Annotated in this window: 104 protein-coding genes, 2 tRNA genes, 1 other RNA gene and 2 pseudogenes (1 of these 109 running past the window's edge); 54 read left to right on the forward strand and 55 right to left on the reverse strand. The window is 57.9% G+C overall.

What is annotated here, in order from left to right; genetic code table 11:
* The 5 genes and pseudogenes from ACHQGU_RS12995 to ACHQGU_RS13015 all read right to left on the reverse strand — a co-directional run.
* Positions 1-17, reverse strand: partial view of a hypothetical protein gene (locus ACHQGU_RS12995; protein WP_395495297.1) — the start only. It extends 1906 nt beyond the left edge of the window; 17 of the gene's 1923 nt are visible here — the first part of the coding sequence; the start codon lies at positions 15-17; the stop codon falls past the left edge of the window.
* On the reverse strand, positions 10-378 hold the full coding sequence (locus ACHQGU_RS13000; protein ID WP_395495298.1) for a hypothetical protein: 369 nt from the start codon (positions 376-378) through the stop codon (positions 10-12). Before ACHQGU_RS13000 ends, ACHQGU_RS12995 begins: the two co-directional genes overlap by 8 nt.
* Positions 379-490: 112 nt before the next feature.
* The gene (locus ACHQGU_RS13005; RefSeq protein ID WP_395495299.1) at positions 491-655 is read right to left on the reverse strand and encodes a hypothetical protein; all 165 of its coding nucleotides are present in this window, start codon (positions 653-655) and stop codon (positions 491-493) included.
* Complete coding sequence (locus ACHQGU_RS13010) at positions 633-1229, reverse strand: hypothetical protein (protein WP_395495300.1); 597 nt, start codon at positions 1227-1229, stop codon at positions 633-635. The genes ACHQGU_RS13005 and ACHQGU_RS13010 overlap by 23 nt, the downstream gene beginning before the upstream one ends.
* A 202-nt stretch (positions 1230-1431) precedes the next feature.
* Positions 1432-2341: pseudogene (locus ACHQGU_RS13015) on the reverse strand (transposase).
* A gap of 113 nt (positions 2342-2454) precedes the next feature.
* Here ACHQGU_RS13015 and ACHQGU_RS13020 point away from each other — a divergent pair.
* Positions 2455-2631, forward strand: coding sequence for a hypothetical protein (locus tag ACHQGU_RS13020; RefSeq protein ID WP_395495301.1), 177 nt, complete (start codon positions 2455-2457; stop codon positions 2629-2631).
* 109 nt (positions 2632-2740) lie between these two features.
* On the opposite strand, the gene ACHQGU_RS13025 is transcribed toward ACHQGU_RS13020, so the two are convergent.
* From ACHQGU_RS13025 to gatC, 4 genes are all read right to left on the reverse strand, one after another.
* Positions 2741-2832 (reverse strand) — tRNA-Ser (locus ACHQGU_RS13025).
* Between the two features lie 139 nt (positions 2833-2971).
* Positions 2972-4426, reverse strand: a complete 1455-nt coding sequence (gene gatB, locus ACHQGU_RS13030) for an Asp-tRNA(Asn)/Glu-tRNA(Gln) amidotransferase subunit GatB (RefSeq protein WP_395495302.1) — start codon at positions 4424-4426, stop codon at positions 2972-2974.
* The gene (gatA, locus tag ACHQGU_RS13035; RefSeq protein WP_395495303.1) at positions 4423-5907 is read right to left on the reverse strand and encodes an Asp-tRNA(Asn)/Glu-tRNA(Gln) amidotransferase subunit GatA; all 1485 of its coding nucleotides are present in this window, start codon (positions 5905-5907) and stop codon (positions 4423-4425) included. The genes gatB and gatA overlap by 4 nt, the downstream gene beginning before the upstream one ends.
* Complete coding sequence (gene gatC, locus ACHQGU_RS13040; protein ID WP_043550130.1) at positions 5907-6194, reverse strand: Asp-tRNA(Asn)/Glu-tRNA(Gln) amidotransferase subunit GatC; 288 nt, start codon at positions 6192-6194, stop codon at positions 5907-5909. Before gatC ends, gatA begins: the two co-directional genes overlap by 1 nt.
* Before the next feature lie 75 nt (positions 6195-6269).
* Here gatC and ruvX point away from each other — a divergent pair, with 75 nt between their 5' ends.
* The 5 genes from ruvX (at position 6270) to ACHQGU_RS13065 (ending at position 10025) form a co-directional block, all read left to right on the forward strand.
* On the forward strand, positions 6270-6737 hold the full coding sequence (gene ruvX, locus ACHQGU_RS13045; protein ID WP_395495304.1) for a Holliday junction resolvase RuvX: 468 nt from the start codon (positions 6270-6272) through the stop codon (positions 6735-6737).
* Positions 6738-6881: 144 nt separating this feature from the next.
* On the forward strand, positions 6882-7463 hold the full coding sequence (locus ACHQGU_RS13050) for an endoglucanase (protein WP_395495305.1): 582 nt from the start codon (positions 6882-6884) through the stop codon (positions 7461-7463).
* A 397-nt stretch (positions 7464-7860) separates the two neighbouring features.
* On the forward strand, positions 7861-8064 hold the full coding sequence (locus ACHQGU_RS13055) for a hypothetical protein (protein WP_062247906.1): 204 nt from the start codon (positions 7861-7863) through the stop codon (positions 8062-8064).
* Positions 8065-8251: 187 nt separating this feature from the next.
* Positions 8252-8719 (forward strand): hypothetical protein, encoded by a 468-nt coding sequence (locus ACHQGU_RS13060; RefSeq protein ID WP_062142063.1) that lies wholly within the window; start codon positions 8252-8254, stop codon positions 8717-8719.
* A 157-nt stretch (positions 8720-8876) separates the two neighbouring features.
* Complete coding sequence (locus ACHQGU_RS13065) at positions 8877-10025, forward strand: type I restriction endonuclease (protein ID WP_395495306.1); 1149 nt, start codon at positions 8877-8879, stop codon at positions 10023-10025.
* 324 nt (positions 10026-10349) lie between these two features.
* On the opposite strand, the gene ACHQGU_RS13070 is transcribed toward ACHQGU_RS13065, so the two are convergent.
* Positions 10350-10424: transfer RNA gene (locus ACHQGU_RS13070), tRNA-Val, on the reverse strand.
* A 66-nt stretch (positions 10425-10490) separates the two neighbouring features.
* On the opposite strand from ACHQGU_RS13070, the gene ACHQGU_RS13075 reads away from it, so the two are divergent.
* Complete coding sequence (locus tag ACHQGU_RS13075; protein WP_279185022.1) at positions 10491-11414, forward strand: N-formylglutamate amidohydrolase; 924 nt, start codon at positions 10491-10493, stop codon at positions 11412-11414.
* A gap of 27 nt (positions 11415-11441) precedes the next feature.
* Here ACHQGU_RS13075 and ACHQGU_RS13080 read toward each other — a convergent pair whose 3' ends face one another.
* Positions 11442-12323 (reverse strand): glycosyltransferase family 2 protein, encoded by an 882-nt coding sequence (locus ACHQGU_RS13080; protein WP_395495307.1) that lies wholly within the window; start codon positions 12321-12323, stop codon positions 11442-11444.
* A gap of 111 nt (positions 12324-12434) precedes the next feature.
* Between ACHQGU_RS13080 and ACHQGU_RS13085 the strand changes: the two genes are divergently transcribed.
* Both ACHQGU_RS13085 and htpG read left to right on the forward strand, forming a co-directional pair.
* Complete coding sequence (locus tag ACHQGU_RS13085; protein ID WP_395495308.1) at positions 12435-12821, forward strand: DUF333 domain-containing protein; 387 nt, start codon at positions 12435-12437, stop codon at positions 12819-12821.
* Positions 12822-12959: 138 nt separating this feature from the next.
* Positions 12960-14855 carry a molecular chaperone HtpG gene (gene htpG, locus ACHQGU_RS13090; protein ID WP_395495309.1) on the forward strand — a complete coding sequence of 632 codons (1896 nt, stop codon included), beginning with the start codon at positions 12960-12962 and terminating at the stop codon, positions 14853-14855.
* 81 nt (positions 14856-14936) lie between these two features.
* Here htpG and mazG read toward each other — a convergent pair whose 3' ends face one another.
* The gene (gene mazG, locus ACHQGU_RS13095; protein ID WP_395495310.1) at positions 14937-15836 is read right to left on the reverse strand and encodes a nucleoside triphosphate pyrophosphohydrolase; all 900 of its coding nucleotides are present in this window, start codon (positions 15834-15836) and stop codon (positions 14937-14939) included.
* A gap of 242 nt (positions 15837-16078) precedes the next feature.
* Here mazG and argC point away from each other — a divergent pair, with 242 nt between their 5' ends.
* Both argC and ACHQGU_RS13105 read left to right on the forward strand, forming a co-directional pair.
* Positions 16079-16999: an N-acetyl-gamma-glutamyl-phosphate reductase gene (gene argC / locus ACHQGU_RS13100; RefSeq protein ID WP_395495311.1), complete on the forward strand. Its 921-nt coding sequence runs from the start codon at positions 16079-16081 to the stop codon at positions 16997-16999.
* A gap of 39 nt (positions 17000-17038) precedes the next feature.
* Positions 17039-17770, forward strand: a complete 732-nt coding sequence (locus ACHQGU_RS13105) for an SDR family NAD(P)-dependent oxidoreductase (protein ID WP_395495312.1) — start codon at positions 17039-17041, stop codon at positions 17768-17770.
* Positions 17771-18396: 626 nt separating this feature from the next.
* Here the strand turns inward: ACHQGU_RS13105 and ACHQGU_RS13110 are convergent.
* The gene (locus ACHQGU_RS13110; protein ID WP_395495313.1) at positions 18397-19389 is read right to left on the reverse strand and encodes an MDR family oxidoreductase; all 993 of its coding nucleotides are present in this window, start codon (positions 19387-19389) and stop codon (positions 18397-18399) included.
* Positions 19390-19591: 202 nt separating this feature from the next.
* On the opposite strand from ACHQGU_RS13110, the gene ACHQGU_RS13115 reads away from it, so the two are divergent.
* From ACHQGU_RS13115 to fdhD, 5 genes are all read left to right on the forward strand, one after another.
* Positions 19592-20908 (forward strand): hemolysin family protein, encoded by a 1317-nt coding sequence (locus ACHQGU_RS13115; RefSeq protein WP_062142055.1) that lies wholly within the window; start codon positions 19592-19594, stop codon positions 20906-20908.
* Between the two features lie 84 nt (positions 20909-20992).
* Positions 20993-22321, forward strand: a complete 1329-nt coding sequence (locus ACHQGU_RS13120) for a histidine-type phosphatase (protein WP_395495314.1) — start codon at positions 20993-20995, stop codon at positions 22319-22321.
* A 137-nt stretch (positions 22322-22458) separates the two neighbouring features.
* Positions 22459-22875: a glycine zipper family protein gene (locus ACHQGU_RS13125; RefSeq protein ID WP_215754254.1), complete on the forward strand. Its 417-nt coding sequence runs from the start codon at positions 22459-22461 to the stop codon at positions 22873-22875.
* Positions 22876-23019: 144 nt separating this feature from the next.
* Positions 23020-23643 (forward strand): molybdenum cofactor guanylyltransferase, encoded by a 624-nt coding sequence (locus ACHQGU_RS13130; protein ID WP_395495315.1) that lies wholly within the window; start codon positions 23020-23022, stop codon positions 23641-23643.
* Positions 23636-24427 carry a formate dehydrogenase accessory sulfurtransferase FdhD gene (gene fdhD / locus ACHQGU_RS13135; RefSeq protein ID WP_395495316.1) on the forward strand — a complete coding sequence of 264 codons (792 nt, stop codon included), beginning with the start codon at positions 23636-23638 and terminating at the stop codon, positions 24425-24427. The genes ACHQGU_RS13130 and fdhD overlap by 8 nt, the downstream gene beginning before the upstream one ends.
* Positions 24428-24594: 167 nt before the next feature.
* Here fdhD and ACHQGU_RS13140 read toward each other — a convergent pair whose 3' ends face one another.
* The 4 genes from ACHQGU_RS13140 to phoB all read right to left on the reverse strand — a co-directional run bounded on the left by ACHQGU_RS13140 (position 24595) and on the right by phoB (position 29647).
* Entirely contained in the window at positions 24595-26316 is a 1722-nt protein-coding gene (locus tag ACHQGU_RS13140; RefSeq protein WP_395495317.1) for an OprO/OprP family phosphate-selective porin, read from the reverse strand.
* Positions 26317-26512: 196 nt separating this feature from the next.
* Positions 26513-27535: a phosphate ABC transporter substrate-binding protein PstS gene (gene pstS, locus ACHQGU_RS13145; RefSeq protein ID WP_156482769.1), complete on the reverse strand. Its 1023-nt coding sequence runs from the start codon at positions 27533-27535 to the stop codon at positions 26513-26515.
* A 105-nt stretch (positions 27536-27640) separates the two neighbouring features.
* Positions 27641-28927, reverse strand: coding sequence for a sensor histidine kinase (locus ACHQGU_RS13150; protein WP_395495318.1), 1287 nt, complete (start codon positions 28925-28927; stop codon positions 27641-27643).
* A 27-nt stretch (positions 28928-28954) separates the two neighbouring features.
* Entirely contained in the window at positions 28955-29647 is a 693-nt protein-coding gene (gene phoB, locus ACHQGU_RS13155) for a phosphate regulon transcriptional regulator PhoB (protein ID WP_062142072.1), read from the reverse strand.
* Positions 29648-29857: 210 nt separating this feature from the next.
* On the opposite strand from phoB, the gene ACHQGU_RS13160 reads away from it, so the two are divergent.
* Entirely contained in the window at positions 29858-30130 is a 273-nt protein-coding gene (locus tag ACHQGU_RS13160) for a hypothetical protein (protein WP_156470087.1), read from the forward strand.
* Positions 30131-30349: 219 nt separating this feature from the next.
* On the opposite strand, the gene ACHQGU_RS13165 is transcribed toward ACHQGU_RS13160, so the two are convergent.
* The 6 genes from ACHQGU_RS13165 to trpB form a co-directional block, all read right to left on the reverse strand.
* Positions 30350-31639, reverse strand: coding sequence for an adenylosuccinate synthase (locus ACHQGU_RS13165; protein WP_062142048.1), 1290 nt, complete (start codon positions 31637-31639; stop codon positions 30350-30352).
* A 72-nt stretch (positions 31640-31711) separates the two neighbouring features.
* Entirely contained in the window at positions 31712-32914 is a 1203-nt protein-coding gene (locus ACHQGU_RS13170) for an ATP phosphoribosyltransferase regulatory subunit (protein WP_395495319.1), read from the reverse strand.
* A 30-nt stretch (positions 32915-32944) separates the two neighbouring features.
* On the reverse strand, positions 32945-34429 hold the full coding sequence (locus tag ACHQGU_RS13175; protein WP_052403863.1) for an ATP-binding protein: 1485 nt from the start codon (positions 34427-34429) through the stop codon (positions 32945-32947).
* Positions 34426-35799 (reverse strand): TIGR03862 family flavoprotein, encoded by a 1374-nt coding sequence (locus ACHQGU_RS13180; protein ID WP_395495320.1) that lies wholly within the window; start codon positions 35797-35799, stop codon positions 34426-34428. Before ACHQGU_RS13180 ends, ACHQGU_RS13175 begins: the two co-directional genes overlap by 4 nt.
* 34 nt (positions 35800-35833) lie before the next feature.
* Positions 35834-36667, reverse strand: a complete 834-nt coding sequence (trpA, locus tag ACHQGU_RS13185; protein WP_395495321.1) for a tryptophan synthase subunit alpha — start codon at positions 36665-36667, stop codon at positions 35834-35836.
* Positions 36664-37908, reverse strand: coding sequence for a tryptophan synthase subunit beta (gene trpB, locus ACHQGU_RS13190; protein WP_062142044.1), 1245 nt, complete (start codon positions 37906-37908; stop codon positions 36664-36666). Before trpB ends, trpA begins: the two co-directional genes overlap by 4 nt.
* Positions 37909-38169: 261 nt before the next feature.
* Here trpB and ACHQGU_RS13195 point away from each other — a divergent pair, with 261 nt between their 5' ends.
* From ACHQGU_RS13195 to rho, 3 genes are all read left to right on the forward strand, one after another.
* Positions 38170-39342: a magnesium transporter CorA family protein gene (locus ACHQGU_RS13195; protein WP_062248109.1), complete on the forward strand. Its 1173-nt coding sequence runs from the start codon at positions 38170-38172 to the stop codon at positions 39340-39342.
* Positions 39339-39899: a hypothetical protein gene (locus tag ACHQGU_RS13200; RefSeq protein WP_395495322.1), complete on the forward strand. Its 561-nt coding sequence runs from the start codon at positions 39339-39341 to the stop codon at positions 39897-39899. The genes ACHQGU_RS13195 and ACHQGU_RS13200 overlap by 4 nt, the downstream gene beginning before the upstream one ends.
* 222 nt (positions 39900-40121) lie before the next feature.
* Positions 40122-41417, forward strand: a complete 1296-nt coding sequence (rho, locus tag ACHQGU_RS13205) for a transcription termination factor Rho (RefSeq protein ID WP_043551267.1) — start codon at positions 40122-40124, stop codon at positions 41415-41417.
* Between the two features lie 47 nt (positions 41418-41464).
* Here rho and ACHQGU_RS13210 read toward each other — a convergent pair whose 3' ends face one another.
* Positions 41465-41761, reverse strand: coding sequence for a sulfurtransferase TusA family protein (locus ACHQGU_RS13210; protein WP_395495323.1), 297 nt, complete (start codon positions 41759-41761; stop codon positions 41465-41467).
* Between the two features lie 216 nt (positions 41762-41977).
* On the opposite strand from ACHQGU_RS13210, the gene ACHQGU_RS13215 reads away from it, so the two are divergent.
* The 4 genes from ACHQGU_RS13215 (at position 41978) to ACHQGU_RS13230 (ending at position 45773) form a co-directional block, all read left to right on the forward strand.
* Entirely contained in the window at positions 41978-42400 is a 423-nt protein-coding gene (locus ACHQGU_RS13215; protein WP_156470076.1) for a transcriptional repressor, read from the forward strand.
* Positions 42397-43245 (forward strand): GNAT family N-acetyltransferase, encoded by an 849-nt coding sequence (locus tag ACHQGU_RS13220; RefSeq protein ID WP_062142041.1) that lies wholly within the window; start codon positions 42397-42399, stop codon positions 43243-43245. Before ACHQGU_RS13215 ends, ACHQGU_RS13220 begins: the two co-directional genes overlap by 4 nt.
* A gap of 144 nt (positions 43246-43389) precedes the next feature.
* Positions 43390-44946, forward strand: coding sequence for an apolipoprotein N-acyltransferase (lnt, locus tag ACHQGU_RS13225; RefSeq protein ID WP_395495324.1), 1557 nt, complete (start codon positions 43390-43392; stop codon positions 44944-44946).
* A gap of 374 nt (positions 44947-45320) precedes the next feature.
* Positions 45321-45773, forward strand: coding sequence for a helix-turn-helix domain-containing protein (locus tag ACHQGU_RS13230; RefSeq protein WP_395495325.1), 453 nt, complete (start codon positions 45321-45323; stop codon positions 45771-45773).
* 55 nt (positions 45774-45828) lie between these two features.
* On the opposite strand, the gene ACHQGU_RS13235 is transcribed toward ACHQGU_RS13230, so the two are convergent.
* The gene (locus tag ACHQGU_RS13235) at positions 45829-46611 is read right to left on the reverse strand and encodes a DUF2076 domain-containing protein (RefSeq protein WP_062248102.1); all 783 of its coding nucleotides are present in this window, start codon (positions 46609-46611) and stop codon (positions 45829-45831) included.
* A gap of 230 nt (positions 46612-46841) precedes the next feature.
* On the opposite strand from ACHQGU_RS13235, the gene ACHQGU_RS13240 reads away from it, so the two are divergent.
* Both ACHQGU_RS13240 and glyS read left to right on the forward strand, forming a co-directional pair.
* A complete protein-coding gene (locus ACHQGU_RS13240; protein WP_061492225.1) occupies positions 46842-47726 on the forward strand; it encodes a glycine--tRNA ligase subunit alpha in 885 nt (294 codons plus the stop codon).
* Positions 47727-47730: 4 nt separating this feature from the next.
* The gene (gene glyS, locus ACHQGU_RS13245) at positions 47731-49791 is read left to right on the forward strand and encodes a glycine--tRNA ligase subunit beta (protein WP_395495326.1); all 2061 of its coding nucleotides are present in this window, start codon (positions 47731-47733) and stop codon (positions 49789-49791) included.
* A gap of 165 nt (positions 49792-49956) precedes the next feature.
* On the opposite strand, the gene ACHQGU_RS13250 is transcribed toward glyS, so the two are convergent.
* The 10 genes from ACHQGU_RS13250 to ACHQGU_RS13295 all read right to left on the reverse strand — a co-directional run bounded on the left by ACHQGU_RS13250 (position 49957) and on the right by ACHQGU_RS13295 (position 60368).
* Positions 49957-50289, reverse strand: coding sequence for a tRNA-binding protein (locus tag ACHQGU_RS13250; protein ID WP_062142426.1), 333 nt, complete (start codon positions 50287-50289; stop codon positions 49957-49959).
* A gap of 148 nt (positions 50290-50437) precedes the next feature.
* Positions 50438-50605 carry a DUF1328 domain-containing protein gene (locus ACHQGU_RS13255; protein WP_082779372.1) on the reverse strand — a complete coding sequence of 56 codons (168 nt, stop codon included), beginning with the start codon at positions 50603-50605 and terminating at the stop codon, positions 50438-50440.
* 188 nt (positions 50606-50793) lie between these two features.
* Positions 50794-51558 (reverse strand): hypothetical protein, encoded by a 765-nt coding sequence (locus ACHQGU_RS13260; RefSeq protein WP_062142424.1) that lies wholly within the window; start codon positions 51556-51558, stop codon positions 50794-50796.
* 117 nt (positions 51559-51675) lie between these two features.
* Positions 51676-53253 carry a bifunctional phosphoribosylaminoimidazolecarboxamide formyltransferase/IMP cyclohydrolase gene (gene purH, locus ACHQGU_RS13265; RefSeq protein ID WP_395495327.1) on the reverse strand — a complete coding sequence of 526 codons (1578 nt, stop codon included), beginning with the start codon at positions 53251-53253 and terminating at the stop codon, positions 51676-51678.
* A gap of 93 nt (positions 53254-53346) precedes the next feature.
* Positions 53347-54060, reverse strand: a complete 714-nt coding sequence (locus ACHQGU_RS13270) for a tRNA (guanine(46)-N(7))-methyltransferase TrmB (protein WP_395495328.1) — start codon at positions 54058-54060, stop codon at positions 53347-53349.
* A gap of 14 nt (positions 54061-54074) precedes the next feature.
* Positions 54075-55262 carry a methionine adenosyltransferase gene (gene metK, locus ACHQGU_RS13275; RefSeq protein WP_062142436.1) on the reverse strand — a complete coding sequence of 396 codons (1188 nt, stop codon included), beginning with the start codon at positions 55260-55262 and terminating at the stop codon, positions 54075-54077.
* A 288-nt stretch (positions 55263-55550) separates the two neighbouring features.
* Complete coding sequence (gene dapB / locus ACHQGU_RS13280) at positions 55551-56345, reverse strand: 4-hydroxy-tetrahydrodipicolinate reductase (protein ID WP_395495329.1); 795 nt, start codon at positions 56343-56345, stop codon at positions 55551-55553.
* A gap of 6 nt (positions 56346-56351) precedes the next feature.
* Positions 56352-57500 (reverse strand): molecular chaperone DnaJ, encoded by a 1149-nt coding sequence (gene dnaJ / locus ACHQGU_RS13285; RefSeq protein WP_062248507.1) that lies wholly within the window; start codon positions 57498-57500, stop codon positions 56352-56354.
* A 153-nt stretch (positions 57501-57653) separates the two neighbouring features.
* Positions 57654-59567 (reverse strand): molecular chaperone DnaK, encoded by a 1914-nt coding sequence (gene dnaK / locus ACHQGU_RS13290; RefSeq protein WP_061492219.1) that lies wholly within the window; start codon positions 59565-59567, stop codon positions 57654-57656.
* A gap of 201 nt (positions 59568-59768) precedes the next feature.
* Entirely contained in the window at positions 59769-60368 is a 600-nt protein-coding gene (locus tag ACHQGU_RS13295) for a nucleotide exchange factor GrpE (protein ID WP_395495330.1), read from the reverse strand.
* A gap of 198 nt (positions 60369-60566) precedes the next feature.
* On the opposite strand from ACHQGU_RS13295, the gene ACHQGU_RS13300 reads away from it, so the two are divergent.
* On the forward strand, positions 60567-61280 hold the full coding sequence (locus ACHQGU_RS13300) for a response regulator transcription factor (protein ID WP_043551284.1): 714 nt from the start codon (positions 60567-60569) through the stop codon (positions 61278-61280).
* 9 nt (positions 61281-61289) lie between these two features.
* Positions 61290-63068 (forward strand): ATP-binding protein, encoded by a 1779-nt coding sequence (locus ACHQGU_RS13305; protein WP_395495331.1) that lies wholly within the window; start codon positions 61290-61292, stop codon positions 63066-63068.
* 2 nt (positions 63069-63070) lie between these two features.
* Here ACHQGU_RS13305 and ACHQGU_RS13310 read toward each other — a convergent pair whose 3' ends face one another.
* On the reverse strand, positions 63071-63442 hold the full coding sequence (locus ACHQGU_RS13310) for a Rid family hydrolase (RefSeq protein ID WP_062142414.1): 372 nt from the start codon (positions 63440-63442) through the stop codon (positions 63071-63073).
* A gap of 246 nt (positions 63443-63688) precedes the next feature.
* Here ACHQGU_RS13310 and rapZ point away from each other — a divergent pair, with 246 nt between their 5' ends.
* On the forward strand, positions 63689-64672 hold the full coding sequence (gene rapZ / locus ACHQGU_RS13315) for an RNase adapter RapZ (RefSeq protein ID WP_062273492.1): 984 nt from the start codon (positions 63689-63691) through the stop codon (positions 64670-64672).
* Between the two features lie 157 nt (positions 64673-64829).
* The gene (locus ACHQGU_RS13320) at positions 64830-66137 is read left to right on the forward strand and encodes a mechanosensitive ion channel family protein (protein WP_062142434.1); all 1308 of its coding nucleotides are present in this window, start codon (positions 64830-64832) and stop codon (positions 66135-66137) included.
* Between the two features lie 24 nt (positions 66138-66161).
* Here ACHQGU_RS13320 and ACHQGU_RS13325 read toward each other — a convergent pair whose 3' ends face one another.
* The gene (locus ACHQGU_RS13325; RefSeq protein ID WP_395495332.1) at positions 66162-67202 is read right to left on the reverse strand and encodes a sulfate ABC transporter substrate-binding protein; all 1041 of its coding nucleotides are present in this window, start codon (positions 67200-67202) and stop codon (positions 66162-66164) included.
* Between the two features lie 634 nt (positions 67203-67836).
* Here ACHQGU_RS13325 and ACHQGU_RS13330 point away from each other — a divergent pair.
* Positions 67837-69357: an alginate export family protein gene (locus ACHQGU_RS13330; RefSeq protein WP_062142432.1), complete on the forward strand. Its 1521-nt coding sequence runs from the start codon at positions 67837-67839 to the stop codon at positions 69355-69357.
* A 9-nt stretch (positions 69358-69366) separates the two neighbouring features.
* Here ACHQGU_RS13330 and ACHQGU_RS13335 read toward each other — a convergent pair whose 3' ends face one another.
* Positions 69367-69972 carry a YqgE/AlgH family protein gene (locus ACHQGU_RS13335; RefSeq protein WP_062142430.1) on the reverse strand — a complete coding sequence of 202 codons (606 nt, stop codon included), beginning with the start codon at positions 69970-69972 and terminating at the stop codon, positions 69367-69369.
* Positions 69973-70126: 154 nt separating this feature from the next.
* Between ACHQGU_RS13335 and ACHQGU_RS13340 the strand changes: the two genes are divergently transcribed.
* Entirely contained in the window at positions 70127-71023 is an 897-nt protein-coding gene (locus ACHQGU_RS13340) for a polyphosphate kinase 2 family protein (protein WP_062273495.1), read from the forward strand.
* A gap of 18 nt (positions 71024-71041) precedes the next feature.
* The gene (locus ACHQGU_RS13345) at positions 71042-71539 is read left to right on the forward strand and encodes a hypothetical protein (protein WP_395496442.1); all 498 of its coding nucleotides are present in this window, start codon (positions 71042-71044) and stop codon (positions 71537-71539) included.
* An 87-nt stretch (positions 71540-71626) separates the two neighbouring features.
* Here the strand turns inward: ACHQGU_RS13345 and clpA are convergent, their stop codons facing one another.
* Positions 71627-73972, reverse strand: a complete 2346-nt coding sequence (clpA, locus tag ACHQGU_RS13350) for an ATP-dependent Clp protease ATP-binding subunit ClpA (protein ID WP_395495333.1) — start codon at positions 73970-73972, stop codon at positions 71627-71629.
* A 152-nt stretch (positions 73973-74124) separates the two neighbouring features.
* On the reverse strand, positions 74125-74505 hold the full coding sequence (clpS, locus tag ACHQGU_RS13355) for an ATP-dependent Clp protease adapter ClpS (RefSeq protein ID WP_063907671.1): 381 nt from the start codon (positions 74503-74505) through the stop codon (positions 74125-74127).
* A gap of 377 nt (positions 74506-74882) precedes the next feature.
* Here clpS and ACHQGU_RS13360 point away from each other — a divergent pair, with 377 nt between their 5' ends.
* The 5 genes from ACHQGU_RS13360 to ACHQGU_RS13380 all read left to right on the forward strand — a co-directional run bounded on the left by ACHQGU_RS13360 (position 74883) and on the right by ACHQGU_RS13380 (position 81630).
* Positions 74883-75962, forward strand: coding sequence for a D-alanyl-D-alanine carboxypeptidase family protein (locus tag ACHQGU_RS13360; protein ID WP_082779554.1), 1080 nt, complete (start codon positions 74883-74885; stop codon positions 75960-75962).
* A gap of 113 nt (positions 75963-76075) precedes the next feature.
* The gene (map, locus tag ACHQGU_RS13365; RefSeq protein WP_061502163.1) at positions 76076-76876 is read left to right on the forward strand and encodes a type I methionyl aminopeptidase; all 801 of its coding nucleotides are present in this window, start codon (positions 76076-76078) and stop codon (positions 76874-76876) included.
* A gap of 5 nt (positions 76877-76881) precedes the next feature.
* Entirely contained in the window at positions 76882-78693 is a 1812-nt protein-coding gene (gene ggt, locus ACHQGU_RS13370; RefSeq protein ID WP_395495334.1) for a gamma-glutamyltransferase, read from the forward strand.
* A 65-nt stretch (positions 78694-78758) separates the two neighbouring features.
* Positions 78759-80213 carry an MFS transporter gene (locus ACHQGU_RS13375; RefSeq protein WP_395495335.1) on the forward strand — a complete coding sequence of 485 codons (1455 nt, stop codon included), beginning with the start codon at positions 78759-78761 and terminating at the stop codon, positions 80211-80213.
* Positions 80214-80286: 73 nt separating this feature from the next.
* Positions 80287-81630 (forward strand): IS1182 family transposase, encoded by a 1344-nt coding sequence (locus ACHQGU_RS13380; RefSeq protein WP_395494532.1) that lies wholly within the window; start codon positions 80287-80289, stop codon positions 81628-81630.
* A gap of 52 nt (positions 81631-81682) precedes the next feature.
* Here ACHQGU_RS13380 and ACHQGU_RS13385 read toward each other — a convergent pair whose 3' ends face one another.
* Complete coding sequence (locus ACHQGU_RS13385) at positions 81683-82732, reverse strand: lysine-2,3-aminomutase-like protein (RefSeq protein WP_395495336.1); 1050 nt, start codon at positions 82730-82732, stop codon at positions 81683-81685.
* A gap of 20 nt (positions 82733-82752) precedes the next feature.
* On the opposite strand from ACHQGU_RS13385, the gene epmA reads away from it, so the two are divergent.
* The 3 genes from epmA to ACHQGU_RS13400 all read left to right on the forward strand — a co-directional run bounded on the left by epmA (position 82753) and on the right by ACHQGU_RS13400 (position 85282).
* Positions 82753-83793 (forward strand): EF-P lysine aminoacylase EpmA, encoded by a 1041-nt coding sequence (gene epmA / locus ACHQGU_RS13390; RefSeq protein WP_395495337.1) that lies wholly within the window; start codon positions 82753-82755, stop codon positions 83791-83793.
* 96 nt (positions 83794-83889) lie between these two features.
* Positions 83890-84306: a hypothetical protein gene (locus tag ACHQGU_RS13395; RefSeq protein ID WP_253549599.1), complete on the forward strand. Its 417-nt coding sequence runs from the start codon at positions 83890-83892 to the stop codon at positions 84304-84306.
* 49 nt (positions 84307-84355) lie between these two features.
* Positions 84356-85282: a fasciclin domain-containing protein gene (locus ACHQGU_RS13400; protein WP_395495338.1), complete on the forward strand. Its 927-nt coding sequence runs from the start codon at positions 84356-84358 to the stop codon at positions 85280-85282.
* Between the two features lie 63 nt (positions 85283-85345).
* Here ACHQGU_RS13400 and ACHQGU_RS13405 read toward each other — a convergent pair whose 3' ends face one another.
* From ACHQGU_RS13405 to ACHQGU_RS13420, 4 genes are all read right to left on the reverse strand, one after another.
* Positions 85346-85789 (reverse strand): DUF2501 domain-containing protein, encoded by a 444-nt coding sequence (locus tag ACHQGU_RS13405; protein WP_062247707.1) that lies wholly within the window; start codon positions 85787-85789, stop codon positions 85346-85348.
* A 121-nt stretch (positions 85790-85910) separates the two neighbouring features.
* Positions 85911-86537 (reverse strand): thiamine phosphate synthase, encoded by a 627-nt coding sequence (locus tag ACHQGU_RS13410; RefSeq protein WP_395495339.1) that lies wholly within the window; start codon positions 86535-86537, stop codon positions 85911-85913.
* A gap of 11 nt (positions 86538-86548) precedes the next feature.
* Positions 86549-87463 (reverse strand): class I fructose-bisphosphate aldolase, encoded by a 915-nt coding sequence (locus ACHQGU_RS13415; RefSeq protein WP_043551308.1) that lies wholly within the window; start codon positions 87461-87463, stop codon positions 86549-86551.
* Between the two features lie 52 nt (positions 87464-87515).
* Positions 87516-87992: a hypothetical protein gene (locus ACHQGU_RS13420; RefSeq protein ID WP_395495340.1), complete on the reverse strand. Its 477-nt coding sequence runs from the start codon at positions 87990-87992 to the stop codon at positions 87516-87518.
* 81 nt (positions 87993-88073) lie between these two features.
* Here ACHQGU_RS13420 and ACHQGU_RS13425 point away from each other — a divergent pair, with 81 nt between their 5' ends.
* The 5 genes and pseudogenes from ACHQGU_RS13425 (at position 88074) to ACHQGU_RS13445 (ending at position 90232) form a co-directional block, all read left to right on the forward strand.
* The gene (locus ACHQGU_RS13425; protein WP_156470048.1) at positions 88074-88313 is read left to right on the forward strand and encodes a hypothetical protein; all 240 of its coding nucleotides are present in this window, start codon (positions 88074-88076) and stop codon (positions 88311-88313) included.
* A gap of 2 nt (positions 88314-88315) precedes the next feature.
* Positions 88316-88507: pseudogene (locus ACHQGU_RS13430) on the forward strand (cell division protein ZapA); the annotation flags it as partial.
* A gap of 156 nt (positions 88508-88663) precedes the next feature.
* Positions 88664-88818: non-coding RNA, 6S RNA (ssrS, locus tag ACHQGU_RS13435), on the forward strand.
* Positions 88805-89392 carry a 5-formyltetrahydrofolate cyclo-ligase gene (locus ACHQGU_RS13440; RefSeq protein WP_395495341.1) on the forward strand — a complete coding sequence of 196 codons (588 nt, stop codon included), beginning with the start codon at positions 88805-88807 and terminating at the stop codon, positions 89390-89392. Before ssrS ends, ACHQGU_RS13440 begins: the two co-directional genes overlap by 14 nt.
* Before the next feature lie 24 nt (positions 89393-89416).
* Positions 89417-90232, forward strand: a complete 816-nt coding sequence (locus ACHQGU_RS13445) for a TIGR00282 family metallophosphoesterase (protein ID WP_215754287.1) — start codon at positions 89417-89419, stop codon at positions 90230-90232.
* A 63-nt stretch (positions 90233-90295) separates the two neighbouring features.
* On the opposite strand, the gene ACHQGU_RS13450 is transcribed toward ACHQGU_RS13445, so the two are convergent.
* Both ACHQGU_RS13450 and ACHQGU_RS13455 read right to left on the reverse strand, forming a co-directional pair.
* Complete coding sequence (locus tag ACHQGU_RS13450; RefSeq protein WP_395496443.1) at positions 90296-91147, reverse strand: TIGR01459 family HAD-type hydrolase; 852 nt, start codon at positions 91145-91147, stop codon at positions 90296-90298.
* Between the two features lie 22 nt (positions 91148-91169).
* Complete coding sequence (locus ACHQGU_RS13455) at positions 91170-92243, reverse strand: quinone-dependent dihydroorotate dehydrogenase (protein ID WP_062144205.1); 1074 nt, start codon at positions 92241-92243, stop codon at positions 91170-91172.
* A gap of 170 nt (positions 92244-92413) precedes the next feature.
* Between ACHQGU_RS13455 and ACHQGU_RS13460 the strand changes: the two genes are divergently transcribed.
* From ACHQGU_RS13460 to ACHQGU_RS13470, 3 genes are all read left to right on the forward strand, one after another.
* Positions 92414-93055: a hypothetical protein gene (locus tag ACHQGU_RS13460; protein WP_395495342.1), complete on the forward strand. Its 642-nt coding sequence runs from the start codon at positions 92414-92416 to the stop codon at positions 93053-93055.
* A gap of 211 nt (positions 93056-93266) precedes the next feature.
* Positions 93267-94352 carry a DNA polymerase IV gene (gene dinB, locus ACHQGU_RS13465; protein ID WP_395495343.1) on the forward strand — a complete coding sequence of 362 codons (1086 nt, stop codon included), beginning with the start codon at positions 93267-93269 and terminating at the stop codon, positions 94350-94352.
* Positions 94353-94610: 258 nt separating this feature from the next.
* Positions 94611-96131 carry an amino acid permease gene (locus ACHQGU_RS13470; protein WP_395495344.1) on the forward strand — a complete coding sequence of 507 codons (1521 nt, stop codon included), beginning with the start codon at positions 94611-94613 and terminating at the stop codon, positions 96129-96131.
* A 432-nt stretch (positions 96132-96563) separates the two neighbouring features.
* Here ACHQGU_RS13470 and ACHQGU_RS13475 read toward each other — a convergent pair whose 3' ends face one another.
* Positions 96564-96938: a hypothetical protein gene (locus tag ACHQGU_RS13475; RefSeq protein ID WP_373687509.1), complete on the reverse strand. Its 375-nt coding sequence runs from the start codon at positions 96936-96938 to the stop codon at positions 96564-96566.
* A 385-nt stretch (positions 96939-97323) separates the two neighbouring features.
* Positions 97324-99159 (reverse strand): HAD-IIIC family phosphatase, encoded by a 1836-nt coding sequence (locus tag ACHQGU_RS13480; RefSeq protein WP_395495345.1) that lies wholly within the window; start codon positions 99157-99159, stop codon positions 97324-97326.
* Positions 99160-100128: 969 nt separating this feature from the next.
* On the opposite strand from ACHQGU_RS13480, the gene ACHQGU_RS13485 reads away from it, so the two are divergent.
* The 3 genes from ACHQGU_RS13485 (at position 100129) to ACHQGU_RS13495 (ending at position 103887) form a co-directional block, all read left to right on the forward strand.
* A complete protein-coding gene (locus ACHQGU_RS13485) occupies positions 100129-101304 on the forward strand; it encodes a hypothetical protein (RefSeq protein ID WP_395495346.1) in 1176 nt (391 codons plus the stop codon).
* Positions 101301-102077: a glycosyltransferase family 2 protein gene (locus ACHQGU_RS13490; protein WP_395495347.1), complete on the forward strand. Its 777-nt coding sequence runs from the start codon at positions 101301-101303 to the stop codon at positions 102075-102077. The genes ACHQGU_RS13485 and ACHQGU_RS13490 overlap by 4 nt, the downstream gene beginning before the upstream one ends.
* A 121-nt stretch (positions 102078-102198) precedes the next feature.
* Entirely contained in the window at positions 102199-103887 is a 1689-nt protein-coding gene (locus tag ACHQGU_RS13495) for a glycoside hydrolase family 32 protein (protein ID WP_395495348.1), read from the forward strand.
* Between the two features lie 48 nt (positions 103888-103935).
* Here the strand turns inward: ACHQGU_RS13495 and ACHQGU_RS13500 are convergent, their stop codons facing one another.
* The 3 genes from ACHQGU_RS13500 to ACHQGU_RS13510 all read right to left on the reverse strand — a co-directional run bounded on the left by ACHQGU_RS13500 (position 103936) and on the right by ACHQGU_RS13510 (position 109448).
* Complete coding sequence (locus ACHQGU_RS13500; RefSeq protein ID WP_395495349.1) at positions 103936-106716, reverse strand: M16 family metallopeptidase; 2781 nt, start codon at positions 106714-106716, stop codon at positions 103936-103938.
* A gap of 47 nt (positions 106717-106763) precedes the next feature.
* Positions 106764-107426, reverse strand: coding sequence for a 2OG-Fe(II) oxygenase (locus ACHQGU_RS13505; RefSeq protein ID WP_395495350.1), 663 nt, complete (start codon positions 107424-107426; stop codon positions 106764-106766).
* 81 nt (positions 107427-107507) lie between these two features.
* Positions 107508-109448 carry an AsmA-like C-terminal region-containing protein gene (locus ACHQGU_RS13510; RefSeq protein WP_395495351.1) on the reverse strand — a complete coding sequence of 647 codons (1941 nt, stop codon included), beginning with the start codon at positions 109446-109448 and terminating at the stop codon, positions 107508-107510.
* A gap of 177 nt (positions 109449-109625) precedes the next feature.
* Between ACHQGU_RS13510 and ACHQGU_RS13515 the strand changes: the two genes are divergently transcribed.
* Entirely contained in the window at positions 109626-110777 is a 1152-nt protein-coding gene (locus ACHQGU_RS13515; RefSeq protein ID WP_395495352.1) for an AI-2E family transporter, read from the forward strand.
* A gap of 2 nt (positions 110778-110779) precedes the next feature.
* On the opposite strand, the gene uvrB is transcribed toward ACHQGU_RS13515, so the two are convergent.
* The 3 genes from uvrB to ACHQGU_RS13530 form a co-directional block, all read right to left on the reverse strand.
* A complete protein-coding gene (uvrB, locus tag ACHQGU_RS13520; RefSeq protein WP_395495353.1) occupies positions 110780-113068 on the reverse strand; it encodes an excinuclease ABC subunit UvrB in 2289 nt (762 codons plus the stop codon).
* Positions 113069-113145: 77 nt separating this feature from the next.
* Positions 113146-113595 (reverse strand): hypothetical protein, encoded by a 450-nt coding sequence (locus ACHQGU_RS13525; protein ID WP_395495354.1) that lies wholly within the window; start codon positions 113593-113595, stop codon positions 113146-113148.
* A gap of 90 nt (positions 113596-113685) precedes the next feature.
* Positions 113686-114669 (reverse strand): aldo/keto reductase, encoded by a 984-nt coding sequence (locus ACHQGU_RS13530; protein ID WP_395495355.1) that lies wholly within the window; start codon positions 114667-114669, stop codon positions 113686-113688.
* A gap of 217 nt (positions 114670-114886) precedes the next feature.
* Here ACHQGU_RS13530 and ACHQGU_RS13535 point away from each other — a divergent pair, with 217 nt between their 5' ends.
* Positions 114887-115339: an NUDIX hydrolase gene (locus ACHQGU_RS13535; protein ID WP_395495356.1), complete on the forward strand. Its 453-nt coding sequence runs from the start codon at positions 114887-114889 to the stop codon at positions 115337-115339.
* The last annotated feature ends 4 nt before the right edge of the window (positions 115340-115343 follow it).

Below are 115343 nucleotides of genomic sequence, written 5' to 3' on the forward strand. Positions count from 1 at the left end.
GCTAAATGTTTAATCATCCTGCGGTCCTGCTGAAATCCAGAGTGCGCCACCATTGCTATACCATGCTCCCAGAATACCGGGGTCTGTGTCCGGAAGGTCTGCAGCCATAAGGACATGATCGTCCTGTGAACCAAGAATCTCCATACCTCCGATCATCAGGTTATGACCGGCAGAGAGAGCTGCTATCCCGCCCGGCGCATCCCTCTGACCAGCTACAGCGGACAGAGCCAGCAGAGCAACCGGAATACGCATGGCCGGCCATGCTTGGGCTTCATCCGTTCCCCAGTTGACCAGCGCGACGACTGTGGAGCCAGACCCGACCTCTTCCGTCAGTTCCAGATCCTGCATCGGCTTCTGTTGCGGTAGTGTGTTTGGCATAACATCCTCACGTCACGGTGCCGGACAAGGGCGTGCCGTCCGGTGTTGTCAGTTGCTCTCCCGTTGAGCGCACCATCAGTGGCTTTCCGGACGCGGCGCTGCAATCGACAATTCAGAGCAGCATCGTCTGTTCAAACCGCCTGTTCTGCACGGTGATAATCTGCACGCGCACCCGCTGCATCGTGGCAGGTGACCCTTTCCCCAGCAGCATCAGCACTCTGCTCTCATCATGGGCATCCCAGACCGATGTGAGGTCATAGGTTGAGCCTGCTGCCATGATGATGGAGACAGTGTGCGTCTTGATGGTATCCCCTGCCTTGGCAAGAAAGGCAAAAAAAATCCACGCCATAGTCTAGGGCTTCCTGACCGGCCATGTGCCCTGTGCATGCAAGGGCGCTACGTGCCAGATGCGTGCCGGGTCCGGCGTCAGGCCGCCCGGCAGAACCAGATCCGTCATAGTCGCTCCATAATTGTAAAAGTCGTCTGCTGCCGGAGTGCCGCCCCGTACGGGTTACTGAGGTCCCCGCGCTGGATGCGGCCATATAGGGGATACGCATGTTCAGCATGGGCGCATCTGCAACGGGGTCAGGTAAAAACAGAACGTTAGTGCCGCAGGCTGCCTGATAGACAATCTGTTCCAGCACCGGCACGTCAGCCAGATCCAGAGACTCATGATCCATGGACGCCTTACGCCGCATGTAACCGGTCGTCACAAATTCAGCCCCGGCCATACCGGTGTTAATCGTCTGCCCAGCATTGAGGCCGGTGGTCGATTTGGTGCCCATGTTGCGCACCGGCTGCCAGATCGGCCCGACATAGGCCAGCGCAATAGCAATGTAACTCTCCGGCACGGTGCCTTAGACGTCACGGTGAGTTTGACCGTATCCGTCCAGATCAGGGATAGCGCGACACGCACCATCTGGAGGGATCGAAGACCCGTTGGTTGATGCGGCTTTGTCCTGATTTTTGAGTTTTGGTGTGCTGATTGATGGTTGCCGTGATGGTTTCTGATCTGCGTTTTAAGCAGATCTGGGAAGATCACCCGCTGGATTGCTATGCTGCTGCGCTGATCCGCTCCAAGAAGAGGAAGCGACGCATATTATAGACGATATTGGCCAGCCCGACCCTCATTGTAGGCCGGGTGATACCCACTGTTCGGATAAACAGCCCGGTCTGTGACGTCTGGTCAGCAAAGACATGCTCGACCCGCGATCGGATGACCGACTTTCCAGCATTCGATTTCCGGATATGTCGGGGCAGCGGTTGTTTTCCATTTGCGGATCAGCCGAAACTTCCGGTCGATGGAGACGTGGGATTTGTAGCCAAAGAACGGGATGGCGAGATCCGTTGCGGGGATCGTCCCGTCATCCTGCCATTTTGCTTTCGTGAATTTCAACGCCCAGCACGCAAGACGGTCCTTGTGGGATAGTTTAGACGGCTTGTCCTGCCAGTCCTGTGGGGGCTACCCTTCACGCAGGTCGGCCTTCTCCACGTTGGTATTGCGCTCCTTTGGAGACGCCGCCAGTGTTGCGTCCAGGATCTGGCCTGACATCGGCAGATAGCCTGCGTTGCGCAGGATTGTATCAAAGCGATTGAATAGCCCATCGATCGCACCTGCCTGGGTCAGACGCTCGCGAAATAGCCAGATGGTTTTGGCATCAGGCACGCGGTCCGACAGGCCCAGACCAAGGAAGCGCATGAAGGAGAGAGGGTCATTGATCAGGTATTCTGTCCGCTTATCAGACAAATTGTTCAACGTCTGGATGACCAGAATCTTGAACATCAGCACCGGATCGAATGGCGGTCGCCCGCCTTTGCTCCCGTCTGAATAGGCCAGTGCCTTGTCCAACTCCGGGCGGAACACCTCAAAATCTAAAGTCCTGGAAAACGCTTCGAGTTGGTCACCCAGACCGCTCAATCGCGAAGGCCGCTCCTCAACATCAAAGAAACCCGACTGCTTCATCTCCTCCCCCCCCAATCAAGGCGAAAGATATCGAATCACAGAGAGAGGCCCAAAACCAGAGGGTTTTTCGAACCCTCCAAGTCTATGCGAACTTCTTATCTAATGTCGGTCAGGTGCAGCTGCACACCTTTGCTGTGCGCAAGCTCAAGGCTGACGGGAACATTTACCGCCTCTCGCGCCATCTGGGACACAGCAGCGTAAAGGTGACTGAGCAAAATTATCTGGGATATTTGACTGTGGAGGAGCAGGAGCGCGTTCAGTTTAGCTCCGAGCAAGGCGTGCTGGATTAAGCGGGGTCCCCACAAAATCCCCCACACAAGGCAAAAATTATGTGGGGAGTTGCCCCACAAAAACCGTTAGAGGCGGGGAGAAATAATTCAATTAAATCAGGGAGATATATGGCGGAGGGGATGGGATTCGAACCCACGATACAGTTTAACCCGTATAACGATTTAGCAAACCGTCGCCTTCAGCCTCTCGGCCACCCCTCCGCAAGAAGAGTATGAAGTTTACACGACGTTTGCAGGGATACTTTTAGGGGGTTCTGAGCGTTCCGTCAAACCCCCTAAAAGACTTATTTGCAGGTTATTTTAACGCTCTGCAAAAATTTATCCGCCGGACCGGACCGCCTCAGGCGTCCAGTCTGGACTTCAGCGCCCCGTTCACCAGAGCAGGGTTTGCTTTACCCTTGGTTTCCTTCATCACCTGCCCGACAAAGAATCCGAACAGCTTGTCCTTACCGGAGCGATATTCGGCCACTTTGTCTGCATGTTTGGTCATGACGGACTCAATTGCGGCATCAATCACGCCGGTATCGGTCACCTGACGCAGACCTTTTTTCTCCACAATGGCTTCCGGGCCTTCACCCGTCTCCACCATGTCTTCAAACACCTCTTTGGCAATCTTGCCGTTGATGGTGCCATCCGCAATCAGGTCCAGCATCTGGCCCAGCGCTTGCGCACTGACAGGGCTGGTTTCAATGGTCTTGCCGGTGCGGTTCAGGGCGGCAAACAGGTCACCCGTCACCCAGGAAACCGCCAGCTTGCCGTCACGCCCTTTGGCAACGGTTTCATAAAAATCCGCAACAGCCTGCTCGGCAACCAGAACACCGGCATCATAGAACGGGATGCCGTATTCAGACTGGAAGCGGGCACGCTTGGCGTCCGGCAGCTCCGGCAGGGCGGCCTTCAGTGCGTCCACCCATTCCTGCTCAATCACCAGCGGCAACAGGTCCGGGTCCGGGAAGTAGCGGTAATCATGCGCATCTTCCTTGGATCGCATGGTGCGGGTTTCACCACGAGCGGCATCGAACAGACGCGTTTCCTGATCAACCTCGCCCCCGTTTTCCCAGATTTCAACCTGACGGGCCGCTTCAACCTCAATCGCCTGCATGACAAAGCGGATGGAATTGACGTTCTTGATCTCACAGCGCGTGCGGAACGGCTCACCCGCTTTGCGGACGGACACATTCACGTCCGCGCGCATGGAGCCTTCTTCCATGTTACCGTCACACGTGCCCAGATAACGCAGAATCTGGCGCAGTTTGCGCAGATAAGCCCCGGCTTCTTCCGGCTCACGGATGTCGGGCTCGCTCACAATTTCCATCAGCGCCACGCCGGCCCGGTTCAGGTCCACCATGGATTTGGTAGGGTCCTGATCATGGATCAGCTTGCCGGCATCCTGCTCCATATGCAGGCGCGTAATGCCGATCTTTCGGGTTTCACCATTGGACAGCTCAATTTCAATCGTGCCTTCACCCACAATCGGGTGGGCAAACTGGCTGATCTGGTAGCCCTGCGGCAGATCCGCATAGAAATAGTTTTTCCGGTCAAACCGGCTTTCCAGATTGATGCGGGCATTCAGGCCCAACCCGGTCCGCACAGCCTGCGCCACGCATTCCTTGTTGATCACCGGCAGCATGCCGGGGAATGCGGCATCAACCAGACTAACCTGAGAGTTCGGCTCCGCCCCAAATGTGGTGGATGCCCCGGAGAACAGTTTGGATTTGCTGACAACCTGGGCATGGACTTCCAGCCCCACCACAATTTCCCAACTGCCGGTTTTGCCTTCAATCACGTAGCTCATACGCCTGCCTCCGCATGCAGGGTGGGCTTGTGGGCAAAGCCCGCAGCCGCTTCCAGCGCGCCGCCAACAGACAGCACGGTTTCTTCATCAAAATGTCGGCCAATAATCTGCAACCCAAGCGGCAGACCTTTGGAATCCAGCCCCACCGGCACAGACAGAGCCGGAACCCCGGCCATGCTCGCAGGCACAGTGAAGATATCGTTCAGATACATCTGCACCGGGTCATCCATGTTCTCACCCTGCGCAAAGGCTGCACTCGGTGCGGTGGGGGTCAGCAGCACATCCACCTGCTCAAACACCTGCACAAAGTCACGCTTGATGAGCGTGCGCACTTTCTGGGCTTTCAGATAATACGCATCGTAATACCCGGCGGACAGCACATAGGTGCCCATCAGGATACGGTTGCGCACTTCCGGGCCGAAGCCTTCCGCACGGGTGCGTTCATAAATGCCGTCCAGTGAGGCAGCGTCCTTACGCTCACCAAAGCGAATGCCATCATACCGCGCGAGGTTGGAAGAGCATTCTGCGGGGGCGATAATGTAATAAGTCGCCAGACCATATTTGGTGTGCGGCAGAGAGACATCGACCACTTCACAGCCAGCCTCACGCAGCCAGGCAATGCCCTGCTCCCACATTTTGGCAATTTCTTCCGGCATGCCGGGAGCGCGATATTCTGCAGGAATACCAACCCGCAGCCCCTTCACGCTCTTGCCAACAGCCTTGGAAAATTCCGGCACGGGGCGGTTGGAGCTGGTGCTGTCTTTTTCATCAAACCCAGCCATGGCTTCCAGCATCAGCCCGGCATCCGCCACGCTGCGCGTCATCGGGCCTGCCTGATCCAGAGAGCTTGCAAAGGCAATCGTGCCCCAGCGGCTGCAACGACCGTACGTCGGCTTCAGCCCGACAATCCCGCAAAACGCGGCAGGCTGGCGGATAGAGCCACCCGTATCCGTGCCGGTTGCAGCCAGTGCCAGACCAGCGGCCACAGCCGCAGCAGAACCACCGGAAGAACCACCGGGCACCAGTGCTGCATCATCACCCTGACGTTTCCACGGGTTCAGCACAGAGCCGAACGCGGAGGTGATGTTGGCGGACCCCATAGCAAATTCATCGAGGTTGGTTTTACCCAGAAAGACCGAACCGGCATCCAGCAGGCGCGCCGTCACGCTGCTTTCATACGGCGGCACAAAGTTGGCCAGCATTTTGCTGGCGGCGGTGGTTTTCACACCCTTCGTGCAGAACAGATCCTTCACGCCAACCGGCAGACCGTCCATCAGCCGGGCTTCACCCTTGGTATAGCGGGCATCGGCGGCATCAGCGGCGGCCAGCACATCCTGCTCGGGCAGAACCGTAATATAGGCGTTCAGCTGCTTATTCAGGCGGCCAATGGCGTCCAGATGCGCCTGAGCAAGCTCACGGGCAGAAAATTTACGGGCTTCAAGCCCAGCACGCGCTTCGGTGAGCGTCAGTCCGGTCAGCATTATTCAACAACCTTGGGTACTGTATAGAAGGGGCCGGATTTTTCCGGCGCGCAGGAGAGGATGGCGTCCCGGCAGTTGCCGTCCGTCACCACATCCTCACGTTGGCGCAGGGCCTCTGTCTCGGTGCCCACCATGGGGGGCACGCCCTCAACATCCACCTCAGAGAGCTGATCAACCCAGCCCAGGATGCCATCCAGCTTCTGGCGGACGGTTTCAAGCTCCGCATCTTCAAGGCCGATGCGGGCCAGTTTTGCAATACGTCGGGTGGTCGCGAGGTCGAGCGACATGAAAGCAGACTCTCTTCAGCTATGGAGGAAAAAAGCCCTAGCATAATCGGGCGCAAGGCAACATACCGTGCAGACATGGCTCTGTTCAACCTTACCGACCTCGCCGCCACTCTGGCCCGTGAAGCGCGCCTGCTGGGCATTGACCCCGGCCGCAAACAGGTGGGGCTGGCGCTGTCCGATGTCTCACGCATGGTGGCGACCCCGCTGGAGACCGTAAAACGCGGCAAGCTGGGGGCCATGGCGGAGCATATCCGTGCCCTTGCGGCCAAGCACGGCATTGGTGGAATGGTAGTGGGCATCCCCCTCTCACTGGACGGATCCTTCGGCCCGGCGGCACAGGCCAGCAAGGACTGGGCCACCGCCCTGTCCGACCAGACCGGCCTGCCCGTTTGCCTGTGGGATGAGCGACTCTCCTCCTCCGCCGTCAACCGGATGCTGATTCAGGAAGCCGACCTCTCCCGCAGCAAGCGGAATGAAGTCGTGGATCAACTGGCCGCCGCCTATATTCTGCAAGCAGCGCTGGATTGCCTCCCGCGCACTTGAAACCTTCTGGCACTTCAATGCGTTATGGCCTGAAGACTGAAAACGAGGTCACGCCATGCTCCCGGCACGGGCTGATCTCACATTTGCCATAAAGCGACGGCAAGACATTTGTAACGTAGCAAAAGACGTATGGAGGCCATTTCAATGACGTTTGCGACATTCCGGATCGCCCTGACCACAATGCTGGGGGCCGCAGCCTTCACGCTCAGCCTGCCCGCAGCTCATGCAGAAGAACAGGGCCCCGTGAATCGAGCGTGGAATAACACGCGTCAGGCCACAGATACGGCGTGGGATAAGACCAAAAACGGGTCCGAAAAGGCTTGGGACAAGACCAAAGAAGGCACTAACAACGCCTGGGATAAGACCAAGAACGGATCCGAAAAGGCCTGGGACAAGACCAAAGAGGGCACGAACAACGCCTGGGATAAAACCAAAAACGGAACCGAAAAGACCTGGGACAAGACCAAAGAGGGCACGAACAACGCCTGGGATAAAACCAAAAACGGGACTGAGAAGACCTGGGACAAGACCAAAGAAGGCACCAACAACGCCTGGGATAAAACCAGGAACGGGTCCGAAAAGGCATGGGACAAGACCAAAGAGGGCACTTCTGACGCCGCTAAATCCACCAAAAACTGGGGCAAGCGCACCGGTAAAACCATTGGTAACTGGGGTGACAAGGCTGGCAAAGATATCAGCAACACCTTCTCTGGCGACAGCAAATAAACGCCTGACGCCAGGGGTTCCGGCCCCGGCGCTTAAAAAAGCCCCGTCCTCTTCTGGAGGCGGGGCTTTTCTGTATCCGATAAAGAAAACTATCAGCAGCCTATGAACAGGCGCGACGAGCCCTGCGACGCTGCGCCGACCGCACCCGGGCTGACGCACGCACTTTGCGGACAATAGCTTTCAAACTAAGCCAGTATGCCCAAAATGCTGTCATGATAGCCTCCCAATACTGTGATTGTTTAAAATAATGGATGATAATGTCTCCAGTATGACGGTTATTTCTCTAAATAGTCACAAATCATTGCCTCTATTATTTCATAGAAACGTCACATCCTGCCCCATTAAGGGATGCTAGAACACCGTCAGTTCCGCTCACAAACGGCAGAAGACATTTGCTATGAAACGCTCTCTGACACCTGTCGGCACAACGCCCATCAATGAAAAGTGGCGTGAAGCCGTGCATGAAACACTCCGAAAAACTTTGCTCTATATCTGGGAACAACCGGACTACACGCCTCTTCAGGCACGGCGGGACGCACAGAGTGGCAAAAACCACTTTGTCTCCTCCACACCTGCTCTGGCCAGCCACACCGGACAATAACGCCCCCGGCACACGATGGTTTGCCCGAGATGTTTGACGGGTTTTGAAAAATAGACCACCCACTCTTCGGGGAAATGATTTTTCTGACCTGTGCCCTCGTCCCCTTATGGGAACGGAACCCCTTTCCAAACGTCTTTATGCGGACAGGCTTTTGCCTGAACGCATTCTGAGGGAGGAAAGTTTCCAGATGCACCATTTATCCCGCATCACATTTGCAATTGGCAGTATCATGCTGATGCTGTTGGCGGTGCTTCTGGCGACCTTTGGCATGTCAGGGCTGGTGGAAACTCTCCTGCACTCATGGCAGGACGGCCAGAAGGCTGTGGTGCATGCCATTAGCTATGTCGTGATTTCCATGGCGGTCTTTGATGTCGCCAAATATTTTATGGAAGAAGAGGTTATTCTCTCCCGCGGCAAACAGACGCTGGGGGAAGCCCGCACCAGTCTGACAAAATTCATCACCTCCATCATTATTGCCGTTTTTGTTGAAGGCTTGGTGGGAATTTTTGAAACCAACAAGGAAAATCCGGTCACCATTCTCTATCCGGCGTCCCTGCTGCTTGTCGCCACAGGCATTGTGCTTGCTCTGGGTATTTATCAAAGACTGAGCGTGACGGCAGAACGCGAGAAGAAGCAGGACAATTTAACGGACTAAAAATAAATCATCTCGCAGTAACGGTATTTATTTTTAGAATTTTATCAAAAAATATTTATTACATATTTGCATTTGATTATTTCAGAATTTTCTTTCTTGAATTGCGATATCAAGTGACGCTTTATGATTTTACGACATTTTTTATCGGATAATACTCATGACTGACGATTTTCGCCAAAAATTCAAAACATTCTCTGAGAGAATGGTAAACGTTGCTTCCAAGTGCATCAATGAGGAAGCAACGAAACTCTTCCTCGTGCTGCCGCTCGTCAATTTTCTGGGTTACGATACAATGAACCCAGATGAAGTCTGCCCCGAACATAATGCAGACTTCTCTGACAAATATAAAAACAGAGTGGATTTTGCCATTCTGAAAAATAATGAGCCCGTTATCGCAATTGAATGTAAGGCCTTAGGCGCTCCTCTTAAAGACGACAGAGGACAATTGCGCTCTTATTTTAACGCCGCCCCAACAGTCAAAATGGGCGTCATCACAGATGGTATGGTTTACGAATTCTATGCGGATTCCGACGAACCAAACATGATGGACCCCAATGCTTTTCTTTCCTTCGACTTGCATGACATTGCCAAAGGGAAAATCGAAGATTCAGTTGTCGATGGCTTAAAAAGCCTCCAAAAATCAAATTTTGATCCAGAAAATATTGGCGCCGAAGCAAAAAGAAAGCTGGTTTTTCAGAACCTGGTCCAACAAATTGAAGATTTAGCGCAAAACCCAAGCGAACCTTTTGTTCGGCTACTTTTACAAAACATTGGCTTAAGTCACGTCCGCTCCAAAGCCATGACTGACTATATTGTGCTTACAAAAAGTGCCTTCAGCGAATTTGTGAATCTGAGGATACTTCAACGACTGGACCTGCCTACAAAAGACAAAGAACCTGAAAAGCAACCTATTGCAGCCGATCTTCCAAAAGCAGACAGTGATCAAACCAAAGAGCCTGAAATAGTCCCTTCAGAAGAAGAAATTTATATTTTTGAATATACTAAGAAAAGATTAGCTTTTCTCTCAGACACAGATGAACTCTTCTCTGCTACAGATTCAATAGAATACAAAGATTACAAGGGGAAGTTTGTCATCTATTACGGAAAAGAACGTGCAGGAAGACTGTTTGATTTCTATGAAAGTAAAGAAACAAAATATAAATTTGATTTTGGGCCGGATTTTGGAGGAGAAATCAGCACAGATTCTCTCGAAATCATCGACCAAAGCCTTCTGAATGTCTTTAAGGCGCGTGTTGAAGAAATGACTCCCAAAGGAAAGAAAAAGAAAGCTACGACAGAAGGGTAATATAAAACTCGCCCTGGCACAGGAAACCAGATTCGCTTTCCTTATGCGTACTTATTTATAAATTTTGTACGCAATATGGTTTCCTGTGCACTTAACCACAAAATCAAAGCACTTCTAAAATAGAGGACAGATGTCACTCTAGAAGGGTCAATGCCTCTTTTTTATTAGGATGCTATGCTTTCACGCATAAATGCCTCCGACGGCGCGGATCTGGCACAGATTTCACCCCAAAACTACGGCCGGCGAAACAGCAAAACTCTGCTTGGGCGTTTTTATATTACGCAATTTAATTGGAAAATAATAAGGGAAATCACCGGTCAAAGATGGTGGGCGCAACAGGGATTGAACCTGTGACCCCTACCATGTCAAGGTAGTGCTCTACCGCTGAGCTATGCGCCCATCTTTGACCGTGGGCCGCGTTCTATCGCGCTTGCGTTCAAAGTGCAAGCCCTCAATGATGGTCAGATGAAAAATATTACGCATAGCCTGATTCACCGGGGTCTGGCCCGTGTTTTGCCGGGCATGCCAGCCAACGTTCCAGAGGGAGCAGACCGCGTGCAGGCTCCCGCTCCTGTGCTGGTATCAGGCCAGCCTGCAACCCCCGTGGTGCTGGCCTCCCCGCATTCCGGGCGCTTTTACCCGGAAGCCTTTGTGCAGGCGAGCCGCCAGTCACTGGCCATTCTGCGCAGTGGGGAAGACAGCTATGTGGAAGAACTGGCCACCGATGCGCACACCCTGGGGCCAATGCTTGTCCACGCGACCTTCCCTCGCGTTTTCTGTGACGTGAATCGCGCAGCGTGGGATCTGGACCCGCGCATGTTCAACACACCGATTCCAGCTTTTGTGCGCGCCACACATCGGGGGCTTGCCGGACTGGGGTCTGTGCCACGCATTGTTGCGGATAACCGGCAGATTTATCGGACACGCATGCCCTTTATGGAAGCCGCACTCCGAATCCGGGATTACTGGATGCCGTATCACGCTGCTCTGGCGACCGCCCTCCGCCGGACGCACGCGCAGCACGGAACGGCCCTGCTGCTGGACCTGCATTCCATGCCAGACGCGCCAGAGGCCGGAAATCCGGATTTTGTTCTGGGTGACGTCCACGGTGCCAGCTGCGCCTCCGCTCTGGCCGACAAAGCAGAAGAGATCCTGCAGGATATGGGTTTTAAAACATCCCGCAACACGCCCTATGCTGGCGGTTACATCACGCAGCATTATGGCCGCCCGCGTGAAGGGCTCCATGCCCTGCAGATCGAAATGCGTCGCAGCCTGTATATGGATGAAAAAACACGCGAGAAAAACCGTGATTTTTCCATTCTCAAACACGCCATTTCTCAGCTTACAGAGAGCATGATTGCCACTCTGCGCACACTGGACAGCCCGTAACCCCTACCCTTTCCAGAAAGACGTTTTTTAAAACGCTTTCAGAAAACGATCCGGGATTCTGTGCAGATTGCTTTCCCCTCCAGATTCCACAAGACTGGCCAGATCAAGATCCGCCAGAGAGGTTTCTGAGCGTGTTGCCTGAAATTTTCTCAGGAAATTGACCATGCTCCGGTCCGGCACCCGATGAGAAACACCATGATTCAAACTGCGGGCACGGGCACTCCATTGCAAATTACGGGTCACACCAAGGCGCTGGAGAAGGTGAGTCTGATCAGCATATTTCAGGTGGAACATCCATAAGGCCGTGTCCAGCGTGGCGGGTTCTTCGCACTCATGGAACCCCGCCGTCCACGTGAGCGGCACAGAGGCAAGCAATGTCTTACACGACCAGCTCCGCACCGCACCGTAAGGCCGCTGAGCCAGCACCGGCTTGTCCCATTGCACAGGAGGCAGGTCCGGCGCGCAGTCGATCACATCCACCCCCACGCAGCGGATGGCTGTATGCTGAGCGTGCGCAACATAGGCGCGCAGCGACGAATAGCGCGCAGGGTCAGCAACCAGAAATTCATCACAATCCGTGAAAAGAACGTAGTGATACGATTCAAGCAGTTTCTTCTGGAACGCTTCAATCTGCGCACAGCGGTCAACTTCGTCCAGTTCATCCCGACGGATCGGAACAATCTGACATCCGGGCAGGTCAGGCAGGCTGTCACTCCCGTGGTCCAGCACAAAAAGATTCCCGGCTCCGGCCTGCCTGCGATAATAATTCGCCCACACAGGCAACATGCGATGTTCATTATAGACCATCGTAAACACCGCCAGGGGTTGACGGGTATCACGCGGCTTAAGGCCGAACAGCCGCCGGAAGAGGCGTTCCCCGGTGGCCCGTAATCGTGTCCATCCCGTCATCAGCGTGTCCTTCCCTTCTGGGTTTGGCGGGCAATGTATCATATTGCCTCACTTGTAGCTTTGCCCAATGATAGCTTGATCCAACACTCTCTTGCAGGAGACGACAGGCTTATGCGCGGACCATTTTTCACAGCTCACATGCCTTTTCATGAGAAAACCGCTGGCGTGGCAGCACTGGGCCTTGCTCTGCTGGGTCTGGCCGCATGTCAGCCTGCCCCGACCGGCACGGCGCGTCCCCACGGCCTTACCCCGCAAAACAGCACGCCAGCAGGCACCACAGAAACGCCCTCAGCAACCTCCCCACAGCGGAGCAAATTGATTGGCATGGCCAACCCGGCCTCCGTCCATTGCGTGGATGCGGGTGGCAAACTGGAAATCCGCACCGGGTCTTCTGGCAGCCAGTATGGCGTCTGTCACATGCCGGACGGTAACAGTTGTGAGGAATGGTCCTTCTTCCGCACCGGACAGTGCAAGGCTGAAACGCTGCAAAACCGATAACGTTCTGCTCCGGGAGATATTGAAAAATTCTCCCGTTCATCTCATTTCTTAAGGGATGCAGGAGGTGGCGGCATTTGGCCTGAGGGCAAACGCTGCTGCGCTCATGATGCAATGTCACGCATGAATGCGGGGAAAGAGATGACTGAAACAGCCACGGGCACCACGCCCACACAGGGCAGCGAAACACGGGAATTCAGCGCAGAAGTCGGGCGGCTGCTCGATCTTGTTGTGCATTCGCTCTACTCCGAGCGGGAAATTTTTCTGCGCGAGCTGGTGGCCAACGCAGCCGACGCCACGGACCGCCGTCGCTTTGAGGCGCTGACCGATGGCGCCCGCGCCCTGCCGGAAGATGCAAAAATCCGCATCAACCCGGAAAAAGATGCCCGTCTGCTGACCATCAGTGACGATGGCGCGGGCATGAGCAAGGAAGAACTGGTCTCCAATCTGGGCACCATTGCCAAATCCGGCACCCGTGCCTTTGGCCAGAAGCTTGAAGATGCAAAACCGGAAGACCGCCCGAACCTGATCGGCCAGTTTGGCGTGGGCTTTTATGCCGCGTTCATGGTGGCGGATAAGGTTGATGTCGTCTCCCGTCGCGCAGGCTCGGATGACGCATGGCGCTGGACGTCTGACGGCAAGGGCTCCTACACGCTGGAACCCGCCACGCGTGAAAAAGCCGGGACGGACATCACGCTGCACATCAAGGAAGACGCAGACGAGTTCCTTGATAGCTGGCGTCTGGAAGCCATTATCCGCAAATGGTCCGACCATATTGCCTGGCCCGTCACCATCATCAAAGATGGCAAGGAAGAAGCCGCTAACGAGGGCACGGCCCTGTGGCGCAAGCCGCGCAGCGAAATTACCGAAGATCAGCTGAACGAGTTTTATCGTCACCTCACCCACAATTTTGATACGCCGTGGGACACGCTGCACTGGCGCGCAGAAGGCACGATTGAATTCTCTGCCCTGCTGTTCATTCCCGGCAGCCGTCCGTTTGAGTTTGCCGAGCAAACGCGGGAAAGCCGGCTTCGCCTGCATGTCCGCCGCATGTTCATCACGGATGAAGCTGATATTCTGCCAACATGGCTGCGCTTTGTGCAGGGTGTGGTGGATACGGAAGATCTGCCGCTCAACGTCTCGCGTGAAATGCTTCAGGCCACCCCGGTTCTGGCCCGTATCCGCAAGGCCGTGACCGGCAAGGTGATGGGTGAACTAAAAACCCGCGCCAAGGATGAAGAAGCCTACGCAACCTTCTGGGAAAACTTCGGCCCCGTGCTGAAGGAAGGCATGTGGGATGATCCGGCACACCGCACGGAAGTAGCGGCCCTCAGCCGGTTCCGCTCCAGCGCTGTAGACGGCCTGACGTCTCTGGACGCTTACATCAGCCGCATGAAGCCCGAACAGGATGCCATTTACTACCTGACGGGCGACAACGCAGAAACACTGGCGGCCTCTCCGCAGATTGAGGGCTTCAAGGCTCGTGGTGTGGAAGTGCTGCTGCTGTCTGACGCGGTGGATTCCTTCTGGCCGGAACGTCTGGGCACGTATGAAGGCAAAGCGCTGCGCAATGTCGCTCAGGGCCAGACGGACCTTGAAAAATTCGGTGCTCCGGCAGAAAGCGATGCTGAAAAAGCCGATATGGACACGCTGGTGCCCGCGCTGAAAACCGCACTGGGTGACACAGTCTCCGATATCCGCGCCACAGACCGTCTGGTCAACAGCGCCATGGTGCTCACGGCGCCGGAAGGTGGCCCTGATCTGCAACTGCAGAAACTGATGCAGCGGAGCGGTCAGAGCCTGCCGTCTGTGACACCGGTGCTGGAACTCAACCCGGCCCATCCGATTGTCCACCATCTGGCGGCCCTCGTGAAAGCCGGGAAGCCGGTCGATGCGCTGGCTCACATTCTGCTGGACGTCGCCAGCATCCAGAATGGTGAAGCCCCCAAGGATGTTAACGCCTTTTCCCGCAGGCTGATGGACTATCTGGCTGGCGGTGTTGAAACCGACAGCACGGCAGAACCTGCCAAAGACTGATCAGATTTTCTGACTTAGTCGATCAGGAAACCGGTTCCTTCAACAGAGGGGGCCGGTTTTTTTGTGTTTTAGGGACTGCGGTTAGCCATCACGCTTTTTCACGCGGTTCCAGACCTCATCCAGATACGCAACAGGCTCATCCTGCATGGAGCGGCCCTCTTCCGCCAGACAGGCTTCGACCGCCTGAAAGCGCCGGGTGAACTTGTCACACGCCTGCCGCAAACAGGCTTCCGGGTCCAGATCCAGCCGCCGAGCCAGACTGGCAAGCGAGAAAAACACGTCTCCCAGTTCATCCTGCATTTTGGCTCGGTCATTTGCCTGCATTTCCACGGCAAATTCTTCCATTTCCTCATGCACTTTGGCCACAACGCCCTGCACATCCGGCCAGTCGAACCCTACACGGGCCGCACGAGACGCAATTTTTGAGGCCCGAAGCAGCGCCGGCAATGCTGGCGGAATGCCCGCCAGCGCACTGGACTTCTGGCCCGGTGCGCTCAGCTTCTGCCGCTCTTTCTCTTTCAACTGCTCCCACTGCCCCGGCATGGCAGCAGAGGTCGTCGGCCCGGAAGGGGGTGCAACAGCATCCGCCTGCGTGCCCAGCACCTCCGGCCCGAACGTGACATGCGGATGGCGGCGGATCATTTTTTCCGTAATCAGGCGGGCGACGGTCGCAAAATCGAAATGCCCTTCCTCTTCCGCCAGACGGGCCTGATAGACCACCTGCAACAGCAAATCGCCCAGCTCATCCGGGAAGGCCTGCCAGTCCTGCTTCTGGATGGCGTCCAGAACCTCATAAGCTTCTTCAATGGCGTAAGGCGCAATGGTCTCGTGCGTCTGCTCCCTGTCCCACGGGCAGCCATGCTCGGGGTCACGCAGGCGGGCCATCAGCGTCACAAGGCGCGTCAGTTCACGGGCTGCATCCGTCTGGTCGCCCGTTTCGGGCTGTGTGGGTGCCGAAGAGGCTGTGTTTTTTGCAACCATAAGATCCCGTGTTCCCTTTCAATCCTTTGTGTTTTCCATCCGTCGGGCCACAGAGCTATGCTCTGTGCAGCTTCCCCGCATGTCAGCCCTGCACCAGCACGGTGTTTTTCGCGCATCCCCCTTCCGCCACAAGGGACTTACCCCGTATATGCGGAAGCAGAGAGACCGAACAGCCCACGCGCACAGAACCGGGTGCCGGGCGAAGACAGGGAGCCTCCCGTTATCGGGTGGAGTATGAAGGCATGACACAGCAGCCCGTTATTTTCATCGATGGGGAAGCCGGAACCACCGGTCTGGGTATTCGGGACCGCCTGTCTGCCCTGCCCGTGCGCATTCATTCGGTTGACCCGGCCCGCCGCAAGGACCCGGCGGCCCGTAAGGACGCTATGGCAGAGGCGGATCTGGTTGTACTGTGCCTGCCGGATGATGCTGCGCGCGAGGCTGTCACCATAGCGGAAACGCTCGGCCAGAACGCCCCGCGCATTCTGGACGCCAGCACGGCGTTCCGCACAGCACCCGGCTGGGTCTATGGTTTTCCGGAACTCTCTCCGGCCCAGAGCGAGGCCATTCAGGGTGCGCCCCGCGTTTCAAACCCCGGCTGCTACCCCACTGGGGCCATTGCCCTGCTGCGTCCGCTGATTGATGCGGGTATTATGGAGCCGCATTATCCTGTTTGCATCAATGCTGTCAGCGGGTATTCCGGCGGGGGCCGTGCCATGATTGAAGCCCATACGCGCGATGGTGGTCCGGCCTTTGAACTCTATGGGCTTGGGCTGGAACATAAGCATGTGCCGGAAATCCATTTGCATGCCGGCCTGACACGCCGCCCGGTTTTTGTGCCCTCCGTCGGGCACTTCGCACAGGGTATGATTGTCTCCATCCCGCTGCATCTGGATGATCTGAATGGCGGCGTGACGGGGGATGACCTGCATACCGCACTGGCGGGCCGCTATGCCGGGCAGGACCGTGTGCATGTGCTGTCTGCAGAACCCAAACTGTCTGCGGAAGCGCTGGCAGGCCGTGACACCATGGAACTGCGCGTGCATGGCAACCCGCATTCCCGACAGGCTGTGCTGACAGCGCGGCTGGATAACCTTGGCAAAGGCGCATCCGGGGCCGCCTTGCAGAATATTGCCCTGATGCTCGGGCTGCCACAGGCCTGAGTCTTTCCTTATCGTTTTTTCAAACAGGATTTTCTGAGCATGACACAACGCGTAGCACTGGTAACTGGCGGCAGCCGCGGCATTGGTGCAGCCATTGCGAAAACACTGGCTAAAGACGGCTTTGATATTGCTCTGACTTACGCCCGCAATGCAGACGCAGCAGAAGCCGCTGCCGCCAAAGTGCGGGCACTGGGCCGCAAAGCCCTGAGCATTCAGGCTGATGGCACGACAGTTGAAGGCAATCAGGCTGGCGTTGCCGCAACGGTTAAAGAATTTGGCCGCATTGATACACTGGTCTGCAACGCTGGCACCTATCCCTACGGGCCCATTAGCGAAATGAGCGTTGCCCAGATTGAACATGTGCTGAACCTGAATGTGCGCGCCGTGATGGTGGAAACCATGGAAGCCGTAAAGCACATGAAGGAAGGCGGCCGCCTGATTTTCATCGGCTCCGCATTTGGTGCCCGTGCGCCCTTCCCCGGTATTTCGCTCTATGCTGCCACCAAGGCTGCTCTGCGTGGTTTTGCACAAGGGGTTGCCCGGGACCTCGGCCCCAAAGGCATTACCGTCAACGTGGTGGAACCCGGCCCCATTGATACAGACATGAACCCCGCTACCGGGGATGTTGCCAAACTGATCAGCAGCTATGTGGCAACGGGCAAATACGGCACGGTGCACGACATTGCCAACATGGTGTCCTTCCTCGCCAGCCCAAAAGCTGGCTACATCACAGGCGCTGCTCTGCCTGTGGATGGTGGTCTGGAAGCCTGATTTTTCAAGTTACTGTCGTTTTGAAAAACTGGAAAAGCTGTGTTACTTTTCCAGTTTTTATATTCTCATTTTGGAATTTTGATTTATTTTATAGTTATACACTTATATTCTCTTAATCATATCTCGTTGTGATTTTCAAAGCATAAGCGCGCTACGCACTTTGCCCCTCTAAAGAAACAATGTAGATCTATTTTTATTATTGAGAAGATAGTTTTTTAAAGTATATTATATTACCAAAAATTACACCAAGTAACAAAATACGATTTTCCAATGTAGAATATTGAGATCCTGTGTACCCATCAAGAAAAGAAATACAAAAAATAAGAACCACATTGAAAAAAATAAATAAAATTGATATTTTTGTATTTTTAGACATTTTATTTTACCTTATAATTAATTATTAACAATATTTATTTTATAATTTATCAGCATACTCAATCCAGAACCAATAATAAAGAAGCTTCCCTGAAAAACTACCGATCATTATTCGCATGACGCTCGCCTACCGCTCACCACCATCCCCCCATGGCTATGGTCAATATTTTCCAGCCTTGCAAAGAACTGCACCCTTATCAAGGCCCCCAACCGCAGCAGCAGAACGCTGCGGGGAAAAGGAGTTAACAGTCTTACCGGGAGCCTGCCAGCCGGACCAGAATACGGCCCCGGATTTCTCCATCCAGAAGATCAGAGGCTGCCTTTTTGACATCGGAAAGCGAAATTTCCGTAATAATACCATTCAGTTTTTCCGGCTCAATTAACTGCGCAAGTTGCTGCCATGCTGCAAGGCGCTCCTCTTTCGGGCAATGGACGCTATCAATCCCGACCAGCGTGACGCCCCGCAGAATGAACGGCGCAACGGTTGCCGGGAAGTCCATCCCCGCGGCAAGACCGCAGGCCGTCACCACCCCATGATACTGCATGGATGCGCACAGGGCCGCCAGCACCGCGCCCCCGGCAACATCCACAGCCCCGGCCCATTGGGCTTTTTCCAGAGGGCGGGTCAGGCGCAGTAAAGCCTGTCGCGGCAGAATGTCCGCGGCCCCCAGTTCCCGCAAAGCGGGCTCTTCTTCCGGGTGGCCGGTAATCGCTGTCACCTGATAGCCCAGGCGGCTCAGCAGCATCAGCGCAACACTTCCCACGCCGCCGGAAGCACCCGTCACCACAATCGGCCCGCTTTTGGGCGTAACACCTTCCCGGATCAGGGCGCGCACGCACAGCATGGCGGTATACCCTGCCGTCCCCAACGCCATGGCCTGACGCGCACTGAACGCAGACGGCAGAGGAATCAGCCAGTCACCCGGCACACGCGCCCGCTCAGCCAGACCGCCCCAATGGCTTTCCCCCGCGCCCCAGCCGTTCAGCACCACATGCTGGCCAACAAACAGACCGGGGTGAGAAGACGCTTCAATCGTTCCGGCAAAATCAATGCCCGGCACCATCGGGTAGGAGCGGACAATCGGCCCCTTGCCGGTTATCGCCAGCGCATCCTTGTAATTCAGGCTGGACCATTCGACCCGCACCATCACATCGCCTTCCGGCAGCTGGTCTTCCGCCAGAGAATGCTCATGGACGACCTGGTCTCCATCGGCATTTTTTTCGATCAGCAAGGCTCGGAACATGGCCAGTCTCCTTCACACCTCTCAACGCTCCTCTTGCGCCGGAGATCATCCCACTACGCCATTTTTGAGAAATCGCTGTTCACAAAGCCGCGGGCAAGCTCGGGCTGCTCGGCCAAGTTTGAGAAAATAAATTAGGATTTTAAAAAGGCAGCAGATATAACCTTGTCCAATAAGCTATTTCTTATTGAACTCCGAGCGTGTCTTGATTCTTTTCCTTACCGGTTTTCTCGCCCTCTTTCTGCTGATTGCTGTCAGCATCCTGATTTCTCTCTCCGAGATTTCCTTTGCCGCCGCCCGTGATGTGCGGCTGCGTTCCCGGGCAGAAGCGGGTGATAAACGCGCACAGGCCTTTCTGGCCCTGCGGCGCAATAGCGGTCAGGTCATTACTGTTCTCCAGATCTGCCTGAACGGGGTGGGGATTCTGGGCGGTATTGTCAGCTCGGAAATGCTCTCCCCGCCCTGCGGGGACCTGCTGCGCTACTGGGGCCTGCCGGACGGACTGGCGGAAAAGACCGGCTCGGCCATCAGCTTCATCATGGTCACCGGCCTGTTCGTCCTGTTTGCCGACCTGCTGCCCAAACGGGTGGCCATGAACGCGCCGGATAAAGTCGCGCTCTCCATTGGCTGGTTTCCCAAACTGGCCCTGCGGGTGCTGTATCCGTTTGTCTGGATTTTCTCCAAGGTGTCTGACGCTGTTCTGCGCGCCATGAAAATCCCGGCAGCCTCCGCCGTGGAACCGGTGACGCCGGAAGACCTGCGCGCCATTCTGGCCGCCGGCACCGCCTCTGGCGTGCTGCTGGAGCAGGAACACCAGATGATCCAGAACGTGCTGGGTCTGCAGGACCGCTCGGTCACCTCCGCCATGACCCCGCGTGACGAGATTGTCTATCTGGACGTGCAGGACAACGCGGAAAATAACCACGAGAAGGTCCGGGCCAAACCCTATTCTCGTTACCCGTTGTGTGATGGTGGACTGGACAAGGTCATTGGCTCCATCCGTGCGGAAGACGTTCTGGCCTCAGTTGTGGACCCTGCCAGTATCCCGGAAGGCCCTGCTCTGCGCGGCAACCCGATTTTCCGCATGCGGCGGGATGTGCTCTCCGTGCCGGAAACGCTCAACCTGTGGGACACGCTGGCACAGTTTGATACCCACGGCGTGGGCTTTGCCCTGATTGTGAATGAATACGGGCTGGTTGTCGGGCTGATTACCTTTAAGGACATCATGGGTGCGCTCATGGACGGTCTGGCCAACCCGTTTGAAGAACAGGCCATTGTCCGGCGTGATGAAAATTCCTGGCTGATCGACGGCGCAGCCCCGATTGGCGACGTGATGCGGGAACTGCATATCATCGAACTGCCCGACAGCGCTCAGTTTGACACCATTGGCGGCTTTGTCATGCACCGCCTGCGCCGCATGGCCCGCAAGGCCGACCGCGTGGATGCCGGAGGCTTCCGGTTTGAAGTGGTGGACGTGGAAGGCTTCCGCATCAACCAGCTGCTGGTTACCCGCCTGACCTGACCTATCCCGCAGGCTTGTCCCCCCGTAAGAGCCGGGGCCATGCCTGCATTCTCTCGAAGCAGACCGCCTGTGTTATGCAGGCGCATGTTTCGTATCCGCTTTCTCCCCTGTCTGTTTTTCTCCAGCTGCTTTGCGGGTCTCGCCGCACCTTTAGGTGTTCGTGCTGAGACGGCCCGACCAGTTTCGGCCCCGGCTCCCTCCGGCGCTGTTCTGGAAAAAGTCCTGCTGATCTCCCGGCATGGCATTCGCAGCCCGACCAAACCACTCGCCACGCTGGAAAAAAAGACTGGCCGCGCATGGTCTGGCTGGCCCGTGCCTCCGGGAGAGCTGACGGATCATGGCCGGGCTAATCTGGCCCTCATGGGGCAGTTTCTCCAAAGCTGGTATGCGCCCCTTCTCCCGCAGGCTTCCGCCCCCTGCGCCTCCGCCAAGGCCGTTTTTGTCTGGGCTGATTCTGCGGATACCCGCACGCGCCAAAGTGGTGACATTCTGAGCCACGCCTTAACGCAGGGCTGCACCAGCACCGCGCAGAGTCTACCTGCTGGCCAGCATGATCCGTTGTTCAATGCGCTGGCCGCCGGACAGGCTCATCTTGACCCACAGCGCGTCATGCCGCCCCTCACCCGCGCGTTCCAACAGGACATCCCCCCGGACAGGCCCGAGGCGCAGGCGGCTTCTGCCTTGCAGGCCGTGTTTGCGCCTAACGGATGCCAGAAGCGGAAAGGACCATGCTTTTCTGCTCCAACTGTCCTTTCCTGGAAGAAAGGCCTGCCTCATGCGACAGGCGGCCTTAACCTGAGCGCCTCCACGGCGGAAAACCTCCTGCTGGAATACGAGCAAGGCCTGCCCTCCACGGTTTTTGCCAGCTCACAGATGGCGACGGACAACGATGCCGCCAGAACCCGCCAGCTTCTGGACGCTGTGCTGCCCGCCCATGCCCTGCAAAGTGACAGGCTAAGACGCCTCCCCGCACTGGCCGTGCCTCGCGGGCATGTTCTGGCTGAAACGCTCCTTACCGCTCTGGCAGAGCACCCTCTCTCGCTCCCGGACGGCTCTGCGCTTCCGGCCTCTGCCCGGCTGATCCTGTTTGCCGGGCATGACACAACGCTGGACATGCTGGCCACGCTCTTCGGGCTGGACTGGTCCTTCCCTGACCAGCCTGACCGCACCGCACCAGATACCACTCTGGCCTTTGAACTCTGGCGGTTGCCTCATGGGCAAAAAGACGTGCGTTTCCGTGTGTTCCACCAGTCTCTGGAGCAGTTACGGCAGGTGCAGCCCATGAGCAGTCAGGCCGGGCAAGGCGCGCCCCTGCTGCTCCACAGCCGGTTTTGCCCAAACACCGCGCAGGCGGCCTGCACGCTGGATGACCTGACCCTTAGTGTGAATAAGCTCAAAGAACAGGATTTATGATTTCTTAAAGAAGAAGCCATAAAAGCTGCCGAAGGCCTGCGCCATGCGGCCTGTTAATTAAAAGATTTTCGTCCGTTCCAAAAAATGCCAGAATTGGGCGCTTAACACGTGTCCAATTTCTAACAAGAGTGTTTGTCATGAGCTTCAAAAAAGCGTCTCTCATCCTTCTCCCGGCGCTTCTGCTGGCAGCCTGCGCAGAAACACCGATGGGCCCGACCGCCATGGTTCTTCCCGGCCCCGGCAAGGACTACGCCACCTTCCAGCAGGAACAGAATTTCTGCCGGTCTCAGGCCACGGCCGCTGTGCAGGGGCAGGCGGGCAGCCAGAACCGTAAGGCTCTTTATGGCGGTCTGGCTGCAACCGCTCTGGGCGCTGGTCTGGGTGCTGCGGCTGGCGGTGGCGCCGGGGCTGGCATTGGTGCCGGCGCTGGTGCTCTGGGTGGCGCGCTGGGTGGGGGTGCCTATTCCAACAGCCAGAACGGCGGCATTCAGACCCAGTATAACAATGCCTATGTTCAGTGCATGGTCGCTTACAAGAACGTCCTGCCCCGCTAAAAACGGCAGACGTTCGCTTTACGCTGTGCATTCAGGTGGCTCGCTTCGGCGGGCCACTTTTTTATAAAAAACCCACATCTTCCCGTGCGCCCAGCAGTGCAAAAACTCTTGCCACACCTGAGCCAGAGGTCGATGCTCCGCTGCATGAGCGCCTTTCCTTCCTCCCCCCGTATTGCCACCCTTGTTCTGGCGGGCGGTACCGGCTCCCGCATGGGCGGGTGTGACAAACCCCTTCTTCCCCTTTCCAAAACACACACGGTGCTGGATTACGTGCTGGCGGCACTCCGCCCCCATTGCGCTGCTCTTGCCCTCAGCGCCAATGGTGACGCCTCCCGCTTTGCGCCGTGGAACCTGCCAGTTCTGCCCGATACGCAGGCGGACATGGGGCCTCTGGCTGGCATTCTGGAAGGTTTGCGCTGGGCGGAAAGCCAGAACTGCTCTGTTCTGATAACCGTGCCCGGCGATACCCCTTTTATCCCGGCGGACCTGCCACAACTCCTGCTCCCCGCTCCCGCTGTCGCGGTGTCGGACAATCGGCAGCATCATCTGGTTGCCAGCTGGCCCACCGCGTGCCGCCCTGCGTTGGAAGACTGGCTGAAGCAGCCCGACCATAAAGACAAACTGCGCATCCGCTGTTTTGCTGCGACCTTAGGCGTGCGGGATGTTGTCTTCCCTGCGCACACGCCCGACCTGTTTTTCAACATCAACACACCCGATGAGTATGTCTATGCCCGCAAACTAGTCCATGAAGGCCTGAGCCATGTCTGATTTTGTCATGACCCGCTGGCCTGTCGAGCGTTTTACGGAAGAGGGAACCGAGGCGACCACTCTGGCCATTGCTGAGGAAACCCCGATCAGCTTTGTTTATAACAGCGTGCCTTATGCTGTCATGATGGGAACGCTTCAGGACCTTGAAGACTACGCCTATGGGTTTTCCATTACGGAACGCCTTGTATCCAACGCAGCCTCCATCCGCGGTGTGCGGACTGAGATTGGGGAAGATGGCGTCACGCTCTCACTTGATATTGCCGGAGAAGACTTTCGCCGCCTCCTTCAGTCCCGCCGCGCCATGACGGGCCGGACAGGCTGTGGCGTGTGTGGCAGTGAAGACCTGAAAAGCCTCCATACCGCCCTTCCCGCTGTGCCTGTCATGCCACCGGTGCCGCTATCCGCCATCCGGCAGGCCCTGAAGACTCTGGCCGACCATCAAACGCTGAATGCGCAGGTGCATATGGTGCATGGTGCGGCGTGGTGTGGGCCAGATGGTAGTATTCACATGATACGCGAAGATGTGGGCCGCCATAACGCGCTGGATAAATTGATTGGTGCCGGGCTTCGTCAAAACGTCTGCTTTGCAGAAGGATTTTGCCTGATTACCAGCCGATGCTCGTTCGAGATGGTGCAAAAAGCCATTCTGGCAGGCTTTTCCACACTGGTCGCCATTTCCGCCCCCACCACGCGCGCCTTGCGTCTGGCACAAGAAGCGGGCCTGACCATTGTGGCGCTGGCGCGGCGATCTTCTCAACATCTGTTTACAGGGGCTGTTGGCTAAAACGTCTTAATTAGCCAGCCTATTTTGACCTGCGCCACTCCGGAACACAGCACCATGTAAAAACCCCTTTCAGGCAAACCTGGAAGGGTTTTTTATTATCGAATCAAGAAAACCATCCCGAAAAGAGACCCGGTCAGGCCTCCCTCAGCACGGTATCAGACCTCAGCTTAGAAGCCTGCCTGAATACGAGCAGCAACTGAGTTACCTGTGCGGCCATAAATGTTGGTTGCCTGCTCGCTACGAGACACAATGAAGTGGCTGTAATCGAGCATGAGGCGGAAGTGACGGTTCGGATACCAGTTCAGACCACCCGTCCAGACCGTCTGCTGACCACCACGGATCACGTTCTTGGCGTTTGCATCGTTCAGGCGGCTATTGAGGTCGATCACACTGTAATGGCCGACAACTTCCAGCGCACCCCAATGGTTGCGAGCGGGATCAAATTCTTCGGCTTCCGGAACACCTGGCGCACCAAAGGCCCCTTCTTTTTCGTTATACAGACGCGGGTTGCCGAACAGCGTATAGGCTGCGGACCCATACCAGCCCTGGAAGCCAGCAGACTTCAGGCCCGGCGCATCGCGCTGAACACCAACGTGATAGTATTCGCCTTTCACAATCAGGCGCTTCCAGCGGACACCCAGTTCCGGACCAGCCGCCCAGACCTGTGCCGCGTTGCTAATCCCACCTGTTGCGGCAAGGTTGGCTTCCCCAATGTCGAACTCAGGACGCTGACCGAAAGAGGTGGAGCGAGAGCAGGACGTCGCTGACGTAGAGTTACACGCCAGACGGAACGCAGAAATACCGGATGCCCCCATGTGGACATCCCAGTCTTTTGTGGCAACGGGACGGCCTGCAACACGCAGCGTCGCACCTGTCTGGCTATCCATGGTGGTGCCGCTGCCGCCACCGTAATAGGTGCTGCTCATGTCAGACGCGTTGCGGTGACCCCATTCCTGACCAGTGAAATAACCTGCAATCCACCAGCGTTTTTCATAATGCAGACCACCAACACTGAAGCGGGCATCACCTGCGGCGATGTTACGCACCATGTCGGTGATGCTCGGACGTTCGAGCGTGAAGAAGTCGTTCGAGCTTTCGGAATCTTCTTCCGTCACACGCGGCTGGAAGTAACCCACCGTCAGGATGGTGTTATGCAGACCGGTGTAGTTCAGGTTGCCTTCATACAGGCCAACATACCCGTCGTTATGGTTGGCACCGAAGTCCGGCGTGACAGCCGCAACCCAGTTTTTATAGCGGAAGGTAAACGGAATACGCAGACGGCGCATGTTGGTGGTAAAGCTGTTGAACGCCCCACGCCCTTCACCCGCACGCGGCCCGGAATTGAAGAACCCACCGAAATCTTCATGGAAGGCCAGACCGATAGAGAGGCCGTAAGCCCCATCTTCAGACGCTACCGTAAAGCGGCCTTTCGGGAAGCCGACGATCATGCCGCCAACATGCACGTTCTCATCACTCTTCGTGGCAGCACGGAAAGATTTCCAGGACATAACGTCGCCGCGGTCAGACGTCGGCGTGCCAGAATTAGCCAGATGGATGCGAGTAGAGGATGCTGCCGGTTCGTTAAACTGCACGCTCGGATCAACCGGACCCGATGCGATCTCATGATGGCTGGTGGCGCGACCGCCATGAGCTGATGCGATGCTCACCCGGTCCTGTCTGCGGGAAATATTTTCGGTCTTGGCCAGCCGACTTTTCAGCGTGGTGATCTGCCCCATCATCTCTTTGCGCATCTGCGCCATTTCAAGGCGGAGAGCCCGGATCTGTGCGTCGTCAGAAGATGATGCCATTGCAACAGGTGCCGCGCCACCCATCAGAAAAGACGCAAAAGCCAGAGATGAAATAACCGGTTTACAGCGCATCATTGCCATTCCAGAGGAGAGAAGATGAACGCTGAATATCCCGCCGAACGTCTTTTGTGCGTGATGGTTTCGTGATGCTTTCGTTACAGTTCTATGACAAAAAAGGCGGGCTGAATGATTCAGCCCGCCTCCTCTATAAAAAGACTTTTTTAAGAGAAAATTCTCAAAAAGACTTCTGAAAAATTTTTATATAATATCAGGATTCTTATTTTGCGCTCTTCCATGCAGACAGAATACTGGTCTTCACAGACTGCGGCAGAGCCACATAGTCCAGCTTCTGCGCCGTGGCATCACCCTTTTCAAACGCCCAGCTGAAGAACGTGCGAACGGCTTCCCCACGTGCAGCATTTTTCGGGGCAACCGGGGTCAGCACGTACGTCGCAGAAACGATCGGCCATGCGCCCTTACCCTGCGTGTCCAGCAGATTGACCGCGAAGTGAGAGGCATGCTGCCAGTCGGCGGCTTCTGCGGCATGCGCAAAGCTCGTCTGGTTTGCAGCAACATCTTCACCCGCACGGTTGTGCAGTTTGACAGTCGTCAGGTGGTTACGGCTGGCATAGGCATATTCAACGTAGCCAATAGCGCCTTCCGTGTTCTGCACGGTTGCTGCCACGCCATCGTTGCCACGAGCACCCAGACCACCGGGCCAGGAGATGGACGTGCTGGCACCCAGAGAATCGTGCCAGGAAGCAGAAGACCCAGCCAGATAAGATGTGAATACAAAAGTGGTGCCGGAACCGTCTGCACGGTGCACCGGGGCCACCGGCATGTCCGGCAGGGTCACACCCGGGTTCAGAGCTGCAATTTTCGGGTCATTCCATTCCGTAATTTCACCGGAATAAATACCAGCCAGCACAGCACCGCTCAGGCGCAGCGTGTCCGCTTTCATGCCCGGAATATTAATGACGGGCACAATGCCGCCCATCACGGTCGGGAACTGAAAAAGACCGGCAGATTCAATCTTTTTTGCATCCATCGGCGCATCGGATGCCCCGAAATCAACCGTTCCTGCCAGAACCTGATTCTGCCCGGCGCTGGAGCCAACGCTCTGATAGTTTACCGTAACACCTGCTGCGGTTTTAGCTGTCTCACCCCAGGCTTCGTAAATCGGGGCGGCAAAGCTGGAACCTGCGCCCGTGACGCTTTCGGCCCGGGAGACGCTTGGCAGTGCCGCGGTCAGGCACGTTGCAGCAAGCAGACACAGAGCAGGCCTGAAGGAAAGACGCATTTCGGTTTTATCCCTGGACATCATAAATAACGACGCAACTCGCCACGTCGGGGACAACCCTTAACGGGTTTACTGCCTTCGGGGGATGACATGTTGAAGACTGTTTTATGAAGGTTTTATGACACCCACAGAGGCAACACATGGCAGCCACATTTTGCAGGTTGTGCCCTTCCCCACAGTACTCTCCACCACAAAACGCCCCCCATGCCGGGTAACAACATGCTGGACAATGGCCAGCCCCAGCCCGCTCCCCTGCACCGTGGCCGCCGTTTTGGGCACACGATAGAAATGCTCCGTCAGCCGGGGCAGATGGCGCGCAGCAATCCCCGGTCCATTATCTGCCACACTTAACACCACGCCCGGTACGGCAGGCCAGCGCGGGTCAGGCGGCGCAAGCGCGCAGGACACCGTCACCTGCAGGGCAGACGGAGCACCAGCCGCATCCGGCAGGGTGCCGTATTTGAAAGCATTTTCGATCAGATTGATCAGAACCTGCACAAGCTGACTGGTATCTGCCGCAACGCATAAGGCAGGATCAGACACTGGCTGGATCGTCAGTTTTGCCTTTTTCAGGCGGAACAGCGCCTGAGACTCGGCCTTCAGACGGGCAAACAAATCCTTCAGCGCCACCGAACCACGCGGGCGCTGATGTTCCACACGCTGCACACGGGACAGATAGAGCAGATCATCCAGCAAATGCTGCATCCGCTTGCCCTGCGCGGCCATGATGCCAAGAAACTCCTGCTGGGCTTCCGGGTCATCCGCCGCCGGGCCTTGCAGCGTTTCCACAAACCCCATCAGCGCGGCAAGCGGCGTGCGCAGTTCGTGGCTGGCATAGGCCACAAAGTCGGTATGCTGGCGCTCGGTATTGTCTGCTTCCGTTTCATCACACAGCGCGACAAAAACCAGCGCATGCTGCGAGCGATCCGACGAGACACTCCCGCCTCGCGCTCCTGCAAATAGCGAGGCAGGAAGAACATGCTGCTGAAAACGGGCCTGAATCACCCGGTGATGCGGAACATCCAGCACAATGCGGGCCGTTTCTGAACAAACAGCTGTGTCCAGACTTTTTTCAACCAGCCGGTCCAGCGCTGTCTGAAAAGCCGGATGGCGCTTGATGCTCCCCAGATTATCTTCAAAAATCCGATACGCTTCCGGCGAGGCGTAATGCAGCCGCCGTTCCTCATCCAGCACCATTGTAGCGGCAGGCAGACAGGCCATGACCTGTTCAACCCCTTCCGGCACAGCTGTTCTGGAAGAAGCGGGACTTTCTTCCTGATGGTAGCTCGGAATCTCTACTTTTTCGGGGCGCAGCCGGGCCGCCAGCAAGCTGGCTGTCAGCCCGCTGCCCACCAGGATGCCCGCAACAGCAACGAGTGCCTCATGCATCATCAGGCACTCCGTTGCGCCAGAACGGCCTCAGTCCTGTGGCATATCAAGTGCATATCCCCGGGCGCGGACGGTTCTGATCAGGTCTTTCTCATCCCCTGCGTTCAGCGTTTGCCGCAGCCGTCTGATATGCACATCTACTGTGCGGAGTTCCACACAGGAGCTGCGCTCCCATGCCTGTTCCAGCAGTTCCTCGCGCGAGAAAACCTGACCGGGATGCGTCATCAGGAATTCCAGCAGCCGGTATTCCGTCGGCCCCAGCGGCAGAAGCCGCCCGTTGCGTTCCACCTTATGGGCCACACGGTCCAGCACGAGAGAGTCAAACTTCAGCACATTGCCAGACGGCGGCAGCCGACGCAGCATGGCTTTGACCCGCGCAAAGAGCGTTTCCATGCCGAAGGGCTTGATCAGATAATCATCCGCACCGATTTCCAGCCCCCGCACGCTATCAGTCTCCTGCCCGCGCGCACTGAGCATAATGATGGGTATGGACTTGGTTTTTGGCTGTTCTCTTAACTGCCGGCAGACTTCCAGCCCGGAAATACCGGGGAGCATCCAGTCCAGCAGGACCAGATCAGGCGTACGGCGGCTAATCTGGTCAAGGGCCGTATGGCCATCTCCGGCCAGGCGCACATCGTAGCCCTGTTTTTCCAGATTATAGCAGATCAACCGGGAGAGTGCCGGGTCATCCTCAACAACGAGAACGCTTGCATTGTGTGTCATGAGCATCCCATAGCGGTTCGCGGCGCAGGATAAGCTGGAGGCCATAGAAAAAACAACCAGTGTCATAAAAGTTACACACTTTACGACCCTTGTTCGGGAAGCTCTTCTGGCTTGCAAAATCCTTCTATGCAAAGGGCAGAATTCTGGATTATGGAGCGCTCAGGAGCTGGACCGGCAATTGTGCCGGATGCACCTCCAGGAAACGCTCGCATGAGTATTTTTCGCACTCTTCTGCCGCAAACCTGCAGAAGCTTTCACCTGTCCCTGAGCACGCGCCTTCAGACCCTCCAGAGCCAGATCTCCCGCTCCTTCTCGGAACGCGGGCTGCTTGAACTGGGTATGCTGGAAGGCATCTGCACGACGCTGGAAAACAAGGCCCAGAAGGAGCGTATTCGTGCGCTGTATCCTGCCGCCGGTGTTTTTGGCGTGTTTGCCGAAGGCGACACGGCCACGGCCATGCAGCAGAATCCGCTGAGCCGCTAATCCCGCCGCTCAGCGCAGCAGCACAAAAAATCTCATCTGTGTTCCTCTTGGGATCGTGACCATTTTTGCCAAATGGTCACGCAGGAGGAGACATGTTTGTTGCGCAAGCATGCAGGCCAACTAACAGGCTACTGAATGAAGAAACAAAAAGACCCGCCTTATGGTCCTTTAAAAAGGCCCCAAGGCGGGTCTGAACAGCGTCTAAAGACGGATGTTTAATCAGTCTTCAAACGGGTCGCGCATCAGGATGGTGTCATCACGGTCCGGGCTGGTGGACAGCAGGGTGACGGGTGCGCCAACCAGCTCTTCAATCCGCCGCACATATTTGATCGCCTGTGCCGGAAGATCCGCCCAGCGGCGTGCGCCGTGCGTGGTTTCTTTCCAGCCTTCCATGGTTTCAAAAATCGGCTTGATGCGCGCCTGTGCCGCCGGAGAGGACGGGAACCGGTCGGTCTTTTTGCCGTCCAGTTCATAACCTACGCAGACGCAGATTTCATCCAGACCATCCAGCACGTCCAGCTTGGTCAGCGCCAGACCATTGACGCCACCAACACGCACAGCGTGACGCACCAGAATGGCGTCAAACCAGCCGCAGCGGCGCGGGCGACCCGTCACGGTACCAAATTCATGCCCGCGTTCACCAATCTTGCGGCCAATATCGTCAAACAGTTCGGTCGGGAACGGCCCTTCACCCACGCGGGTGCAATAGGCTTTGGCAATGCCCAGCACGAACCCGGCAGCGTTCGGACCCATGCCAGCACCCGTGCCAGCATTAGCGGCAACCGTGTTGGAGCTGGTGACGAACGGATACGTCCCGTGGTCCACATCCAGCATGACGGCCTGAGCGCCTTCAAACAGGATACGGCGGCCACCGCGACGGGCGTCGTCCAGAATGTCCCATGTGGGGGCCATGAACGGCAGAACCTTGGGGGCAATGTCCGTCAGGAAGGCCATCAGGTCTTCTTTTTTGAACGTGTCAGCACCCAGACCGGCCAGCAGCGTGTTGTGGTGCAGCAGCAGCTCGTCCAGCTTCCAGTCCAGCGTTTCCGGCTCGGCCAGATCACACAGACGGATAGCGCGGCGGGCTACCTTGTCTTCATACGCCGGGCCAATGCCGCGGCCTGTGGTGCCAATTTTGCGGTCACCACGAGCAGCTTCACGCGCGCGGTCAAGCGCACCGTGCACCGGCAGGATCAGCGGGGCGTTTTCTGCAATTTTCAGGGTGTCCGGGGTCACTTTCAGACCCTGTTCCTGAATACGGCCAATTTCCGCCAGCAAAGCCTGCGGGTCGACCACCACGCCGTTGCCGATAATGCCCAGCTTGCCGCTCACCACGCCAGAGGGCAGCAGAGAAAGCTTGTAAACCTGATTGCCAACAACCAGCGTGTGCCCGGCATTGTGGCCGCCCTGAAAGCGCACAACAATGTCTGCCCGGCTGGCCAGCCAGTCTACAATTTTACCTTTGCCTTCATCGCCCCACTGGGCGCCGATCACCGTGACGTTGGACATAAACGGTCTGCTCCTGGAAAATCTGCCTGAAAACCCTGCCGAGAGGCCAACCCGCCCCTCTGCCGCACGTGGTTAGTCAAGCTTTGTGCACGTTGCACCAGAAAGAATGTGGCTGCACCCCAAACGCAGCGCCTCGGCCCGGTCATGCTCCGGGCCTGTGAGGGGGGTGCCGGATGGCAGGGCGGCCAGCGTGGCATGCCCTTCGGCCCGCAGACGGGCCGCAACCTGTGCGTCCGCATCGGGGGCAAGATAAATGCGCTGGCGGGCCTGCGCTGGCGGAATGGTGCGGAACAGCACATCCGGCCGGAAGGTCAGGCCGCAGGCTGGTTCATTATCACTGGAGAGATAACGGCCACCGCGCCCGAGTTCTTCCGCACGGCCCACGGCAAACACCGTCACGCACACGCCGGTATGATATTTCCAGCCCCGGAATTCGACCGGATCAACCGTCAGCCGCAGGCCGGGGTTGGCTTTACGCAGGGCCGCAACCGTTGCCGCCAGACGCTCACTAAAGGCGCGGGCCCGTGGCGGCAGGCTGATATGGGCAAGCTGTTCAAGCGCCTGTTCGGCAGGGCCAGCGGCGCGCAGCAGGGCGATCAACGTGTCAGACAGCGTCCCACCCAGTTCCGCGACAGCCGCCGCATCCTTGCGGTCCAGCGCGCGCATCAGAACAGGGCGGACACTGGCGGAAATATTGGCTTCTTCCAGCAGAGCAGGAACCAGCGGCGGCATGGTAAGGTCAAACGAGACCTCCGGCACACCCAGCTGGGCCAGCGCTTCCGCACCAACGGACATCACTTCCGCATCCGCCTGCGGGCTATCCGGGCCGATCAGCTCAATCCCGGCCTGCATGATCTGCCGACCGCTTTCTTCCGCCGCCGCAGGCATCACCACCACACAGGCCCCGGCATAGGACACGCGCAAAGGCCGCGCCGCAGCGCCAAGCCGAGTCGCCGCCATACGGGCAATCTGGGGGGTGATGTCAGGCCGCAGGACCATCATCTTGCGAGTATCCGGGTCCATCACGCGGAAGCTCTGGTCTGCCAGAGTCGCGCCGGACCCTGCCAGCAATGTGTCTTCAAACTCCATGAGCGGCGGCCGCACACGGTCGTACCCGTGCGAGGCGAATACGCCCATAAGTGTCGCAACCCCTTCTGCCTCGGTCCGGGCATCGGGGGTCAGGAGGTCTACAAAGCCAGCCGGGAGCAAAGCCGGGCTAAAGGGCGGGTCATCCGTCATGCTTCGGCCTATAGCACTGCACGCCGCGCCCGTCATGCCCGCAAACCTGCACTTTTTTAACGGTTCTCACCCCTGCGGGACGCCGGGCAGCGTCTCCCACCCCGGCCCGATGACCGTAATGACCCTCCGGCCCATGCCATCAGCCCGCAGAACGATGATGTTCTGGTCTTCCAGCCATTCCACCAGACGGCGGGCGCGGCCTTGCGAGACGGTGCCGTACACACGCGCAATTTCCGCGTCCGACGGGCACGGCAGGCGGCCAATGGCGGCGCGGGCCAGAAACAGAAAAACGGATTGCAGATCTTCCGGCAGGGCATTGGCCAGCCCCTCCGCCTGCTGCCAGTCCGGCGAGGCCGACATATCCTCACTCACGCCACTCCGGGCCGTGGCCAGAGCGCGATTAAAGGCCTTGAGGTCCAGCGCATTACGCCCCAGCCCGGCAATACGGCAGCGCACCAGAAAATCCTGATACAGCACGGCGGAAGCCCGGAAGGAGGTTTCATCATCCGTCAGCATATCGCGCAGGATGGCATTCATGCGGGCTTCACGCTCGGCCTGATCTTCCGGCGGTTCTTCCTGCTGCTGTTCTTCCTGCGAAGCAGCGGCCTGTGCTTCGCCGTGGGCGGCCAGCTGGGTCAGCAGATCGGGCTGCGGCGTGGCAGGCGCTTTTCTGGGACGGGCCACAAAGTCTGAAACCGGTACCGGGGCCAGGATCAGATCATGCACCGGGGCAGAGGGCGGCTCGAACGGTGTCAGCACCGGCCCGGCAGAGCGGCTTTCTGTCTCCACCGTGCCAATCCGCACAGGCGTCGGCCTGCGGCACATGGCCGGGCCAAGAGCGACAAAGGTGCCGCGCGCCAGATCTCGAAAGGCTTCGGCCTGCCGGCGTTCCATGCCCAGCAGGTCCGCCGCGCGGGCCATGTCGATATCCAGAAAGGTCCGGCCCATCAGGAAGTTGGAGGCTTCCGCCGCCACGTTCTTGGCCAGCTTGGCCAGACGCTGCGTGGCGATAATACCTGCCAGACCACGTTTACGGCCGCGGCACATCAGATTGGTCATGGCCCCCAGCGAGGCGCGACGCGCTTCATCCGAGACCTCACCGGCAGCAGCTGGAGCAAACAACTGAGCCTCATCCACCACAACCAGCACGGGATACCAGTATTCTCTCGGGGCCTCGAACATGCCGCCCAGAAAGGCTGCGGCCCATTTCATCTGCTGGTCGGCATCCAGACCTTCCAGATTGAGCACCACAGAGGCACGGTGCATGCGCATCCGCTCCCCGGCGGCATGAAGCGCCATGTCTGAACATTCCGCGCCATCAATTACCAGATGACCGAATTTTTCCGCCAGACTGACAAAGTCACCTTCCGGGTCGATAATCGCCTGCTGCACCATGCGAGCGGACTGCTCCAGCAGACGCCGCAGCAGGTGCGATTTCCCGGACCCGGAATTACCCTGCACCAGAAGCCGGGTGGCCAGAAGTTCGGCAAGGTCCATGCGTGCCGGGCCACCCCCCGGCACATCACCCATCACGATCATGTTGCTGCTCATAGGGGCATCCGATACCGCTCCGGATGGGTGTCCCGCAACCATGCAAGCGCCCCTTCTGCCGCACCGCGTCCGGTTGCAAGGCATGCGTGCAGCAGATAGCCGCCGGTTGGGGCCTCCCAGTTCAGCATTTCTCCGGCCACAAAAACGCTAGGCAGCGCGCGCAGCATCAGCCGCTCATCACAGGCGCTTTGTTCGATCCCACCGGCTGTGGAAATGGCGCGGGCCAGCGGCTCCGGCGCTGTCAGCCGTACCGGCAACGCCTTTAATCGAGCCGCCAGAGCAGGTGTGGAGGTCGGCACAGAGCCAGCCTCCCGCAACAAGGCCACAGCAACAGGCGGCAGACGGAGGGCCTTGCGCAGTTTGTTGGACAGGCTCTCTCGCGGACGCACCGCAGCCAGCCGCTTTGTCAGGTCTTCTACAGAGAGATCGGGCCGCAGGTCACACAAAAGGTCCGCCGTGCCATGCTGAGCCAGATGCTCCCGCAAGGGCGCAGACAGAGCGTAAAGTGCGCCGCCTTCCAACCCGGAAGCCGTCACCACAAGTTCCCCACGCACGGTGCGGCTTCCAAAAGTCAGAGCCACCGGCTTGAGGGGCGTTCCGGCAAACCGTTCCCTCACAGCCTCTGACCACGCGACCTGAAACCCACAGTTAGCAGGCCGCAGAGCTGAGACAGCAACGTCGCGTTGTTCCAGCAGCAAAGCCCACCCACCGTCACTCCCCAGACGCGGCCAGCTTGCTCCGCCGAGCGCCAGAATGACCGCATCGGGTTGAGAAAATAGCGGGACATCTGGTTCTTGTAGGGGACCAGCCTGAGGCGATGTCCCCGACTTTTCCATGCGGCCCAGAGTGGCAGACGAGGCCATGCCGTGCGGCGTCTGCGGCCCCGGCACTGCCGTCCCGGACAGCGGCTGAACATTGGTATGAGGCTGTGAGAACGTCAGATGCCCCGCAGCATCCCACCCCGTCCAGCGGGTGCGGGTGTGCAGGGTGACGCCCTGCTCACGCAGCCGGGCCAGCCAGGCGCGCAGCAGGGGAGACGCCTTCATCGCGCGGGGGAAAATGCGGCCAGACGAGCCGACAAAGCTTTCCTGCCCCAACCCGTCCATCCACTGCCGGATCTGCTCCGTAGTCCACGCCTGCAGAAAAGGCGCAAGCCAGGGCGCGGCCTCGGCATAACGGGGCAGGAATTTTTCCGGGGATTCGGAATGGGTGATGTTCAGCCCGCCCCGCCCGGCCATCAGCAATTTGCGGCCAAGGCTTGGCATAGACTCCACAACCTGCACGACGCAGCCTGCGGCAGAAAGAACCTCCGCGGCGGCCAGTCCAGCGGGGCCGCCTCCAATAACAACAACACGAAACGGGTTGGTCATGCCTGTGGGACAGAACGCAGAGCAGGATGACGCATCATCCCGCCTTTTTCTCCCCGGCCCGCACAGCTGCGGCGAGGTCCTTAATCTGGTTCAGCACCCGCGGCAGGGTCTGGTCAGTCGCCTTGCCATCCGCATCCAGCGTGTCAGCCAGTGTGGAGAGCAGCGCGGAGGCCACCACGGCCCCATCTGCAATCCCTGCCGCCGTCGCGGCCTGTTCCGGCGTACGGATGCCAAAGCCAATGGCCACCGGCAGGTGAGTCGCAGCGCGGAGGCGCGGAAGGGCTTCCTGCAAGGCTTCGGCACTGGCGGTACGCGTACCGGTAATGCCGGTAATGCTCACGTAATAGACAAAGCCGGAGGCGTGCGAGAGCACATAACGCAAACGCTCGTCCGACGTCGTGGGGGCCACCAGACGGATGATATCCAGACCAGCATCCTGCGCGGGCTGTTCCAGAATATCGGCTTCTTCCGGCGGCAGATCGACCAGAATCAGGCCATCCACCCCGGCTTTGGCAGCATCCGCGCAGAAGCGGGCGTGGCCGTACGCTTCCACAGGATTGAGATAGCCCATCAGAATAATGGGCGTTTCCTGATCCTGCTCACGGAAGGCAGCAATCATTTTCAGCACACCAGCCACGGTTGCCCCAGCCTTCAGCCCACGGCGGGCGGCCAGCTGAATGACCGGGCCATCGGCGGAGGGATCAGAAAACGGCATGCCGACTTCAATCAGATCCGCCCCGGCGGCAGGCATGGCCTTCAGCAGCGCCAGAGAGGTTTCCAGATCCGGGTCGAATGCTTCCAGATACGGGATGAGTGCACCGCGCCCCTGTGCGGCCAGTGTTTTGAAACGGGCGGCAATACGGCTCACAGCTTCACTCCCAGATGCTCGGCAACGGTGAAAATATCTTTGTCCCCCCGGCCAGAAATATTGACGACCAGCAGCGTCTCTTTCGGCAAGGTGGGCGCAATTTTGGCGGCATAGGCAATGGCGTGCGCGGATTCCAGCGCGGGGATAATCCCCTCCGTGCGGGTGCAGAGCTGGAAGGCTTTCAGCGCCTCATCATCCGTGGCCCCCACATATTCCGCGCGGCCAATATCGCTCAGCCAGGAATGTTCCGGCCCCACGCCCGGATAATCCAGACCGGCGCTGATGGAATGCGCCTCGTCAATCTGGCCATCGGCATTCTGCAACAGATAAGTGCGATTGCCATGCAGCACGCCGGGCCGACCGCGCTCAATGGACGCTGCCGTCTTGCCGCTATCCAGACCATGACCAGCCGCTTCCACGCCGATCAGCCGCACAGAGGCGTCATCCAGAAACGGATGGAAAATCCCCATGGCGTTGGAGCCGCCACCAATGGCCGCAACAATCACATCCGGCAGGCGGCCTTCCTGCGCCTGCATCTGCTCTTTGGTTTCCTCACCAATCACGCTCTGGAAATCACGCACCATGGCCGGATACGGATGCGGGCCAGCCACGGTGCCCACCAGAAAATAGGTATCCGCAATGTTGGCAACCCAGTCGCGCATGGCTTCGTTCATGGCGTCTTTCAGGGTGCCCGCCCCGGCGGTCACGGGCACAACCTCAGCGCCCAGCAGACGCATACGGAAGACGTTGGGCTTCTGCCGCTCAACGTCTGTAGCGCCCATGTAAATCACGCATTGCATCCCGAACAACGCACAGACCGTGGCCGTCGCCACACCATGCTGCCCGGCTCCGGTTTCCGCCACAATACGGGTGCGCCCCATGCGGCGGGCCAGCAGGATCTGCCCCATGACGTTATTGAGCTTGTGGGAGCCGGTATGGTTCAGCTCTTCGCGCTTCATGTAAATTTTCGCGCCGCCCAGCTCTTCCGTCATGCGGCGGGCAAACCAGAGCGGGCTGGGGCGACCAACATAATCACGCAGGTAGAAATCCAGCTCTTTCTGGAAAGCCGGGTCGGCCTTGGCGGCCTCGTACGCCGCGTTCAGTTCCAGCAGCAGGGGCATGAGGGTTTCCGCCACAAACCGGCCACCGTAACGGCCGCCAAAGTGGCCACGCTCATCCGGTCCGTGCCGAAGAGAATTGGGCTGTGCTGCTGTGCTGTGCTGTTCTGCCGGGTCCGCCATGGGTGGTTCTGCCGCTCCTGATTTTTGCGTGATGTGCCGGGTCGCCCTGCCCTAAAAAGCAGGCATCCGGCTTACCAGAAGCTGAACGCACTTGCACAGAGGGCACAGAGTCTAAATTTCACCCGGTCGGGAGGGTGGATCGAGGCTTTTCCGCTATTCAGGACTGTCACTTGTCACTGTCCGCCGGTCTGGTCATATTTCCTGCGCCCGTGTGTTAGCGGTTCGCAAGAGTAACAAAACGATACGCCCGAGGAGAATTTCATGTTTCTGGCCCACAAGCCCGGCGCCCCCGCACGGGCGATTGAGAGTGAGGCCGACGCCCACGGCGTAGCATGGATTGACCTGCTGAACCCTACTCAGGAAGAACAGGAACTCGCCGCCAAAATCTGCGGCCAGCCCCTCCCCACACTGGATGACCTGAACGAGATTGAAAGCTCCTCACGCATCAGCGTGCGCAATGGAGCAGCATTCCTCTCCACCCCCCTGCTCAAAAAAACAGGGCTGGAATTTGAGGCCTTCCCGGTTGGGTTTGTGCTCACGGCGGAACGGCTCGTTACCATTCGCTATCAGCCCTACCCTTCCTTTGAGAATGTGGCCCAGCTTGTGGCCGAGCATACCCTGCCGCCCGCGCCAGCCACCACGCCCGCCCCCAGCATGGTTCTCACGCCAGAGCAGAGAGAAAGCGATGCGGCAGACGCCAGTGGACAGGGCCGGCCACTGGAGCCAGCCCCTATTGGCCCCGGCGAGGTGCTGGTGGCGCTGATTGAAACCATTGTGGACCGGCTGGCAGATATTCTGGAAAGTGTCGGCATGTTGCTGGACAAGCTTTCCAAGGACATTTTCAAACGGCGGCAGAACATGCCTAAGGTGCGCAGCGTCGCGGCATGGCAGCGCGAATTGCTGGAGCGTGTTGGCAGTTCGGGCGATCTCTGCTCCCGCGTGCGGGACTCCCTGCTGGGGCTGGAACGCATCACAATCTTTCTGAGTGAAAGCAAAAAGGACGGCATGGCCCCGGCCTCTGGCCTGCCCATCACGTCCCGCCGTTTTGAAGCCGGGGTGACCACCATCCCGACCGAAAATGCGCCTTATGCGCTGTCCGGCGCGCTGCGGTCCCGCATGGCGACGGCCAACCGCGATTTGTCCTCGCTGAGCGATTACGTCTCTCAGGCGGCCAGTAAGGTGGAATTTCTGCTGGATGCGACGTTAGGCTTTATCAGTATTGAACAGAATGGCGTGATGAAGGTGCTGACCGTTGTCAGCTTTATCGGCGTTGCTCCAACCCTGATTGCCGGGGTCTATGGCATGAACTTCAAGGATATTCCGGAACTTAACTGGTCCTTTGGCTATTGGTATTCACTGGGGCTTATGGCGGCCTCCGTCGGCTTGCCGCTGCTGTGGTTCTGGCGCAAAGGTTGGCTTGGAGGCATCAAATGACACATCGCACTCTGTTTTCCCGCCTGCGTGGTTTAGTGCCTGCGGGCGCGGCCTGCCTGCTCAGCCTTGCCGCCAGCCAGACGGGGCACGCTGCCGAGATCAAGACAAACCCGGCCATCAGTCAGGCTGGCTATCAGGCGATCTTCAACCAGCTGAGTGCAGAACCGCTGCGCTATGGCGGACTGTCTTCCATACACACCCGCCGCATTCTGGTCGGCCTGCATCAGACAGGTCCGGGCACCGTAGCGGGTGAAATGATGCGGCTGGATTCCGCCATGCGTCCTGTGGATGCCGGGCCGGTAAGCGGCACTCTTACGCCCGCCACCTCCGCACAGCTGAGCCACTGCCACCTGAAAGTCACCCTGTCTGACCGGGATATCCTGCTGGATGGCCCCTGCTCCGCCACGCTGCTCTCCGGTGCGCTGACCTCCCACCCCAGACCGAGCCAGCTCTGGTCTCAGGTAACAAACTTCATCTCGCCCGACACCTCGGTCTCGCAATACTGGCTCAGCCGGGACACATGGCAGGCGGCCATCACACCTGCGCCAGCGCCCTAAGCGCCTGTAAAGTCTGGTTGACGAACCAGACTTGCGGATTTATTCTCCACCTCCAGAACTGGCTGACTTCACCTGTCCAGTGCTTTCCCTCATGTCAGGATCATCCTGCTATCCGGGCCGCCGTGGCGCACCTCTGCTGTGACACGCCGTGTTTCCGGGCTTTGCGCAAGACTGATCCGGACCTCCCCATTTCTGAACTACTGCCAGTCAGGGCATTCCTAAATGCATCTTGCGGAACTCAAGGCCAAATCTCCGGCCGATCTTCTGGCCTGTGCCGAAGACCTGAATATTGAAAACGCATCATCCCTGCGCAAGCAGGACATGATGTTCGCCATTCTGAAAGCGCTGGCCGATAACGACCAGGCGATCTACGGTGATGGCACACTCGAGATCCTGCATGACGGGTTCGGTTACCTCCGCTCTCCCGAATCAAACTACCTCCCCGGTCCGGATGATATTTATATCTCCCCCGCTCAGGTGCGCCGCTTTGCTCTGCGCACGGGTGATACGGTTGAAGGGCAGATCCGCGCCCCGCGGGATGGCGAACGCTATTTCTCGCTGCTGAAAATCAACAGCATCAATTTTGAAGCGCCTGAAGCCGTCCGGCACCGCATCAATTTTGATAACCTTACCCCACTCTACCCTGAGCGCCGCCTGCAGATGGAAGTGGAAAGCGCTGCCCCGCCGGTGAGCGAAACCAAGGGCAAGAAGGGCAAAAGCACGCAGGATTTCACACCCCGCGTGATTGATCTGGTCGCCCCCATCGGTATGGGCCAGCGTGCGCTGATTGTGGCACCCCCGCGCACCGGTAAGACGGTCATGCTGCAGAGCATAGCCTCCTCCATCTCCGCCAACCATCCGGAATGCTTCCTGATCGTGCTGCTCATTGATGAGCGCCCGGAAGAAGTGACGGACATGGCCCGCTCCGTGCGGGGTGAAGTGATTTCCTCCACCTTTGATGAACCGGCCCACCGCCACGTGCAGGTGACGGAAATGGTGCTGGAAAAAGCCAAGCGTCTGGTGGAACACAAGCGCGATGTGGTCATCCTGCTGGACTCCATCACCCGTCTGGCCCGCGCCTACAACACTGTTGTGCCGTCATCCGGCAAGGTGCTGACCGGTGGTGTGGACGCCAACGCGCTGCAGCGGCCCAAGCGCTTCTTCGGTGCGGCCCGTAACATTGAAGAAGGTGGCTCTCTGACCATTATCGCCACGGCGCTGATTGATACCGGCAGCCGCATGGATGAAGTGATCTTTGAAGAGTTCAAGGGCACGGGTAACTCCGAGCTGATCCTTGACCGTAAACTGGCTGACAAGCGCACCTTCCCCGCGATTGACATCACCAAGAGCGGCACGCGTAAGGAAGAAATGCTGGTGGACCGCGCCACCCTGTCCAAAATGTGGGTGCTGCGCCGTATTCTGGCCCCCATGGGCACGATGGACGCCATGGACTTCCTGCTGGACAAGCTCAAATACAGCAAATCCAACAACGACTTCTTCGAGGCCATGAACAACTAAGTCTCAGGCCCGGGGACCGTTATCAGACCCCGCATTGGCGGCTGCGTTCAGCCTGCCGGTGCGGGGTCTTTTTTCAGGATCGTCAGCACCACGCTGCCATCCTCTTCCGCCTGCTCGGACAGCACGGTATGGCCCAGCGCCAGCACGGAGCGGCGGACATTTTTATGAGGTTCCTCGCCCTTCAGCCGCACAGCAAGCAGCCCCCCCGGCGCCATGCCATCCAGCGCCAGACGGGTGCGCACAAACGTCATCGGGCATTTTTCATGCGTGATATCCAGCATGAGCGTCTCAGGATGAGACGAATCCGCAGGCAGGATCTCTGACGGCTCTCTCGTGTTTTTCATGACGCATTCTCCTCAGGGCCACAGCGCTGGTGGCAGAAACCATTTGAAATCAGAGCTTAAAAAACCTGTGCGTGTGTGTAAAATTGGACAACCTCTCCCCTTTTCGGCTACCTGATGTTTCATGAATGCAGGTGGTAACAAGCAGGATTTGCGCCCTTGAAATCACAGTCGACAGAATCGCGGATTGCGCAGCTGTGCATCGAACATGGCCTGAAGATGACGGGGCAGCGCCGTGTCATTGCACGCGTTCTGTCGGACGCTGATGACCATCCCGATGTAGAAGAACTCTACCGCCGAGCCTCAGCGCTGGATTCCCGTATTTCCGTGGCCACGGTGTATCGCACCGTTCGGCTTCTGGAAGAAAAGGGGATTCTGGAACGCCGTGACTTTGGTGGCGGACGCGCCCGCTATGAAGCCACCGAACATGGCCGCCATCATTACCATCTGATTGATGTGGATAATGGCAAGGTGATTGAGTTTGAAGACCCGGAACATGAAGAGCTGATGCGGCGCGTTGCAGAACGGCTGGGGTTTGACTTTGTGTCCATGCGTCTTGAACTGTTTGGCAAAAAGCGCCCGCAGACCCAGCAGGCAGGCAAAACGGCGCAGGCCGCAAAACGCAAAGGAGCAGCCTCATGAGCGCGGATCAACTGCCGGCAGGCTCTCTCTCCACTCTGGATCTGGAACGCAAGGGCTTTCCTGAACTCCGGGGCGGCAACCTGAGCGTGCGCATTGCCACCACCGATGATGAACGCGATGCCGCCCAGGCCCTGCGTTACCGCGTGTTCTATGAGGAAATGGGCGCGCACCCGGACGCAGAAACCCTGCGCCTGAAGCGCGATATTGATGAGTTTGATGCGGTTGCTGACCACCTGCTGGTGATTGACCACGCCATTGCCTCCGATGCGCGCGGCGTGGTGGGCACCTACCGCCTTGTGCAGGGTGATGCGGCTGCAAAAATTGGCCGTTTCTACTCCGCCAGCGAATACGATATTTCCCCCCTGACGGAATTTCCGGGGCGTTTGCTGGAAGTCGGCCGCTCCTGCGTGGACAAGAACTATCGGGGCCGGGCCGCCATGCAGCTGTTGTGGCGCGGCATTGCGTCCTACATTTTCCTGCATCGCATTGACGTCCTGTTCGGCTGCGCCAGCTTGCCGGGCACCAACCCGGATGCCATTGCGAACGAGCTGACCTATCTCTATCACAACCATCTGGCCCCCCCGGCCCTGCGAGTGAAGGCCCTGCCGGAACGGCGCGTGGACATGCTGCGGGTGGACCCACATTCCATCGACTTCCGCAAAAGTCTGGCGCGCCTGCCGCCGCTCATCAAAGGCTATCTGCGCCTTGGCGGTTATGTGGGTGATGGCGCAGTGATTGACCCCCAGTTCAACACGACAGACGTTGCGGTGCTGGTGAAAAGTGAACTGCTCGCAGACAAATACTATCGCCACTATGAACGCCGCCTGCGCGATGCGCTTGACTGAGCGGCATTGTCAGGCTGATCCGGCGTTTCCCGCACCGTGCTGAGCCGTCTGTCGTTCTGGCGCAGGCCTCCATCACCTGCGTCTGACGAAGCACGGGCAGAGCGGCGAAAAAACCGGGCGTCAGGATGGCGTCAGGATGGCCTGATGCTGGGTATGGGCGTGCTCTCAGCACTTGCCCTGCCACCTGTTCATTTTCTACCCATTCTGCTCATCACCTTTCCCGCTCTGGGCCGGGTGCTGAATCGGGCTCCGAGCTGGAAAAATGCAGCCTGGGCAGGTGCTCTGTTCGGGTTCGGCTTCTATGCCGCCAACCTATACTGGCTGGTCAATGCTGTAATGATCCGCGCAGAAGAGTTCTGGTGGTTTGTGCCATTCCCCTCTCTGGGCTGCGCGCTGATTCTGGCCCCAATGGTCGCTGCTCCGGCGGCGCTGTGCCGCCTTGCTCCCGCTGGCCCCCGTCGCATTCTGGCCTTCGCGGCCAGCTGGACCCTGTTTGATATGGGGCGCGTCTTCCTGTTCAGCGGGTTTACGTGGAATCCGCTCGGCAGCAGTCTGGCAATCCCCGGCGTGGTCGGCGATGTGCTGATTCAGCCCGCCGCGTGGATTGGCGTGGATGGCCTGACCTTTTTTGTGGTTCTGGGCGCATTGTTTGGCGGCGAAGCGTTGCAGGATGCCTTCCGGGCTCGCGCCAGTCGCCCGTGCCAGCTTTTCCCGCGCCACGCCGACCGTATCCGGATCGCAGCCTGCGCAGCCCTTCTTATCAGCGTCAGTCTGACCGCCAGTATAGTGCGGCTCAAAACCGTGCATCCTGCGGGAGAGCAAGGGCCGATCACCGTGCTTGTGCAGGGCAATGTGCCTGAGACGGAAAAAGTTGGTCATCTTAATCCGCGCGATATTTTCATGCGCTACCTGCACCTGACGGCAGATGGCATACTTCAAGCCCGCGACCAGCGCCCCCATCCTGCTTTCCCAGACGCCATTAACCGTCCGATCGTCTTTTTGTGGCCGGAAACCTCCTTCCCCGGTTCCATGTTGTTGCAGGACAGCCCGCGCGCCCGCCAGATTATTATGGAATGGGCACCGGGCTCGGATGCCGGATTAATTGGCGCTCTGCGCGTGGATGAAAATGGCCGTTACCGGAACTCAGTTCTGGCACTCGCGCCGAACGGCGATATTGCTGCCGTTTATGACAAAGCCCGACTGGTACCATTTGGCGAATACCAGCCCCCCTTCATCCCACTGCAAATTGTCCCGCAAGGAGGCATGGCAGCCGGTCCGGGCGCACAGACCTGGCATCTGCCGGGCATTCCGCCTGTAGGACCACTGGTCTGTTATGAGGTAATTTTCTCAGGCCTGACGGTAGACGAACATGACCGCCCCCGCTGGCTGGCCAATGTAACAAATGATGGCTGGTTTGGAGACAGCGCAGGTCCTCGCCAGCATCTTTCATCCGTCAGGCTGCGCGCTGTAGAAGAAGGGCTACCCATCGCCCGCGCCGCCAATACTGGCATTTCCATTGCCTATGATGGTTTTGGGCATGAGCTCGCGCGCCTTGGGTGGGGGAAAACAGGCACCCTGGTTGTGCCCCTTCCTGCGGCGCTGCCTGCGCCCCTGTTCGCCCAGTATGGGCGCAGCCTTCCTGCCCTCCTGAGCCTCGCTGTTTTTCTGCTTGCAGTTGTTCGTCCAGGACGGAAGCGGTGAATATAATTGAGATAAAATAAATATTTCTTTGCCGTTAAGATAATTTTTAGACAAAATTTCTTTTACAGCATGCCTTAATCAGCTAATTAGGCGCGGAAACCCTTTTAATAACAATAATTTAATGATTGATATTTTCAAACATGCCGCCTGCTATTACTATTCTAATGTTTTGTATTATTCAGTATGGGCACGATATTTTTCAAACCTGACAATAGTCACGTGAGCAGCCCTGCAAACTTTAATAAATGGTTTATAAACAGTTACCATCTGGTTTATAAATTACTCTCCTTTCTTCGGTGAGAAATTGCGTGACAGAAACAACCTCTCCTTTCCCTGCCCCAAAGGCCTCTATCCCCCGGGCAGGTTTGGTTGACATGCATGTCGGGCGTCGTATCCGCCTGCGACGCACGCTGTTGGGAATGTCTCAGGAAAAACTGGGGGAGCCTCTCGGCATTACGTTTCAGCAGGTGCAGAAATATGAACGTGGCGCCAATCGTGTCGGGGCATCGCGTCTTTACGATCTGGCCTCCGCGCTGGACGTGCCGATCAGCTTTTTCTTTGATGATATGCCTGCGTCTGGTCAGACCTCGGGTCCTCAGCCCCCACCCACTTTCCACGGCGGCCTGTCACAAAACCGGAAGCCTTTTGAAACCCCGTTTCAGACCGGGACTGCGTCTGTTTTTTCGGATCAGGAAGCCTCTTTGTTTTCCCGCAAGGAAACCATTGAACTGATCCGCGCCTATTACCGCATCCCCGACGCCGTTGTCCGCAAGCGCGTGCTGGAACTGGTGCGCTCCATGGCGCCTGCAACCGAGCCAACATCCTAAATAAAAAAGGGGCAACCGAAGCCGCCCCCTTTTGGATCTTTTTGTTGGGTTTGCCTCAGAAATCCTGATCGCCGCCCCAGTCACCACCGCCAGCGTCGCCACCAGCATCACCGCCCCAGTCATTGCTTCCGGCATCAAAGCCCTGATCAGCAGACGTTCCGGCTCCGGCAAACGGGTCTGCGCCCGCACCATCCCCATAATTGTTGTTGATAACGGTCTCGCTCGGCTGACCTGCGCCCCATCCGCCGTCAGCCCCGGCACCATGATGGCCGCTGAACAGATCTGTCAGCGCGTTGGCTGCCAGCATGCCCCCGGCAACACCCGTCGCGGTTGAAAGAGCGGACCCCAGAAAGCCCGAGCCACTGCGGAACATGCCCGGCTGCGCCCCATAAGGCAGCGGCTGCGGCTGGTACTGCGGCGGCATGGCCGCAGGGCGACCGCCCCAGCCCGGAGGTGCAGACTGTTGCGGCTGAGCCTGCGGCCCACGCTGACCGCCACCAAACAGGCCGCCCAGAAAACCACCGCCGCCAGCCGGTTTCTGCTGGGCCTGAGACTGAGCCTGCTGCAACGCCTGCTGAGCTTGCTGCAACTGGAACTGAAGCTGCTGAATACGGTTCTGCGCCTCCACCAGCGCCATTTCCTGCACCACAGCCATCTGCGTAATACGATAGCGGGCTTCCGGATATTGCTGGAATTCCTGCGCCAGGAATTTATCCGCATCCGGGTCTATCGGCGGCAGATTGGGCTTCGTGCTGGGCACGCTTCCAAAACCGGACTGGGACGCACCGCCCACTCTGGCTACAAATTTCGCAATGAGGTCGCGTTCCTCGTTGGTCATCGTCTCTTTTCCCTGCCTGCGGCATGTGCTGCCAGCCTGATGCACTGGTTTGCATAAGATAGCACTAGTCTGGCTAAGATGTGGCGAGGCGGCAAGAGCGTTGCAAGAGGAGAGCTGCAGGGAGTTGCATGCCTTCTCTTCCTGAATGCGCAGCGCCCCTGTATGGTGTGCCCCGCCGTGCGCGCTCTGCGCACACCCTGATTGTCATACTGCGGAGTTTCACCCTGACCATGGACCCGGCGTCTCCCCGCCCTACCGAGCGGCCTCTTTCTTTTCAGGACCTGATCCTGACCCTTCACCAGTTCTGGTCAAAGCAGGGGTGCGCCATTCTCCAGCCCTATGACCAGGAAATTGGCGCGGGCACGCTTTCCCCCCACACCACCCTTCGGGCTCTGGGCAGCACACCGTGGAAAGCTGCCTATGTGCAGCCCTGCCGCCGCCCGTCCGATGGTCGCTATGGGGAAAACCCCAATCGGCTCCAGCATTATTACCAGTATCAGGTGCTGCTGAAGCCCACGCCGGAAGAAAGCCAGAAACTCCTGCTGGACAGCTACCGCGCCATCGGGATTGACCCGGACCGGCACGACATCCGCTTTGTGGAAGATGACTGGGAAAACCCGACCATCGGCGCATGGGGGCTGGGCTGGGAAGTGTGGTGTGACGGGATGGAAGTCACCCAGTTTACCTACTTCCAGCAGGTGGGCGGTATTCCGGTGGTACTGCCTTCCACGGAACTGACCTACGGGCTGGAACGTCTGGCCATGTATGTGCAGGGCGTCGAGAACGTCTATGACCTCGATTACAACGGGACCGGCCTGACCTACGGCGATGTCTTTCTGCGTGCCGAGCAGGACTATTCCCGCCATAACTTTGAGCTGGCGGATACGGAACTGCTGTTCCGCCATTTTGCCGATGCAGAAAAAGAAAGTGCGGCCCTGGCGGAAGCCGGTGTAGCGCAGCCTGCCTATGACCAGTGCCTGAAGGCCAGCCATCTGTTCAACCTGCTGGATGCGCGCGGCGTGATCAGCGTGAGCGAGCGCGCCGCCTATATTGGCCGTGTGCGGACACTGGCAAAACTGTGCTGTGAGACCTGGCTGGCTGGCGAGGACAAATAAGATCATGCCCGAACTGCTGATAGAACTTTTTTCAGAAGAAATTCCCGCTCGCATGCAGCAGCAGGCGGGTGAGCATCTGCTGCGCCTGCTGTCTGAAGCTCTGGCCCCGCTGAACCCGAAAGACGCTGTGGCCTATACCGGCCCGCGCCGTATTGCGGCCTCCTGCACGCTGGACGCCAACGTGCCCGGCCGCACGGTGTCTGAACGCGGCCCGCGTGAAAGTGCGCCGGAAAAGGCCCTGCAAGGCTTCACCCGCAAACACGGGGTGACGCAGGATGTCCTGACCCTGCAAAACGGCTTCTGGGTACTGGAGCGGGAAGAACCCGCCATCAGCGCCAAAGAGCATATTGCTGCCATCATGCCGGACCTGCTGCGCCGCTTCCCATGGCCGAAATCCATGCGCTGGGGCCAGGGGAGCGCCTTTACATGGGTGCGCCCGCTGCGTCGCATTCTGTGCATTCTGGATGGTGAGACGGTGCCGTTCTCTCTCGCACAGGGTGACGATAACGGCCACAACCTCCAGTCTGGCAACCAGACGGAAGGCCATCGCTTCCTCTCCCCCGGTGCGGTGACTGTCAGCAGCGCTGCGGAATGGCAGGACACACTCAAGGCCCGCCATGTGCAGGTGCATGCAGCAGACCGCCGGGAAACCATCATTACAGGCCTGACGGCCCTTGCCTCATCAGAAGGTCTGGCCCTTGTGCCGGATTCCGGGCTGGTGGATGAAGTCGCCGGGCTGGTGGAATGGCCAGTGCCGTTCCTTGGCCGGATTGACGAAAAATACATGGATCTGCCCGCCGAGGTGATGCAGGTCTCCATGCGCGTCAACCAGCGTTATTTTGCCCTGCGCAATGGTGATGGGTCCGCCGCCCCGCGCTTTGCCTTTGTGGCCAATATTGTCCCGGCAGATGACGGCACGCTGATTGTGACCGGCAATGAGCGCGTGCTGCATGCCCGTTTTGCGGATGCGCGCCACTTCTGGGATCTGGACCGCAAGCAGACCCTCGCCTCTCGCCTGAGCGCGCTGGACGCCATCACCTTCCACGCCAAACTTGGCAGTCAGGGTGACCGCACGCGCCGTATGGTGCGTCTGGCCGGGCTGATTGCTCCGATGGTTGGAGCCTCCAAAGCGGACTGTGAACGCGCCGCCGAACTCAGCAAAACGGATCTGACCACCGGCATGGTCGGGGAATTCCCGGAACTGCAGGGCGTAATGGGGGGCTACTACGCGCAGCATGACGGCGAAACGCCTCCTGTCTGTCAGGCTATAAGCGAGCAGTATATGCCACGCGGCCCCGGCGACACGGTGCCGACTGCTCCGGTTTCTGTCGTGATGGGTCTGGCAGACCGGTTTGACATGCTGGCCGCGTTCTTTGCCGCGGGTGAAAAACCGTCCGGCTCGGGCGACCCCTTCGGTCTGCGCCGCGCGGCTCTGGGCATTATCCGCCTGATCCGTGAAAACGGTCTGCGTCTGGATCTGGTCAAACTGTTCCTGCTGGCTGCTGAAGCACTGCCGGAATCCCTGCGCGATGCGCCGGATCTGGCTCTGTTGCCGCAGTTTATGGCTGAGCGCCTGCGTGTCCAGCTGCGCTCGGAAGGCGCACGGTATGACTGCCTTGCCGCTATTTCCACCGGCAATACCGATACGGACATCACCCGCCTTCTGGCCCGCGCACAGGCGCTGGAAACCATGCTGGAAACGGAAGACGGCAAGAACCTGCTGGCCGCGACCCGTCGCGCTGCCAATATCCTGCGGATTGAAGACCGCAAGGATGGTCCGCATGAAGGCGCGCCGGACCCGGCCCTGTTTGCTCAGCCGGAAGAACAGGCACTAGCCGCCACGCTGGACCGGGTTGAACCGGCTGTGGAAAAGGCGTTTGCAGAAGAACGCTTTACCGACGCCATGCGGGAAGCCGCCAGCCTCCGCGCACCGCTGGACAAGTTCTTTGAGGACGTCACCGTTAACGCGCCGGACGCTCCGCTGCGCCTCAACCGCCTGCGGTTGCTTTCACGTCTGGTGCGGATGATGCGTCTGATTGCGGATTTCAGCCAGATTGAAGGCTAAGCGACCTTCCTTTTGAAGGAACGCTGAACAGAGAAAGAGAGACGTGACGGTTTGCCGCGTCTCTCTTTTTTATGAGCTATCGGGACTTTTTCTCTCCCTAGCTTCATGCACCATCGAGATTTTATCGCTCGAATGGCTGCACCCAGGAAGCTTTTTAGCGCAGCCTCAACTCAGCCGGGTGCCATTGGGCACAGGCCTTTCCAGACCCGCCAGCACGACGCCCTCTTCCGTTTCAAACCCTGACAGCAGGAACTCGGAACGAAACGGGCCGATCTGCTTTTCCGGAAAATTGATAATCCCGATAATCTGCCGCCCGATAAGCATTTCGGGCGTGTAGAGGCGTGTCACCTGTGCGCTGGTTTTACGCTCCCCATAGGGCCCAAAATCCACCCAGATTTTATAGGCAGGCTTCCGTGCTTCCGGAAACAGCTCTGCACGGAGGATCGTCCCCGCCACAATCATCACCTTTTCAAAATCTGACCAGCTAATCTGTTCCATAGGGTCCTCTTTTGCGCCTGAAAGCCTGAGCTTTTTTAAACGGTCCCATTAAAGGCAGGCCCATAAAAAAAGCGTGTAGCCTGAAGAGACCACACGCTTTCCTATTTTTAATCAGCCTCGAAGATCCTTGAGGACAAACCCCTCACTACTATGTGGGTGTACGACCAAAGAAGAAGCTGACCACCAGCAGCACCACAAAAATAAACAGCAGAATTTTAGCAACACCAGCAAAGCTGGAGGCGGCGCCACCAAACCCGAACAGGGAGGCAATCAACGCCAATATCAGAAAGGTCAGAACCCACCGTAAAATAGCCATCTCGTCTCTCCTTAAGAACTCCGCAGTTGCTCCGGAAGAGCACTCCGGCTTTGCGCTTCCCCCAATCCAACGCAGGGATGCTCAAAAAGTTCTCTCGGTTCAGAAACGAGACGCAGCAGACACAAACCTGATGCTATCCGACAACCCCGAGCACAGCATCAGGCCCGAGGCGCATTCAAACGGACCTGTTAGTGACCTTCAGACCCCGGAATAATATCATACCCGGCACTGCCCGGAGCCGGACCCGGCGGGGGCGCATTCCCTACTGCAACCCCAACCATCTGGTTGGAAGCCGGACCGATTTCCCGTGCGTCGATAGCTACACCCAGTTCCCCACTGCTGCCCGTGCCGACGGCATAAAGCGTCTGACCCGGTTTGAGCCATGCAGCCAGACGCGTGGCCTCACGCGGGGGGAGATAAATAACGGAATGATCTTTCAGCACCGCGCCGTTCAGCTGGCCGTCCAAATCATAGAGCGGCATCCAGACCTCGCCATGCAGCACCAGATCGGGGCCTGCAATCATCTCGGTAGACTGGCGAGGCATGGCAATAAAGGTGTCCTGCATGCCCCGGCCACGCGGGCTGGTGAGGCCAAAAGCGCGGATAATGGGCAACGTGCGGCCCTTCAGTCCACGGATATCGACGGTATCACCGGGTTTGATCAGACCGGCCAGCGTATGACCCTGATCCGGAGAGATGAACACCTGCGTGCCATCATGCAGAATGAACCCGACCACACTCCCGTGGGAGGACGGCAGAAACTGCGACACCTGCCCACTAAAATGCGGCAGGCCTGAGAGGTCATAAACCCCGTCAGCTTCCTTTTCCGTCACCGTCTGGTGAGAAGCGAAGTTTGCCGCATTCTGCTGCCCGGCGGGTGCCTTATGGGCAGGAGCCGCAACGGCTACAGAAGAAGCCAGAAGGAAAGCTGGAAGGGAGAACAGATGGCGCATGGATCAACCGATTAGAGAAGTCTGGCCTGAGGCTTTACGGACCTCAGGCCAGAATAAGGAAGACTGTGCGCCATTGTTCGTCAGGAACGCGCGTCCGGCAAGAGCCGGAAAAGCGTGTCAGTGGCGGAAATGACGCATACCAGTAAAGACCATGGCAATACCCGCAGCATCCGCCGCAGCAATCACCTCATCATCCCGGATGGAGCCACCCGGCTGAATCACAGCGGTCGCCCCTGCGGCCACAATGGTTTCCAGCCCGTCTGCAAACGGGAAGAACGCGTCAGACGCGGCCACAGAACCCTGCGTGAGCGGTGCGTCCAGCCCGGCAGCCTTAGCGGCTTCCCCGCTTTTGCTGGCGGCGATACGGGCGGAATCAACGCGGCTCATCTGGCCGGCGCCAATCCCCACCGTGGCATCGTTTTTGGCGTAGACAATGGCGTTGGACTTCACGTGTTTGGCCACACCGAAGGCAAAGATCAGGTCTTCCATTTCCTGCGCGGAGGGGGCGCGTTTGGTCACCACACGCAGGGACTCGGGTTTGATCTGCCCGTTATCACGCGTCTGCGCCAGAAAACCACCGGCTACAGACCGCACAACCACACCAGATGCTGCGGCATCCGGCAGGCCACCCGTCAGCAGCAGGCGCAGGTTTTTCTTGCGGGCCAGAATGGTTTTGGCCTCTTCATCCGCATCCGGAGCGACGATGACCTCAGTGAAAATACCAGCGATTTTGGTCGCCGTTTCCGCGTCCAGCGTGCGATTAAGGGCCACAATGCCACCAAAGGCCGACACAGGGTCACAGCGCAGCGCATTCTCCCAGCAGGCAGACAGCGTGTCACCCACAGCCACACCGCACGGGTTAGCGTGTTTGACAATCACCACAGCCGGACGGTCAAACTCGGCCACAGCTTCAAACGCCGCATCGGTATCGTTGATATTGTTGTAGGACAGAGCCTTGCCCTGCACCTGCACAGCCGTCGCCACACCGGGACGTGTGCTGCCATCCTTGTAGAAGGCAGCCTGCTGATGCGGGTTTTCGCCATAACGCAGCACTTCTGCCCGCTGGCCAGCCAGCACAAAGCGTTCCGGCAGCGTGTTCTGTGCCTGCGCGGCAAACCATGCTGCAATGGCGGCATCATAAGCGGCAGTACGGGCATAAGCAGCACCGGCGTAGGCACGGCGCTGTTCAAGCGTGCTGCCACCCTGCCCCAGAGCCTCAATCAGCCCGGCATACTGAGCGGTATCCGTCAGCACCACCACGTGACCGTGGTTCTTGGCTGCGGCGCGAATCAGTGCGGGGCCGCCAATATCGATATTTTCAATGCAGTCTTCAGCGCCAGCGCCGGAGGCAACCGTTTTTTCAAACGGGTAGAGATTGACCGCGACCAGATCGATCGGAGCAATCTTGTGCTCTTCCATCTGAGCGACATGAGCTGGCAGATCGCGCCGCCCAAGAATACCGCCGTGGATCTGCGGCACGAGCGTTTTCACGCGGCCATCCAGAATTTCCGGGAACCCGGTGTGATCAGACACCTCGGTGACGGGAAGACCAGCTTCACGCAGAGCGCGGGCAGAGCCACCTGTGGAAAGGATTTCCGCACCGTGCGCAACCAGCGCGCGACCGAGGTCAAGAAGCCCCGTTTTGTCGGAAACAGAAATTAACGCGCGGCGCACGGGTTGCGTCGTCTGGCTCATGGTCGGACCTTTCGCACGGCTAAACCTGATTTCAAAGCGGCTCATTAGCTAACAAGCCGCCCAAGAGCAACCTTATGCGCCCCGGAAAAGGTCTTAACGGCGCGTAAAGGTCCAGTAGAGCGGCTGACGACCTGCTGCGATGGCTTTCGCTTCGTAACGGGTGGGGAACCAACCTTCCGGCCGTTCGGAAACGGGCGGCGGGGCTTCAAAAAACGGTTGTGCCGCCATGACTTCCTCAACCCATGCCTGATAGGTCGGATCATCACTCGCTACGCGCCACACAGCACCGGGCTTGAGCACACGGGCCACAAGGCTTACATTTTCCGGATGCATGAAGCGTCGCTTGGCATGACGGGCCTTGGGCCATGGGTCCGGGAACATCAGAAACAGCCGGTCCACAGAGGCATCCGGCAGCGCACGCAGCAGTACGCGGGCATCATCATCCCACAGACGCAACATCTCGGGGATGGCGGACGTCGCCTCCTCTCCAACCGGCACAAAGCGGGTCAGCAGAGAACACAGGCCGTTATCAAAAACTTCAGAGGCAATATAGCCAACATCGGGGTGGGCATTATGCTGCCCGACCACGTGTTCCCCGCCACCAAATCCAACTTCAAACCAGATTTGCTGTGGCGGGCGGCCAAAGGCTGTGGCCGGGTCCGCTGCGCGATCCAGCGGAAAGCGCAGGCGGGGCAGCGCCTCATCTAGAAGGCGCTGCTGACGGGGACGCAGCGAATGGCCGCGCGGTCGCCCATAAAGTCGTTCGGGCGACGGCTTAACGTCCGGTGCGCGCACTTCCTCCGTCATCGTGTCGTCAGACCTTAGCGGTTGAAGGCGCCACGCAGGGCATCCACCAGATCGGTGCGCTCCCACGTAAAGTCATCACGCGCATCATCCGGCGTACGGCCAAAGTGACCATAAGCAGACGTCTGTGCATAAATCGGGCGGTTCAGACGCAGGTGCTTACGGATACCACGCGGGGAGAGATCCATGACCTCACGCAGCACGGAACCCAGACGGGCTTCGTCCACATCCTTGCCGGTGCCATCCAGATCCACATAAACGGACAGAGGATGAGACACGCCAATGGCGTAAGAGACCTGAAGCGTGCAACGCTCTGCCAGACCAGCAGCCACAACGTTCTTGGCCAGATAGCGGCAGGCATAGGCTGCGGAACGGTCAACCTTTGTGGGGTCCTTACCGGAGAATGCGCCGCCGCCATGAGGCGCTGCACCACCGTAGGTGTCCACAATGATTTTACGCCCCGTCAGACCGCAGTCACCATCCGGACCGCCGATGACGAAGATACCGGTCGGGTTGACGTAGAACTCGTCTTCCGGCGGCATCCAGCCTTCCGGCAGCACATTGCGCACAATGTCACCCAGTTCTTCACGCAGCTTCTGCTGGCTTACGCCTTCATCATGCTGGGTGGAGATCACCACGGACGTGGCGCCAACGGGGCGACCATTGGAATAGCGCAGTGTGACCTGGCTTTTGGCATCCGGCTGCAGGCCGGCTGCACGCGGGTCACCCGCACGGCGCAGGTCACGAATTTCGTGCAGAATGCGGTGTGCATAATAAATGGTGGCCGGCATCAGAGTGTCGGTCTCGGTGGACGCGTGACCGAACATGATGCCCTGGTCGCCAGCGCCTTCATCTTTCTCGCCAGCACTGTCCACGCCCACTGCAATATCAGCAGACTGAGCGTGCAGGTAATTAGCCGCGTCAGCCGTACGCCAGGAGAACCCTTCCTGATCGTAACCAATGTCCTTCACTGCATCGCGCGCTGCCTGAATCAGGCTGTCGGATGTGATGGAAGAAGGGCCGCGAACCTCGCCAGCCAGGATGATCCGGTTTGTGGTCACCATGGTTTCACAGGCCACGCGGGCTTCCGGGTCCGCTGCAAGATAAGCATCCAGAACAGTATCGCTGATCCGGTCCGCAACCTTGTCGGGATGACCTTCGGAAACAGATTCCGAAGTGAACAGGAAATCGCCGTCTTTACGCATGATGGTGCCGTCTGCCCCACGCACTAGTGAATTAGGAATTGTGACCGCCACCTTTAAGAAAAGGCGACGGGATCGTGTGGCGGAATAGTGGCCAATGGTCAAGTGTATTGCGGCTATGCAGCCATCAGGACCATATTCCTGCTGGCTTGCAGCGGGCATTTTTCCAGTATCTGCCAGCCCTTATTCTGCGGCGCAGACCGCAGAATTCAGCCCTTTAGAAGCGGATAAAAGAAAATATCACGATAGGAAATGTGAATAAGGTCAGGTCTTAAAAAAAGTGCAATGCCTTTAGCAAGGCGGCAGACCGAGCACCTCTTCCATCCCATAATATCCAGCCGGACGGTCCTGCACCCAGAGAGCTGCCCGCACCGCACCGGTGGCAAACACCCGCCGATCAAACGCCCGATGGGTCAGGGTAATCTGCTCATCCGCAGAGGTAAACAGAACCTCATGCTCTCCCACAATCTGCCCACCGCGCAGCGCTGCAAACCCAATGGCGCCCGGCTTGCGCGGGCCGGTATGGCCGTCACGCCCGCTCTCCTTCACATCGGTCAGCGCCACGCCACGGCCTTTTGCCACGGCCTCACCAATGGCCAGCGCGGTGCCGGACGGCGCATCGACTTTCTGCCGGTGATGCATTTCCACAATCTCGGCATCATAAGACTCGGCAGGGAGCGCCTGCCCCATCATCTGCGCCAGACGACGCACCAGCGTGACGCCAGCCGAAAAATTGGCTGCATGCACAACCCCGATGGTCTCCGCTGCCTTCAGGACAGCCGCCTGTTGCGGCTCAGAAAGCCCGGTCGTGCCTAGCACCCACGCCGTATCGTGGTCCGCCAAAGCCTGCGCATGCGGGATAGCGGTGTCTGCATGGGTGAAGTCAATCACCACATCACTCACTGCTGCCAGACCGGCCATGTCCGTAAACAGAGCAAGCCCGTCCGGCAGGCCGGTCGCTTTCGCTTTATCGCGCACAGTGCCGCCTGCCAGCACAGCACCCGCAGCCTGCACCTCTTCCACCAGCAAACGACCTACGCGCCCGGTAATCCCGGCAATGCCGATACGCAGCCCTTGATCTGTCATGCCGGATCAGCCCTTATTTTCGAAAAAATCCCGAACGCGTGCAAAGAAGCCCGTATGTTCGGGGCTACCCTTCACGTTCTCACCGGCTTCTTTTTCAAACTCTTCCAGCAGCTCTTTCTGGCGTTTGTTCAGATGCTGCGGGGTTTCCACCGTCACCTGAATATACATATCGCCACGCGCGCTGGAGCGCAGAACGGAGAAGCCTTTGCCGCGCAGGCGGAAATGCGCCCCAGTCTGCGTGCCTGCCGGGATTTTCACCTTGGCGCGGTTGCCATCAATCACCGGCACTTCAATTTCTGTGCCCAGAGCGGCCTGCCCCATACGGAGCGGCACGCGGCAATAAACGTTGGCGCCGTCACGCTGGAAAATCCCATGCTCTGAAACAGAGACATGCACATAGAGATCACCCGCAGGCACACCCTGCCCACCAGACTCGCCTTCGCCCGTAATGCGGATACGCGTGCCGTCTTCCACACCGGCGGGGATCTGCACAGCGAGGGTCCGTTCTTTTTCGACCGTCCCTTCCCCATGGCAGACCTTACAGGGGTCTTTCACAACGCGTCCGGCCCCGTGGCAGGTCGGGCAAGGCCGTTCCACCACAAAGAAGCCCTGCTGCGCCCGCACCTTGCCCGCGCCATGGCAGCTCGGGCAGGTTTCCACGCCAGCTTCCCCGGCGTTGGACCCGGTGCCGTGGCAGGACTCACACGCCACGCGCGTAATAATTTTTACGTCTTTTTTCACGCCGGAGAAGGCTTCTTCCAGCGTGATTTCAACATGAGTCTGGATGTCATTACCCGTGCGGGCACGGCCACCGCCACGGCGGCCACCCATCATGTCGCCAAACATCTGCTCGAAGATGTCGCCCAGACCACCACCGCCACCAAAGCCGTTGAAGTCGAAGCCGCCGGGGCCACCGCCACCGCCGTTTTCAAAGGCTGCATGACCAAAGCGGTCATAAGCTGCGCGCTTCTGCTCATCTTTCAGGACATCATATGCCTGATTGATTTCCTTGAACTTTGCTTCGGCAGCTTCATCCCCTGGGTTACGATCGGGGTGATATTTCATGGCCAGTTTACGATAAGCCTTCTTGAGTTCATCGGATGAAACCGTCCGGCTAACTTCAAGAATTTCGTAATAATCAATCTTGGTGGCCATGGAAGTCCTCTTGCAGGAAACTGCCTTTTACAAAAGCGCAGCAGATGTCTGAAAATGACAAACGGCGTCCGCCTTCCAGGAAGCGCGGACGCCGGAGAAAAAAGCCGTTACCACCCTGCGTCAAGCAAGGTGGCAGCGGGTTAAAGCGTCCGATCAGGACTTTTTGTCGTTCACGTCTTCAAAGTCCGCATCGACGATCTTTTCGTCGTTCGGCTTGGCACCAGCAGCACCAGCTTCACCTTCCGGCGCGCCTTCACCAGCCTGACCAGCCTTGTATACGGCTTCGCCCACCTTCATGGCAGCCTGCGTCAGACGATCGCTGGCCGTCTTGATGGCTTCGGCATCGGTGCCTTCCAGAGCGGTTTTGACAGCGGCAATCGCGCTTTCAGCTTCCGTCTTGTCAGCAGCCGGAACCTTGTCGCCAGCTTCCGTCAGAGACTTTTCGACCTGATGCACGAGGCTTTCTGCGTTATTCCGCACTTCAACCTGTTCGCGCTTGGCTTTATCGGCTTCAGCATTCGCTTCAGCGTCTTTCACCATCTTGTCGATGTCGCTGTCGGACAGACCACCAGAGGCCTGGATCTTGATCTGCTGTTCCTTACCGGTCGCCTTGTCCTTAGCGGACACGGACACAATGCCGTTGGCGTCGATATCGAACGTCACTTCAATCTGCGGCACACCACGCGGAGCCGGGGCAATACCCGTCAGGTCGAAGTTCCCCAGCAGCTTGTTATCAGCCGCCATTTCACGTTCGCCCTGATAGACCTTAATGGTCACAGCGTTCTGGTTGTCTTCCGCCGTGGAGAAGGTCTGGCTCTTCTTGGTCGGGATCGTCGTGTTCCGGTCGATCAGACGGGTGAAGACACCACCCAGCGTTTCGATACCCAGAGACAGCGGCGTTACGTCCAGAAGCAGAACGTCTTTCACGTCACCCTTCAGAACGGCACCCTGAATAGCAGCACCAATGGCGACCACTTCATCCGGGTTCACGTTACGGGCCGGGTCTTTACCGAAGAACTGCTTAACAGCTTCGATCACCTTCGGCATACGGGTCATACCACCGACGAGGATGACTTCATCCACTTCGGAAGCAGACACGCCAGCGTCTTTCAGAGCGGCCTTACAGGGTTCCAGCGTGCGCTGAATCAGGTCATCAACAAGGCTTTCCAGCTTGGCGCGGGTCAGCTTCAGCACCAGATGCTTCGGACCGGAAGCGTCTGCGGTGATGAACGGCAGGTTGATTTCCGTTTCCTTGGAGGAAGACAGTTCGATCTTCGCTTTTTCAGCAGCTTCCTTCAGGCGCTGCAGAGCCAGCTTGTCAGACCGCAGGTCGATGCCCTGCTCACGTTTGAACTCGTCAGCCAGATAGCCGATGATGCGGTTATCGAAGTCTTCACCACCCAGGAACGTATCACCGTTCGTGGATTTCACTTCGATCACGCCGTCAGAAATTTCCAGAACGGAAACGTCGAACGTGCCGCCACCAAGGTCATACACAGCCACCGTGCCGCCGCTTTTCTTTTCCATGCCATAGGCAAGGGCAGCAGCCGTCGGTTCGTTGATGATACGCAGGACTTCAAGACCAGCAATACGACCGGCGTCTTTGGTAGCCTGACGCTGGGCATCGTTAAAGTAAGCCGGCACCGTAATAACGGCCTGCGTCACTTTTTCACCGAGGTAAGCCTCAGCGGTTTCTTTCATCTTGCCGAGCACGAAAGCGGAAATCTGGGAGGGGGCATATCCTTTGCCGCGCGCCTCGACCCACGCATCGCCGTTGTCACCTTTGACAATGGCGTAGGGGACCATTTCCTTGTCTTTCTGCACGGTCGGATCATCATACCGGCGGCCGATCAGACGCTTGACCGCGTAGAGCGTGTTCGTCGGGTTGGTAACAGCCTGACGTTTAGCCGCCTGCCCGACCAGCATTTCACCACCTTCGGTGAAAGCGACCATGGACGGGGTGGTGCGAGCACCTTCGCTGTTTTCAATAACGCGGTTTTCATTGCCTTCACGCACTGCAACGCAGGAGTTGGTCGTGCCGAGGTCAATACCAATAACTTTACTCATGTCTGCTCCTTTAAGCGACCCGGTCTGGCCCGAAGCACCGGACGGGGTCCTATCTCTTCCGGCCTGCTTTCACGCTGAAAACCGGCCATGAATGTTAAGTCTGATGTATGGTGCCCCAAAACCTCTTTCAAGGTCCAGACACCGGGCGGGAAACAATTTTTTCCATCTCCCGCCCGGTATCCGGGGCACTCTCGGCCGGATTTATTCTCCGGCCTTAGCCACCACCACCATGGCCGGCTTCAGCAGGCGGCCATGCAGCGTCCATGTCGGGGTCCAGGCCTGCATGACCGTTCCCGGTGCATGCTCAGCGCTGGGCTGTTCCGCCATAGCCTGATGCAGGTTGGCGTCAAACGCCTTGCCGGACGGGTCATCACACTTGATGCCATGCCGTTCCAGAATGGAGATAAAGGACCGTTCGGTGCTTTCAATCCCCTCACGCATTTTGGTGATGACCGTATCTTCACCTTCCTGCGCAGGCGGCAGGCTGGAGAGCGCGCGGCGCATGTTTTCAGCCGCTTCCACCACATCCCGTGCAAATTTCTGCACGGCATACTGGCGGGCATCATCCACATCGCGCTTGGCGCGGGTGCGCAGGTTCTGGTTTTCAGCCTCAGAACGCAGCCACTTTTCCTTCATCTCGGCAGCTTCCTGCTCGAGCTCGGCAATACGCTGCTCGACAGGAGACTGCTCGGTTGCCTGTTCTGCCCCGGCTTCGGCGGCGTCCTGAGGCGGGGCGGCGTGGTCGGACGCAGCCGGTGCGGCCTGCGTCTCAACCTGTGTGGGATCTGTATCTTGGGTCATGCTTCAAGAAGTAAGCAACGTGATGGGACGCGACAAGACCCGCAACGCCTGCCATGCTGATTTTGCAACCAATTTTACAAGCGCGCCGCAACGTGCTCAAAAATTGGACAAACTGAAAACCGTTGCCCATAGCGCACGGGCGAGGATGCGCGTATGCTGACTGGCTTGCGCTGACCGCGAGGAAGGAAAACGCATACCATGGCAGACCGCACCAAGCAGACGATTGCTCTGGTTGATGACGACCGTAATATCCTGACGTCGGTCCAGATGACTCTGGAGGCGGAGGGCTTTCACGTCCGCACCTATACCGATGGCGAATCGGCCTTACAGGGCCTGACAGCCTACCCGGTTGATCTGGCCGTGCTGGACATCAAGATGCCCCGCATGGACGGCATGGAACTGTTGCAGCGCCTGCGGGCCCGCTCCCATCTGCCGGTGATCTTCCTCTCCTCGAAAGATGAGGAAGTGGACCAGCTGATGGGCCTCCGCCTTGGCGCGGATGACTATATTACCAAGCCCTTCTCCCAACGCCTGCTGCTGGAACGCATCCGCGCCCTGCTGCGCCGGAACGAGGCCAGCCGTGCGGAAGCCAGCGGCGCACCTGCTGGGGGCGCTCTGGTGCGCGGCGCGCTTTCTCTGGATGAGTTGCGCCATAAATGTACGTGGAACGGGGAAGATGTGCCGCTGACGGTCACGGAATTCCTGCTGGTCAAGACGCTCGCCATGCGTCCCGGCCTCGTCAAATCACGCGATCAGCTGATTGATGCCGCCTATGGTGACACCGTGTATGTGGATGACCGCACCATCGACAGCCACATCAAACGGGTACGGAAAAAATTCCGGCAGGTGGATGACAATTTCAATCAGATTGAAACGCTGTACGGCATTGGCTACCGCTATAAAGAAGACTGAGACCGGTGCATGACCAGCCGGAAACGCATGTCTGTCTCTTCCACCCTGTCCTCCGGGCTGCGGCGCATCCGCATTCCCGGTCAGGCGCCCCGCAAAGGCGGAGTGGAAGCCACAGCCGCCTATGAGGCCTCCCGCACCCGGCTGATCTCCCCGCTCATGCGGCGCATCATGCTGGTCAATGTGCTGCCGCTGGTGCTGCTGGCTATCACCATGCTGTTCCTCAACCAGTTTCGGAACAGTTTGCTGGCAACGGAAGTCACCGGCCTGCGGGAGCAGGCCCGTATTTATGCAGGCGCATTGGGGCAGATTGCCGTGCGCAGCAATCATACCCATGGAGCCGGACCGGATGGGTTCACGCTTGAATCCGCTCTGGCCCGCCCCCTGCTGCTCCGGCTGACCGAACCCAGCCCGAACGCCCACGCCCGCCTGTTTGGCCCGGACGGCCAGTTACTGGCTGATAATCTGGCCGACCAGCTAACAGCCCCTCAGCGCGCCACACCCCCTGCCCATTCCGATGACCATCAGCCGCCGCCTTTTCATCGCCTGCACCCGCCACCGGGTTTGTATGAACGGCTTCTGACCTGGCTCTGGAGCAGCCACAGTTCCAGCATTGTTACGCTGGACACCAATGAGGCGGACATACCGGCAGACCCGGCCCGCCCCACGGATGCCAACGGCACATTCTCCCGCCCTCCGCCGGAAGCACCGCCCTATATCCGGCGCACGGCGAATAATCGACTAATTATCACGGTCGCTGAACCGGTGATTCATGAAGGCCGGACGGTTGGCATCATTCAGCTCACCCGCGCTGCCTCTCAGGTGGACCGGGCGCTGTTTGCCATCCGCTCTTCCATTCTCTCCCTGTTCCTGATGGTGCTGGTCATTACCGTGCTGCTCTCATGGTATCTGTCGCTCACCATCGCCCGCCCGCTGCTGCGGCTGGCAGCGTCGGCACAGATCATGCGCGAGTCTTCAGGCCGCACCGGCACCGTGCCGGCCCGCCTGCTGGCACGACGGGATGAGATTGGGGATCTGGCCCGTGCGCTTCAGGCCAGCGCGCAGGCGTTGTGGAAGCGGATGGACGCCATTGAGCGTTTTGCCGCGGATGTCAGCCACGAGATCAAAAACCCGCTCTCCTCCATCCGCTCGGCCATTGAGACCCTGCTGCGGATTGAAGACCTCAACCAGAAACACCGTCTGCTGACCATTATCAATGATGACGTGCTGCGTCTGGACCGCCTGATTACCGATATTTCCGACGCCAGCCGACTGGATGCTGAAATGTCCCGCGCGCAGACGGAGGCCATCTCAGTTGTGCCGCTCCTGTCTGTTCTGGCGGAAATCCATCAGGCCACCCGCAAGGAGGGTGAGCCGATTATCCTGACGCACAGTGAAGGCGATTCACCAGAGCATCCGCTCAGGGTCCTGGCGGTGGAAGATCGTCTGGTGCAGGTGCTGCGCAATCTGATTGGGAACGCTATTTCCTTCTCTCCCCCCAATGGCCGCATTCTGCTGGAGGCCGTGCCGGTGGGAAATATGGTGGCGCTGTCCGTCTCTGATGAAGGGCCGGGTATCCCTCAGGCCAAGCTCGATTCCATTTTTGACCGTTTTTATTCTGAACGTCCGAAGGAAGAGCATTTTGGCCAGCATTCCGGTCTGGGCCTGTCGATCAGCCGCCAGATTGTGGATGCCCTGCATGGCACAATTTCTGTGGAAAACCGGCATGATGCGCAAGGCCACGTTGCCGGTGCACGCTTTACAGTCCGCCTGCCCCGCGTGATGGCCTGAACTCAGACCAGACCCGGTTCAACGCCCAGTTCAAACTCGATCTTGACGTGGGGATTGGCAAATTTCTTCACCCACATCAGCGTCACAGACGGGGAAATGGCGGAAAAAACATGCCGCAAGGTGGGGAAACAGGACGGAAAATCCCGCGTATCTGAGACCAGATAGGTCACCCGCGTCACATCCTGCATGGAATAGCCATAATCGGCCAGTAAAGTCGCTCCAGCATCCAGAGCAGTGCGACATTGCTCCGCAATGCTCTCGCCTTCCGGATGCGGCGCACAAAGACCGGAGATTTTGAGCCCCCCGGAAATGCGCTCTACTCTGGCGTGCGACCCAGAGAGGTGATGTGCACTGTTTTGAACGGTGTTCCCCATGGCCTCACAGCATACTGCGGCGCCCCGACGGACGGCAAATTTCTCTTTCGTAACAAACAAATAACTTAAAATCTGGTATAGTCCAGCCGTTTTGCTCTGCAACACCTGCCAGCATCCATGCGCTGTTGTGTGTTGCGCAGTCAGGACTGACCGGAGCATAATACGGCCTCGGAAGTCAGGGAAAGGCTTTATTCACGCCGCTGACGGGTCCGAAGGCGTCACGACACTGAAGGGGAAACAGCTGTAATGCGCACGGTGGATGATACCCTTGTCCCACGCCGCATCCTGCTGGTCTCTGGCCTGTCTGGTGCCGGAAAGTCTTCCATTCTGCGCATTCTGGAAGACCTTGATCACGAGGTGATCGACAACCCTCCGCTTGGTATGCTGGATGATATTGTCGCCCGCGCCGAACGCCCCGTTGCTATTGGTGTGGATTCCCGCACCCGTGGGTTTGATGCCTCCGCCGTTCTGGAAGCACTCGCCCGCCTGCGTATGAACCCCAATCTGCGGGTGGAACTGATTTACGCCACGGCGGAAGAAAGCGTTCTGCTCCGCCGCTATACTGCCACGCGCCGTCGCCATCCGCTGGCCCTGCATGGCAGCATTAAAGAAGGTATTGAGGAAGAAACCGCCCTGACCGCCCCGCTGCGTGCGGCGGCTGATCTGGTGATTGATACCTCCGACATGCCCCCGCCTGAACTGCGCCAGTTTGTGGAAAGCCGCTTCAGCCCGTGGGAAGGCGCTGCGGGTGAAGGGCTGACGGTCGCCCTGATGTCCTTCGCCTACCCGGCCGGCCTGCCGCGTGAGGCGGATATTGTGCTGGATGCGCGCTTTTTAAGAAATCCACATTACGACCCGGCTCTGGCTCCCAAAACCGGGCTGGATGCGGATGTGGCTGCCTACGTGGCCGAAGACAGCGATTATCTGCCGTTCCTCAACCAGATTCATGGCCTGCTTCAGCTCGTCCTGCCGCGTTTTGTGCAGGAAGGCAAAAAATATGCTACCATTGCTATTGGCTGTTCAGGCGGTCGCCATCGGTCAGTGACCCTGGTGGAAGCTCTGGCCAAACGGCTTTCCGCGCCAGATGGCATGGGAAATTATCAGGGGTCTGGCCAGTGGCCCATCATGATCATGCACCGGGAACTTGCCCGGCTTGGTCTGGGTTCATGGCGGTGGGCACGCAAACCCGCTGACGCCTCCAACACGGAACCGGCCTCTCCGGTTTCCTGATCCGCCCCGGCGCACCGTACGCCAGCCTTTGGGGCCGCGTCCCGCAGCATCGGGCACGCACAGCTAAACTCATCCGACCGTCATGCGTTTTATCCGTGAGGGAAAGCGCAATCTGATGCTGTCCATTGTCTTATTTGAGGATAATTTTTCTCTTTTCATGTCTATTTCAGAAACGGCCCTGACGCATGATCCGCTTGCCAGAACGGTTCAGAACCAGTTGACCCCTGCGGTCACCTTTTTCCGAAGCTGGTTGAGCTGGCTGCCTGCGTCCCTCGTCTCCCTGCTGGTGCTCTTTCTTGTCGGGCTGGTAGCGGCCATGCTGAGCAGGCTGGTGACAGACCGTATTCTGATGCGCATTCCCGGTGCGCGGCGGGGCGCGTTTGTCCGCTCCCTCACCAAATCTCTCCGGCGGCCTGTGCGGCTGACCGTCGTTATCATGGCCATGGGGCTGGCTCTTCCGGCGTGCGGTCTGCATGGCGACCTGCTGGACAGTGTGACTCACCTGCTGCTCATGACTTTTGTGGCGGTGATGGGATACGGCACCATCGTAACAGTCCGGCTGGTCTCCGATGCCTATCTGTCCCGCTTTGCGGAAGCGGATCAGGATGATGATATTCTGGCCCGTAAACACGCCACACAGGTCCGGCTGCTGCGGCGAGCGGCAGAAATTCTGATCGGCATGCTGACCGTCAGCGCCGAACTGATTACCTTTGAGCCGGTGCGGGAATATGGGCTGAGCCTGTTTGCCTCGGCGGGCGCGGCCTCTCTGATTGTCGGTCTGGCGGCCCGCCCCATTCTGGCCAACCTGTTTGCGGGTGTGCAGATTGCCATGACACAGCCAATCCGGATGGGAGATCTCATCGCCTTTCAGGGCGACTGGACCTGGGTGGAGGAAATTACGTCCACCTATGTTGTTCTGCGGTCCTGGGACTGGCGTCGGCGCATTGTGCCCATCGCCTTCTTTCTGGATACACCGTTTGAAAACTGGACCTACAATTCTGCGGAACTGATTGGCGCGGTCTATCTCTATGTGGATTACCGCACCCCCATGGACCGCCTGCGCACCAAACTTGAAGAGATTGTCCGCGCCTGCCCCCAATGGACTGGCAAAGACTTCAGCGCACAGGTCGCGGATTGTAACGACCAGACCATGATGATCCGCGTCACAGCCAGCGCCCGCACAGCCATCCGCAGCTGGGATCTGCGCTGTGAAATTCGGGAAAAAATCATTCAGTGGATGTGTGAGGAATGCCCGGAAGCCCTGCCCCGCAATCGGTTTGCGCTGGCTCCGGTCGGTCTGGGGGAACAGCAGCCGCCTATTCCGTTCTCCCCCACGTCCCCGCCGGGCGCCATGCCCTATGGCCCGTTTAACGCGCCCCCGGCATGGGCCTCCGCAACCGCGCCAGCGGGGAGAGCCATGCCGGACATGGCCCCTCCACCGCCGTCTGCTTTCAGGCCTTTATAACCCCCGCAGAGAACGGGCTTAGTGTTAGCCCTGTGAAATCTGGTCGAATACGCCGCCTTCACTAAAATGCTTTTTCTGGACGGCAGCCCAGCCACCCAGACTGGCGATATCGAATGTTTCAACCTTGGGGAAACGCACCGTATTTTCCGCAGCAACGGCGGCATCAACCGGGCGGAAATAATGCTTCGCACCAATCCGCTGCCCTTCGGGTGAGAACAGAAAGTTCACGTAAGCCTGTGCCTGAGCCTGCGTGCCATGTTTGGCAACATTGCTGTCCACCACAGCCACCGGCGGTTCTGCCAGAATGGTGAGGTTGGGCACCACGAGGTCAAACTGATCCGGCCCGATATCCTTTGTGGCCAGCAGGGCTTCATCCTCCCATGCCAGCAGCACGTCGCCCAGACCGCGTTGCACAAAGCTGTTTGTCGCCCCGCGCGCGCCAGTATCCAGCACGGGCACGTGGCTGAACAAGGCTTTCAGATACGCCCGCGCCGTCTCTTCCGACCCGCCCGGCTGCTTCAGCGCCCAGCCCCATGCGGCCAGATAATTCCACCGTGCGCCACCAGAGGTTTTCGGGTTGGGAGTCACGACTTTCACGTCATCCCGCACCAGATCGCTCCAGTCCTGAATTTTCCTGGGATTTCCCTTGCGCACCAGAAACACAATCGTGCTGGTATAGGGTGTGGCGTTATGCGGCAGGCGTGTCTGCCAGTCGGCCGCCAGCAAGCCATGCTGCGCCAGAATATCAATATCGTAAGCCAGCCCTAACGTGACGACATCCGCCGGAGCGCCTTCCAGCACAGACCGCGCCTGGGCACCGGACCCGCCATTGGAGGTGCGGACAAACACAGATTCACCCGGATGCGCCTTGGCCCAGAAGGCTGCGAACGCACGGTTGATCTCGGTATACAGCTCTCGTGTCGGGTCATAAGACACATTCAGCAGTTGCGCACTTGCTGCGGAGGAAGAGGAAGCCCACAGCCCTCCCCCGGCAACAAGCCCGCCCACCAGAGACGTCGCACCCAGAAAAGAGCGCCGGGATAGAAGGGGGGATTTATGGGTCATGTCAGTCTCTCCGCACTACCAGAGGCCCCGCCTGACCGAAACAGGCACTCACGGCACGGCCCCTTCAGATTCCTAATTCACGATATCATGCGCGCTAATTTTCCAGACAGCAATATACATTTTATTTCGTTTTTTAAATTTGCCTTTTTCACTTTATAGCCCAGCAAACTCCTGCCACGAAAAATTGAAGAATTTCTTTTTTTTCAAAAGAGACACACGCATCAGCCTCTCTCCATTCGGCTAAAAATTTAATACGATATTTTATCGTTTTCTATATTGCGATTTAGATCGTGTTATGTTTAATTCACAAAATACGAATTAGTTTAGTGTTTATGAACCCCTCATAATCCCGGCTTTCCGCTCCTCTTTGGAAAATCTCATGGTTCGCCTCAGCTCTCACGCTTCGTTCGCCGGGAAACCGGGCTTGCCTCGCGCCCTCCTGCTAGCCTCTGCTGTAGCGTCTTCCGCTCTTTCACTGCCCTGTGCCATGGCGCAGCCGGGAACAGATTCTGCTTCTCCTGCCACACCACACGCAACCACGCAGAAAAGCGTGAGCAAGCCTGCTTCTGTCTATCTGCCGCATGACCGTGAGCGGATTGTGGTCACGCCCTCTGCCAGCCAGCTGCCTCCGCCCATGCCGCCTGTGGTGCTGTATCCCCATGCCAACCCCGTCGGCCAGCCGGTCCGTACAACAGGTGTGCAGGGGCGTGTCTCCGGGCATCAATATGACTGGGGCGTGTTCAACCGTGGCAATGGTGAAGCTGCGGGTTTTGGCCCGGTTGGCCAATATGGTGTTGCCCCCTGGGCGGAGGACTGGAGCCGCCTGCGGGACAAATCCAAACGGAAAGACCCGTTTGACCTGATCAAATATATTGCCCTGAATGAAAGTGGCTCAATATGGCTCAGCTTTTCAGGTGAGACACGCCTGAGAAACTGGTTTGAAAGCCGCCCCAACCTCGGCACGCAGCACAACAATGATTCCGGGCGCTTTGCAGTCCGTAACCTGTATGGCGCGGATCTGCATCTGGGGTCTCACGTCCGGCTGTTCGGTCAGCTTGTCAATGCTGATGCCGCAGGCTGGAACGGGTATGGCTACGGCACAACCTATCGCAAACGGCTTGATGCCCAGCAGGCTTTTATTGAAACCAAATGGTCCATGCTGGGGGCCAAAAGTGGCTTTATGTTCGGGCGGCAGCAGTTTCTGGATGCCCCCTCCTACATGCTATACAACCGGGAAACGCCCAACGTACCGCTCTCATGGAACGGCTTTCGGGCTTACATGGTCTGGCCCCGTATCCGCATTGATGGCTGGGATTTTGTGCAGACCAATGACAGCCAGAACAAGATGTTCCACGATACGGAAAACTATAATACCCGCCTCTATGGTTTTAACATGACATGGGCCCCGCCGGATGGCCGCTTTATGGGCGACAGATACAATTCCTTTCTGGATGTATTTTATGTTGGCTATAAGCTCTCCGGCTCGTCCGGGGCTATTGCCACCGCCACTGGCAGCCAGAACGGGTCCAATACCCGCAACAATTTTGGTGTGCGCTGGCATGGGATTGCCGGCCCGTTTGAATTTTCTCTTGGCGGCATCTGGCAGGGCGGCGTCTTCAAATACGCCAAAACCAATCAGTCCCGAAATGTGAGTGCCTATGCGCTGAATACACTGGTGGGCTACCGTATTCCGAATGATCGCTTTCATACGTTCGCAGGATTACAAACGGATGTGTATTCCGGCGGCAATGCCCGCAAAACGTCCGGCGCGATTGGCACCTACATCTCGCCCTTCAACCCGCAGACAAACTATCTGGACACCACGACGTATATGACAGGCTCAAACCTGATCAGCGTAGCACCTCTGATCCGGGCAACATTCCTGAAATCTCTGAGTTTTCAGGTAAAATATCCACTGTTCTGGCGCTACAGCCCGAATGACCCTGTTTACAAATCTTCCGGGTCTTACAGCTTCCCTTATCAGTTCAAGGGTAAGTTTGTGGGGATGGCCCCACAGGCGTCTCTTGCTTGGCAGATCAACACCCATCTGTCCTGGACGCAGTATGTCTCACGCTTCATGACGTCCAACGCACTGAACCGCGCAGGCGGCTCAAGCGGCACCTATTACCAGTCCAATTTCGTGTTTCGCTTTTAAGCCAAAGCCTCAGGCGTGACCGGCGCGTCCGGTCAGCCGAATGGGGTCGATATTGATGGAGGCCAGAGCCTGCCGCCATTTGGCAGCATGGTCATGCCCGAACACAATCTCCCGGCTGGCCGGGGCCAGCAGCCAGGCATCATGCTGGAAAATTTCCTCTTCCAGCTGCCCGGCCTCCCAGCTTGCATGCCCCATGGCCAGCAAGGCATCCCGCGGGCCACCGCCCTCGGCAATCTCCCTCAGCACATCCAGACTGGCCGTGAGCGTGGCTGCGCCCGTGACCGGCATACTGCCCTCGCCTTTCCAGTCGGAAGAATGCAGGACAAAGCCACGCGCCTCCTCCAGCGGCCCACCGGCACACAGGCCAAGCCGGCGCAATGGGGGTGCCGGAGGAATTTCCAACTGTTCAAGCAGGTCTTCAAAACCCGGTTTGGGCAGGCGACGATTAATGACAAGCCCCATTGCGCCCTCACCCGAGGCATGCGCGCAAAGATATATGACACTTCTGTCAAAAGGAGTTACGCTGAGGGCTGGCGTTGCCACCAGAAGCAGGCCGGTTAACGTCCCGCCGGGGCGGACTGAGCGTTCAAGAAGGGAAACATGCGGAAAAGCCATACGGTGCATATGTGGTGCCCGTGTTTTTTTAGCAACCTTTTCAGCGTGGGTCTGCCTGATTTCAGGCCCTGACATTTGGCCTTTGTGGTCCGTCTTATCACCCCCTGCCCTCACACCTGCTGGTGGGCAGGAAAGAGAATGAAGAAGCCTATTTATGAATAAACTCGCCAAATTCCTGCGCGCTCTGGACAGCTACCACGTCACCGATGGAGACAAATTCGATCTCAGCAAATTTAACCCGGACGATGATGGTAATCTCGGACTGACCAAGGAAGACGGCGCCAAGCTGCTAAAGGATGTAAAGGCACAACTGCAGGACTTACAGGACCTGCTCTATGCCAACCAGACCAGTTCCATGCTGATCATCCTGCAGGGTATGGATGCTGCCGGGAAAGACGGCACCATCAAGCATGTCATGTCCGGCGTGAACCCGCAGGGCGTCACCGTCACCTCTTTCAAGCAGCCCGGCCCGGCAGAACTCCAGCATGGGTTTTTGTGGCGCATTCACGCCGCAGCACCGCAGGTTGGCCGCATCGCAATTTTCAACCGCAGCCAGTATGAAGATGTGCTGGTCACCCGGGTGCACCCGGAAATTCTGGACCACGAGCATCTCCCCGGCCCCATCAACACGCCGGAATTCTGGAAAGGCCGTTACAGCGACATCCGGCATCTGGAACACTATCTGAACCGGCAGGGGACGGTTGTTCTGAAATTCTTCCTGCACATTTCCAGAGAAGAACAGCGCAAACGCCTTCTGGAACGGCTGGAAGTGCCGGAAAAACGCTGGAAATTCTCCCCCTCCGACATGCATGAGCGGGAATACTGGGACGACTATACCAAGGCCTATCAGGACGCCATTGCCGAGACCGCGCGCCCGCATGCGCCGTGGATTGTGGTGCCCTCCAACCATAAATGGTATGCCCGGCTTGTGGTGATTGGGGCAATTATCCGCGCCCTGAAGGGGTTGAATCAGACAGCCCCGAAGCCTGATCCGGAAGTCTCCAAATCTCTGGACGACTATCGCGCCCGCCTGATGGCTGAGAAAAAGTAAAAGGTCCTGTTGCTTATGATGGCATATTCCCGCCTGCTTCCTGCCGCGGCGCTCCTCCTTGCAGGCCTGACAAGCCTGACCTCTCCGGCAGAGGCCCGCAGCCGACATGCCGAAAGGGCTGAGGTCGCCCAGACGGTCTCCCCCACCTGCGACAATCAGGATTTTCTGTCCAAACAGCTCGCTTTTGAAAATGGTGGGGCCAAAGCAGACGTTCCTGTGCATATCTGCGGCAAGGTGCTGGCCCTGAGCCCCAAAGCGCAGCACACTCGTAGTGGCTGGCATGGCTATTTCTACCTTGCCGTCACGCCTACGGTCTCTATTCGCATTGTCTCCGGACTGGATGAAATGCAGGCCCCGGCCTGGCCGTGGGTGAATAAAGGGGATCAGGTGGAAGTCGTTGGCCGCTACTATTACGATTCCATCCGCCGGCAGGGCGTGGACTGGACGCACCACGGCACCGGCCGATCCTGGCATATCCCGGGCTACGTGACTGTTAACGGCACGCGGTACGAATAAAGACGGAACACCGGTTAATCTGCGTAAAAAACGGCCCGCCTGAACACTCAGACGGGCCGTTTCCTTTTATCCTACTCAGAAGCCAGATTAGTCGGCGGCTTCTTCTTCGCGTTCATTGCCGCGCTCATCTTCTTTTGCACTGCCAGACGTTTTGGTCGGCAGGATATCGAACACGAGTGCGTCGTTCTTCAGGCCAATCTTCACAGCACCACCTTTGGTCAGCTTACCAAACAGCAGTTCTTCAGCCAGCGGCTTCTTGATGAACTCCTGAATGACACGCCCCAGCGGACGCGCACCGTAAAGCCGGTCATACCCACGCTCTGCCAGCCACTCCTTGGCTGCGGAAGAAAGTTCGATGGTCACGTTACGGTCTGCAAGCTGAGCTTCCAGCTGAAGCACAAACTTCTCAACCACGCAGCCCACCGTTTCCGGCGTGAGGTTGGCAAACGGGATAATGGCATCCAGACGGTTGCGGAATTCCGGGGTGAACAGACGTTTGATCGCCTCCTCATCTTCCCCTTCCCGCGCATCCCGGCCAAAGCCGATTGCTTCCTTGCTGAGATCAGAAGCCCCGGCATTGGTCGTCATAATCAGGATGACATTCCGGAAATCGACCGTCTTGCCGTTATGATCCGTCAGCCGCCCGTGATCCATCACCTGCAGCAGCACGTTATAGAGGTCCGGGTGCGCTTTCTCGATTTCATCAAGCAGCAGGACCGCGTGCGGATGCTGGTCGATGGCGTCGGTCAGCAGGCCACCCTGATCAAACCCGACATAACCCGGAGGCGCACCCAGCAGACGCGAGATGGAGTGCCGCTCCATATATTCGGACATGTCAAAGCGGATCAGCTCAATCCCCAGCGTGGTGGACAACTGACGCGCCACCTCGGTTTTCCCCACCCCCGTGGGGCCGGAGAAGAGATAGTTACCAATCGGCTTTTCAGGGTCACGCAGCCCGGCACGGGAAAGCTTGATCGCCGCAGAGAGCGTATCAATGGCCTGATCCTGCCCGAACACCATCCCCTTAAGGTCGCGTTCCAGAGAGCGCAGCACTTCCTTGTCATCCGCCGAGATGCTCTTAGGCGGAATGCGCGCAATGCGGGCAATGATGTCTTCCACGTCCTTCAGGTTGACGGTTTTCCGCCGCCGCCCTTCCGGCTGAAGCATGCGAGACGCACCGACCTCATCAATCACGTCAATTGCCTTATCCGGCAGCTTGCGGTCATGAATATATTTGGCCGACAGTTCCACAGCCCCACGAATGGCATCATCCGTGTAACGCACCTTATGGTGTTTTTCGTAGCTGCTCTTCAGGCCGCGCAGAATTTTGACGGCATCATCCACACTTGGTTCCGGCACATCAATCTTCTGGAACCGGCGCACCAGTGCGCGGTCCTTTTCAAAATGCTGGCGGAACTCTTTATAGGTCGTGGAGCCAATGCAGCGCAGCGTACCCGCAGCCAGTGCAGGTTTGAGCAGGTTGGACGCATCCATCGCCCCGCCAGACGTCGCCCCGGCGCCAATGACCGTGTGAATTTCATCAATAAACAGGATGCCGTGCGGGTCCTGATCAAGCTCCGTCACAACGGCTTTCAGGCGTTCTTCAAAATCCCCGCGGTAACGGGTGCCAGCCAGCAGCGCCCCCATATCCAGTGAATAGATGGTCGCCTTCAGCAGCACTTCCGGCACGTTGCCTTCCACAATGCGGCGGGCCAGCCCTTCGGCAATCGCTGTTTTACCCACACCCGGATCGCCCACATAAAGCGGGTTATTCTTGGTGCGACGGCACAGGATCTGGATCGTGCGTTCAACTTCCTCATCACGCCCGATAAGCGGATCGACCTTACCAGCTTCCGCCTTGGCATTGAGGTTGACGCAATACGTCGACAGCGCATCCTGATTCTTCTGGGTGCGTGCTTCACCGCGTTCAGAGTCTTCACCCTTTTCAGGGCCAGAATTGTTGCCGGTGCCCGTAACCGGGCGACGCGTTGAACGGTCCGGTGCCTTGGCAATGCCATGAGAAAGGAAATTGACAGCATCCAGCCGCGTCATGTCCTGCAACTGCAGGAAATACACAGCATGGCTTTCACGCTCGGCAAACAGGGCCACAAGCACATTGGCCCCGGTCACTTCATCGCGCCCCGTGGACTGCACATGAATGGCCGCACGCTGGATCACGCGCTGGAACGCGGCCGTTGGTTTGGGTTCGGTCGGGCGGTCTGAGGCCAGCCCGGCCAGATCTTTATCAAGAAAACCTGTCAGATCGGTGCGCAGGCGCTCAAGATCAACACCGCACGCCCGGAACACCGTTACGGCGTCCGCATCATCAACCAGGGCAAGCAGCAGGTGCTCCAGCGTGGCATATTCATGATGCCGCTCGCCGGCCAGAATAAGTGCCCGATGTAGCGTCTGCTCAAGATTGCGTGACAACATGACGAGACGCTCCTTTCCCCAGATGCCCGGAATGGTGTGGCTTAACCGCCCCCCTGTCCGGGACCTTCACATCATATTTGGCTGCTTTGCGAGGAATTGCGAGTCACAACTGCACAAAAAATGGGGCCTGTGCTTTTTCTGCTGCTCCGCACTCAGTCCTTTTCAAGCGTGCATTGCAGCGGATGCTGGTTCTGGCGGGCCAGATCCATCACCTGTGTAACCTTGGTTTCGGCCACCTCATACGTAAAGACGCCGCACACGCCTACGCCGCGCTTGTGCACGCTGAGCATGATGGTTGTAGCTTCATCCCGAGTCTTCTGAAAGAACCGCTCAAGCACATGCACGACAAATTCCATTGGCGTGTAGTCATCATTGAGCATCAGAACCTTATACATGGCGGGCTTGCGCGTTTTGGGACGCGCCCGCACCACCACGCCAACATCGTTCAGATCATCACCCGAATCGGCCCCCCCGGCATCACGCCGTGACGGCCCGTTGCCCGCATGCAGGACTGAAAAATGACGCGATACCATCGGGCTAGAACTCCGGGTGCGGTTTCTGACAGAAAAAATCATGAGACATCATATTGGTATTCCCCTGAGGGATGGAAGAGGCTTAGGGCCTGAGAAACGTTCCAAAATCAAGACAATACTGGGGAAAATGCCTTATTTGTGCCACATGCGCGGCTGACATTTTGCTCAGAACATCACCGCGCCAGAGTCCGGGGTCTCCAGATTTCTTATAGACGCGGTCTTACTATCTGACTTACCACACTTAAATATCCTGAAGAAAAACCAGGTAGGATCGCGCAGTGCCAGATATTCACGCAGCAGGAGACGGAACAGGCCGCCGCAAACAGGCTGGAACCCCACGTAAATGCCGCTCCAGCCTGCGCAAATGGGCTGGTCTGATGGCAGGTGTCGCGCTGGGCAGCTTTGTGACGCAGCGCGCCGCTCACGCCCAGTATGCCGGGCAGATCAGTTCCATTGTCATGGACGCCAGAACGGGGGCTGTCCTTTCTCAGGAAGACCCGGACCTGCGCCGCTATCCTGCCAGCCTGACAAAACTGATGACGCTGTATATGGCGTTCTCAGCCCTGCGCGCCGGCACGATCACGCTGGATCAGACAGTCCCTGTCTCCATTCATGCCTCTACCATGGAACCCTCAAAGCTCGGTCTGGTTCCCGGCTCTCACCTGACGGTCGAGCAGGCCATGCTGGCTCTGGTGACCAAATCCGCCAATGATGCCGCCTGCGCTCTGGGTGAATTTCTGGGTGGCGGCAGTGAGCCGCAGTTTGCCGCGATGATGACGCAGCAGGCCCGCGCACTGGGCATGAGCAACACCACCTTCCGCAACGCCTCCGGCCTGCCGGACCCGGACCAGCTGACCACCGCGCGTGATCTGGCTGTTCTGGCCCGCCATATCGTGACGGACTTCCCGGAAGATTATCATTACTTCTCTGTCGCAGCCTTCCGCTTCCACGGGCGGATGATCCCCAACCACAACCCGATGCTGAAAGCCTATGTCGGCGCAGACGGCATGAAGACCGGATACACGCAGGAAGCAGGTCGTAACCTCGTAACCTCCGCTCTCCGCAATGATGTGCGGCTGGTGGGCGTGGTGATGGGAGCCTCTTCCAACACGCAGCGCACACTGGCCATGGCGGATCAGCTTGACCGTGGGTTTGATGCCGAGGGTGTGGCTCCTGTTGCCCGTCCGCTGGTTCTGGCCCGCAACACTGTTCCCTCCCACCGCACACGCGGTGGCCGTGTGATCATGCTGGCCGCAGCCTCCTCACGCCATGCACCTATGGAAGTGGCGGAAGCCCCGGCAGCCCGCCACACCACCGTGCGTCATGGCCGCCGTTATGTGCTGGCCACGCCGGTTGCCAACGGGCACCATATCCGCCTGATCGGGGCGAAGGTACGCCCTGCCACCGCCACAACACATCGGGCGCATGCTGGCCATACCTCACGTAATCATACCTGATTTTTTCTTTAATAACCCGCTTCCTTCCCGGAAGCGGGTTGCCTTTACCGCGCCCTGACTCCATTTTGCACCTCTCTTTAAAACGAGAGCTGTATAAATAAGGGAGTCTCAGTATGGCGGGCAGAAACGGTATTGTTCTGCATAACGAACAGGATTTTGTGGGCCTGCGCGCCGCGGGCCGCCTTGCGGCCGCCACGCTGGACATGATCACCCCTTACGTCAAACCGGGCGTCACCACCGGGGAACTTGACCGCATTATTCATGAATACACGCTGGATCACGGCGCTATTCCTGCCCCGCTGAACTATCGCGGCTTTCCCAAATCCTGCTGCATTTCCATCAATCATGTAGTCTGCCACGGCATTCCGGGTGACAAAGCCCTGCAGGAAGGCGACATCGTCAATATTGACGTCACCTCCATTGTCGATGGCTGGTACGGTGATAACAGCCGGATGTACACCGTCGGCAAGGTGCCGCTGAAAGCCTCCAAGCTGATCAAAACCACCTATGACTGCCTGATGCGCGGCATTGAAGTGGTACGCCCCGGTGCAACGCTGGGCGATATCGGCCACGCCATTCAGACGCTGGCTGAAAAAAACCGGTATTCCATTGTGGAAGATTTCTGCGGGCACGGCATTGGCCGCACATTCCACGCAGAACCCACGGTGCTGCATTACGGCAGACCGGGCGAAGGCATGAAGCTGAAAGCCGGCATGGTCTTTACCATTGAGCCGATGCTCAATATCGGCAAAGCTGATGTGAAAATTCTGGATGATGGCTGGACGGCTGTCACGCGGGACCGGTCTTTGTCTGCTCAGTTTGAGCACATGCTGGGCGTGACGGAAACCGGCTACGAGATCTTCACCCTCTCCCCCGCTGGCTACACCTGCCCGCCCTACCCGACTGAAAGCTGAGCCTCATGCCTGTTCTGCCTGACCGCACCCTGTCTGCCCTGCGTTCTGCCGCACTGGTTCTGCTGGCCTGCGGTGCAGGCAGTCTGCCTACTGTATCTTTCGCAGCGGCCCCACAGGTCACCGATGCACCAGACCCGCTGGCCTACGGCACCAGTCAGCCGGAAGGCCTGCCGCCACTTGCCCCCACACCGGGGCAGCATGGCATGGCGGTCTCTGCCCAGAAGCTCGCCTCTCAGGTTGGGGCGCGCATTCTGGCGCAGGGTGGGAACGCGGCGGATGCCGCAGTCGCCATGGGCTACGCTCTGGCTGTTGTCTATCCGGCAGCGGGCAACATCGGCGGTGGTGGCTTCATGCTGCTGCGGGAACCGGGCAAACAGGCTGTGTTTATCGACTTCAGGGAAAAAGCCCCCGCAGCCGCCCGCGCCGATATGTATCTGGACGCCAAAGGCAATGTGATCCCGGATCTGTCCGTCACCGGCTGGAAAGCGGTTGCCGTGCCCGGCACCGTGGCGGGGCTGGATAGTGTACATCAGAGATGGGGACACCTCTCCCGCAAAGCCGTCATGGCCCCGGCCATTGCTCTGGCACGGGATGGGTTTGTGCTGGAAGAAGGCGATGTTTCCCTTCTGAACACCTCAACCGACGCCTTCCGGGCGGATCCGTTTGCCCGCTCCATTTTCCTGCGACCCGATGGCTCGCCCCTGCAGGTTGGGGACCGTCTGGTGCAGAAGGACCTTGCCCGCTCTTTAGAGCAGGTGGAACAGCATGGGCCGGATGCCTTCTACAAAGGCCCGATCATGCAGGCCATTGTGGCGGAATCCAAAAAGAATGGCGGCCTGCTTCAGGCCTCAGATTTTGCCCATTATGCGCCGCGTGAACTGACCCCACTGCGCTGCCAGTATCGTGGTTTTCAGGTTGAAACCGCACCGCCTCCCAGCGGTGGCGGCATCGCGCTGTGCGAAATTCTGGATATTCTCTCCGGCTATGACATGCACGCGCTGGGCCTGCATACCGCCCCCGCGCTGCACTATGAAATTGAAGCCATGCGCCACGCCTATTCCGACCGGCGTGACCTTGGCGACCCGGCCTTTGTGAAAAACCCGGAACACCACCTCCTGGACCCGGCCTACGCGGCGGAGGTGCGCTCCCATATCCCGACAGACGTTGCTGTCCCCTCCAGCACGCTGCAAGCCGGTGACAGCACGCCAGAAAAGCACGAGACCACCCAGTTCTCCGTGATTGATAAGAACGGGTTTGCCATTTCCACCACCTACACGCTGAACGGCTGGTTTGGCGCGAAGGTGATGGGCGGCAACACTGGCATCTTCATGAACGACGAAATGGATGACTTCTCCGCCAAACCCGGTTCCGCCAACATGTTTGGCATTGTTGGCAGCGCAGCCAACGCCATTGCACCGGGCAAGACGCCGCTGTCTTCCATGTCTCCCACCATCCTCTCGCGGAATGGCAAACCGGTAATGGTCATCGGCAGCCCCGGCGGCTCCCGCATTCCTACTATTGTCCTCTCTGTTGTGATGGGCGTGGTGGATTACGGGCTGGATATCCAGCAGGCCATTGATCTGCCACGCCTGCACCAGCAGTGGCTGCCGGAAGCGGTGGAAGTGGAAAGTGGAGCGGTCTCTCCAGACGTTGAAAAAACACTGGAACATGAAGGCTACCAGTTCTCACCCCATGCGCCGTGGGGCATGCCGGAAGGCATTCTGGTCGGCGGTCCGCGTCTGGGGGAAAAGGGGACTGCTCGCTATTACGGTGGATATGACCGCCGTCACCCCGGCGGCGGCGCAGTCGGCGAATAACCCTGCGGGAGGGAACGGCGTCCTTTCATAGCGCGTTTGTCTGAAAAATCAGCTACGCAGAGCCTATGCCCCGGACAGCCTCTTCCCTCCCGCCATCTTCCCCGTCCTCCACGTCTGACGTCGTTCAGCGGTACTCGCCCCTTCTGGCCCTCATCATGGCCATGGCGACGTTCATGCAGAATCTGGATGGGGCCATCATCAATACCTCCCTGCCGCAGATGGCGCGCTCCTTCGGGGTTAAGACGCTGGATCTGTCGCTTGGGGTAACGGCCTATATGCTGGCCTCAGCCGCCGTAGCCCCTCTGGCCGCATGGCTGGCGACCAAAATTGGGGAAAAGCGCATCATGTGGATGGCCATGCTGCTGTTCACGCTCTCTTCCTTTCTGTGTGGCATCGCGCAGGGGCTGACGGAATTTGTCTGCGCCCGCATCGGGCAAGGCCTCGCCGGGGCTGTCATGATGCCCATCGGCTCCGCCATCATGCTGCGGTACACGCCCAAGCAGGATCTGATGCGGGCGCAGTCCGTCACCGTCTGGCCGGCCCTGACAGCGCCCATCATCGGCCCGGTTCTGGGCGGTTATATTACCCAGACCATCGGCTGGCGCTGGAACTTCTGGCTGAACCTGCCTGTAGGCCTGCTGGCGGTTATTGCCGTGCTGCGCGTTGTGCCCTCCGCCCCGCGGGAAGAAGCTCCTCCGCTGGACATTCGCGGGCTTGTGCTGTGCGCCAGCAGCCTGACCTGCCTGCTTGCTGGCCTGCAACGCTCTGCCGAGACCGGCTCTGCCCGCCTGATGGCTCTGGCCCTCATTCTGGTGGGCGGCGTGACGGGCGTTCTGGCCATCCGGCATTTGCGCCACCACCCCACGCCCATCCTTTCGCTGGATGTGCTGAAGCATGACAGCCTGCGCTATGCCTCATTTTATCCGGGGCTGATCTTCCGTGGCGTGTTCTCCTCTGCCCCGTTCCTGCTGCCGCTGTTCTTCCAGCTTGGTTTTGGCTTTTCGCCTGCGCGGGCAGGCACCTGGCTTCTGGCCTATTTCTGCGCCAATCTGGGCATCAAGCCGTTTACCTCCGCCATCCTTCGCTGGGGCGGCTTTCGGAATATCCTGTTCTTTAACGGGTTTCTGGTCTCGCTCTCGCTGGCCCTGTTCGTGTTTCTCACTCCCCAGACGCCGGATATCCTGCTGATGCTGGCGCTGGCCTTTGCGGGCATGACGCGCTCCATGCAGCTCACCAGCCTCTCCACCGTCGCCTTTGCCGATATTTCCACGGCTGAGCGCAGCAAGGCCACCAGCATGATGTCCATACTGGGCCAGACCGGCTCAACAGCCGGCGTGGCCTTCACCGCTTTCTGCCTGACCCTGCTGGAGTCTTTCTACGGGCACCCGACGGTGGGCCTGCCGGAAATTCACATCGCGTTTCTGATTACTGCCGTCATCGTTCTGATCGGCACGCTCGGCTTTGCCCGTATGCCCAAAGAGCTGGGGCATGAGATGACCGGGGGCCGTCGGTCCCGCTAATCCCCGGCCCGACGCCCTAACAGCCTGTCGGGTTGGGGTACCCTGTGAAGGGGTGAGGTTGTAAGGTGGTGAGATGAGCAGCTTCATCCCGTTTGACCGGTCTCAGCCGTATCTTCTGCCTCCTGATCTGAAGTCGTGGCTTCCTGCTGACGATATGGCGCATTTCATTGTCGCAGCCGTTGAGCGGGTTCCGATGAGTGCGTTCTGCGTGCCAGTGCGCACGGGTGGCAAGGCACAGTACCATCCGCGTCTGATGTTGGCCCTTCTGATCTTCAGCTATGCGAACGGGTTGTTTTCCTCACGCCGGATCGAGCGGGCGACATATCGCGACATCGGGGTACGCTTCGTGGCGGCGAACCTGCATCCGGATCATGATACGATTGCGACCTTCCGCCGGACGAACCGGACAGCCATTGAAGCTGCATTTGCGCAGGTCCTGCTTCTGGCGCGCGAGACGGGTCTGCTGCGTCTGGGTGTAGTATCGATCGACGGCACGAAAATTGATGCCGACGCTTCGAAATACCGTTCCCTGCGCTACGACCGGATCAGGGCGCTGCGCGAACAGCTGGCGGTGGATATCGCGAAACTGATGGACCAGGCGGAGCACGCAGATGCCACAGACAGCGATCCGCAGGCATTGCCGGAAGCGCTTGCCCGACGGGAAACACTGAAAGCGAAGCTGGACGAAGCCTGCGCCCGGCTGGAAGCAGATGCGAAGGCGCAGGCCGAGGCGGCGCGATCGGCATACGAGAAAAAGAAGGCGGTGTATGACGCAAAAACAGGGCGTCGCGGCCGGGCGCCCAAACCGCCCGATGATGAACCACCACCCGACCGGCAGATCAGTCTGACCGATCCCGACAGCCGCCTCATGCGGCGTTCGGACGCTCACGAGTTCCGGCAGGCTTACAATGCCCAGGCCGTGGTCTGCGCCGAAGGCAGTCAGTTGATCGTGACAACCGACGTTGTCGCCACATCAGCGGACGCGCCGTCCTTTGCCAGCACCGTGCTGTCGATGGAAAGCACGATCGGTCTCCCAAAGACAGTGCTCGCCGACACCGGTTACGCCAACGGGCAGGCGGTCCGGGACCTGCGGAAAAAAGGCATCGATCCGCTGGTCGCCATCGGACGGCCTCGCGCCCGCAGGCCATATGATTTCCGGCCACCTCCTGAAAACACGGAGCCACGCCGGATAACCGAACCCTGGCGGCTTGCCATGAAGGACAGGCTGGAAACCACAGAAGCCGGAGATGTTTACAGACTACGAAAACAGACCGTTGAACCGGTCTTTGGAATTATCAAAAGCATCATGGGGTTCAGAAGATTCAGTCTGCGCAGCCTTGCAAAAGTCACGACCGAATGGACACTCGTCGCTCTCGCATACAACTGCAAAAGAATGGCACGGCTTCACGCAGCATAAGCCGGGTCAGCCTCGGCGTTATCAGCCGCAAAATGCCCAACCCGACAGGCTGCTAAAGCCGTTGCAGCATATGCGGACGGCCTTCCGGGTCCCGCACCTGCAACGCGCCATCCACGTAATCCGGCCCAAGCGGCACCTTGCCGTAGCCACCGGGAATATCCAGCACATACGTAGGCCAGGCGAGGCCCGTAACGCGCCCTCGGAGTCCTGCCAGCAGCCGCTGGCCTTCCGCTACCGGCACATGGAAGCGTGCCGTGCCGGGAGCCGGGTCGAGCTGATGCAGGTAGTAAGGCCGCATCCGCACTTCCACCATACTGCGGAACAGATCTTCCAGAGCCTGTTCGCTATCATTCACGCCACGCAGCAGCACGGACTGGCCCAGCAACGGCACACCCCGGCGCACAAGGCGCTTCAGGCAGCCCCGCGCGGCCTCTGACATTTCCCGCGCATGGTTGATGTGGACCGCCATCCACAAGGCCTTGTGCGTTTCCAGCACGTCCAGCAGCGCATCGGTCACGCGCTCGGGTGCAGCAACCGGCACGCGTGTATGCAGGCGAATGGTGGTGACATGCGGCATGGCAGAAAGGGCTGTAATAATCTGCCCCAGCCGACGCGGGGACAGCATTAACGGATCGCCGCCCGTCAGAATGACTTCCCGAATAGCGGGATGGGACCGCAGCCAGTCCAGCGCCTTTTCCAGCGCGGCATCATCCAGTACTCCACCATCCGGCCCGACATGCTCCCGCCGGAAACAGAAGCGGCAATAAAGCGGACACACCAGCAAAGGCTTGAGCAGGGCGCGGTCCGCGTAGCGATGCACAATGCCCGGCACGGGAGAAAGCGCCTCATCCCCAATCGGGTCCGAGCGTTCCTCCGGCGTGATCAGCAGTTCCTCTGGCGAGGGGATCACCTGCACGCCAATCGGGTCATCCGGCTGTTCAATCAGGTCCAGAAACGCGGGAGGAATGGCGGTGGCATAGTCCTGCGCCACGGCAGCCAGCGCATCTTTCTGCTCAGGCGGGACCAGACCCGCGGCAATCAGATCCTCTGGGGTGCGCAAAAGCCTGCGGGCGGACGGAGGGGGCTTGACCGGATGAGACATGTCACGGCTCTACTCTCACCATGTCCTCTCCTGCAATCCCACAGACCCATTCCGCACACGCTGACCCGAACCATATTCGGGACCGCCTGCCCTTTCTGCGCCGTCGCGGATTGATGACACGGGGCATCCGCGCCTTTCTGGAAGCACGCGGTCATATTGAAGTGGAAACGCCCTATGCCGTGCCTGCACCAGGGGAAGAAGTGCATCTGCACCCCTTCCACACCGTGCGGGAAACACCACAGGGGGAGCAGGAAAATCTGTTCCTGCACACAAGCCCGGAATTTGCGATGAAGCGGATTGTCGCCGCCACGGGCCTGCCTGTGTTTCAGTTTGCGCGAGTCTGGCGCAATGGCGAACAAAGTGCCCTGCACGCCCCGGAATTTACCATGCTGGAATGGTATCACCCCGATATCGGGCTGGACGGGTTGATGGATGAGACCGAAGCGCTGATTCGGGCGGTACTGCCTCCCCGGCTGGAGCATACTGGCCCCGGTCTGGACCAGACGCTGGACATCCAGTTCCCTTTTGAGCGGCTGACCATGGAAGAAGCCTTCCGCCGTCATGCCGGAGTAGATCTGCTGCCCACAGAAGGCGACGCCGCAGCACTGGCACAAGCCGCAGGCTGCTGCACCCTCCGCGCCGGAGAAAACTGGGAAGATCTGTTTTTCCGGCTCCTACTGGAACGGGTGGAACCCGCCATAGGCCGCACGCGACCTACCTTTTTGACCCACTGGCCCGCAAGTCAGGCTGCCCTTGCCCGGCGTGACCCCACAGACCCACGCGTCGCTCTGCGGTTTGAGCTGTATGCCGCTGGAGTAGAACTGGCCAATGCGTTTGAGGAACTGACAGACGCCAAAGAACAGCGCCGCCGCTTTCAGGCTGACCGTACAGCCCGCAAAGTGCTCTACCCAACCCGGCCCGACTGGCCGATGGATGAAAGCCTGCTGGATGCCCTGCCCCATATGCCCCCCTGCTCCGGGATTGCGCTGGGGTTTGACAGGCTCGTCATGTTAAGCTGTGGGGCGCGGCGCATACAGGATGTCTTGTGGCTGAGCCGTTAGTCTGCAAGATTTAGCGCCTGTGTTTGTTACCCCGCCCCCGGTACTCTGCGCGCATGGTGCCGGGGTGGCATGTTTCACCCTGTCTGGATCCTCGTCATGACGCATAGAAAACTTCTTCTTCTGGTGAGCATGCTCTCTCTGGCTGCCTGCCAGGTTCCCACTGCCAAAGAACGCCGCCAACTGGATTCCATGATTGGCAAACAGGCTGTTGACGTGGTGCGGACCTACGGGGTTCCCACCCGCGAGTTTGTTTCCGGCAACCATACGTTCCTCTCCTACATCAACCAGCAGACTGACTATTCCATGATGCCCATGAGCGGCTGGGGATATGGCGGCTGGGGCGGTGGCTGGGGCGGCGGCTATGGCGGTTGGGGTGGAGGCTGGGGCGGCCCCGGGTGGGGTGGCGGCGGCTGGGGTGGCACAGGCACAGCCTATACCTATACCTGCCAGACCAATTTTGAGCTGGTAAACGGAGTTGTCTCCGCCTGGACAATGCGGGGAGACGGATGCTGACCATGCCCGGCGCAGTCTGCCACACGACTCCACTTGGACTTTTCAGGGCATGATTTTTTGGGAGACGCCCATGTGGCATCGCTGCGCACAGGCACGCACACCGTTAAAACCGACTTTTCTGGCTCCAGCCTTTCTTGCTCTGACGGCTCTGGCCGGGTGCCAGAGTCAGGCGCGGCAGGATCCGTACGTTACGCCGACATCCACCTGTTCCTACATGCTCCCCACCGTCTCCGGTGCGCGGACCTATGCCCCGGGCAAGACAGCGGCTGAAAATCAGAAGGGTATTCCGGACAGCGCCCTTGCGTATGCGGACCCGGAAAGCCCGGCCTTTTGTGACCGCCCGCTTTCCGACACGCTCCCCACCGCTATTGAGATGGCCGATTATGTGCATGGCCTGAATACCACCGGACTGTTCGGCACCCTGCAGCAAAGCGGGCCCTATACCGTGTTCGGCATCCCGAACACGGTGCTGGAGACTTATCAGACTCCGGCTGGCAGCAAGCTGACCGCACCAGAAAACGCCACCCTTCTGCGCGATATTCTGGCCTATTCCATTGTGAAGGGCGAATGGTCGGTCGATCAGCTGCGTGTTGCCGCTCAGGCCTCTCCCACCCACTCTGTCGGTCTGCCGACGCTGAGTGGCCGCATTCTGTCTGCATGGATTGATCAGCCAACCGGTCAGATTATTCTGGGCAATGGCGCAGGCATGACGTCCCGCCTGTGGGTTACGGGCATCCCGCAGTCCAACGGCAGGCTGTATTTCACGCAGTCCCTGCTCCTGCCCCCTGCGAACGATCCGCCTGTGACCATCGCCAAACGCGCCACACAGGCCGTGCGGGCAGACACCCCCAAAGGCATCCCGGCCCCCGTTGCGGTCACCCCGGCTGTACCTCAGCCCATCCCCGGCCATCGCGCCACGGGAGGAGCAAATACACTGGCTACCCCGCCGGTGCTCCAGAACAGCACAACACGCTAAGCACAAAAAAAGCCTGCCAGTTTTTCAACCGGCAGGCTTTTTTAAAGGCGCAAACTCAGCTGATTACAGCAGAGACTGCGTCTTGCTCAGAACCATGTTACACAACTTGGTCTTAAGCTGACCTTTGAGGTTGGCCAGAGAGAACATCTGGTTATCACCCGTCTGCAGCAGACCCTGCTGACCAGCGCTATAGCCGCTGGAAGAGGTAACACCCTGCTGCTGCGTCAGGTTGTTCAGAAGAGAGCTGGCAGAGCTCGCATTCGCGCCGGAGAGCACGTTGTTCTGCACGCAGTAGCCCAGAACACCGGTCAGGTTGCTGGTGCTGGCGGAAGACAGGCTGGGAAGCATGTTGCCCACCATGCCCGTAGCACTGCTTTTAGCGCTGCTGGTGGCGGCGGAAAGAGCGTTCTGCCCAATGCTGCCAAAGCTCTGCGCCTGTGCGGCAGAAGCTGCACCTGTCAGGCCAGCAACGGCAACCAGCGCCAGAAGAGTTTTCTTGTTCATCATGGGACTACCCTTTTCGAAACGTCCTCAGCCTGTATGCGGCCATAAAGGCCGGTCTTCAAGCCGAAGATCAGGGTGCAGACATGGCAGAAGGACATGGCTGAACTATGGCCAGCCGCCGCTCTCAGCCCGAAAAGGCCCAGAGAGACGGATTTTCCCAAAATGCAGCCCCGGGCAGGATGAAGTCCGCACCCACCTGCACAAAAGGTGCAACCTGAGCGGGGTCTTCAACCTCCACTACAGCGGGCAGTTCCATCACCAGACACCACCAGCGCACCAGATCTGTCAGGCTTTCCGGGGCTTCCCCCTCCGCTGGCACTACCGGAATAGCGGTAGAAAAGCTGATATAATCGGCCCCGGCCTCACCCGCCCGCATTGCGGCGTCCCGGCTTCCGCCAACGGAGACGCCCAGCTGCAAATCATCCCCGATCTGCTTCCGCACACCCTTGACGGAGGCCTCGGCAAATCCGGTGGACAGATGCACGCCATCACACCCGGTGCTGGCAGCAAGGTCAGGCCTGTCTTCCAGCATCAGGGCAATGTCCTGCGCCTGAACAACAGACTGAACGGTCTGAATGTGTTTGATCAGTTCCGCATCTGGCGCATCGGCCAGCCGGAGCAGAACGGCAGCGGGGGTATGCTGCTGCATCCCCCGCGCCAGATCTGGCAGAAAAGCCTCGACATCCCGCAGAACGGGGGTTGCGAGATAGACATCATACGCCGTCATCCCGGCCCCCTGTCCTGTCGTCACGTCTAACTGTTTCAGCTTTTGAAGATGGTGATGATCTGGTTGAGCAGATCGAGAGCTTCCGCCTTCGGACGCTGGAAGACGTTACGACCGATGATGGAACCGAAGCCACCGCCTTCCTGAATGCCTTTGATGGTCGTCAGCAGGTTGTCCGTCCCGGCTTTTTCACCACCGGAGAAGATCACGATGCGGCGGCCGGCAAAGGTGGACTGCACCACGTGGCGGATACGGGCCGGCAGCGTGGAGATATCAATGTTGTTCTGCTCATAAACAGGCTTGTTGGCAGGCAGAGCAACCAGATCGGTCGGCGGCTTCACTTTGATGATGTGCGCGCCACACAGAGCGGCCATATGCGCGGCATAAGCACACACGTCCACAGCGGTTTCAGCCGGCTTGTCCAGCAGCGGGCCACGCGGGTAGCTCCACAGGATAACAGCCAGACCGGCAGCTTTGGCTTCCGCAGCCAGCTCACGGAATTCTTCCATCTGGTCGAAGCAGTATTCAGAGCCCGGATAGATGGTAAAGCCAATGCCTGCGCAGCCCAGACGCAGCGCATCAGCCACGGTGCCGGTCACGGCCTGATCTTTTTCCGTGGCGAGGCTGTTGGAGCTGTTGCATTTGAGGATCAGCGGGATTTCAGCCGCATATTTCGCTGCACCACATTCCAGCATGCCCAGCGGTGCGGCATAGCCGCTCAGGCCAGCTTCAATCGCCAGTTCAAAATGATAGTGCGGGTCATACGCTGCGGGGTTAGCCGCAAAGGAACGGGCCGGGCCATGTTCAAAGCCCTGATCCACCGGCAGGATGACCAGCTTACCCGTGCCACCAAGTTTACCTGCATTCAGGAAACGGGCGAGATTTGTTTTTGTACCGGGATTATCGCTCTCGTACTGATCAAGAATAGCCTTAACCTGGGGGGTAAGCGTCATTGGGAAATCCTTCCTCTTGGCTTTCATCCGGGCCTATATTTCCCGGAACCATTCACTGGCAATAACTGCGCATGAAATACGCGGCAAGATGCGTTTTTGCAGATAGCGGACCCGTAAGGTCAAATGATGGCGGACGGACTGAAAAAAGGTGCCCGCCACATGTTTGATACAGAACGCGAACCGCGGCCATGCGTTCAGAATCGGTCTGTAAAATGACATTTTTCTGACCAAGCGTGCATGCCATGACCGCATGCCCCACGCTGCGGCCGCAATCCAGAGCATGAAAATACTGGCAGCCGCTTTCCTGCTCCAGCTGGCGGATGAGCGCCTGCCACCACGACACGCCCATAAACCCAGCCGCACCGGCGGCAGAAAGGAACCCGAAGGGGGCCCTGGAAGTTTGCTGCGTAAGCACCCCTGCATTCTGCGCGGCATGACACACTGCCATACCGGTGGCGTAATCATGAAGTGTAAAGAAGCCGTAGGGCAGAAAAGAAGGCGATAAAATTGGATTGTTTTCCATGACCATGCTTGACGCCGCCGCGTTTGCGGGTGATTCCTTTTGAGAGAAGGGTAGACAAGAATGCAAGATCAGGGTCCCGGACCATCTTTGACAGAATTACACGACCCTGCCGCCTCCGGGCCGGCAGAAACACCCTCACCTGCAGAAATTGATCCGATTGACCGGCTGAACCGCGCCTTGCAGCGTATCTCCTTCGCTCTTGATAAAAGCCGTCAGGCAGAACAGCGCAAGAGCGTGGATACGCAGGAACTCGTCGCCAATGTTGATGTGCTGATCAGCCGCGTGCGCGACGCTCTGGCCCACGCGGACCGACCGGAAGATAAATAACCATGGCGCTTGTTTCAATTCGCATTAATGGCCACAGCTATTCCGTCGGGTGTGAAAACGGCGAGGAACGGCACGTTCAGGCCATGGCCCAGCAGGTTGAACGCCGCGTGCAGCGCGTGCGGGACCTCGGCTTTACCGGGGAAAGCCGCGTGCTGGTGCTGGCCGCCCTGTTCATGGCGGATGAAATTCAGGACCTCTCCAGCCAGCATGTGCCTGAGAGCACAACGCAGGCTGTGGAAGAGGCAGAACGCCTGCGCACAGAACAAATGCTGATGAACAGTCGCCTGACTGACATGGCAGAACATGCGGAAGCTATTGCAGCCAGCCTTGAGGACGCCTACATAGAAGAGGCGGAGCTGCCCGGTGCGTCAGGCGAGTCATTCCCTGGGCCGATAAGCACTTCCTAGGGAGCTGGCTCTGTTGTGGCCCTGGTCACATTATCCGGCGCCCACCTGTACAAGCAGGTCCTGGAGGTTGAAAGACCAACGGCCATGGCGGCTTCGCACTCTTCTTCTTTAGTTTCAGACCCACCGGCTATTGCCGAAGCCAAGCAGGCACAGCGCACACGCTGCCTCGCTGTTCTGAAAGACCGCCCGGCCGGGGTGGACACAACCCTTGCGGCACGTCTGGCGGAAACATTGCTGGCCACACAGTGCGTGCACATTGCCTGTGTCTGGCCCCTGCCGCACGAGATTGACCTCCGCCCCCTTTGCCATCAGCTCAGCACCGCCGGACGCCACGTGTTGCTGCCGGAGACGCCCCCCCGCGGGCAACCGCTGACTTTCCGGCTCTGGACCCCCCACACCCCTATGCTGCGCGGGCGCTTTGGCACCCAGGTGCCCGACGGCCCGACTCTGACGCCCGACCTTGTGCTGGTCCCCCTGCTGGGGTTTGACCGCACCGGCAATCGGTTGGGATATGGGGGCGGTTATTATGACCGCACACTGGCATCCCTGCCCGATGTGCGCAGCATTGGCTACGCACTGGCTGCGCAGGAAGTGGACCAGCTTCCCACAGGCCCGTATGACCAACCCCTCTCCTGTCTGGTAACAGAACGGGAGACTCTGCATTTTGACTGACTGCAAACGAGGAAAGACGACGGCGTGAGAATTCTTTTTCTGGGTGATATTGTTGGCCGGTGTGGCCGTGAGGCCGTTCTGTCCCGCCTGCCAACATTACGGAAAACGCTCGCGCTGGATCTGGTGGTGGTGAACGCGGAAAATGCCAGCCACGGGTTTGGGCTCTCCCCCGCCATTGCGACGGACCTGTTTGAAGGTGGCGTGGATGTCATCACGCTGGGGAACCATAGCTGGGACCGGCGGGACATGATTGGCCATATTGGCTCCGCCCCGCGCATTATCCGCCCCATCAATTTCCCGCCCGGCACACCGGGGAACGGCAGCGTACAGGTTGAACTGGCAGATGGCCGCAAGGCACTCGTGGTCAACGCCATGGGCCGTCTGTTCATGGACCCGCTGGATGATCCCTTCCGCTGCATGAATGAACTACTGACGCGCCACCGTCTCGGGGTCACTACGCAGGCCATCGTGGTCGACATCCATGCGGAAGCCACCAGTGAAAAATGGGCCTTTGGCAATGTGCTGGATGGCCGCGTCTCTCTGGTGGTGGGCACGCACACCCATACCCCCACGGCAGACCACCGGATTCTGCCTGCCGGAACCGCCTTCCAGACCGATGCTGGCATGTGCGGGGATTATGACAGCGTGATCGGCATGACCAAGGAACCTGCCATGGCCCGCTTTATCCGCAAGATGCCGGGCGAGCGCCTGCAACCGGCGGAAGGTGACGCCACCATGTGCGGCATCATGGTGGAAACAGACGACGCCACAGGTCTCGCCCGCCGTATCGCCCCCATTCGGCAAGGTGGCCATCTGGCCCAGACTCTGCCTGATTTTTAAGCACTTTTACTCAGGCTGTCTGGCGAGAAAACCCCGCCAGACGCTTTAAACGCCCTCTAAGCGTTACCAGACCAGACGCGGCAAAGAGGCAACCGGACGCAGGCCCGCGGCTTCAGCTTCTTCGGCGGCAAGCTCTGTATTGTCGCCAATCATCTCCTGATGAATGCCGCCCAGAATCCACGCGCCAGCAATCCCGGCAACGGCGGCCCCGCGCATATCGGTGGCCAGGGCGTCACCAATCGCCAGAATGCGGTCCTGCGGCACATTCAGCATGGAAAAGACAGGGGCATAAATGTCCTTGTATGGTTTACCAACCCACCGCACATTGCCGCCTTCCTGCTCATAAAATGATGCCAGAACACCCGCGCAGATCATCCGGCGGCCACCTTTGACCACAACCATGTCCGGGTTAGCGCACAGCATGGGCAGACCGCGTTCCAGCCCGGCCCGCAGTTCGGGCAGATACGGGTCTACCGAGTCCGCCCCGCGTTCCGCATCCGGCCCGGTATTGAGGATAAACTGCGCGTCTGCCGGGTCCGTCACCCGGTCCAGATCCAGCCCGTCATACAGACCCAGATCATGCGTGCCGCCCACATGCAGGACCCGCCGCCCCAGACGGGCAAACCACGGATCATCCCGTTCCCGCAGCAGGCGACGCACTTCTTCCCCACTGGTCATCACACCATCATGCAGGTCCCGGCTGATGCCAAACCCTTCAAGCTGGCGGCAGACGACCTCTGCCGGACGCGGTGCGTTGGAAAGCATGACCACGCGCTTGCCTGCCGCCCGCAGGGCTTCCAGACAGGCCACGGCACCCGGATAAGGCTGCACGCCGTCATGCACCGTGCCCCATAGGTCAATAATATAGCCGTCATACTGGTCTGCTACGGCAGACAGGCCCGTCAGAGTCTGCATCTCAGCCTGTGTTTTCGTCATCTTACAGATCCGCCCCCCGGATATCGGCCAGCGTTTCCACGCCGTCCGCACGCATGCGGTCCAGCATTTCCTGCTTCAGGCGCGCGATAATGGCCGGACCTTCATATGAGAACGCCGCATAGAACTGCACGAGGTCCGCGCCCAGACGAATACGGTCCAGCACATCCGCACCGGATTCAATGCCGCCGCAGGAAATCAATGCCATCCGGCCAGCAGAAGCCTCGGCCACCAGACGCAGCATTTCCGTCGCCCGCGTGCGCAGCGGACGACCAGACAGACCACCGCTTTCGGTTTTGTTCGGGCTAAGCAGCGTGGCCGGTCGCGCCAGCGTCGTGTTGGTGACAATCAGCCCCTGCGCACCGCCCGCAATGGCGGCTTCCACAATCGGGCCAACCGCATCATTTTCCAGATCCGGCGCCAGCTTGACCAGCAAGGGCGGGCGTTCCGGATGGCGCTCGGCAATGGCGTCCAGAATGCTGCGCAGGCGAGCCGAGTCCTGAAGTCCGCGCAGGCCCGGCGTGTTGGGGGAGGACACGTTCAGCACAATATAATTCACATACGGTTTAACCCGCGCCACCAGTGCAGGATAATCGCGCTCCGGGTCCGCACCCGTCTTGTTAATGCCGAGGTTTGCGCCAATCGGCACCCCTGCCCCGGCACCGCGCCCGGACGGCAGTGGACGATGCAGACGAGCCAGCCGGACAGCAAACCGATCAATCCCCTGATTGTTAAAGCCCATGCGGTTAATAACAGCGTGGTCTTCCGTCAGCCGGAACAGGCGCGGTTTGGGGTTGCCAGCCTGCGGACGCGGCGTGACCGTCCCCGCCTCCACAAACCCGAACCCCAGTTTGGCCAGCGGACGAATCACACGGGCATTTTTATCAAACCCGGCGGCAATCCCCAGCGGGTTTGAAAAGCGCATCCCCATGGTGCGCGTGGCCAGTGCCGGGTCATCCTTCGGGCGATTGACCGGCACGGATACACCCATTTGCAGGGCATCCAGCGCCAGTTCATGCGCGGTTTCAGGGTCCATCTTACGAAGGAGCGGGAGGGAGAGAGATGCAAGCAGAGACATGCTTCTGTACTGCCCCAAGCCGCCAGACAAGAAAAGGGAAAAAACCCCACGCTGTTTGCAGCGGGAGGCAGCCCCCTGCATTTTTATCTTGCAAATGAGAATTGTTCTCATTTAAATCAAAACACCACCGCAAAAGAGGACCGAAGGGCTGCCCCCTTCAGGATGATGCCATGACACGCTCACCGGTTTACCTGACAGACCTTGCCTGCAGCGAACGGCTGACTATCTGGACCATTCGCCGCCTGGCCGGCACTGCCTCCTGCTGCTCGCATGCCCGCAACACCACGTCCACCAGCCTGTTCCTGCCGTGCTTTAGGCAGGATTTTCTGGCCGTGGCGCATGCGTTTCATGAAACACTCGCCCAGATGGCCGCGCTGGAACTGCCCTCGCTGGATATCCGCTCCGGCAGCGCACTGGCCATTACCCCCACAGAATACTGTCTGCTTCTGGCCACGGAAGCCGCGCAGAACGAGCAGGACACCACTGTCCGCGCTCTGCTCAAACCGCTGATGTCCTTCCCCAACCTGCTGGGACGCCTGACCAATGCCATCACCACGCTGGGGGCCTGTCTGGCCGGGGCCGGATACTGGTTGTCTCACCACACGGGCTGGCCCGGTCCGGTTTCAGCCTCCGCTGGCCCGGCGCAACCTGATGGCAAACCTGTTGCCTCAGCGCGTAAACTTCCCACGACGGCCGCTGTCCTGTCCCTGACCCGCTGGCACGATTTTGATATTAGCTCCGCCCCCGTCAGCTGGCCGCAGGCACTACGGCGCACCTCCGCCGCCTCGGAAGCAGTCGCTGTGCCGCACTAAACCGCGCCCGGACAGAGCCGGCCGCCCGGCTGACCGGGGCACAAACCGATTGACCCGCGGCCTTTTGGGGGAACACCTGCCTTTACGGCGTTCCCCCAAAACCGCTTTATCCCGCTCCGTGTTGGGCGCAGCGTTTTCCTGTGGGCCGGGTCGCATTTTTTTCACACACCGTTTGCTCTGCTGCACATCAGATCATGCTATTCTGTGTGGAATGACTGAGCCTGTACGCCGGATTATTCACATCGACATGGACGCCTTTTATGCGTCCGTCGAACAGCGGGACGCGCCAGAACTGCGCGGGCGGCCTGTGGCCGTCGGGCGTAGTCAGGAACGTGGCGTGGTAGCGGCCGCCAGTTATGAAGCCCGAAAATTTGGGGTGCGTTCCGCCATGCCATCCCTCGTGGCACAACGGAAATGCCCGGAACTGATTTTCGTACCGCCGCGCTTTGAGGTCTATCGTGCGGTTTCTGCCCAGATTCATGCGGTTTTTGCCCGCTATACGCCACTTATTCAGCCACTCTCGCTGGACGAAGCCTATCTGGATGTCACAGCCCCCCTTCTGCCACGCCCCTCTGCCACCGCCATTGCGCAGGAAATTCGGGCTGCCATCCATGCAGAAACCGGTCTGACCGCATCAGCTGGCGTGTCTTACAACAAATTTTTGGCCAAACTCGCCTCAGACTATCGCAAACCCAATGGTCAGTTTGTCATCCCGCCCGGTGCGGGAGAGACTTTTGTGGCAGACCTGCCCGTCAGCAGTTTTCACGGAATCGGTCCGGCTACTGCCGCCCGCATGAACGCTTTGGGCATTTACACCGGCGCCGATCTGCGAACACAGAGTCTGGACATCCTCACCCGCCATTTCGGCAAAGCGGCTACATTTTATTACGGCATTGCCCGCGGGGAAGACCCCCGCCCCGTGGAACCGCACCGCCCTCGCAAATCCATTGGGAAAGAAACAACCTATGAGCGGGATCTGCGCCGGGAAGAGGAACTCTACCCTGCACTCACCACTCTGGCGCAAAGCGTCTGGCACGCCTGCACAAAGCGGCATGCCTCCGGGCGCACCGTGACGCTAAAGCTTCGCTACGTGAACTTCCAGCAACTCACCCGCAGCCATTCCTTTACAGACCCGGTTCCTTCCGCGATCGCACTGGAAGAGACAGGCCATTTCCTTCTGCGCCCGCTCCTGCCGCTCCCCCGGCCCGTGCGCCTGCTTGGCATAACGGTCTCATCTCTCACATCCACGGACGAACCACCAGCTACTGAACAGCTTTCTCTTCTATCTCAATTTTAAGTGCATATTTTAGAATAACGGAAATATAACTCTTTTTTATTTATTATATTTCAATTTATTTCTTTAAATTTCCTGCAATGACGGAAAATAGTCTTACATGAGAATTTTCTAAAAACTGCTCAAGAGACGTGTCATTCTTCCTATCCAGTCTGGAATAATTTGCCCCTTAAGCATCCGGAACGGACCGCTCCCTCATTTTGCGTCTTCTTTCAGAAGAGCCTAAGAAACAAGTCATTCCGCACCTGCAAGGATGCCACAATGTCGCCTAACACTCTCTCCCAACCCGACGCACCAAAACCCTCTTCCCTAACGCCCGAAGGCTATCATCGCGGACTTGGTCGGCGACAAATCCAGATGATCTCCATTGGGGGAGCCATCGGAACCGGACTGTTTCTTGGTGCCGGCTCACGCTTGCAACAGGTCGGTCCCTCGCTGGCCCTGATCTATCTGGTGTGCGGTATCTTCGCCTTCCTGATGCTGCGCGCTCTTGGCGAACTGGTCATGTACCGCCCCACCAGCGGCAGCTTTGTCTCCTACGCACAGGAATTTCTGGGCCCGCAGGCATCGTATGTGGCGGGTGCCATGGCGTTCTTCAACTGGGCCATGACCGGCATTCTCGATATCACCGCTGTAGCCCTCTACATGCATTTTTGGGGAACATTTGCCGCTGTACCCCAATGGGTTTTTGCCCTGATCGCCCTCATTCTCATTGCAGGCATGAACATGATCGGCGTGCGCTGGTTTGGGGAAATGGAATTCTGGTTTTCCCTAATCAAAGTCGTCGCACTCAGTCTGTTTCTGATAATTGGTGTTGCGATCCTCGGGCTCCGCACGCCTGTTGGCGGGGAGGCCACCGGGCTACATCTCATCACACAAAATGGAGGCTTGTTCCCACATGGTGTGTTGCCAGCACTTGTGCTCGTGCAAGGCGTCGTGTTTGCCTATGCCGCCATTGAGCTGATCGGCACGGCCGCCGGTGAGTGCGAAGATGTGCCGCACATTCTCCCCAAAGCCATTAATGCCGTCATCTGGCGGATTGGCCTGTTTTATGTGGGCACCGTCACTTTGCTGGTCCTGCTGCTGCCATGGCAGGCCTACCAGACAGGCGTCAGCCCGTTTGTCACGTTTTTCACACGGCTGGGCGTGCCAGGCATTGACACCGTCATGAATATTGTGGTGCTGACAGCCGCCCTCTCCAGCCTGAACTCCGGCCTGTATTCCACAGGGCGTGTTCTGCGGGCTCTGGCGCTAGACGGCTCCGCCCCAAAATTTCTGACCTATATGAACTCCCGCTCCGTCCCCTCTGCCGCCATTCTCCTGACGGTATCCATCTATCTGGTGGGCGTGGTGCTGAACTATTTTCTACCCACCCAGATTTTTGAAATTGTGCTGAATCTGGCATCACTGGGCGTTCTGAGCACGTGGAGTTTCATCGTTCTCTGCCAGATGCGCCTCCGCAAAGCGATCAACCGGGGCGAGATACCTGCCACCTCTTTTCCCATGCCATGGGCGCCCATCAGTTCGTGGCTTACACTGGCCTTTTTCGCCAGTGTTGTCGTCCTTATGGCGTTTGATTACCCCAACGGCACATGGACCATCTGCTGTATTCCCGTTCTGGCTATTTTTCTGACCATCGGCTGGAAAGTCTTCCGTCACACACCAGAACCAGATGCTTCCATCGCACCGCCAACGATACCGTCCATTGTTCTGACGGATGATCTTCTCGAAAACAGCCCTCAACCCCACCCACGCGACACCCCGCGTTCGCACAAGCCATAAATATCCGCTACGGAAAGACCGGAGGGGCCACCTTCCCTCCGGTGGGCCCGCATACATTGCGGCTGCCAGCGTGAGATAACTCCCGGCGTCACGCTCACGACGGCTGATTTACGAGACGTCACCCTAGTTACAGAAACAGAAAAAGCTTCCTCAACAAAGGACAGCCGGGCGCTTCCAGAAAGAACTGATTTTTTGGATTTTTGGCTATAAATTTGGCAGAGAGCCAAGTCACTACTGCCCGTGTACGTCAATGTGGCCGTTCAGAGAAAGCGAGCTGATTTCACCCGCTCGGAGATGTAATTGCTCACATCGCTTTGGGATGGTTACCGGTGTCTCTGCCTATTTTTGCAGGACATAATACCGGCACCCTTATTTCTCCTCAAATTGCATTCAACAGTCTGTTTTGACTGCTGACGCAATAAGAAAATAGCTTTAGCGCAGAGGGCGCTTTTCCTGAAAACCGAAGCAGATATAATGAATAAATGGCCCGCGTTCAAATTCAACCACATCAGGGTTGGCTCTCAGATAAGCCTGGCTATCAAACAAAGCGTTAGGGCTACGCCCTTCCTGAGACCCATGATTCAGAAAATGTTCCAGCGGGTCGATCCCGGCTTCTCTTACGTCGGGATACATATCCAGATACCAGCCCCCATCAAAATAAATGACAGACTGAAATTCCTGATTTTCCTGCATGGACGGTTGTGCTCCGCTAATTTCATTCTGCAAAGGCACTGTGTCCTGTACTGCGCCCAGCTGCATCTCTTCTGTTTTTGGTGCTTCAGCAATGGGGTCCGGAGTGGACGCCACAGCTTTCCTGGAGGCCCTCGGCCGACGTGCGACCTTCAGATCCTTTACCAATTTCGGTTTTGTTACCTTGGCCGCCTTGGTTTGGACCTTGCTAGTACGCACACTCATATGCCAACTCACACCGTTAATATATCTGCATGTTTAATAATAATTTTCCTTAGATATTGTCCAGTAAAAATAGATTAAAGGAAGCTTAATTTTCCTTATCTGGCATGAAAAATAATAATATGTACCCTAGCCATCTTTCACTTAACCATTTGTCACACATTTGTTGGTAAAAGAACAAAAAGCTGGACGCTATAATTTCCAAGAGAGACTTTCCTCAAAAAAAATGCCCCATCGAAATGCGGCATTTAAAAAGAAAAATTCAGAACATCTTTACATATCATATAGCTTTAATATGTGACGCTGCTTTGGGGTTCTTACCTTCATCCAGAATGTAATAATGGATGCCTTCAGAAAGCCAGTCTTCCCGGAAACCCGCACGAAGATAAACATCGCGGCATGGCGTATTATCCGGCAACTCATGCACAGACGCTGTCACACGCACATTGCCAAGGGCCTTACGCACAAATGCCACAGCCTCTGCTACAACAAACTCCTCGACTTCCATCCCCAGAACGCGGCAGCTCATAACATACTGAACAATTTCAGATTGCCTGAGGAACAAAACCCCTACCAACCCATAGTCCGTAAACTTGTCCTGTACCGTAAAGGCCAGAAGCTGGCCACCACCCTTAAGGAAGTCCGTCACCTCCTTAAAAGCCCACCGCTTCCCTGAAGTATTGAACTGATTGGTTTTATTCGTCAGCTCCAACGCCCGCGCAAATTCAGGCTGGGCGGTATCCGTAATATATTTAAAGGCAACCCGACATTCCAGAGACGCAAGAAACTCATCCCGACTCATGGCAGACCGGGTTTCTTCCCGCACAATCTGACCGCGAATCATATCTTCCCGCCGCTCAGATTCTGCCGTCAGTTGTGCAATCTGGGTTTCTGCAGACCACAGCAGAATACGCCGTGTCAGATAGGGGTTGCCACCCATCACCCGCAGATCTGGGAACGCTGAGGCCACAGCAGCACGTTCAACAGGGTTATCATCAACAAAAACCACGCTCTTGGGCTTAATGTTGAATTCCTTGCAAATCGCCGCGATGTTCTCTGCTTTGGGCTGCCAGTTAATCTTCAGAGAAGCAAAGTCCTCCAGAGAGACAAACTTGGGATTAACCACATCATCCCATCTCTGCTTCACAGTCTCGTAGTCATTTTTCGAGCAAATCGCGACCAGAAGCCCCCGCGCCCGCAGATAATGAATGGCTTCCCAGATACCAAGCGGCCAGCCATCTGTACGCGGCCAGGGCTGCACATCCGGGCGATAGTGCTCGGCAAGCTGACCACGCCACAGCGTGTTATCCAGGTCAAAGATCACGGCCTTGACCTGATCCACCTGATTGACCGTGCGATAAGACGTCACAATCTGGCGGTACGCTGCATCCAGAAACTCATCCCGCTTGAGGGGGTAAACCGTTTCCAGCGGCGGAATAGGCTCATTGCGGGCAATTGCCCCAAAATCATCCCAGTCCTGGAATGTTACCCCGCCGTGGGAATAGAAATAGACGACGTCATCAAGAACATAGCGTTTGCCAATAGCACTGGCGACAGAATCTACATCCAGCACGTAGGCATTCTTATATGCCTCAACCCGCTCGTTGAGGTAATCATTCAGCTGGTGAACAATTGTCACCAGATCACGGCTACCGCCTTTGCCACGCAGACTGGACGCGCTGCTCATTTGCGGCACAATAAAATTCGATACAAATGTCAGAAGGCCATGCGCTTCATTATAGACCATGGCCGCAGAGAGCATGACATCAAGAAGATTTTTCGCATCTTCAAGAATTTTCTCTGCAAAGCCGGGCTCATTGAAGTGAAATCCCTCAATAACCCGATCGCTCAACAACGTCCGCAAAGGAATCTGCACATATTGCAGATCATAACTCTCCACCGGTGAAGGCGGCTTTGGCGGCAGAACACTGACGAAATTATACGGAATATAATCAAATGCGGTTTCAGGATGACGGACCTTGAACTGCTCAAAATACAAGGCTGTCAGACAGGAACCGACCAGCAGAATCCGATTAATCTTTTTTTCTGTCTGCTCCAGATCGGAAGGAAACAGAAACTCTGCGGCAGACATACCCTGCTCTTTTTGTTGCACCATAATCACCTTGTTCCTGTTACGCTCGTTGATAACTCAACACACTTGCGCAGTGTTTCCTTACCCCCTGGACGCGCGGACACGCCTCCCGTCCACTGCCACATTGCATTAAGGGTGTTTACACTATTTTTCAAAATACAGGCAGTGGCAGGAAAGCGAAAATCGTACACCTTGCTCCACAAAAAGAGACAAACGTTTTTCTTTTTGCACACTCAAATATCACTCTGGCAATATTATGCTTTCCAGGCACAGTTCATCATTACACCCTGAATAGAATTTTTACCGAATATTTACTTTTATACTATTTCGATATCGATTCATTTTTCAGGAATCATCGCGTTATCGAAAAAAATTATAAAAAAACTTCATGCACTCCAATATCTCACAATATTTATCTTTCTTTTCTTATTTATTTTTATTTTTATTTATTATTTATTTCAGAAAATAATATTCCTAGTCTTAATTTATTTATTTTTTGAATATATATATCCTCACATTTGTAACATAATACCAAGAAGTTGGCCGTTCTCATGTCTTATTTTTTGAGGTATGGTTAGAAGACTTCAAAAGTTAATTCGGTACAATACGGGAAATGTGATGGTCGCCTTAACAGCCTGGAATAAAAAAGACATAAAAACGATTGTGGACTCAGAGAAATTTGACCTTGATTTTTATCTTGTCGAAAATCCTGATGTGAAACAGTCGGGTCTTGACCCTATTGTCCATTACGTTCTTTACGGTTGGCAGGAAAACAGAAACCCGAACGAAAATTTCAATACTGAAATCTATTATAACCTTTATAAAAACGTTATCGGCCAAGACGAAAACCCGTTTGCACATTATATACGTAATAACGAAAATCTGTACTTCTTTGAAAAAGGGTTGCTGCAGGAATATAGCTACGATTCCATTAGTAACGCTCTCAACAGACTGAAAAAATATCCTTTTTTCAGCTCTGATGACTACCTGCGTATGAATGCAGATATTTCGTCTGCCAAAATGTCACCGGCCCGTCATGCCCTGCTTTACGGGATTGGTGAAGGACGAGAGATTTTTTCTAAACGGTCGATTGTCAGCTTTCTCGGAAAAGAATGTAAGCACGACATCGATTATAAAATTTGTAAAAAAGACACCAGCAAAGCTCTCCCCAAGACCGTTGGCGTTTTCTACCATTCCGAAGGCAATTCCTTCATCAAGGAACTGGCTGAATGCCTGGATGAGTATCTCAGAAATAGTGGGCTGAATTCCCGCGTCATGACGGAAGATACGCCGGAAGAGGACGCTCCCGAACTGTGCATCTTCTGTGCGCCGCATGAATTCTTCTTCCTTTCCGGCAATGAAACCTGGAAAAAAGACGAAATCATCAAGCGTTCCATCATGTTCAACACAGAACAGCCGCAGACACTGTGGTTCACCCGTGGGATCATCTACATCATGATGTCCGCCGGCGTGATGGATCTGTGTTACCAGAACCTGAAATCCTTCTCCGATGTCGGCTTGAACGTCTTCCACTTTGACCCGCCGGTAAAAATGGAAGCCTGCGAACTCTCGGGTGCTGACAAGAAACACCCGCTGTTCCGTGTTCTGCCCCAACCTGCACAGAAAGCGTCTTCTCCATTCACACCTATCAATGAGCGGAGCATTGATGTCAGCTTCTTCGGGAATGCTTCCCGTAAGAGAGAGAAATTCTTCTCCCGTGCTGCGGCATTCCTGTCCGATTATCAGAATTTCTTGTACTACCGGAAGGCTGATGGCCCCATCCCCAGTTCCGGTCTTTACGATATTCTCTCCCGCCTGCCGCGCTACGTTTCCGAGAACTCAAAAATTTCTCTTAACGTTCATCGTGACGATAACTGCTTCTTTGAGTGGCATCGCATTGTCAAACAGGGCATGGCGTCCGGCTCTATCATCGTGACGGAAGAATGCTTCCCGCATCCGCTTTACAAGAACGGTGAGCATTATCTGGCCGAAACACCGCGCCATATGCCTAACCTGATCGAGTGGCTGACCCGTACGGAAGAGGGTCAGAAGGAAGCTGCCAGAATCCAGAAGAATATTTTCGAGGTTCTGCAAAACGAAGACATCTTCAATTCCAAAAATCTGGATCTGAAAAACTATATTTCTTCCGTGTGGAGCAACCTGAAATGAGCGTCCTGAAGCCGTGGGCCCCTGCTGGCAATATTGAGTTTTCTTTCAAGAAAAAAAGCAGAAAACCCAAAGACCTGATTACAGTTTGCGTCACCAACTTCAATTATGCCGCTGTCATCTGTGAGTGTCTGGACTCTGTCTTTGACCAGACGCACGCCAATATTGATCTTGTCGTGGTGGATGATCTGTCAGAGTGCGATGACTCAATCGAGGTCATCACTGAATGGATGGAAGAAAACAAGCAGCGCTTCTACCGGGCGACGCTGATCCAGAACAAGCGCAATCAGGGACCGTCTTTCTCCCGTAACGTCGCGTTTGAAAATGCTTTGGGTGAAGCCGTCTTCATCATGGATGCAGACAACACGATCTACCCCAAAGCACTGGAAAAGACTTACACGGCACTGATTAACGGTGGCTTCCCGGCTGTCTACACCCAGATTGAGGAATTTGGTGACCGTAAAGGCATCGGTCATGCTGATATCTGGGACGCCGCCCGGATGAAGAAAAACAACTACGTGGACGTCATGGCCCTAATCCGCAAGGATGCCTGGGAACGCGTTGGCGGGTTCTGCCACATTGAAGAAGGCTGGGAAGATTATGATTTCTGGCTGAAGTTCATTGATTGCGACCTCAGCCCCGGCTACCTGCCGGAAATTCTGTGCCGCTACCGTGTTCACAACACATCCCGTACGGCAACCGAAGCGCTTTCTGCTCATTATGATCTTGAACTGGTGATGGAATTCCGTCACCCCTCGCCGCAGCCAGAAAACTGACTTTTTAACGCCTGAGTGAAACAGGGCCCTGCTTTCAGGGCCTGACGGTCTTCTCTCCTCTGTTCTGGCCTTGCAAACAGGGCTTCCTGTTTCCTCAGGCCAGACGGAGAAAGACCAGACCATGCTGACACGCCGCCGCACCGCTGGCCTTTTTGCTGCCGCCACACAGAGCATTGTGAGCCTGTTTACCGCCAAACCCGCTGCTGCAGCAGACCCCACAGAAGGGGGAAGCCCACTGCGTCGTGGCAAAACAGAACCCGAAGCCTCCCATCCAGAACCTGCTGACCGCCCGGGCGGCATTACACCCACACCCAGCACCACCCTCAGTGATGCGGAATACCGGCCTGCCATCCATTTTTCGCCTCGCATCGGCTTTATGAACGACCCGAACGGTCTGGTTCATGATGGTAAGCAATGGCATCTTTATTATCAGTTTGACCCCTTTGCTCCCTATGCAGGCCGCGTCCATTGGGGCCACGCGACCAGCCCGGACCTGTATCACTGGCAGGATCAGCCTGTTGCGATTGATCAGACCGCCGCCGGAGAAGCCTTTTCAGGCAGCGCCGTAATGGATACTCACAACTCCTCCGGCCTGTTTGCGGAAAACACCGGGGGAATTGTTGCGCTCTACACCCGTGCGGCACCCGACCGCCAGAGCCAGTATCTGGCCTGGAGCACGGATAGTGGGCTCAGCTTTACAGAGTATGCCCAAAACCCGGTTCTGGACTTGCAGCTTTCTTCCTTCCGGGACCCTCAGGTCTTTTTCCATGCGCCAACGCAACGCTGGATTATGTGCGTCGCTCTCTCCCGCGCGCATAAGATTGCATTTTTTGGTTCAACCAATCTCCTGCAATGGACCGAACTCAGCCGTTTTGGGCCTTCCGGAATTACCGGGGTGGATTATGAATGCCCCAACCTTGTGGAAATCCCGATAGAAGGCGGTAAGACGGCGTGGGTTCTGTTTGTATCCATCAACCCCGGCGCGCCGCAGGGCGGAAGTGCTACGCAATATTTTGTCGGGACATTTGACGGCTCCCGATTTGTGCCAGAATCTGACACCGTAGAATTTGTCGATTTTGCAAAAGATTTTTACGCCTTACAATTTTTCACCAATGTGCCCTCCGGCAATCCGGTGTCCATTAGCTGGCTGAACAACTGGCAATATTGTCAGGAAACACCGGCCAATTCCTGGCGTGGTGTGATGTCTCTCCCGCGCCGGGTCAGTCTGGCACCGGATACAACGCAGCGACTCAAGCTCATCCAGCAGCCTGAAGATCTGACCGCACTCCGTGGTACGGCGTCGGACGCGACACCTCCCTCACGCATGGAAGCCGGCAGCAGCTGGGAGACCCCCTTGCCCGCCTCGGGCGCGCATGAATTACGGATTAGCGCAGAAATTGATGCCCAGCCTGCAGGCCTCCCCCCGGGAGACAAAGGCCGAAGTGGTCGGTTTGTTCTCAATTTCCTTAATAGTAATGAGGAAACACTCTCCATCGGGTTTGACGCCTTTACCGCCCAGCTCTGGCTGGACCGAGGCAAACTCAAAGGCTTTTCGCACCCGTTCTTTACAAACAGCTTTTCCGCAGCCCTCACACCGGACCAGCGCAAAATCACGCTGCATATTGTTCTGGATAAATGTTCTGTGGAAGTTTTCGTCAATAACGGTCAGCAAACGGGTTCGGCATTACTCTTCCCCGCTACCCCCCTGGACCGGCTGCGCCTGAGTGCAACCGGGGCCGGTGCAACACTGTCCCATTTTGAACTCTTCCCGCTCAAACAGACAGTTCGGGCGGAAGAAGGCCAAATCTAAAAAGACGTCTCTCTTCAGCATTTTTCTGAAGAGAGACGTTTCATATCCTTACCAGGTTGGCGCTGGCCCTTTGACAATCTGGGCCAGATCATCCGGACGGATCCATTTCCGGAACGCTGCCTGCACATCAGCCCCCGTCGCTTTGTAATACACCTGTGCGGCGCGGTCGGTATTATCCAGCGGCAGCCCCAACTCTTCCAGCCCCAGATACTGCGCGGCAATCCCGCTCAGGCTGGCGCGACGCAGCGGCAGGCTACGCAGCAGTGACGCTTTTGCCAGAGACAGTTCATCCTCCGTCGGAGGCGCTGTCTGCATAGATTTCAGATCCTGCAAGGCAGCGACACGGGCTTTACCAACCTTATCCGGGTCAGACCCATAATCAATGTTATAAGCGCCGCGCGTGCGACCCCAATCAAAACTGCTACCAACAGAATAGACATACCCCGTCTTCACCCGCAGGTCCCGATACAGGCGGGAAGAGAACAGACCACCACCCAGCACTTCATTGCCAAGCTGTAGCAGGAAATGGTCAGGATGTGAGGCGGTCAGACCCAGCGTTTCCGCCAGCACCACCGTATCCTGCACACTGTTCTTATCCGGCACATTGGCGCGGGAGGCTTTGCTGAGCGGCACCGTCGGCAGATCCACCGCTGGCTTCGGGCCTTCTGCTTTCCAGCCGCCAAAAGCCTGTTCCACAACAGAGCGTGCTTTTTCAGGCGTGACATCCCCGGTCACAACAATGGTGGTGAGATCAGGCCGCCAGGCTGCCTGATAATATTTGACCACATCATCCCGAGAGACACTCATGATGGATTGTGGTGTCGCATTCCGCAGTTCAGGATCTTTTTCCGGCAGCAACGCTGTTTTTACAGCTTTGCCAAACAGGAAGCCGGGAGAGACCAGCAGGCCCGCCTGCCCCTGTGCAGCCTGCATCCGCACAATCTGGAACGCTTTTTCCGGGAAGGCCGGATGCAGTTCATTTTCTGCAAGCAGCGCAATCCCTTTTTCAAAATCAGGCGTCAAAATTTGAAGAGAAAAACCACTCCCTGCACTCTCCCATGCCGGGATATCATCCAGCGCTTTCTGGAACCCCAGACGGTCATGCATTGTGGTGCCGTAGGAGAACAGAGATTCCGTCAAATCCCCTACACCTTCTTTACCTGCTGGTTCCTGCAACGCAGCATTTTGACGGATTTCACCAGACAGTTGAATGGTGTGGCTCACGTGAGACGGCCAGACAATCAGCTTCAGACCGTTCGGCAGAGTACTGACAACCGGCTGAGGTGTCGGTTTTGGTTCTTCCAGATGGGACAAGGCTTTTTCTGCCCACTCCGGCAGCTTTACCGGCTTATCCGGCGTAGACGCGAAGGATTCCGCACCACCAAACCCTTTGCCAGCCACAGGCTTGCCGGAGGCTTCCGGCGTCAGAACAGCCGTTACCGCATGGGCCGGGTCCAGCAAGGTTGCAGCCAGACGGTTGACGGCTTCCGGCGTGACGGCCTGATAAGCGGCGACAATATCACCGGGCGCGTCCAGATTATGGAAGGCCAGCGCGGTGGACCACTGTGCAGCCAGACCGCTGACGGAGTTGGCGGAAAACTGAAGCTGGGCAATCTCGCGCTTCTTGGCAGCTTCTACCAGTTCTGCGGGGACGCCCTCTTTCCTGATTTTTTCCAGAACGGTCTGCACATCATTCAGGGCTTTTGCAGAATCTCCCCCTTTGGGGAATGCAGCAAGAGCGAGACCAAAACCAGCCTCTTTTTTTGGTGCATATTCAAACCCGGCAAACAGCGCCTTGCCCTGCGGCACCAGATCATACAGTGCCCCGCGTTGGCTGCCGAGCACGTCGGACAGAATATCCGCCACAGCAAAATTGTCCGCCGTGCGCCCCGGCATGGGGTAAGCCAACGTTGCAAACCCCACCGGATAATCTGTCGGGAAGGTCAGCGTCTTCGCTGGCGGCGGCACCGGCGTCACCTTGGGACGCTCCGGCAGCGTTTTGCGTGGAATAGCGCCAAAGGTTTCCCGCACCTGATCCAGCGCACTCACCGGGTTTACATCCCCCGCAATCACCAGAACGGCATTGTTGGGGGCATACCATTTTTCGTAAAAATCGCGCAGGTGGGCTGCATCTGTCTTATCGAAGGACGGGCGGGTCCCTAGCGCATCATGCGCATAGGGCGTTCCGGAAAACAGGATGGACTGCAACTGTTGCAGGTAGAGATAAGCCGGGCTGGACAGATCGCGCGAGACTTCCTGCTCAATCGCCCCGCGCTCCTTGCTCCAGTCTGCTTCTGATAACGTCAACCCCTTCATGCGCAGGGCTTCAATTTTCAGAAGAACCGGCAGATCCTGCGCCTGTGCGGTATAGAAATATTGCGTGACGTCCTCAGTCGTGTCCGCATTATAGCTGCCACCCAGACGGGTACCCACAGCGGCCAACTGGTCTTTATCCAGCCCCGCACTGCCACGGAACATCATATGCTCCAGCGCATGCGCCGTGCCGGGAAAGCCCTCCGGCGCTTCTGCCGAACCCACCAGATAATTGATTTCCGTTGTGACCACCGGAGCCAGACGGTTGGGCACAATCACCACACGCAAGCCATTAGGCAATGTCGCCCGGACGACCTGCGCACTGCTGAGTGCTGCTGGCACCAGAGCGGACGGCATCTGCTGCGCACAGGCGGTGGGCGTCAACGCCAGGGAGGACAGTGCGGTACCGGCCAGAATGGCGGCACCCAGAACAAGAGGAGACGCCCCCAGTGTCCGCAACATTGCGCGTCTGCCAGACTGCTTTTTGCGGAACGTTGTGGAAAAGGGAAAAGCCATTCTTAAATCCTTTGTTTTGAACACTGAGCTTACAAAAATAAGGCGTCTCAGCCCGCAAGGCCGGGGAGTGAGATTTTTTTCGCCATGGCAGAAAGCTGGTGCCGCCGCAGTTCGGACCGTGCGCGGGCATCTTCCGTCATGTAATTCAGCTGAATGGTGTAACGCTGGCCTACAAACTGACGGTGGCCATGCCATGTGGTGGGGCCGTTGGGGAAAATCAGTAATGTGCCTTCTACTGGCGGCACTTCCTTCGCATAATCTTCAATATCATGCGGGCCACGCAGCAGACGCACACAGCCTTCCTGCTTGTGCCAGCTCTCCTGTTCCGCCGGGTTGAGATACAGCAGAACAGTCACACGCTTGGCGAGGGAATCCGTATGGATCCGGCCATCCTTCTCCCGTGTGCGGCCACGAATGGTCAGCATGGTCGGCGCATGAGCCAGATCGAGATGGAATTTTTCGGCAATAATCCGCCGCAATTCCGGCCCTTCCATAGCCTGCACCACAGACTGCATCAGCGGGGAGAGTGTGAGGGCCGATGGCGGAAAGGAGCCACCCGACTGGATGTCCGGCAGGCTGGCGAACAGCCGGGGCAGATCATCCTTGCGAATAAAATGCGGGACAACCACATGCGGGAACGGGTCGGCACAGACAGGTGCTGTGGCCAGAGCCGCGTAATCCGGCTGTATCGAGGTGTCTGACATGGTCATGCGTTCCGTCCAGATATGAACACTTTTGCCAGACGGACGGTAGAAGGGAAGTGCGGCAGGAACAAGCCCTGCCGCAGCCACTTACTTCCCCACAACCCGGTAACAGGCGTTCTTCAGGGCAAATTCCTTCACCCCGGCGGGCAGCACATTCAGGCGGTCTGTCTGGGCCATCATGGCCCGCCCCTCGGCAGACCAGCTGGCCGGACGCACCATCGGGCTGCTGAAACTGCCGCTGACCCGCACCGGAATATCCAGCGCAAAACGCCCCGTGGTGGAAGCCTGACTACCAAATGTCAGATCAAACCATTTTCTGTTCAGGTCAAAGCGGGCATTGGCCGCCACAGTCCCATCCCCTGTGCGGATACGCAGAGGCAGCGCCTGCCCGACCCCGCCGCGAGAACTGACCACCCCCAGCATGCAGGACACCGGCGTCATGCCCTTTGGTTTGTTGAACAGCATCCGCAAATCAGCAGAGACAAGTCCAATCACCTTTCGGTCCAGACTGCCATTGGTCATGGACACAGCAGCCGCCACATCGGCTGCATGCACGGCGGCGTTCAGCGTCTTCTGAGTGGCATCGGCCCGCATCTGCATGTCCACCCGGCCTGCAATGGGAACGGGACCAAAACCCAGTGCCTGACGCAGTTTTTCAATATCCGCACCGGAAACGTTCACGGCAGCCCCCACATGCGCCGCGCCTTTGTCCGCACCTTCAATCTTACCGGATGCCTTCAGACTGGCCCCCAGATAATCAAGCGCCAGCATATCCACCGCCACCGTACCGGGTTTGACCGAGGCCGCCAGTGTCATGTTTGAGAAGTGCAACACGTTATAAGACAGCTGTTTGACCGACAGATGCGCATCAATCAGCGGGTCCGGCGCAGAATCAACCGTCAGCGGAATATCGGTTTCGGACGGATTGACTGATTTCTGGTGGCTCAGAAATTCATTCAGGTTTAGCTGGCTGAAAGCAATATCTGCCGTCACATGGTCCGGTTTGCCGTGGTCCCCTTCCACAAGCCGCATGAGCGTAATGGTCATGGGGTTATCCTTGACCATCCCCTTGCCCTGCGTGACGCTCCACAGATCGCCCTCATGCTCAAACTGGCCGGACATCTGCATGGCGATATCCGGCTGGGCAGGCAGGCCGGCAATCTGCATCATCGGGCGGGAGGTCGGGCTGTTGAAGGTGACAACGCCCTTGATGCCATCTGCGTTGATCGGGTCTGTTGCCGTCCCTTTGAACGTGATGGTCATGTCCCCGGACTTCGCCTCCATATCAATCCCGTAGGGCGTTTTGGTCTGCCGCAGGATGGAGAAGGGCTGCATGGTGGCTGTCATGGTCACCGGCGTATCATTATACGCGCCATCAACCGCCAGATGGACGGGCTTGTCCGCGCCATCCGTCTGCAGAGTGACGGTTTTCAGCGTCGTGCGGAATTCCGAGCCATGGGCGGTGCGGTAAATGACCTCCCCATTCTGAACGGCAACATCAAGCGCCGTCGGGTAACTGCTCCGGTCATCCGGCCCGGCTGACGGGTGGCTGGCCGCAGGCTTTGCTCCGGCCTCAGCCTGCTTGCCAAAACGCCAGTTGGGCAGGCGCTGCGGCGTGCGCTCCACCATCACATACACATCAGAAATCGCCACATGCCGCACCAGCATCGGGCCGTGCAGCAGGGATGAAGCTTTGACCTCCGCCGCCAGACGCCCCACCCGCACCATATCCGACCCGGTGCCTCCGGGAATATTGGCCAGACGCGCATTGGCAATCTCAACCTTCAGCCAGCGGCCCGGTGTGACATGCAGACTGCCGACCTGCACGGTCCGCCCCAGAGCAGCCGTTGCGCGCCGCGCCACAAAGCCTCCGAGATCAACCTTGTTGAGAAAAATCCAGCCAGCGCCGCCGGAAGCAGCAATCAGGGCTACAGCCCCCACACCGCCCCATAATGCCCAGAAGCCTGCGCCACGCCGTGCTTTATGCCCCTCAGAGGTGGCGGGTTTGTCGTTGATCTGATCTGACATCTACGTCCTCAATTGCCCGCACCCTGTTTTCCATAAAAAACGGTGCGCTCTTTTCTGCCCTCTGGCAGTGTCTGACGCTCTTGTAGAAAAAAATGACGCCTCCGTCATGTCCATGATTGGCATGCCCGCAGACCTCCGTTACCTCTACAGCACCCAGACAGGGATGAAACGGACGAAATGACGATACCCCCCCCTCCCCCCGGTGATACACCAGCGCGCCAGACACGCGTCGTTCTGGCGGCCATGACGGCTGTCGGGATGATCCTCTGCTCGCTCTGGGTGGTCCGTCCCTTTCTGCCTGCCACCATCTGGGCCGTAACCATTGGGGTCACCACGTGGCCCCTGCTCCTGCATATCCAGAAACTTCTGTGGGGCAGCCGCGGGCTGGCGGTGACCGTGACCAGCCTTGTTGCCATAATGGTCTATGTCCTGCCCTTCTGGCTGGCGACCACCACAGTGCTGACCCACACAGCCGAACTGAAAACTCTTGCGGATTCCGCTCTGGCCTTCCGCATTCCGTCTGAACCGGAATGGCTACAGCACCTGCCCTTTATCGGCCCCAAAACAACCGTCTGGTGGCAGCAGATTGAAAATGTCCGTCTGCCACAACTGGCCAACCGTATTCTGCCTGATACCGGCAAGATCATTGGGTGGGTGCTGGATTATGCGGGCAGCTTCGGCATGCTGGCGCTCCAGTTCCTGCTCACGCTGATTATTCTGGCAGCCCTCCACACGCGTGGAGAAGCCGCCGCCAATCTGGTGATGAACTTTGGCTCGGCTCTGGCCGGAGAACGCGGGCGGGAAATGGTGCTGCTGGCAGGCCGCACCATCCGGGGCGTCGCCATTGGCGTGACCGTCACAGCCTTGGCTGAAAGTGCAGTCGGCGGCCTTGGCATGTTTCTCACCGGCGTGCCCTGGGCCAGTATTCTGACAGCCATCACCTTTATTGCCTGCCTGCTTCAGGCCGGGCCGGGTGTTACCCTTATTCCCGCAGTAATCTGGATGTTTTTCTTCCACGGCCTTGGCTCAGCCGTGGTGCTGCTCGTGTTTACCATCCTTGCCATTGTGATTGATAACCTGCTGCGCCCCTTCCTCATCCGCAAACAGGCCAATGTGCCGCTGGTGCTGATTATGGTAGGCGTGATTGGCGGGCTGGCTGCGTTCGGTCTGGTGGGCATTTTTGTCGGCCCGATGATTTTGTCCGTCACCTACACACTGGTCAAAAGCTGGCTTTCAGACGCGGAACTGCCTTCCTCTACTGAAGATACGCCACTTCCCTCCCTGCCCCATACGGCACAGGACGCCCCGCACCCGGCAGAGGCCAAATAGCCTCACGCCTTGCTGCGGCTGCGCCCCCGTTTGGGTTTGGGCTCGTACCCACCACCGCCCGGCCCCAGCGGACGCGGAACCTGCTCTTTTTTCGGTTTACGGCGCGGAGACGATTTCTGCCCCGCCGTGGAAGCCGGAGCAGGCGGCGCGTCCAGCCCCAGTTGCAGCGCTTCCAGCCGCTTGATTTCATCCCGCAGGCGGCCTGCTGTTTCAAATTCCAGATCCGCGGCGGCTTCACGCATCCGTTTTTCCAGACCGGCAATCGCCGTATCCAGATCCTGCCCGACAAATTCGGCCACACCCGTATCTTCATCGGGGGCCACCGTGACGTAATCCTGCTCAAACACGGAGGAGACAATCGCGCCGATATTCTTGCGCACGCTCTGCGGCGTAATACCGTGGGCTTCGTTCCACGCCATCTGCTTTTCACGCCGGCGGGCCGTTTCTTCCACGGCGTATTGCAGAGAGTCCGTCATCTTGTCAGCGTAAAGCAGCACCCGACCTTCCACGTTACGGGCGGCGCGGCCAATGGTCTGGATGAGTGACGTACGGGAGCGCAGGAAGCCTTCCTTATCCGCATCCAGAATGGCCACCAGCGAACATTCGGGAATATCCAGCCCTTCTCGCAGCAGGTTGATGCCAATCAGCACATCAAACGCGCCAATCCGCAGGTCGCGGATAATTTCAATCCGCTCCAGCGTATCCACATCAGAATGGAGATAGCGCACGCGGATTCCGGCTTCATGCAGATAATCGGTCAGATCTTCCGCCATGCGCTTGGTCAGCGTCGTCACCAGCACACGGCCACCTTTGGCAACCGTCGTGCGGCATTCGGCCAGAAGGTCATCCACCTGATGCTCCACCGGGCGAATATCTGTCACAGGATCAATCAGGCCAGTGGGGCGAATCACCTGCTCGGCAAACACGCCGCCTGTACGTTCCATTTCCCACGGACCGGGTGTGGCGCTGACAAACACACTCTGTGGGCGGAATTTGTCCCACTCGGCAAAGTTCAGCGGGCGATTATCAAGGCAGGATGGCAGGCGGAAGCCGAACTCGGCCAGAATGGATTTCCGCGCATTATCCCCGCGCTCCATACCGCCAATCTGCGGCACGGTCACATGGCTTTCATCCACAATCAGCAGTGCATCTTCCGGCAGATATTCAAACAGGGTCGGTGGCGGATCGCCCGGTTTGCGGCCTGACAGATAGCGGGAGTAGTTCTCAATCCCTTTACACACGCCGGTCGTTTCAATCATTTCCAGATCAAACGTGGTGCGCTGGTCCAGCCGCTCGGCTTCCAGCAGCTTGCCTTCCTGGGTGAACTTATCGAGCTGCTGGCGGAGTTCCTGCTTGATGCCGACAACAGCCTGCTTCAGCGTCGGGCGGGGCGTCACATAATGGCTGTTGGCGTAAATGGTAATTTCCTGAAGATCAGCCGTCTTTTCACCAGTCAGCGGGTCAAACTCAATAATCCCGTCAATCTCATCCCCAAACAGAGAGACGCGCCAGGCGCGGTCTTCATTCTGCACGGGGAAAATATCCACCGTCTCACCCCGCACACGAAAGGTGCCACGGGTAAAAGCGGCATCATTCCGGCGGTATTGCAGCTCGACCAGCCCGCGCACCAGACGATCCCGGTCAATCTCTCCACCCAGCTCCAGTTTGACGACCATGCGGGAATAGGTTTCGACCGAGCCAATACCGTAAATGCAGGACACGGACGCCACGATAATCACATCGTTCCGTTCCAGCAGCGCCTGCGTTGCGGCATGACGCATCCGGTCAATCTGTTCGTTAATCTGGCTGTCTTTTTCAATATAGGTATCAGACCGGGGCACGTAGGCTTCCGGCTGATAATAGTCATAATAACTGACAAAATATTCGACGGCATTGTTCGGGAAAAACTGCTTCATTTCCCCGTAAAGCTGCGCCGCCAAGGTCTTGTTGGGGGCCAGAATAAGGGTGGGCTTCTGGGTGGCTTCAATCACCTTGGCCATGGTGAAGGTTTTGCCGGACCCCGTTACACCCAGCAGGACCTGATCCCGCTCGTTCTCTTCAATCCCTTTGAGGAGATCAGCAATCGCCTGTGGCTGGTCACCCGCCGGTTCATATTCTGAAACAACTTCCATCCGCCGCAGCTTGGGGCGGGCGGCCTGACGGTCCGGCTCAAACGTGACAGGCGGCAGGCTGGCAGCCCGCTCACTCAGCGTGCCGCGCTTCTTACCGCGCTTAGCCGCCGGAGCAGAGGAAGAACGAGACGCGGAATCGGGAGCGGTACGTGTGGCCATGGTTTCCAACATGGTGCGCGGCCCACCAGCCTGCAAGCCTCATTCCCAAAGGCAAACGAGATGAGAGAGGATAAGCCTTACTGCATATGAAACAGAAAACGAGACAGGGGCGTATGGGACAGCACAATCACCACCATCCCCAGCAGGATAATCACCCTGCCCCCTACGTAGGCGCAGGCCTGCGAGAGTTCATCCCGGCTGGCCATATCCATGAAGGCATCCCGCCCGGCATAGCCACTGGCGGCGCGCATGCCGCGATAACGGTTTAACGCATCAGAGGACAAGCCAGCCCGGCTGAACATCTCAGCACTATACTGATCAAGATCATCTTTACGGAACTGGGCCACACCACCGGACTGGCGGACCTGCTCCGGTCCGCCGCCCAGCAGCGCCAGCGCCTGCAGCCGGCGCGCTGGCACACCCAGATATTCCGCAGCCTGCGTCCGGTTCAGCACCTGCTGGAGCGGAAACTGGCAGACTGTGGCCTGTTGGGAAGGCCGGTCAGCGTGGGCGGGCGGCTTTTTCATGGGGGTTAAGCTTGCGAAAAAACGTAGCGTTTCGTCAACGCTTCCCCCTGACCGCCTGCCCTGCGGTCACCACAGGTCTTGTAGTGTGCGTCAGCTTCTGGCGGGTGGCGCCATGAATTCCGGGCCGACAGGGTCCGTAATATCGCGGGCCAGAATGGCATCAATGGCCTTCATGTCGGCCTCATCCAGCTTCCAGCCGAAGGCCTCATCCACACCGCTGATCTGTTCCGGCTTTCTAGCCCCCCACAGCGCAATGGTCGGCCCACGGTCCAGCACCCAGCGAATGGCGAGAGCCAGCATGCTCTTGCCATGCTTTTCCGCAATGGTCTTCAGCTCTTCCACGGCCTTCAGATACTGACCAAAGCGCGGCTGCTGGAATTTAGGATCGCTCTTGCGCAGATCATCACCTTCAAACTTGCGGTCCGCCGTCATACGGCCAGACAGCAACCCGCGGCACAGCGGCCCGTAGGCCAGCACAACCAGATTGTTCTTGATGGCGTAAGGCAGAACGTCCTGTTCGATTTCACGCTCAAACAGGTTATAGGGCGGCTGAATAGTGGCCAGCGGTGCAAATTTACGGAACTCATCCATCTGCGCAGGCGAGAAGTTACTCACGCCCAGCGCCCGCACCTTGCCGTCCTTCACCAGTTTTTCCAGCGCACGGGCGGTTTCTTCCATCGGGGTTTTAGGGTCCGGCCAGTGCACCTGATACAGGTCGATATGATCCGTGCGCAGGCGACGCAGAGAGTCTTCAATTTCCTGCGCAATCCGGGCCGGGCGGCTATCGCGGAACACGTTGCCATCCTGCCAGTTCAGCGCGACTTTGGTCGCCAGAATGACCTTATCCCGCTTGCCTTCCAGCGCGCGGCCAATCACCTCTTCCGAATGCCCCAGACCATAGACCGGCGCTGTATCAATGACGTTGATGCCCAGATCCAGCGCCTTCTCAATAGTTTTGGCGGCATTCACATCATCCGGGCCACCCCACATGGAGCCCCCAATTGCCCATGTCCCCAGAGCAATGCGGGATGCGGGCTTGGCCAGCCCCGGAATGGTAAGGGTTTCTGCCGTCATGATCAGACTCCTGAAACGTCAAAGATAACTGTCCTGCCCCGCCAGTCCCGTTACAGAACCAGCCGGGCAGAGTTCACGTAGCTTAAACGCTCTGCGTCCCATGTGTTGCATTCAACCTGCGAAAAGCGGCCATGTTCCGACAGGGATGCACCCGTTCTGCCGCGTAAAATCCGCGCAACACTTGACCATTGCGGGAAAGTTTCTGCATTTTCTGGTTATGACTACTGTAACTCCGTCCTTCATGCCTCGTGTCGGCGTTCTGGCTCTTGTCCGGCACGGCCAGAATGTTTTGCTGGTACGCCGGGCCAATGCGCCGGATGCTGGCCTGTGGGGTTTCCCCGGGGGGCGCGTTGAGGCTGGAGAAACACTATTTCAGGCAGCCGAGCGTGAATTACGGGAAGAAACCGGCCTGACTGCACAAGCACTTCAAACCGTTGATGTTTTTGACAGCCTCCATCACACACCAGATGGAACGCTGGCCTTTCATTATGTGATTGTTGCGGTTTTGTGTGAGGAAAACACCCCACATCCTACTGAACCCCACGCCGCAGACGACGCCCTCGAGGCCCGCTGGCTTTCTTATGATGAGGTCAGAACACTCGGCCCCAAAGCCTGTACTCGCCTGTTTGAGCTGACGCAGAAAATTATACCTGCACCTCAGACACACTGAACTT

The organism is Acetobacter sp. KSO5 (assembly GCF_044094635.1).
Classification (GTDB): domain Bacteria; phylum Pseudomonadota; class Alphaproteobacteria; order Acetobacterales; family Acetobacteraceae; genus Acetobacter; species Acetobacter cerevisiae.

Coding starts and splice junctions, on each gene's coding strand:
- ACHQGU_RS13375 (WP_395495335.1), top strand. CDS start 78,759: ATGCCCCGGACAGCCTCTTCCCTCCCGCCATCTTCCCCGTCCTCCACG.
- ACHQGU_RS13055 (WP_062247906.1), top strand. CDS start 7,861: ATGAAACGCTCTCTGACACCTGTCGGCACAACGCCCATCAATGAAAAG.
- ACHQGU_RS13165 (WP_062142048.1), bottom strand. CDS start 31,639: ATGTCCAACGTCACGGTGATCGGCGCCCAGTGGGGCGATGAAGGCAAA.
- ACHQGU_RS13195 (WP_062248109.1), top strand. CDS start 38,170: ATGTTTCTGGCCCACAAGCCCGGCGCCCCCGCACGGGCGATTGAGAGT.
- ACHQGU_RS13300 (WP_043551284.1), top strand. CDS start 60,567: ATGGCAGACCGCACCAAGCAGACGATTGCTCTGGTTGATGACGACCGT.
- ACHQGU_RS13220 (WP_062142041.1), top strand. CDS start 42,397: ATGAGCGCGGATCAACTGCCGGCAGGCTCTCTCTCCACTCTGGATCTG.
- ACHQGU_RS13180 (WP_395495320.1), bottom strand. CDS start 35,799: ATGACCAACCCGTTTCGTGTTGTTGTTATTGGAGGCGGCCCCGCTGGA.
- purH (WP_395495327.1), bottom strand. CDS start 53,253: ATGAGCCAGACGACGCAACCCGTGCGCCGCGCGTTAATTTCTGTTTCC.
- ACHQGU_RS13160 (WP_156470087.1), top strand. CDS start 29,858: ATGAGTATTTTTCGCACTCTTCTGCCGCAAACCTGCAGAAGCTTTCAC.
- ACHQGU_RS13295 (WP_395495330.1), bottom strand. CDS start 60,368: ATGACCCAAGATACAGATCCCACACAGGTTGAGACGCAGGCCGCACCG.
- gatB (WP_395495302.1), bottom strand. CDS start 4,426: ATGAGCTACGTGATTGAAGGCAAAACCGGCAGTTGGGAAATTGTGGTG.
- ACHQGU_RS13510 (WP_395495351.1), bottom strand. CDS start 109,448: ATGTCAGATCAGATCAACGACAAACCCGCCACCTCTGAGGGGCATAAA.
- gatA (WP_395495303.1), bottom strand. CDS start 5,907: ATGCTGACCGGACTGACGCTCACCGAAGCGCGTGCTGGGCTTGAAGCC.
- ACHQGU_RS13420 (WP_395495340.1), bottom strand. CDS start 87,992: ATGGTCATGGAAAACAATCCAATTTTATCGCCTTCTTTTCTGCCCTAC.
- ggt (WP_395495334.1), top strand. CDS start 76,882: ATGCCTGTTCTGCCTGACCGCACCCTGTCTGCCCTGCGTTCTGCCGCA.
- ACHQGU_RS13495 (WP_395495348.1), top strand. CDS start 102,199: ATGCTGACACGCCGCCGCACCGCTGGCCTTTTTGCTGCCGCCACACAG.
- metK (WP_062142436.1), bottom strand. CDS start 55,262: ATGCGTAAAGACGGCGATTTCCTGTTCACTTCGGAATCTGTTTCCGAA.
- ACHQGU_RS13360 (WP_082779554.1), top strand. CDS start 74,883: ATGGCAGGTGTCGCGCTGGGCAGCTTTGTGACGCAGCGCGCCGCTCAC.
- ACHQGU_RS13530 (WP_395495355.1), bottom strand. CDS start 114,669: ATGACGGCAGAAACCCTTACCATTCCGGGGCTGGCCAAGCCCGCATCC.
- phoB (WP_062142072.1), bottom strand. CDS start 29,647: ATGACACACAATGCAAGCGTTCTCGTTGTTGAGGATGACCCGGCACTC.
- ACHQGU_RS13450 (WP_395496443.1), bottom strand. CDS start 91,147: ATGCAGACTCTGACGGGCCTGTCTGCCGTAGCAGACCAGTATGACGGC.
- uvrB (WP_395495353.1), bottom strand. CDS start 113,068: ATGGCCACACGTACCGCTCCCGATTCCGCGTCTCGTTCTTCCTCTGCT.
- ACHQGU_RS13405 (WP_062247707.1), bottom strand. CDS start 85,789: ATGATGAACAAGAAAACTCTTCTGGCGCTGGTTGCCGTTGCTGGCCTG.
- ACHQGU_RS13505 (WP_395495350.1), bottom strand. CDS start 107,426: ATGACCATGTCAGACACCTCGATACAGCCGGATTACGCGGCTCTGGCC.
- ACHQGU_RS13250 (WP_062142426.1), bottom strand. CDS start 50,289: ATGGAACAGATTAGCTGGTCAGATTTTGAAAAGGTGATGATTGTGGCG.
- ACHQGU_RS13470 (WP_395495344.1), top strand. CDS start 94,611: ATGTCGCCTAACACTCTCTCCCAACCCGACGCACCAAAACCCTCTTCC.
- mazG (WP_395495310.1), bottom strand. CDS start 15,836: ATGGTTGCAAAAAACACAGCCTCTTCGGCACCCACACAGCCCGAAACG.
- map (WP_061502163.1), top strand. CDS start 76,076: ATGGCGGGCAGAAACGGTATTGTTCTGCATAACGAACAGGATTTTGTG.
- ACHQGU_RS13325 (WP_395495332.1), bottom strand. CDS start 67,202: ATGACCCATAAATCCCCCCTTCTATCCCGGCGCTCTTTTCTGGGTGCG.
- ACHQGU_RS13170 (WP_395495319.1), bottom strand. CDS start 32,914: ATGACGGGCGCGGCGTGCAGTGCTATAGGCCGAAGCATGACGGATGAC.
- htpG (WP_395495309.1), top strand. CDS start 12,960: ATGACTGAAACAGCCACGGGCACCACGCCCACACAGGGCAGCGAAACA.
- gatC (WP_043550130.1), bottom strand. CDS start 6,194: ATGTCGCTCGACCTCGCGACCACCCGACGTATTGCAAAACTGGCCCGC.
- clpS (WP_063907671.1), bottom strand. CDS start 74,505: ATGGTATCGCGTCATTTTTCAGTCCTGCATGCGGGCAACGGGCCGTCA.
- ACHQGU_RS13080 (WP_395495307.1), bottom strand. CDS start 12,323: ATGACGGGATGGACACGATTACGGGCCACCGGGGAACGCCTCTTCCGG.
- lnt (WP_395495324.1), top strand. CDS start 43,390: ATGCTGGGTATGGGCGTGCTCTCAGCACTTGCCCTGCCACCTGTTCAT.
- ACHQGU_RS13130 (WP_395495315.1), top strand. CDS start 23,020: ATGAGCGCCTTTCCTTCCTCCCCCCGTATTGCCACCCTTGTTCTGGCG.
- ACHQGU_RS13260 (WP_062142424.1), bottom strand. CDS start 51,558: ATGCGCCATCTGTTCTCCCTTCCAGCTTTCCTTCTGGCTTCTTCTGTA.
- dnaJ (WP_062248507.1), bottom strand. CDS start 57,500: ATGGCCACCAAGATTGATTATTACGAAATTCTTGAAGTTAGCCGGACG.
- ACHQGU_RS13455 (WP_062144205.1), bottom strand. CDS start 92,243: ATGTCTCTGCTTGCATCTCTCTCCCTCCCGCTCCTTCGTAAGATGGAC.
- ACHQGU_RS13215 (WP_156470076.1), top strand. CDS start 41,978: ATGACGGGGCAGCGCCGTGTCATTGCACGCGTTCTGTCGGACGCTGAT.
- ACHQGU_RS13120 (WP_395495314.1), top strand. CDS start 20,993: ATGTTTCGTATCCGCTTTCTCCCCTGTCTGTTTTTCTCCAGCTGCTTT.
- ACHQGU_RS13460 (WP_395495342.1), top strand. CDS start 92,414: ATGACACGCTCACCGGTTTACCTGACAGACCTTGCCTGCAGCGAACGG.
- ACHQGU_RS13535 (WP_395495356.1), top strand. CDS start 114,887: ATGACTACTGTAACTCCGTCCTTCATGCCTCGTGTCGGCGTTCTGGCT.
- ACHQGU_RS13380 (WP_395494532.1), top strand. CDS start 80,287: ATGAGCAGCTTCATCCCGTTTGACCGGTCTCAGCCGTATCTTCTGCCT.
- ACHQGU_RS13005 (WP_395495299.1), bottom strand. CDS start 655: ATGGCAGCAGGCTCAACCTATGACCTCACATCGGTCTGGGATGCCCAT.
- dinB (WP_395495343.1), top strand. CDS start 93,267: ATGACTGAGCCTGTACGCCGGATTATTCACATCGACATGGACGCCTTT.
- ACHQGU_RS13340 (WP_062273495.1), top strand. CDS start 70,127: ATGAATAAACTCGCCAAATTCCTGCGCGCTCTGGACAGCTACCACGTC.
- ACHQGU_RS13400 (WP_395495338.1), top strand. CDS start 84,356: ATGATTTTTTGGGAGACGCCCATGTGGCATCGCTGCGCACAGGCACGC.
- ACHQGU_RS13060 (WP_062142063.1), top strand. CDS start 8,252: ATGCACCATTTATCCCGCATCACATTTGCAATTGGCAGTATCATGCTG.
- ACHQGU_RS13330 (WP_062142432.1), top strand. CDS start 67,837: ATGCCGCCTGTGGTGCTGTATCCCCATGCCAACCCCGTCGGCCAGCCG.
- ACHQGU_RS13175 (WP_052403863.1), bottom strand. CDS start 34,429: ATGAGCAGCAACATGATCGTGATGGGTGATGTGCCGGGGGGTGGCCCG.
- ACHQGU_RS13415 (WP_043551308.1), bottom strand. CDS start 87,463: ATGACGCTTACCCCCCAGGTTAAGGCTATTCTTGATCAGTACGAGAGC.
- ACHQGU_RS13440 (WP_395495341.1), top strand. CDS start 88,805: ATGGCGGCTTCGCACTCTTCTTCTTTAGTTTCAGACCCACCGGCTATT.
- ACHQGU_RS13075 (WP_279185022.1), top strand. CDS start 10,491: ATGAAAAATATTACGCATAGCCTGATTCACCGGGGTCTGGCCCGTGTT.
- ACHQGU_RS13335 (WP_062142430.1), bottom strand. CDS start 69,972: ATGGCTTTTCCGCATGTTTCCCTTCTTGAACGCTCAGTCCGCCCCGGC.
- ACHQGU_RS13485 (WP_395495346.1), top strand. CDS start 100,129: ATGAATGCAGATATTTCGTCTGCCAAAATGTCACCGGCCCGTCATGCC.
- pstS (WP_156482769.1), bottom strand. CDS start 27,535: ATGCGTCTTTCCTTCAGGCCTGCTCTGTGTCTGCTTGCTGCAACGTGC.
- rapZ (WP_062273492.1), top strand. CDS start 63,689: ATGCGCACGGTGGATGATACCCTTGTCCCACGCCGCATCCTGCTGGTC.
- ACHQGU_RS13490 (WP_395495347.1), top strand. CDS start 101,301: ATGAGCGTCCTGAAGCCGTGGGCCCCTGCTGGCAATATTGAGTTTTCT.
- ACHQGU_RS13500 (WP_395495349.1), bottom strand. CDS start 106,716: ATGGCTTTTCCCTTTTCCACAACGTTCCGCAAAAAGCAGTCTGGCAGA.
- ACHQGU_RS13140 (WP_395495317.1), bottom strand. CDS start 26,316: ATGGCAATGATGCGCTGTAAACCGGTTATTTCATCTCTGGCTTTTGCG.
- ACHQGU_RS13385 (WP_395495336.1), bottom strand. CDS start 82,732: ATGTCTCATCCGGTCAAGCCCCCTCCGTCCGCCCGCAGGCTTTTGCGC.
- ACHQGU_RS13150 (WP_395495318.1), bottom strand. CDS start 28,927: ATGATGCATGAGGCACTCGTTGCTGTTGCGGGCATCCTGGTGGGCAGC.
- ACHQGU_RS13110 (WP_395495313.1), bottom strand. CDS start 19,389: ATGTTCCGAGCCTTGCTGATCGAAAAAAATGCCGATGGAGACCAGGTC.
- ACHQGU_RS13310 (WP_062142414.1), bottom strand. CDS start 63,442: ATGGGGAACACCGTTCAAAACAGTGCACATCACCTCTCTGGGTCGCAC.
- ACHQGU_RS13050 (WP_395495305.1), top strand. CDS start 6,882: ATGACGTTTGCGACATTCCGGATCGCCCTGACCACAATGCTGGGGGCC.
- ACHQGU_RS13105 (WP_395495312.1), top strand. CDS start 17,039: ATGACACAACGCGTAGCACTGGTAACTGGCGGCAGCCGCGGCATTGGT.
- ACHQGU_RS13270 (WP_395495328.1), bottom strand. CDS start 54,060: ATGACGGAGGAAGTGCGCGCACCGGACGTTAAGCCGTCGCCCGAACGA.
- ACHQGU_RS13305 (WP_395495331.1), top strand. CDS start 61,290: ATGACCAGCCGGAAACGCATGTCTGTCTCTTCCACCCTGTCCTCCGGG.
- argC (WP_395495311.1), top strand. CDS start 16,079: ATGACACAGCAGCCCGTTATTTTCATCGATGGGGAAGCCGGAACCACC.
- rho (WP_043551267.1), top strand. CDS start 40,122: ATGCATCTTGCGGAACTCAAGGCCAAATCTCCGGCCGATCTTCTGGCC.
- trpB (WP_062142044.1), bottom strand. CDS start 37,908: ATGGCGGACCCGGCAGAACAGCACAGCACAGCAGCACAGCCCAATTCT.
- ACHQGU_RS13395 (WP_253549599.1), top strand. CDS start 83,890: ATGACGCATAGAAAACTTCTTCTTCTGGTGAGCATGCTCTCTCTGGCT.
- ACHQGU_RS13515 (WP_395495352.1), top strand. CDS start 109,626: ATGACGATACCCCCCCCTCCCCCCGGTGATACACCAGCGCGCCAGACA.
- dapB (WP_395495329.1), bottom strand. CDS start 56,345: ATGACAGATCAAGGGCTGCGTATCGGCATTGCCGGGATTACCGGGCGC.
- ACHQGU_RS13085 (WP_395495308.1), top strand. CDS start 12,435: ATGCGCGGACCATTTTTCACAGCTCACATGCCTTTTCATGAGAAAACC.
- clpA (WP_395495333.1), bottom strand. CDS start 73,972: ATGTTGTCACGCAATCTTGAGCAGACGCTACATCGGGCACTTATTCTG.
- ACHQGU_RS13230 (WP_395495325.1), top strand. CDS start 45,321: ATGCATGTCGGGCGTCGTATCCGCCTGCGACGCACGCTGTTGGGAATG.
- ACHQGU_RS13345 (WP_395496442.1), top strand. CDS start 71,042: ATGGCATATTCCCGCCTGCTTCCTGCCGCGGCGCTCCTCCTTGCAGGC.
- ACHQGU_RS13200 (WP_395495322.1), top strand. CDS start 39,339: ATGACACATCGCACTCTGTTTTCCCGCCTGCGTGGTTTAGTGCCTGCG.
- ACHQGU_RS13065 (WP_395495306.1), top strand. CDS start 8,877: ATGACTGACGATTTTCGCCAAAAATTCAAAACATTCTCTGAGAGAATG.
- epmA (WP_395495337.1), top strand. CDS start 82,753: ATGTCCTCTCCTGCAATCCCACAGACCCATTCCGCACACGCTGACCCG.
- glyS (WP_395495326.1), top strand. CDS start 47,731: ATGCCCGAACTGCTGATAGAACTTTTTTCAGAAGAAATTCCCGCTCGC.
- ACHQGU_RS13210 (WP_395495323.1), bottom strand. CDS start 41,761: ATGAAAAACACGAGAGAGCCGTCAGAGATCCTGCCTGCGGATTCGTCT.
- ACHQGU_RS13240 (WP_061492225.1), top strand. CDS start 46,842: ATGGACCCGGCGTCTCCCCGCCCTACCGAGCGGCCTCTTTCTTTTCAG.
- ruvX (WP_395495304.1), top strand. CDS start 6,270: ATGGCTCTGTTCAACCTTACCGACCTCGCCGCCACTCTGGCCCGTGAA.
- ACHQGU_RS13000 (WP_395495298.1), bottom strand. CDS start 378: ATGCCAAACACACTACCGCAACAGAAGCCGATGCAGGATCTGGAACTG.
- ACHQGU_RS13525 (WP_395495354.1), bottom strand. CDS start 113,595: ATGAAAAAGCCGCCCGCCCACGCTGACCGGCCTTCCCAACAGGCCACA.
- dnaK (WP_061492219.1), bottom strand. CDS start 59,567: ATGAGTAAAGTTATTGGTATTGACCTCGGCACGACCAACTCCTGCGTT.
- ACHQGU_RS13320 (WP_062142434.1), top strand. CDS start 64,830: ATGTCTATTTCAGAAACGGCCCTGACGCATGATCCGCTTGCCAGAACG.
- ACHQGU_RS13480 (WP_395495345.1), bottom strand. CDS start 99,159: ATGGTGCAACAAAAAGAGCAGGGTATGTCTGCCGCAGAGTTTCTGTTT.
- ACHQGU_RS13235 (WP_062248102.1), bottom strand. CDS start 46,611: ATGACCAACGAGGAACGCGACCTCATTGCGAAATTTGTAGCCAGAGTG.
- ACHQGU_RS13125 (WP_215754254.1), top strand. CDS start 22,459: ATGAGCTTCAAAAAAGCGTCTCTCATCCTTCTCCCGGCGCTTCTGCTG.
- fdhD (WP_395495316.1), top strand. CDS start 23,636: ATGTCTGATTTTGTCATGACCCGCTGGCCTGTCGAGCGTTTTACGGAA.
- ACHQGU_RS13255 (WP_082779372.1), bottom strand. CDS start 50,605: ATGGCTATTTTACGGTGGGTTCTGACCTTTCTGATATTGGCGTTGATT.